The organism is Pseudarthrobacter cremeus (assembly GCF_051857465.1).
Taxonomy (GTDB): Bacteria; Actinomycetota; Actinomycetes; order Actinomycetales; family Micrococcaceae; genus Arthrobacter.
In genome coordinates, this window is record NZ_JBPZHC010000011.1 from 56,073 (window position 1) to 170,402 (window position 114,330).

The following is a 114,330-nucleotide window of genomic DNA, read 5'->3' on the forward strand; positions in this document are numbered from 1 at the left end:
ACGGTCCGGTTGCCGTCCAGCAGGACACGGTGCTCGGCATGCCACTGGACAGCCTGGGCCAGGGTGCGGCCCTCCACGTCCCGGCCCATCTGGACAAACTGTTCCGGGGTCCGGGCGTGGTCCACCCGGATGACTTCCTGCTCAATGATGGGTCCCTCGTCCAGGGCCGCAGTCACATAGTGGGCTGTTGCCCCGATCAGCTTCACGCCGCGGGCGTGGGCCTGGTGGTACGGCCGGGCACCCTTGAACGACGGCAGGAACGAGTGGTGGATGTTGATGGCCTTGCCGGTGAGCTCGGCGCAGAGATCATCGGAGATGATCTGCATGTACCGGGCCAGGACCGTCAGTTCGATGTCATGTTCAGCCATGAGGGCGCGAAGCTTGTCCTCTGCCTGGGACTTGGTGTCCGGTGTGACGGGAATGTGATGGAAGGGGATGCCGTAGAACCCGGCAAGCCCTGCGAGGTCCCGGTGGTTGGAAACAATGGCGGGGATCTCGATGGGCAGCGTCCCGGAGCGCTGCTGGAAGAGGATGTCGTTCAGGCAGTGCGCGGACGTGCTGGCCATCAGCAGCGTCCGCACCTTCTGGCCCACGGCGTTCAGGCTCCACTGCATTCCGAACGCCTCTGCAACGGGCTCAAGGGCTGCGTGGAGTTCGGCGCGGCCCGAAGGCGTGGTCACCTCCACGCGCATGAAGAAGTTTCCGGTGGCGGGGCTGCCGTACTGCTGCGAATCCGTAATATTGCCGCCGGCCACCAGCAGGGCGCCGGCCACCGCATGGACGATCCCGGGGCGGTCCGGGCAGGAAAGGGTCACTACAAAGGCTTGGTTCAGCTGCGCATCACTCACGCACACCAGCGTACCCGCGCCGGGTGCGCGCTTTTGGTAGTCTGGTGGCGTCGCAACTGGCGTTGGGTGGCTAACCACCAGGGAGCGGCAATCACGAAGACCACGGATCGTACGCCTGGGCCGAGGGTCATGTCTTGCCGGAAAGAGCTGTAGGCCTTCAGGGTCCGCAGCACTGTCCTGTGCACCATCGCACCCTGACATCAGGGGGACAGTGTCCAGTGCCAGCCGGTAGCCTGACCTTAGCAGTGCCCGTATCCCTAGCCAGGAGTTTTCCGTGACCTCTACAGCCACCACAACAGCCGAAGTCAGCAATCAGCCGCTGGCCGAGCTTGATCCTGAAATCGCCGCAGTCCTCGCCCAGGAACTTGGCCGCCAGCGCGGCACCCTGGAAATGATCGCGTCCGAAAACTTCGCCCCGCGCGCCGTGATGGAAGCACAGGGCTCCGTCCTGACCAACAAGTACGCCGAGGGCTATCCGGGCCGCCGCTACTACGGCGGCTGCGAGTACGTGGACATCGCCGAGCAGTTGGCCATCGACCGCGTGAAGGCACTGTTCGGCGCCGAGTTTGCGAACGTCCAGCCGCACTCCGGTGCACAGGCCAACGCCGCCGCGCTATCCGCGATGATCACCCCCGGGGACAAGATCCTGGGCCTCTCCCTGGCCCACGGCGGACACCTGACCCATGGCATGAAGCTGAACTTCTCCGGCAAGCTGTACAACGTCGCCGCCTACCAGGTGGAGCAGGACTCCTTCCGCGTGGACATGGACAAGCTGCGCGAGCAGGCCATTGCCGAGAAGCCCCAGGTCATCATCGCCGGCTGGTCCGCCTACCCCCGCCACCTGGACTTTGCAGCCTTCCGCTCGATCGCGGACGAGGTGGGCGCCCTGCTCTGGACCGATATGGCGCACTTCGCCGGACTGGTTGCAGCAGGCCTGCACCCGAGCCCGGTGCCGCACTCCGACGTCGTGACCTCCACTGTGCACAAAACCCTCGCCGGCCCGCGCTCGGGTGTCATCCTGGCCAAGCAGGAGTGGGCCAAGAAGATCAACTCCAACGTGTTCCCGGGCCAGCAGGGCGGCCCGCTCATGCACGTCATCGCCGCCAAGGCCGTGGCCTTCAAAATCGCCGGCACCGAGGAATTCAAGGAGCGCCAGGAGCGAGTCCTGGAAGGCGCGAAGATCATCGCCGACCGACTCAACCAGGCTGACGTCGCCGAAGCAGGCGTCTCTGTCCTCACCGGCGGCACCGATGTGCACCTGGTGCTGGTGGACCTGCGCAGCTCGCAGCTGGACGGCCAGCAGGCCGAGGACCTCCTGCACTCCGTGGGAATCACCGTGAACCGCAACGCCGTTCCCTTCGACCCCCGTCCGCCGATGGTTACCTCCGGCCTGCGGATCGGCACCCCGGCCCTGGCCACCCGCGGCTTCGGCGCCGAGGAGTTCACCGAAGTCGCCGAGATCATCGCCACCGCGCTGAAGGCCGGCTCCGCCACGGATGTTGAGGCCCTGCAGTCACGTGTCGACAAACTCGCCGCCGACTTCCCCCTGTACCCGCAGCACGAGCAGTGGTGAACCCGTCTATGGCGCAGACCGCGAAGATCCTTGACGGCAAGGCAGCCGCTGCCGCCATCAAGTCCGAGCTGGCCGAGCGCGTTGCTGCACTGAAGGCCCGCGGAGTCACCCCCGGCATTGCCACTGTCCTCGTTGGTGCTGATCCTGCCTCGCAGCTGTATGTGTCGATGAAACACAAGCAGTCGGTGGAGATCGGGATGAACTCGATCCAGCGTGAGCTTCCGGCCGATGCCACCCAGGCCCAGGTGGAGGCCCTCATTGACGAACTCAATGCGGACCCCGCCTGCCATGGGTACATTGTGCAGCTGCCCCTGCCCAAGCACCTGGACACCGACGCCATCCTCGAGCGGATCGACCCCGCCAAGGACGCCGACGGCCTCCACCCGACCAACCTTGGCCGGCTGGTGCTCAACGTCAGCGGCGAGATCACCTCGCCGCTGCCGTGCACACCCCGCGGCGTCATCGAGCTGCTGGAGCGCAACGGCTACAGCCTCGCGGGCAAGCACGTTGTGGTGGTCGGACGGGGCGTCACGATCGGGCGCACCATCGGCCTGCTGCTCACCCGCCGCGCCGTCAACGCCACCGTCACGCTCACGCACACCGGCACCGGAAACCTCTCGGAGCTGTTGCGGCAGGCTGACGTCATTGTCGGCGCGGCGGGCGTCAAGCACATCGTCAAGGCCGCGGACGTGAAGCCGGGCGCTGCCCTGCTCGACGTCGGCGTCACCCGTGAGACTGACCCCGGGACCGGCAAGAGCAGGGTCCACGGCGACATCGATCCCGCCGCCGCCGAGGTGGCGGGCTGGATTTCGCCGAACCCCGGCGGCGTCGGACCCATGACCGTGGCGCTGCTGATGACCAACGTGGTTGAGGCCGCGGAACGCCAATTGGCACAGAAAAGCGGCCCGGGAACCGCCTGAATCCAACACAGGACCAGTAACGCCCGACGGCGGCACGCAACCTTCTACGCGGGGGCGCGTGCCGCCGTCGGACTTTTCGGAGCGGAATCTACTTCAGCTGGCCGCGGATCTCCCCGGCAGGGAAGTCGGCATTGTGCACATTGACGTAATCGGCGCCCGGGTCCGCTTCGATGGCGGACAGCACCGCCTCGGCAGGAGTGGTGCACGCATCAACCGTCCAGTCGGTTCCGGCGCCTACAGTCAGCGGAACAACAACCGGGCCGGCTACGTTGCGGGCAGCAACGTGGATATGGGCTGCCGTGGCGGGAGCGGACAGCCCGCGGACAGAGAGCGTGTAGCAGAGCTCGTCGCCGTCGATGGTGTAGCTGAAGGATCCGCCTGCCCCGGTATGGACTGCCGCGGCTTCCTGGCCCGTGTTGAGCGGAATGGCGGCGTCGCCGCCCTGTTTCGCGTCGGCGGGGGCGCTGATGCCCATGAGGGAGACGATGGCTGCGGCGACCGCGGCTGTCCTGAACCCGTGACTTTTCATGATGTGTCCTCAGATAGAAAGTTGAATTTCCACCCCTAGCGCGATTCACGCTACGCCCCGGCCTGATCAGGCACAATAGCGTGGCGGGAGCTGTTCGCCGGGGGTGGAAGGTGCGATTGCACCCTGCGGCGTTTGAGACAATGGACCCATGCGATCTCTGAGTAATCCTCAATCCCCGTCCGGCCGTGCCAAGGGCGGCTTCTCCATGCTGCGGATCAGCGGCCCGGGAATGATGGTCTTTGTGGTCGCCTTCATCGTGGCCGTGATCTTTGCCGCCAACCAGAACGACGTCGTCGGTTGGGTGGTCGCGATCATCGCCGGCTTCTGGCTCGCGCTCGCCGCCTTCGTGGTCTTCAGCATCCAGAAGGCAGCCAAAAAAGCCGGGGCCAAGCTGACGGAAGCCCAGAACGCCTTCAACAGCGCGGCCGGCCGTGCGCCGTCGTCGTCCTCTGCCGACCATGGCGGCACCCGGGTGGTGTCCGAGCGCACCGAAGCCGACGAAGTCCGCGACCTCAAGCTGGACCACTCGTTCAAGATCGTGCAGGTGCAGATCCGCGTGGTGGAGCAGGAACGTGCCAAGGGAGCGGCCGGGGACCAGGAGACCATCCGCCGCGCGCTGGAGACCATCGAGATCACCGCCACCAACGCCCGGGACATGATCCGCTCCGCCGGCGGCACCGGCGACCCGGTCAGTGGAACCATCATCGACTAGAGTAGAGCGGGTGAGCTCGGCATTGAAGAAGGACCACCTTCGCATCGCATCCGTCAACGTCAACGGCCTCCGCGCTGCCTACAAGAACGGCATGGCGGCCTGGCTGGAGCCGCGCGGGGTCGATATTCTTTGCCTCCAGGAGGTACGCGCCCCTGACGCAATCGTCCGCCAGCTGCTCGGCGAGGGCTGGCATATCCTGCACGCCGAAGCCGAAGCCAAGGGCCGCGCCGGCGTCGCCATTGCCTCCCGTGAAGAACCCCTGGAAACCCGCAACGGCATCGGCGATGACTACTTCGCCACCGCAGGACGCTGGGTCGAGGCGGACTTCCGGGTGTATGACGCCTCCGGCACCGCCAGCCAGCTCTCCGTGGCCAGCGCCTACGTGCACTCCGGTGAAGTGGGCACCCCCAAACAGGAAGACAAGTTCCGCTTCCTCGACGTCATGAGCACCCGACTGCCGGAACTGACCAAGCACAGCGATCATGCTTTGGTGGTCGGCGACCTCAACGTGGCCCACACGCCCAAGGACATCCGGAACTCCAAGGGCAACGTCAAGAAGGCCGGCCACCTGCCCGAAGAACGCGCGTATTTCGACCGCTTCTTTGGCGAGGAAATCGGCTGGCACGACGTCCACCGCAACCTCGCCGGCGACGTCGACGGTCCCTACACCTGGTGGTCCCAACGCGGCAAGGCGTTCGACAACGACACCGGCTGGCGCATCGACTACCACCTGGCCACCCCCGCCCTCGCCGCCGCAGCTTTCTCGGCAGTGGTGGACCGGGCGCCATCGTGGGACACACGCTTCTCTGACCATGCCCCGCTGGTAGTGGACTACCGGCTCTAGCCCTTAAGGTTTCCAAGCGAATGACCAGCACAACCTCACCCGGCCGCAAGCGCATCCTTTCCGGCGCCAAGCCCACGGCAGACTCCCTCCACCTGGGCAACTACATCGGTGCTGTCCGCAACTGGGTGGACATGCAGTCCGCCTACGACGCCGTGTTCTTCATCCCCGATCTCCACGCCATTACCGTGGACTTCGATCCGGCGGAGCTGACCAAGCGGACCCGCGTGGTGGCGGCCCAGTACATCGCTGCCGGCATTGATCCGGACAAGAGCATCTTCTTCGTCCAGTCGCACGTGCCCGAGCATGCCCAGCTGGCGTGGGCGCTGAACTGCATCACCGGCTTCGGCGAAGCCTCCCGGATGACGCAGTTCAAGGACAAAAGCCAGAAGTCCGGAACGGACGCCGCCACCCTCGGACTCTTCGCCTACCCCACCCTGATGGCCGCGGACATCCTGCTGTACCAGACTGACCTGGTGCCGGTGGGGGAGGACCAGCGCCAGCACCTTGAGCTGACCCGGAACCTCGCCCAGCGGTTCAACACCAGGTTCGGCGAGACGTTCACGGTGCCCGAGGCCACCATCCTCAAGGAAAGCGCCAAGATCTACGATCTCCAGAATCCCGGCGCCAAGATGTCCAAGACAGGGGAACAGGCCAGCGGCTCCATCCAGCTGCTGGAGGATCCCAAGATCGCGGCCAAGCGCATCAAGTCCGCGGTGACGGACGCCGGCACCGAGATCCGGTTTGATCCGGAGGAGAAGCCGGGCGTGTCCAACCTGCTGACCATCTACTCGTCGCTGACCGGCAAGTCCGTGGCCGAGCTTGAAGCCGAATACGCAGGCAAGATGTACGGCCACCTGAAGGTGGACCTCGCCGAGGTGATGGTTGAGTTCATCACTCCGCTGCGGAACCGCACCAACGAGCTGATGGCGGATCCGGCCGAACTGGACCGCCTGCTGGCGCAGGGCGCAGAGCGTGCACGGGAGATCGCCTCGGTCACCCTCGGGAAGGTCTATGACCGCTTGGGCTTCCTGCCTTCCCTGAGCCTGGCGGGAGTCCGCTAAAGCAATGCCGGCCGTGAGTAAAGCCAGCGAGGGAATGAGCGTAGGAGTCATTCTGGGGTTTCCCCCTGCCATCGCTGAAGAACTCCAGCGCTGGCGGGCCTCCTTCGGGGATCCCATGGCGGGGATTGTGCCTGCACACATCACGCTGGTGACCACTACGCCCACCGATGACTGGGAGGCGACCCGCGAACACGTCCGCAGTGTTGCCCGGCGCCAGGCACCTTTTATGGTCACCGTCGCCGGTACCGGCTCCTTCCGTCCGGTCTCGCCCGTGGTCTTTATCAACGTGGAGGACGGCTTCGGGGAATGCGTTGACCTGCACGAAAAGCTCCAGACCGGCCCGCTCGAACGCGATCTCCCGTTTTCGTACCACCCGCACGTGACCATTGCCCACGATGTTGCCCCCGAAAGCCTTGACGAAGCCGAAACGGTGCTGAAGGACTATAGGGCCACGTTCCCTGTGGTTAGCATGGGACTTTACGAGCACGATGCCGATGGCATCTGGCAGCTACGGGAAGAGCTGGACTTTGGGACCGAAACTGACGACTACGAAGGCCCCAGGGGCACCGAAACAGTCGAGGACGCAGACGCCAACGCCGGCTGAGCCACCGCTCCCCACGGAACAGGCACGGCTCAAGCTCGCGGTCATCCAGAAGCGGATGGCGTGGGGTAAAGCCAGAAGGTCCGACGGCGGCCCGGTGGCAACGCTGCTGGCGTTGTTCGCCTGGCTCCTTGCCCGGCTCAACGCCTTCCGGCCGATGCGCGCCTGGCAGCACTACAACCTCCAGCACGGCCCGCTGTTGAGTGCAGGCATCGGGTTCCGGATGTTCTTTTCCATCACCGGCCTGCTGGCCACCGGATTCTCCATCGCAGGTCTGGTGCTGCGGGGTCAGCCGGCCCTTCTGGATACGATCATTGGCAGCGTTGCCCAGAGCGCACCGGGCCTCCTCAAAGTCGGCGGCAGCGACGGCCTGGTGGACCCCAAGGACCTGCTGAACCCGGACGGGCTGGGCTGGACCGCTGTCATTGCTGCCGTGGTCACCGTCATCACCTCGCTGGGCTGGATCGACGGGCTGCGGAACGGGCTGCGTGGCGTAATGCAGCTTCCGCCCCTGAAGATCAACCCGGTCCTCATCAAACTGCGTGACGCCGGGACTCTCCTGCTGTTGGGCGTCGCGCTGGTGATCAGCGCCGGAGCTTCCCTCATTTTCGGCACCGCCGCCGGCTGGGTCGCCGATTTCCTTCAGCTGGACGAGGCTGTGGCCGGCCCGCTGACCACCCTGATCAAGATCGGTGTGCCCCTGACGCTTAACTGGGTGACGGCGGTCATCATGTTCCGCCTGGCCGGGGGCCTCAAGCTGTCCAGGCGTGCGCTTTTGGAAGGCACCATCCTGGCCGGGGTGGGGACGGCCGCCCTGCAGGTCTTCAGCACCGAACTGCTGGCCGGGGCGGGGCGGAACCCCATCCTGGCGCCGTTCGCCATCATCATCGGCCTGCTGATCTGGTTCAACTTGGTCAGCCAGGTCTACCTGGTCGCGGCCGCCTGGTCCGCTATCCGCGATGAAGACCTCAGGAGCGCGCCCGCCCACGACAATGCCCTGTTGGGCGCCCGCCAGGTCCAGCCCGGGAAGGTTCCAGTGGACAGGCCCGCCGGTTCGGCGGGCGCCCCTGTGACTTCAGCCGGCAGTCCCGCTGCGGTGACGCCGGTGACTACTGCCCGGCGTCGAGGTATTGCTCGGCCCAGGCAGAAATGATCCGGGCGGCGCGCGCCGCCTGGCCCTTGCCAGTCAACAGGTGATCGCTGCCTTCAAGGGACACGAAGTTCCGGGGGTGCCGGGCCGTCTGGAAGATGGTGCTGGCGTTTTCGATGCCTACGGTGTTGTCCGTGGGGGAGTGCATCACCATCAGGGGCTTGTGCAGCTGCCGGATGCAGTCGGTGAGATCGGCATTCTCCAGGTCCTCCACAAAATGCTTTCGGATCTCCACACGCTTCCCGCCGCCGAGATTAACCTCCGCGCTGCCTTCGCTGAGGATCTTGTCCAGCGCTGCGTCAAAGACGTGGGCCACGTGCTTCGGCGAGAACGGCGCACCGACTGTTGCGACGGCGTCGAGCTCCGGGATCTGGCGGGCGGCCGAAAGTACCGCGGCCCCGCCGAAGGAGTGGCCCACCAGCAGGGAGATGGCCTTGCCCTGGGCGCGCATGAATTCTGCGGCTTTGACGGTATCCGCAACCTTATGGCTGAACGATCCGGCGGCCCACTCGCCCGCGGACCCGCCCAGCCCGAGGTTGTCGAAGCGGAGCATGCCGATTCCGGTGTCGGCCAGGGCCTTGCACATCCGCGACGCCGACGGGCTGTCCTTGCCCAGGGTGAACCCGTGGGAGAAGACGCCCCATCCCCGGACGGAGCCCTCCGGCAGATCGATGATGCCGGACAGGAGCTCGCCGGTGGAGCCTTCGAAGCTGACCTTTTCGGAACGGGACATGGTGCACCTTTCAGATACAGCAACGCGGGGTCACTCCGCGCCCAATAAACACGGTTTATCGGGCGCGGAGTGACCCCGCGTTGCTCAGGCTCGGTAAGACTAGATCTTGCGGGAGAGAATGGCCTGCTTGACTTCGGCAATCGCCTGCGTGACCTGGATGCCGCGGGGGCATGCTTCGGTGCAGTTGAAGGTGGTGCGGCAGCGCCACACGCCTTCCTTGTCGTTGAGGATCTCCAGGCGCATGTCGCCTGCGTCATCCCGTGAATCAAAGATGAAGCGGTGTGCGTTGACGATCGCGGCCGGGCCGAAGTACTGGCCGTCGGTCCAGAACACCGGGCAGGACGACGTGCACGCGGCACAGAGGATGCACTTGGTGGTGTCGTCGAAGCGTTCACGGTCCTCGGCGGACTGCAGGCGTTCCTTGGTGGGCTCGTGGCCCTTGTTGATCAGGAACGGCATGACTTCGCGGAACGACTGGAAGAACGGCTCCATGTCCACGATCAGGTCCTTCTCCACCGGCAGGCCCTTGATCGGCTCAACCGTGATGGGCTTGGACGTGTCCAGGTCCTTCAGGAGGGTCTTGCAGGCAAGGCGGTTGCGGCCGTTGATGCGCATGGCATCGGAACCACACACGCCGTGGGCGCAGGAGCGGCGGAATGAGACGCTGCCGTCCATTTCCCACTTGACCTTGTGCAGGGCGTCCAGCACACGGTCGGTGCCGTACATGGTGACCTTGAAGTCGTCCCAGGTGGCGTCCTCGGACACCTCGGGGTTGTAGCGGCGCACGCGAAGGGTGACGTCAAACGTCGGGATCTCGCCCCCGCCACCCACGTGTGCGGGCAGTTCGATCTTGGATGCTGGTTCAGCAAGTTCGGCTGACATCTTAGTACTTCCTCACCATCGGCTCGTAGCGGGTAAAGACAACCGGCTTCGTGGCCAGGCGGATTCCGGCGATTGCTTCTGCCGATCCGTCCGCCGGGGCGTGGTGGTCCTTGTACGCCATGGAGTGCTTCATGAATTTTTCGTCGTCGCGCTCGGGGAAGTCCTCGCGGAAGTGGCCGCCGCGGGACTCCTCACGGTGCAGGGCTGCCACGGTCATGACCTTGGCCAGCTCCAGCAGGAACCCGAGCTCAACGGCTTCGAGCAGATCCAGGTTGAAGCGCTTGCCCTTGTCCTGGACGGTGATGTTCTTGTACCGGGCTTCGAAGGACTCGATGTCCCGGAGCACCTGGTTCAACGTGTCCGCCGTGCGGAACACCTGCATGTTGGCATCCATGGTGTCCTGGAGTTCCTTGCGGATCAGGGCCACTTTCTCGGTGCCGGTGCCGTTGCGGGCAATGTTCAGCAGCTCGATGGTGTAAGCCTCGGGGTCCTCGGGGAGTTCCACGAAGTCGGCCGTCTTGGCGTATTCCGCTGCAGCGATGCCGGCGCGCTTGCCGAACACGTTGATGTCCAGCAGGGAGTTGGTGCCCAGACGGTTGGAACCGTGTACGGACACGCAGGCAACCTCACCGGCGGCGTAGAGGCCCGGGACGATGGTGTCGTTGTCCTGCAGGACTTCGGTGGTGATGTTGGTGGGGATGCCGCCCATGGCGTAGTGCGCCGTCGGGAAGACGGGGACCGGCTCGGTGTAGGGCTCCACGCCCAGGTAGGTGCGGGCGAACTCGGTGATGTCCGGCAGCTTGGCATCGATGTGGGCCGGCTCCAGGTGAGTCAGGTCCAGGAGGACGTAGTCCTTGTTCGGGCCGCAGCCGCGGCCTTCGCGGACCTCGTTGGCCATGGAACGCGCCACGATGTCACGGGGCGCAAGGTCCTTGATGGTGGGGGCGTAGCGCTCCATGAAGCGTTCACCCTCGGAGTTACGCAGGATGGCACCTTCACCACGGGCTGCTTCGGAAAGCAGGATGCCCAGGCCGGCCAGGCCTGTCGGGTGAAACTGGAAGAACTCCATGTCCTCCAGCGGGATGCCGCGGCGGAACGCGATGCCCATGCCGTCACCGGTGAGGGTGTGGGCGTTGGAGGTGGTCTTGAAGACCTTGCCGGCGCCGCCGGAGGCGAACACCACGGACTTGGCCTGGAACACGTGCAGCTCACCGGAGGCGAGGTCATAGGAGACGACGCCGGCCACGCGCTTCTGCTTGTAGGGCGTTCCGTCCTCGCGGACGGCGTCCTCTTCAACGGTCAGCAGGTCCAGGACGTAGTACTCGTTGTAGAACTCGACGTTGTGCTTGACGCAGTTCTGGTACAGGGTCTGCAGGATCATGTGGCCCGTGCGGTCTGCTGCATAGCAGGCGCGGCGGACGGGTGCCTTGCCGTGGTCACGGGTGTGCCCGCCGAAGCGGCGCTGGTCGATCCGGCCTTCGGGCGTGCGGTTGAACGGCAGGCCCATCTTTTCAAGGTCCAGCACGGCGTCGATGGCTTCCTTGGCCATGACTTCGGCAGCGTCCTGGTCAACCAGGTAGTCGCCGCCCTTGATGGTGTCGAAGGTGTGCCATTCCCAGTTGTCTTCCTCGACATTGGCAAGGGCCGCACACATGCCACCCTGCGCCGCACCGGTGTGCGAGCGGGTGGGGTAGAGCTTGGTCAGTACTGCTGTTCGTGCGCGCTGACCGGATTCGATCGCGGCGCGCATGCCAGCGCCACCGGCACCGACGATGACGACGTCGTACTTATGGACCTGCATACTTGGCGCTCTTTCTCTCAAAATTCGCAATAAAACAACGGGCGGGCGTTGCCTGCACCGCAAAACACTGCCCGCGGCCCACCGCGGGCAACAGACGTGTGGGGGCTACGCGGGGCAGAAGCCGCCAGGCAGCGGAACACCGTCAACCATGGGGCACGGGTTGAAGGTGAAGATCACCAGGGTGCCAAGGACGATGATCACGGTGGTGGCCGCGTAGAGGACGATCTTGAGCCAGAGACGGGTGGAATCCTTCTCGGCGTAGTCGTTGATGATGGTGCGCACGCCGTTGGTGCCGTGCAGCATGGCCAGCCACAGCATGGCCAGGTCCCAGACCTGCCAGAACGGGTCAGCCCACTTGCCTGCGACAAAACCGAAGTCGATGGCGTGGATGCCTTCGCCCACCAGGAGGTTCACGAACAGGTGGCCGAAGATCAGCACAACCAGGACCACGCCGGAGAGGCGCATGAACAGCCACGCCAGCATTTCGAAGTTGCCCTTGTTGGCACCGTTGCGGCGGTACTGGGGCGAAATCTTCCCGCTGCTGGTCTTCCCGCTGCGCGGGTTTTCAATCGTTGCAGTCATTGCTTAGTGACCTCCGAGCGCAAGGGAAAGATGGCGGATGGAGAAGCCGACCATAACGATCACCCAAAGGGCCAGTACGGTCCACAGCATCTGGCGCTGGTACTTGGCGCCCTTCTTCCAAAAATCGACGGCGATGATCCGGAGGCCGTTAAAGGCGTGGAAAACAATCGCGGCAACAAGGCCCGTTTCACCCAGGGCCATCAGCGGGTTTTTGTACGCCCCGATCACAGCGGTGTACGCCTCCGGGGATACACGCACTAATGAGGTGTCCAGCACGTGGACCAACAAGAAGAAAAAGATCACTACACCGGTAATTCGGTGTCCTACCCAGGACCACATGCCTTCACGGCCGCGGTACAAGGTGCCAGCTGGTTTTGTCGGCACTGATAAACCTCCCTGCAACACAGCGGCGCTGGCATGAGATCCACGCGGGGGGAACGCCTGCTGCGAGAGCACTCGTAGCTCAGAGCCTAAATCTAGGCTTCGCTCATAGCTTATTCAATTTAGGAACTCCTTGGTGACCCGCAATGCCCGGTTTTGCCGTCAATTGAGACTAAGGACACAATTTTGGGGCCGGTTAGCGGGGGCCGGGAGCTTCACGGAAGGGGACTTCACTGCCGGTCAGCTAAAGTAGCGGTGATGAGTACAGACAAAGTGACAAGCCCGGATTCAGCCCTTAGCCGCTTTATTGCGGTGATTCCGGCAGGCGGAGTGGGGACCCGCCTCTGGCCCCTGTCACGAGCCGCCGCTCCCAAGTTCCTTCACGATCTCACCGGTTCTGGCAGCACTTTGCTGCGCGCCACCTACGACCGCCTCGAGCCCCTGGCCGGCAGGCGTGTCCTGGTAGTGACCGGGACGGCCCACCGGGCCGCGGTCTGCCGCCAGCTGCCCGAGGTTCAGGAATCGGACCTCATCCTGGAGAGCGAGCCCAAGGATTCCGGCGCCGCCATTGGCCTGGCAGCTGCCATCCTGCACCAGCGCGACCCGGACACCATCATGGGTTCCTTTGCCGCGGACCACGTCATCAGCCCGGACAGCCTCTTCCAGGACGCGGTCCGCCAGGCCATCCACACGGCAGCTGCCGGCAAGATCGTGACGATCGGCATCAAGCCCACCCATCCCTCCACCGGCTTTGGCTACATCCGTGCCGGCCGGGGGCTCAACATCGAAGGCGCACCCACCGCCCAGGCAGTGGTGGAATTCGTGGAGAAGCCTGACGAAGAAGTAGCCCAGCAGTACGTGGACAGTGGCGAATATGTCTGGAACGCAGGCATGTTTGTGGCACCCGTGGCGCTGATGCTCAAGCACCTTGAGGCCAACCAGCCGGAGCTGTTCAAGGGCCTGCAGGAAATTGCCGAGGCCTGGGACACCCCCTTGCGCGATGAAGTGACAGCGAGGGTCTGGCCTACGCTGCCCAAGATCGCCATCGACTACGCCGTGGCAGAGCCCGCGGCTGCCGCAGGCGACGTCGCGGTTGTGCCGGGCACCTTCCGTTGGGACGACGTCGGGGACTTCGCCTCCGTAGGCCGGCTGAACAGTGCACGCGAAGTTGACGACGTCACAGTCATCGGCGATGGCGCGCGGGTCTTCACGGAAAATGCCAGTGGCGTGGTGGTGTCGGACACCAAGCGCGTTATTGCCCTGATCGGCATCAAGGACGTGGTCATCGTGGACACCGGAGATGCCCTGCTGGTCACCACCAAGCAGCACGCCCAGCGGGTCAAGGGTGCGGTTGACGCGCTCAAGGCCAGCGGCGATACCGACGTTCTGTAGCCTGCATGGTTCCGTGGCTCCTGCAGGGGAGCCGCGCGGCACATTCTGTAACGAGCCAGCCGTGATGACGCTATTCCGTGGACTCTCGCTAGAGTAAATGAGTGCGAAATTACACTACTGAAGCCGAGCCCACCACATTAGTGAGGCCATGGCTGGAGCCGCTCCTCCCGGAACTGATCACCTTCCGCCGGGATCTCCATGCGCACCCCGAGCTTTCCTTCAAGGAATTCCGCACCACTGACAAGCTGGTGGAGCGCCTCGAGGCGGCCGGCCTGGCGCCGCGACGGCTCGAAGGCACCGGGCTCACGGTCGACATCGGGGAAGGCCCCATCGCCACCGCGCTGCGCGGCGATATCGACGCCCTGCCGATCATCGAGGAGACGGGGCTGCCGTTTTCCTCCAAGAACCATGGCGTGACGCATGCCTGTGGCCACGACGTCCACACGGCCACGATGCTGGGTGTTGCACTGGTGCTGCAGAGCATGCACGAGGAGTCCCCGCTTGGCGGGACCGTACGGATCATCTTCCAGCCGGCGGAGGAAACCATGCCCGGCGGTGCCCTGTCCTGCATCGAGCAGGGCGTCCTGGACGGTGTCCCGCGAATATTCGCCCTGCACTGCGACCCCAGGATCGACGTCGGAAAAATCGGTACCCGGATCGGTGCCATCACGTCCGCCTCGGACACCATCAAGATCGAACTGAGCGGACGCGGCGGCCATACGTCCCGCCCGCACCTGACCGAGGACCTCGTCTTCGTCCTGGCTCAAATCGCCGTCAACGTCCCTGCCGTTCTTTCCCGCCGAGTGGACGTCCGCAGCGGAGTGTCCGTGGTGTGGGGCCAGATCAACGCCGGATCAGCCCCCAACGCCATCCCCGGAACGGGCTTCATGGCCGGCACCATGCGCTGCCTTGACCGCGATGCCTGGCACGATGCCGGAGAGCTTCTGGACGAAGTCGTCAAGCAGGTGGCCGCCCCCTACGGAGTGGATGTGCACCTGGAACACACCAGGGGAGTCCCGCCCGTGGTCAACTCCGAGCACGAAACGGCGCTCATCGAGGCCGCGGCCCGCGCGGAAATCGGTGAGAGCGCAGTGACGCTGACGCCGCAGTCCATGGGCGGCGAGGACTTCGCCTGGTTCCTTGCCGAGTTGCCCGGTGCCATGATGCGCCTCGGCACCAAGACCCCCGGAGGCGAAGAGTACGACCTGCACCGCGGCGACTACATCGTGGACGAACGCGCTCTCGGCCTGGGCATCCAGGTCCTCACGGCAGCGGCCCTGAGGACCATCCGTGACCTCGAAAGTCCAGGGCTCTGACCGCAGCCGGCTAACCATCGCCCGGCTTACTGCCCGCAGACGCGAGCGGACACCTCAAGCCCCATCCTGTGGGGCCGAGGTGTCCGTTCGCACTTAACCGCCGACCCGTCAGTCGCCGCCCCAGGCGGGGTAAGTTGTGCACAACTGAATCGTGCACTATCGTTATAGGTGTGACTGACGCCCCCCGACTCGACCGCCAGGTCTGCTTTGCCCTGTACTCCGCCTCCCGCGCTGCCACGGCGGTATACCGCCCCGTGTTGGAAGACCTCGGCCTGACCTACCCGCAGTACCTGGTGATGCTGGTGCTCTGGGAGGCGGAGCCGCGCGGGGTGAGGGAGCTCGGGGAGGAGCTGGGCCTGGATTCGGGCACGCTGTCGCCGCTTCTCAAGCGGCTTGAAGCGATGGGTCTGGTGGAGCGGCGCCGGTCCGGCGAGGACGAGCGCCGGGTTGCCGTCCACCTCACGCCTGCCGGACGCGCGCTCAGCAGCAAAGCCAGCGGGATCCCGCAGCATCTGGCGGACGCCGCCGGACTCTCGGCCGACGAACTTGAACAGCTCCGTACCACGTTGGAACGGCTCACCGAAGCCCTCCACCGAACCCGCTGACCACACAGATTTCCAGTATCGACCTCCAACAGGACGGACCAATCATGAAGACTTTGTATACAGCCGAAGCCCTGGCCTCCGGCGAAGGCCGCGACGGCAACGCACGCACCAGAGATGGAAAGCTGGATGTCACCCTCGCCAGCCCCGTGGAACTGGGCGGAAACGGGCAGGGCACCAACCCTGAGCAGCTCTTTGCCGCCGGCTATGCGGCCTGCTTCCACTCGGCCCTCCGCCTTGTGGGGCGGAAGGAACGCGCCGACCTCACCGACTCGGCCGTGGCCGCCAAAATCCACTTCGGCGCCCTGGACGAAGGCGTGGGCTACGGCCTGGCCGCGGAACTGGAGATCGCCGTGCCGGCCCTCGACCTTGCCACGGCTGAGGCGCTGGTGGCCAAGGCGCACCAGATCTGCCCCTACTCCAACGCCACCCGCGGCAACATGACCGTCGATATCAAGATCCTGGAGTTCTCCGCATGAGCACCACCACTGAAACCCTTCCCCGCACCTCCCGCGAGATCCAGCTCGCCTCGCGACCGCACGGCCGGCCCGTCCCGGAAAACTTCCGCTTGGCCGTGTCGGCCCTGCCGGAACTGCAGGACGGCCAGGTCCTGGTCCGCAACCTCTTCATTTCCGTAGACCCCTACATGCGCGGACGCATGAATGACACCAAATCGTACTCAGCGCCGTTTGCGCTGGATGCAGCGCTCGACGGCGGCGCGGTGGGTGAGGTGATAGCGTCCCGGGCCGAAGGGCGCAAGGTGGGGGACGTCGTCGTCCATCAGCTGGGCTGGCGTGAATTCGCTGTTCTGGAGGCCGATGCCACGGCGGTTGCCCGCACGGACCTCGCCCCGGCGTCGGCATTCCTGGGGGCCCTGGGTATGACCGGCCTGACCGCCTACGCCGGCCTGCTCAAGGTTGCGGAGTTCAAGCCCGGCGACGTGGTGTTCGTTTCCGGCGCCGCCGGTGCCGTTGGCTCGCTCGTAGGCCAGATCGCCAAAGCCATGGGTGCTTCCCGTGTTATCGGCAGCGCCGGCACCCCGGAAAAAGTGGCGCGGCTCCTGGAGCTCGGCTTCGACGCCGCGTTCAACTACCGCGACGCGCCGGTCCGCGAGCAGCTCAGGGCCGCAACGGACGGCCGCGGGATTGACGTCTACTTCGACAACGTTGGCGGCGACCACCTGGAAGCCGCCCTCGCCGAGCTCAACGTGGGCGGCCGGGTGGCCATGTGTGGGGCCATCGCACAGTACAACGCCACGGAACCCTCCCCGGCTCCGCGGAACCTCGCGCTCGCGATCGGCAAGCAGCTCACGCTCCGCGGCTTCCTGGTGGGAGGGCAGCGTCAGCACCGTGCCGAATTCTTCGAGAAGATGTCCGCATGGCTGGCGGACGGTTCAGTCCGTTACGACGAGACGGTGGTGGATGGCCTGGTCAACGCACCGCAGGCGTTTATGGATCTGCTCGACGGGGCAAACACCGGCAAGATGCTGGTACGCCTCTAAGCTGCCATTGCCGGTGCAGCAACGGTTTGCCTACCCGTTGGTAACAAGTTCTCAACAATCTCTCCGTTCAGCACCCGTGCGTGGTACAGGACGTGGCGCAGCCCACTAAAGTGACTTGCATCAGTGCGCTCCGGCGCAGTGCTGCGAAGCCCTCAGTGAAAACAGAATTTCAGTGTAGAAACGGACACTCATTGAATTCGAGTCGTAGCGCCACTCTCTTCCTGGAGGAAATTTTGAAAAAACCCCTGCGTGCCTCGTTCCGTCGCGGTTCAATGGCCGGCGTGGCCACTGTGGGTGCTGCGGCACTCCTGTTGACCGGCTGCGGCGCGGCCCCCGAGGCCGGCAGCACGGCCAGCAAGACGGCACTGGACTACACCGGCTGCATCGTGTCGGACTCCGGCGGATTCGACGACCAGTCGTTCAACCAGTCCTCCTACGAGGGCCTGAAGAAGACTGAGAAGGACCTGAGCATCAAGGTCAACCAGGTGGAGTCCAAGACCAACAATGACTTTGAGCCGAACCTGCGCGCCATGGTCACTGCCGGCTGCGACCTGACCATCACGGTCGGCTTCCTGCTCGGTGACGCCACCAAGGCCCAGGCCACCGCCAACCCGGCCAGCCACTTTGCGATTATCGACTTTGGCTACGCTCAGCCCATCAGCAACGTCAAGCCGATTATCTATGACACCGCCCAGGCCGCGTTCCTGGCAGGGTACCTCGCGGCAGGGTCCACCAAGACCGGTACGGTGGCCACCTTTGGCGGAATCAAGATCCCCACCGTCACCATCTTCATGGACGGCTACGCCGACGGCGTGAAGTACTACAACGAGAAGAAAGGCAAGAACGTCAAGGTCCTTGGTTGGGACAAAGCCAAGCAGGACGGCTCCTTCACCGGCGACTTCGAAAAGCAGGACAAGGGCAAGCAGTTCACCCAGAACTTCCTGGACCAGGGCGCTGACATCGTGATGCCCGTCGCCGGTCCGGTCGGCAAGGGTGCGGGAGCGGCCCTGAAGGAAGCCAAGGCGGCAGGCAAGGACGTCAAGATGATCTGGGTTGACTCCGACGGGTTCCTCACCGCGCCGGACTACAAGGACCTCATGCTGTCCTCGGTCATGAAGCAGATGGGCGATGCCGTCGAGACCGTTGTGAAGGAAGACACCGAAGGCAAGTTCACCAACACGCCCTACGTCGGAACCCTCGCGAACGGCGGAGTTCAGCTGGCACCCTTCCACAGCTTCGATGCCCAGGTCGCGGCTGACCTGAAGTCCGAGCTGGACCAGATCAAGAAGGACATTGTCGAGGGCAAGCTGAAGGTCGAATCGGCGGCCAGCCCGAAGGCCTAACCACCACGAGCAGCGCCACCCCCGGATGGTCAAAGACTGGCCGGGCGGTGGCGCTTTTCGTTGAATATCGTCCCTTCGGGGGCTCCGCTTCGCCCAGGACTGCAGGCACTAAGCTGGTGCTGCAGCCGCATATCCCGTCCGGTCGGTCTACGGACGCTTCGAGAATGGTCAGAGTTTTGAAACTTGAACTCAGAGGGATCACTAAACGCTTCGGCTCACTGCTCGCCAACGATCACATCGACGTGGTGGTTGAACCCGGACAGATCCACTGTCTGCTGGGCGAGAACGGGGCCGGCAAGTCCACCCTCATGAATGTGCTGTACGGGCTGTATGAGCCCACCGAGGGCGAGATCCTTATCGATGGCAAGGCCGTATCCTTCCGTGGCCCGGGGGACGCGATGGCCGCCGGCATCGGCATGGTGCACCAGCACTTCATGCTGGTCCCCGTATTCACCGTGGCCGAGAACGTCGCGCTGGGAGCCGAGTCCACCAAGGCAGGCGGCTTCCTGAACCTGGACACCACCCGCCGCAAGATCAAGGAAATCTCGGACCGGTACGGTTTCGACGTCGACCCCGACGCCCTGGTGGAGGACCTGCCGGTGGGGGTGCAGCAGCGCGTGGAAATCATCAAGGCCCTCGTCCGCGACGCCAAAGTACTCATCCTCGATGAGCCCACCGCCGTGCTGACCCCGCAGGACACGGACGAACTCCTGGACATCATGCGCCAGCTCAAGAGCCACGGAACGTCAATCGTGTTCATCTCCCACAAACTCCGCGAGGTCAAGGCCATATCGGACACCATTACCGTGATCCGGCGCGGGAAAGTGGTGGGTACTGCCAGTCCGGCCGCGTCTACCACTGAACTTGCCTCGATGATGGTGGGCCGGGCCGTCAGCCTCACCCTGGACAAGGCGCCGGCCAAGCCGCAGGAAAAGACCTTCCAGGTCAAGGACCTCACCGTGATCGCCCCCACCGGCCAGCACGTGGTGGACGGCATCTCCTTTGATATCGCGCGCGGCGAGATCCTGGCGATTGCCGGTGTCCAGGGCAACGGCCAGACGGAGTTGACCGAGGCAATCCTTGGCCTGCAGGACCGGGTCCATGGCTCCATCCTGCTCGACGGCGAGGAACTTCTGGGCCGCAGCGTCAAGGAAATCCTGAACGCCGGCGTCGGCTTTGTTCCCGAAGACCGCTCGGTTGATGGCCTGATCGGTACGTTCTCCATCGCGGAGAACCTGATCCTGGACCGTTACGACCAGCCCCCGTTCGCCAAAGGCATCAGCCTGAGCCCGGCCAAGGTCCTGGAAAACGCAAAGACGAGGATCACCGAGTTCGACGTCCGGACGCCCTCCGGCGATCTTGCCGCCGGCACGCTGTCCGGCGGCAACCAGCAAAAACTGGTGATGGCGCGGGAACTTTCACGTCCGCTGCGGCTGTTTATTGCATCCCAGCCCACCCGTGGCGTGGACGTCGGTTCCATCGAGTTCCTGCACAAGCGGATCGTCGCCGAGCGGGATCATGGCACCCCCGTCATGATTGTCTCCACGGAACTGGATGAGGTCATTGAACTCGCCGACCGCATCGCCGTCCTCTACAAAGGAAAGCTGGTGGGCATCGTTCCCGCAGGCACCGGCCGCGGTGTCCTGGGCCTCATGATGGCCGGCCTCCTGCCCGATGACGCAGCCACCCCCGCGCCCGCCCTGCCCGATCCCGCGTCAACGTCCCCCTCCAGCGCCGAAGGAGGCGAACATGCCTGACGAACAGCCGCAAGAACCCGGCGCTGAACAGCATCGAAAACACCGTGAGCCCAAACCTGCTGCCGAGGAAACCGCAGCCGTAGCGGCGGTTGACACCGCCGGCGGCGCCATCGGGCCCTCGGCTGTGCCGGCCACTGCCCAAAGCGGGAAGCTTCCTGGCGCACCGGACTCCCTGGCCCGCAGGATCTTCACCGGCAGCGGGACGGTCTCTGTCCTGTCGGTCCTGCTCGCACTCCTCATCGGAGGTCTGCTGATAGCCAGCACGGACGAGCGCGTAGGGGCCACGGCCTCCTACCTGTTTGCCCGCCCCACAGATTTCCTGACCGCTGTCTGGAACGCCGCCACCCGCTCCTACATCGCACTGTTCCAGGGTTCGGTCTTCAACCCCCGCGGTGCCGGCGTCGCCATGCAGTTCGCTCCGCTGATGGAAACCCTGACGATCGCCACTCCCCTGATCACCGCGGGCCTCGGCGTGGCACTGGCGTTCCGGGCAGGCCTCTTTAATATCGGCGCCCAGGGCCAGATCATCATCGCCGGAATCCTGGCGGCGTGGGCCGGCTTCGCCCTGCACCTCCCCATCGGCCTGCACCTGCTGCTGGTCCTGCTGGCGGGCATAATCGGCGGTGCCATCTGGGGCGGCATGGTGGGCCTGCTCAAAGCCCGCACAGGTGCACACGAGGTCATTCTGACCATCATGTTCAACTACATCGCCCTGTACTTCCTCCGGTACCTGCTCAACACTCCGGCGTTCCAGCGCCCGGGGGAGTCCAACCCCATCTCGCCCATCCTGGATCCGTCGGCTGTCTACCCGCAGATCTTCGGCACCCAGTACCGCCTGCACCTCGGTTTCATCCTCGCCATCGCCGCGACGGTCCTGGTCTGGTGGCTTCTGAACCGCTCGACGGTCGGCTTTGAATTCCGGGCCGTGGGAGCCAATCCCAAGGCTGCCCAGACGGCGGGGATCAACGTCTCACGTTCCACCATCCTGGTGATGGCCATCGCCGGTGCCCTCGCGGGCATGTCCGGCGTGGCCCAGGTGGCAGGCACGGAGAAGGTCCTCACCGACGGCGTGGCCGCAACGTACGGCTTCGATGCGATCACCGTGGCGCTGCTGGGGCGCTCGACGCCGTGGGGGACTTTTGCTGCCGGGCTGCTGTTCGGCGCCTTCCGGGCCGGCGCCGTCCAGATGCAGATCCAGACGGGCACCCCCATCGACATTGTCCTGGTGGTTCAGTCGCTGATCGTCCTGTTCATCGCAGCCCCACCCCTGGTCCGGGCCGTGTTCGGACTGAATCCGAGGCGCAGGAAGCCTGCAAAGGCCGCAAAGTCACAGCAGGCAGCAACTACCGGAGGTGCCGTATGAGCGCAACAGCAACATCGCCACTGCCGGGAAAGCCTGGAACCCCGCCCGCTGCCGGGGAGGCCCTGGCCGTCTCAGCCAAGCCCGTGACCTGGAAGACCCCTGTGCTGCTCGGCGTCCTGGGCCTTGTCGCCTTCATCTTCTTTGGCGTGATGGCGCCCAACGAGACCGCGAGTTTCGGCATTTCCACGAGCGGTGACTTTTTCCAGCTCCCGGCCCTCCAGGTGCCGGCGCTGCCGGGCGGGATTGTCCTGTCCGTCATCCTGCTGGGCCTGGCCGCGTACGCCATTTACCTCAAGACCAAGGACAGGGCGGCCCCGGCCTGGATCCCCATCGCTTTCATTGTCGTGTTCGTTGCAGCCTTCCTGATCTGGGTCGTGGGTGGCGCCCGTACCCCCACTATCTCGCTGGCGGGCCTCATAGCCGGCTCCGTGACGCTTGCCGTTCCACTTGTCTTCGGGTCCTTGTCCGGAGTGCTCTGCGAACGGGTGGGCGTGGTCAACATCGCCATTGAAGGCCAGCTCCTGGGGGGCGCGTTCACCGCCGCCATCGTGGCCAGCGTAACCGGCAACCCATTTATGGGGCTGCTGGCCGCGGCGGTCGCCGGCGCCGCCGTCTCCATGGTGCTGGCCCTTTTCAGCATCAAGTATCTGGTCAACCAGATCATCGTTGGAGTGGTGCTGAACGTCCTCGTATCCGGTGTCACCGGATTCCTGTTCAGCACGGTCATGCAGGCCAACACCGACCTGTTCAACTCACCGGGCCGGCTGCCCATCATCGATATCCCGGTCCTGTCCAGCATTCCCATCATCGGCCCTATCCTGTTCAGGCAGTCCGTAGTGGGGTATCTGATGTACATCGCAGTGTTCGTGGTGTGGGTCGGGCTGTTCAAGACCAAATGGGGCCTCCGGGTAAGGGCTGTTGGCGAACACCCCCAGGCTGCCGACACGATGGGGATCAAGGTCAACGCCACGCGCTTCTGGAACGTCACCCTGGGCGGCGCCATTGCCGGCATCGGCGGCTCATTCTTCACCCTCGTGGCCATCGACAGCTTCACCAAGGAAATCTCCGGCGGCCGCGGCTTCATCGCCCTGGCCGCACTGATCTTCGGCCGGTGGAACCCGATCGGTGCCTTCTTCGCAGCCCTGCTGTTCGGCTTTGCCGACAACCTGCAGAGCATCGTGACCATCATCGGAACCCCGGTGCCGAGCCAGTTCATGGCCATGCTGCCGTACCTGGTGACGGTCCTTGCAGTGGCCGGCCTGGTGGGCCGGTCCAGGCCGCCCGCGGCCAGCGGTATCCCGTACGTGAAGGGTTGACCGCGGTGGATCACCCCGGCGCAGAGGCCAGTGCTGTTGACTGGCGCGCACTGGAAACGGCCGCCGTAGCTGCCATGAAGAATGCGTACGCGCCGTACTCGAAGTTCCCGGTGGGTGCTGCAGCCCTCACAGACGGCGGACGCATCGTCAGCGGCTGCAACGTGGAGAACGCCAGTTACGGCCTTACCCTGTGCGCCGAATGCGCGCTGGTGGGCAACCTCCGGATGACCGGTGGAGGGCTGCTCCGCGCCTTCTACTGCGTTGACGCCGGCGGGAACGTACTGATGCCGTGTGGCCGTTGCCGCCAGCTGCTCTACGAATTCCGGGCTCCCGGAATGGAGCTCATGACCACCCAAGGCATCAAGACCATGGACCAGGTGCTGCCAGACGCATTTGGTCCCCAGAACCTGGAGGACCGAACATGAGCCAAAGAACTGAAGCCTTCGACGCCGTCGACATCATCCGGACCAAACGGGACCGGGGCGTCCTCAGCCCTGACCAGATCGACTGGACCATCGATGCCTACACCCGCGGCGTGATCGCCGACGAACAGATGGCGGCCCTGAACATGGCCATCCTGCTCAACGGCATGGACCGCGCCGAAATCTCTCGCTGGACCGCGGCGATGATCGCTTCGGGCGAGCGGATGGACTTCTCCGGCCTTCGGCGTCCCGATGGCGGCGTGAAGGCCACCAGCGACAAACACTCCACCGGGGGAGTGGGCGACAAGATCACCCTGCCGCTGGCGCCCCTGGTGGCGGTGTTCGGTGTTGCCGTTCCGCAGCTGTCAGGCAGGGGCCTGGGGCACACCGGCGGCACCCTGGACAAGCTGGAATCGATCCCCGGCTGGCGGGCAGCATTGAGCAATGAAGAGATTCTGGCGCAGCTGCAGGACGTGGGCGCGGTGATCTGCGCTGCGGGAGCAGGGCTGGCACCGGCCGACAAGAAGCTGTATGCCCTGCGGGACGTCACCGGCACGGTGGAGGCCATCCCGTTGATCGCCTCGTCGATCATGAGCAAGAAGATCGCCGAGGGTACCGGCTCGCTGGTCCTGGACGTCAAGGTGGGCAGCGGAGCGTTCATGAAGGACGAAGCCCGGGCACGCGAACTGGCCGAAACCATGGTGGCCCTCGGCAAGGACGCCGGGGTCAACACCGTGGCGCTGCTGACCAACATGAGCACCCCGCTCGGGCTGACGGCCGGCAACGCCATCGAAGTGGAGGAGTCCGTGGAGGTCCTGGCCGGCGGCGGCCCAGAGGATGTCGTGGAACTGACGGTTCGCCTGGCCGAAGAGATGCTGGCGTGCGCCGGCGTCCACGACGCTGACGTCCGCGCCGCCCTGCAGGACGGCCGGGCCATGGATGTATGGAACCGGATGATCGAGGCGCAGGGTGGCGATCCACGGGCGAAGCTGCCGGTAGCCAAAGAGTCCGAAACTGTCTATGCCCCGGCCGACGGCGTCCTGGTCGAGCTCGATGCCCTGGCCGTGGGCGTCGCCGCCTGGCGCCTCGGGGCCGGGCGTGCGCGCAAGGAAGACGCCGTGCAGGCCGGCGCCGGCGTCCGTCTGCACGCGAAGCCGGGAGCAGTGGTTCGTGCCGGCGAACCCCTGATGACCCTGCTCACGGACACCCCGGAGAAATTCGCCCGTGCGAAGGAATCCCTGGAAAACGCAGTGATGATCGCTCCCGAAGGTTCACGCCCGGCCCAGCAACTCATCATCGACCGCATAGCATAAGTAAATGCAGGCCATCAACGACTTCATCCTCGCTGCCGCCGGGCAGCCCTGGGTGTTGCTCCTGGTGCTGGCCTGCTGCCTGATTGACGGCTTCTTCCCGCCCATACCCAGCGAATCCGTGGTGGTGGGCCTGGCCGCTGTGGCCGCCACCGCGGATGTCCCCAACCCATGGCTGCTCATGCTTGTTGCAGGATTGGGAGCCTTCTCGGGCGACAACATTGCCTACCTCATCGGGCGCAGGGTCGGGACCCGGCGCTGGAACTGGATGCGGGGCCCGCGTATGCAAAGCGGGTTCCGCTGGGCAGGCCACGAACTGAGGAAACGGCCGGCGTCGCTGATCCTGGTGGCGCGATTCATTCCGATCGGCCGCGTGGCAGTGAACCTCACTGCGGGAGTCACGCACTATCACCATCTGCGTTTCGTCGGACTGACAGCCCTCTCCGCCACGCTCTGGGCCGCGTATTCCGTGGGAATCGGATTGTTCTTCGGCCAATGGTTTGAAGACAACCACCTGCTCGGCGCAGCCATCGCCATTGTCTGCGCCATAGGCCTCGGCATCCTCGTGGATCTGGTCATCAACCGCTTTAAAGGGAAGGTCCCGGTGGTGGAGCGGCTGAAGGACCCCGAAGCCTAGGTCTGCGGTGCGCCCGCCGTAGCGGACCACGTCCGCGGCATGGGACACTGAATAGCGATTTACATCACTTCCGGCTGCAACATTTCGTCTAGGAGCAACACCCGCGTGGAGTTTATTAATGAGGCCGTGCTCCATGCGGCGGGCCAATGGTGGATCTACCCCGTCCTGCTGGTGTTCTTCTTCATTGACGGCTTCGCCATGGTGGTCCCCAGCGAGACCCTGATCGTTGCACTGGCAGCCTTCTCCCGCCACAGCGGCGAACCAAACCTCTGGATCCTCGGCCTGACGGCGCTGATCGGCGCCATCGCAGGCGACAATATGGCCTTTATGCTGGGCCGCAGGATCGGCCTGGAACGCTGGCGGTGGATGCGCCGGCCCAAAGTCCAGAAGGCCTTCGGCTGGGCGCGGTATGAGCTCGAAAAGCGCGGCGCCGTCCTGATCTTCACCGCCCGCTACATCCCATGGGGCCGTGTGGCGGTCAACTACGTCGCCGGCAGCACCGGTTTCGCGCACCGCCGCTTCTTCCTCCTGGATGCCTTCGCCTGCCTGACCTGGGTGGGGTACTCGATCGGCATCGGCGTGCTGGCCAGCTCCTTCCCCTGGCTGCACAACAACCCGCTCCTGAGTGCAGGGATCGCCGTAGTGTTCGCCATCGTCCTGGGCGTCCTCATCGACCACCTCCTGCGCTGGTGGCATAAGCACCTGGCCCGCAACGACGCCGAAGTTGTAGACGAATGGCTCGACGGCGGCCGCGAAGGTGCCCTTCCTTCGCATGATCAGGCCCTCCTTGCCGCAACGTCGGCCGACGCCGAGCAACCCGGAACACAGCCGCTGGCATAAGGCGTCCGCCGACCCTAAGGTTGGAAGGTGACTGAGCCTATTGTTGACACTGCCCCTGCCATCGATTTCGACCTGAAGAGCCTGCCGAAGGTTTCGCTTCACGACCACCTGGACGGTGGTCTCCGTCCCGCCACCATCATCGAACTGGCCGAGGCTGTTGGGCACACGTTGCCTTCCACGGATCCGGTTGCGCTGGGCCAGTGGTTCCGCGAATCAGCCGACTCCGGTTCGCTGGTCCGCTACCTGGAGACCTTCGACCACACGGTTGCCGTGATGCAGACCAAAGAGGCCCTGGTCCGTGTGGCCAAGGAGTTCGTCGAGGACCTGGCGGATGACGGCGTGGTGTACGGCGAAGTACGCTGGGCGCCCGAGCAGCACCTCCGGAAGGGCCTCTCGCTGGATGAAGCGGTGGAGGCGGTGCAGGAGGGCCTCGAGGCCGGCGTTGACGCTGTGGCCGGGACCGGCCGGGAAATCCAGGTGGGCCAGCTGATCACCGCCATGCGGCACGCCGACCGTGGCCAGGAAATCGCCGAACTTGCTGTCCGGCACCGCAACAAGGGCGCTGTTGGCTTCGACATCGCCGGGGCTGAAGACGGCTTCCTGCCCTCACGCTTCAAGGACGCCTTCACGTACCTCGCCCAGAACAACTTTCCCGCCACGGTTCACGCCGGCGAGGCCGCAGGGCTCGAGAGCATCCAGTCCGCGCTGGTGGACGGACGGGCGCTGAGGCTGGGCCACGGCGTGCGCATCGCCGAAGACATCATGGTCGAATTCGAGGACGAGCAAGGCGAAGAAAGTGCCGAGGGCGATGAAGACAGCATCGGCCTGGTCACCCTGGGCGACCTCTCCAGCTGGATCCGCGACCGCGGCATCGCCCTGGAGATCTGCCCGTCCTCGAACCTCCAGACCGGGGCGATCGCCGGGTTTGGCGAGGGCATCGAGAGCCACCCGCTGGACATGCTCTACCAGCTCGGCTTCAACGTGACCATCAATACGGACAACCGGCTGATGAGCGGCGTGACGCTGACTGACGAGTTCGAGCTGCTCGTGGAAACGTTCGACTACGACCTCGATGACCTCCTGGAGCTCACCCTCAACGCCGCCGAGGCATCCTTTCTGCCGCTCGAGGAAAAGGAAGCGCTGGTGGAGTACATCAACGACACCTACGCCAACCTTGGCTGATCAGGCCCCCGTCGACCGGCTTGTTACGGTGATAGCCCAGCTGCGTGAGCACTGCCCGTGGATGGGGGCGCTGACCCATGCCTCGCTGGTGGAATACCTCCTGGAGGAGGCGTTTGAGGTCGCCGAGACCATCGAGACCGGCACTGACGACGCCGAACTCCGCGGCGAGCTGGGTGACGTGCTGCTCCAGGTGGTGCTGCACGCCCGGCTCGCCGAGGAGCGGGGTGCGTTCACGTTCGACGACGTCGCTCGCGGACTGAGCGAGAAAATGGTCCGCCGCAATCCGCACGTGTTCCGGCCCGACGGGTCACTTCAGGACAGCTTCCCGGCCACGGTCGAGGAGATCGTCAAGAAGTGGGATGCCGTCAAAACCGCGGAAAGACCGGAGCGGAACAGCCCTCTCGACGGGATACCGGAGGCCCTGCCTGCGCTGGCGAAGGCACACAAGTTCCTTGACCGGGCTGCCCGCGCCGGAGTTGCCGTGGAGCCGCAGGACAGCGGCGCCCCGGAACATCCGGTGGCGGGACTCGTTCAAACCGCCGCATCCGAAGCGGAACTGGGCGAGCTGCTGCTCGCCGTCGTCGGCTCCGCACGCGCAAAAGGGTTCGACGCCGAGCGTGCCCTTCGCGGTGCCATCCGGCAGTTCCAGCAACAGCAAACCCTGCCATCATGACGTCCGGGTGCTGGATGGGTTTCCGTAACCTGCACCACTCTCGACTACGCTAGGTCCTGACCAGGACGTCCCAGACTTTCCGCTAGTTCCAGCAGTTAGATTCCCTGTAAATCGCTTCACCTGAAGGAGCAAATCCATGGCGCTTATCGATGCCATCCACGCCCGCGAGATCCTCGATTCCCGCGGCAACCCGACCGTAGAAGTTGAAGTACTGCTCTCCGATGGCCAGATCGGCCGCGCGGCAGTACCTTCCGGCGCCTCCACCGGTGAGCACGAGGCCGTTGAGCTTCGCGACGGTGACAAGGGCCGTTACCTCGGCAAGGGCGTCCAGAAGGCCGTTGACGCCGTCATCGACCAGATCGCTCCGGCCCTGACCGGCTTCGACGCCACCGACCAGCGCAGCATCGACCAGGCCATGATTGACCTGGACGGCACCCCCAACAAGGGCAAGCTGGGCGCCAACGCCATCCTCGGCGTTTCCCTGGCCGTGGCCAACGCTGCCGCCGCCTCCGCAGATCTGCCGCTGTACAAGTACCTGGGCGGCCCGAACGCCCACGTTCTGCCCGTGCCGCTGATGAACATCCTCAACGGCGGCTCGCACGCCGACTCCGACGTCGACATCCAGGAATTCATGGTTGTCCCGCTCGGTGCCGAAACCTTCTCCGAAGGCCTCCGCTGGGGCGTCGAGGTCTACCACGCGCTCAAGGCCGTGCTCCAGGAAAAGGGCCTGTCCACGGGCCTCGGCGACGAGGGCGGCTTCGCCCCGAACCTGCCCTCCAACCGCGCTGCCCTGGACCTGATCCAGGAAGCCATCAAGAACGCCGGCTACACCCCGGGCAAGGACATCGCACTGGCCCTGGACGTCGCCTCCTCCGAGTTCTTCACCGACGGCGCCTACCAGTTCGAGGGCAAGGCACTGAACTCCAGCGAAATGAGCGCCTACTACGCCGAACTCGTCGCCGACTACCCGCTGGTGTCCATCGAGGACCCGCTGGATGAGAACGACTGGGACGGCTGGAAGACCCTCACGGACGCCATTGGCGACAAAGTCCAGCTCGTGGGCGATGACCTCTTCGTCACCAACCCTTCCATCCTGCAGCGCGGCATCGAGACCAAGACCGCCAACTCGCTTCTGGTGAAGGTCAACCAGATCGGTTCGCTGACCGAAACGCTGGACGCCGTCAGCATGGCCCAGCGTGCCGGGTACACCACCATCACCTCGCACCGCTCCGGCGAGACCGAGGACACCACCATCGCCGACATCTCGGTGGCCACCAACGCCGGGCAGATCAAAACCGGCGCCCCGGCACGGTCCGAGCGTGTTGCCAAGTACAACCAGCTGCTGCGCATCGAAGAAGAACTCGACGACGCCGCACGCTACGCCGGGCGCAGCGCGTTCCCGCGTTTCAAGGGCTAGTAGCCGCGTAAACCACTGACCGGTGGCTATGGTTGAAAGACCATAGCCACCGGTTTTCGTTTCGGCCGGAATTTCTGCCGGCACCTGTTTCAGCCGGCAGTTGTTCCAGCCGGCATTTGTTCAGCCGGCATTTGTCCAGCGCAGAGTTTCGGCCCGAGGCAGGCCGCACGTTTCAGGAGTGTCATGGCAACCCGCCGTCCCAAAGTTCCCAAGGCCGCTGCCAGATCCCAAGCCGCAACGGATGCCGCCAAGGACGCCACGGATGTCATCCGTGCCGATTTCGGCGGTTCCGGCGGTTCCAAGGACAAACCTGCGGCCTCCATAGCGGCAGGAAACCTGAAAGCCGGGACCAAAGCCAAGGCCAGCGCGGTCTCAACGCGGCGAAGCGGTACCGCACCTTCCTCGAACCCGGCCCCGGGCGGCGAAGCGTCCCACGACGACGGCCAACCCGTCCCGGCCAAGGCCTTCTCCGGCCGGATGCTGGCCCTTGCCGTGGTGGTGATTGCCATCACCATCATGCTGGCGCCCACAGTGAAGATCTTCTTCGACAAACGCGCCGAACTATCCGCCTTGAGCGCCGATATTGAGTCACGCCAGGTGGAGCAGGATACCCTCCGGCAGCAGATCTCCCGCTGGCAGGATCCCAACTACGTGAAGCAGCAGGCCCGCGACCGCATTAACATGGTTATGCCGGGTGAATCCGGCTACTGGGTCTTCGGCAGCGATCTGCCGGCCGGAACAAGCAGTAGCCTGACCGCCACGGCAGTACAAGACCCCGCCGATCTGCCGTGGGTGGATTCCCTGTGGGAGTCCATCAGGCGTGCGGCCACAGACTGAACAGTTACAGGAAGGATGGCCGCGCCAGTGGAAGAAAACACGGCAACAGTGCCGGAGAAGTCCCGCCAGCCATCAGAGCATGATCTTGAAGTACTCAGCAGGCAGCTGGGCCGGCCGGTGCGCGACGTCGTGGAGATCCCGGCCCGGTGTGTGTGCGGCAACCCGCTCGTCGCAGCAACGGCGCCGCGCCTGAGCAACGGCACACCGTTTCCCACCACGTTCTACCTCACGCACCCGGTGATTACCTCGGCAGTCTCCCGGCTCGAAGCGGCCGGAGTCATGAACGACATGAACGAGCGCCTGACCGCGGATGAGCTGCTCGCCGCCGCCTACCGGTCGGCCCATGAGGATTACCTGGCGGCGCGGTCAGCCATCGGCCAGCGTTCGGGCATCGGAGCCGTCCCGGAGATAGATGGCACTTCCGCCGGGGGAATGCCCAATCGCGTCAAGTGCCTGCATGTCCTGGTGGGCCATTCGCTGGCAGCCGGGCCGGGCGTCAATCCGCTGGGAGACGAGGCCATCGCGGGCATCAGTGAATGGTGGACCGCTGACCGGTGCTACTGCGATGGAGCGTGGGACACGGCGGGGGAGGCCCCATCGAAGGACCTGAGCCGGCATGGACCGCAGGGCCTGCCCGGGATCGTGGGACGGCCGGCTCCTGTGCGCAAGGCTTCGGGCAGCAGCGAGGCAGCTTCATGACCCGCGTCGCTGCCATCGACTGCGGCACGAACTCCATCCGCCTGCTCATCGCCGACATCGACCGGAGCAACGGAACGGCGAAGCTGACGGACGTGGTCCGTGAAATGCGTGTGGTCCGCCTTGGCCAAGGCGTCGACGCCACCGGTGAACTCGCCCCCGAAGCGCTGGAGCGCACGTTCGCGGCCACTGCGGATTACGCCGCCATGATCCGCGAGCACGGTGCCGGGGCCGTCCGTTTTGTGGCCACCTCGGCCAGCCGCGATGCCAGCAACCGCCAGGTCTTTGTGGACGGTATCCGGGACCTGCTTGGCGTGGAGCCGGAGGTTATCTCGGGCGACGAAGAGGCCGCGCTGTCCTTCGCCGGGGCCAGCAGCGTCCTGCCCATCCTTGACGGTGACCAGGTCCTGGTGGTCGACCTCGGCGGCGGAAGCACGGAATTCGTCCTCGGTACGGCCGGCGGTGTCACGGCCGGCAAATCCGTGGACATCGGCTGCGTCCGCCTGACCGAGAGGCACCTGAAGAGCGATCCCCCCACGGCGGAACAGGTCGCCGCGGCAACCGCCGACGTCGACGCCGCCATCACCCTTGCAGGACTGGACGTGCCGCTGGAACGCGCCACCGCCGTCGTCGGGGTGGCCGGGTCCATCACCACCATCACAGCGCATGCGCTGCGCCTGCCTGAGTATTTGCCTGAGGCGATCCACGGAACCGAACTTCCCATCGAGGACATCGCCGCTGCAGCCACCGACCTCCTGGAAATGCCGCGGGCGGAACGGGGAGCCCTGCCGTACATGCACCCCGGCCGTGTGGACGTTATCGGTGCCGGCGGACTGGTGTGGCGGCGCATCCTGGAGCGGCTGAACGAACTCAGTGCGGGCCGGATCGTTACGGCCACGGCCAGTGAACACGATATTCTTGATGGAATTGCCCTGAGCCTCGACTGACTTTAGGCTCAGCAAACAAAAACACGGGGACCCCACATGACCAGAGCAACAGCACGGTTCCGACGGACCGCCTCAGCTCTTCTGGCAGTGTCCCTCGCGGGCATCAGCCTGGCCGCCGGCCTGGCTCTGGCACCCGCAGCACAGGCGGATGCCGAGCGGGACAAACAGTATTGGCTGGCGGAAGCCGGCATCACGAAGGCCTGGGATGTTTCCAAGGGCGCCGGAGTAAAGATCGCGGTGATCGACAGCGGCGTGGATGCCACGCATCCTGACCTTAAAGGCGCCGTGACCGGAGGCTTCGACGTGTCAGGCGCGGGAAGCCCCAACGGACAAAAAACCCTTGGCGTCAAGCCCGAACACGGGACCCTGGTGGCCACCATGCTGGCCGGACGGGGGCACCAGCCGGCCAGTTCCACCGCCTCCCCGAGCCCTGCCCCGTCGGGCGCAGGGCCCGACGGCATGGTGGGCGTGGCGCCCGAGGCCGAGATCCTGTCCGTGTCCACCTGGCTGGGGTCGGCGAACCCCGCCGGCAAGAGCGATCAGGACCAGATTCCCGAAGCGGTCCGCTGGGCTGTGGACAACGGTGCCAAAGTCATCAACATCTCCCTGGGAAGCACCACTCCGCAGTGGCCCCAAAGCTGGGACGCCGCCTTTCTCTATGCCGAACAGAAGGACGTGGTGATCGTTGCCGCGGCCGGAAACAGGGTAGGCGGCAATCTCCAGGTGGGGGCTCCGGCCACCATCCCCGGCGTCCTGACCGTGGCCGGACTGGACCGCAAGGGCGTGGCGAGTGTCGACTCGTCGTCCCAGGGGATCAGCATCGGCGTGGCTGCACCGGCGGAGAACCTGCTGGGCGGCCTTCCCGGCGGCGGCTACGCAGAATGGGCAGGCACTTCCGGGGCCACTCCGATCGTCGCCGGCGTTGCCGCCCTCATCCGTTCCAAGTGGCCTGACATGAGTGCCAAACAGGTCATCAACCGGATCGTGAGCACGGCCAAGGACTCCGGCCCCGCAGGAAAGGATCCGCTGTACGGCTTTGGCGTACTCAACGCCGAGGCCGCCTTGAAGGACTCCGTCCCTGAGGCCGCAGCCAATCCCTTGGGCTCCATTTCCGACTGGATCCGCGTCCACCGCCGCGGAAATCTTGGCACGCCGGCGCCTGTGCCCACCGACGAGGTGGCCAGCGCCGTTCCCACCCTGCCCGAGCCCTCCGTGCCGGCAGCAAAAGCGCCCTCAGGGCGGGACAGCGCCGTCGGCGCCGCCGTCGTCATCGGTTCGGCAGGGCTCTTTGTGGCAATCATCGGGGCGGCGGCATTCCAACTGCGCCGGGCTGCCAGAAACCCCGGGCTGGCGCGCGAGGAGCCTGACACCGGAGCCGTCAATTCGGTGGACGCCGGCAGCCAAACGTAGTTAGTGAAGATTTTCACAAACTGTTGTATCCTTGAAACCATGGCAACCTCCCCTCAGCTCCAGGACCGTCCCAGGGTACTCGTCGTCGGCGGCGGGTACGTCGGCCTGTACGTAGCCCTCAAACTGCAGAACAAGATCGCGAATGCCGGTGGCATCGTCACGCTCGTGGATCCCCTGCCCTACATGACCTACCAGCCTTTCCTGCCTGAAGTGGCCGGCGGCAACATCGAAGCCCGCCACGCCGTGGTCTCCCACCGCCAGCACCTGAAGCAGACCGAACTCATCCAGGGCAGCGTCACCTCGATCGACCACGCCAACCGCACGGCCGTTGTGGCCTCAGCGGACGGCAGCGGGCACTTTGAGGTTCCCTACTTCGACATCGTGGTTGCCGCTGGCGCCATCACCCGCACCTTCCCCATCAAGGGACTGGCGGACAAGGGCATCGGCCTGAAGACCATCGAAGAGGCCGTGGCCCTTCGGAACAAGGTGCTTGAGCGCATTGAGGCAGCCTCCACCATCACCGATCCCGCAGAACGCGCCAAGGCCCTGACCTTCGTGGTGGTGGGCGGCGGATTCGCCGGGATCGAGTGCATCACCGAGATGGAGGACCTGGCCCGCGCCGCGGTCCGCAACAACCCGCGGGTCAAGCAGGAGGAAGTCCGCTTTGTCCTCGTTGAGGCCATGGGACGCATCATGCCCGAGGTCACCGCTTCCCAGGCGGAATGGGTGGTGGAGCACCTGCGCAGCCGCGGCATCGAGGTCCTGCTGAACACCTCACTGGACAGCGCCGAGGGAACCCTGAAGCTGATCAACCTGCCGGACAAGAGCTTTGCCCAGGAATTTGAAGCTGACACGCTGGTCTGGACTGCCGGTGTGCAGGCCAACCCGATGATCCGCTCCTCCGACTTCCCGCTGGAACCCCGCGGCCGCGTCCGCGTCCTCCCGGACCTCCGCATCGCCGGTGACGAGGGCATCATCGAGAACGCCTGGGCCGCCGGCGACATCGCTGCCGTACCGGACCTCACGGGCAACGGCCTGCCGGACGGAACGTGCGTCCCCAACGCCCAGCACGCACTGCGCCAGGCCAAGCGCCTCGCGAAGAACCTGTGGGCTTCCCGCTGGGACAAGCCGCTGAAGGACTACAAGCACAAGAACCTTGGCGCTGTGGCCGGCTTCGGCGAGTGGAAGGGTGTTGCCAACATCAACCTCGTGGGCCGCATCGGCCTCAAGGGCCCGCTCGCCTGGCTGGCACACCGCGGTTACCACGGTATGGCCATGCCCACCGTGGAGCGCAAGATCCGCGTCATCATGGGTTGGATCCTCTCGTTCTTCATGGGCCGTGACACCACACAGCTCATCGACCTGGACAACCCTCGTGGTGCCTTTGTCGCCGCCGCCACTCCCGCGCCCAAGCCTGCGGCGGCTGCGGCTCCTGCAGCGGGCGCTCCAGCGGTGTCCGCCGGGGCGGCGCAGCCCGGCTCCGCTGCGGCAACCAGCGTGGACCCCAAACAGTCAGTCACCGCTGACGCCAAGTAGCACGCGCAGGTCTTAACGCCCGACGGCGGCTGTCCCCTGGAGGGGCGGCCGCCGTTTTGGCGTTTATGCCTTCTAGACTGGCAGCATGACTGGCGAAAAGAACCTACAGGCCCTCCTGGCTGCGCTCCACCCGGAGCTGCGGGAGGGCGAATATGTCTACGTCCTCTGGCCGCATGGCAGGCCGCTTGCGCCCGGCATCGAAGCTGCTGTCCGCGAGGCTGAGGGCCTCACCGTGGTTCTCCCGCGGGCGGAGGCAGACAGCCTGGGCCTGGACTACGATTTTGTGGCCGCATGGATCACCCTGCAGGTGCATTCTGAACTCGAGGCAATCGGCCTGACGGCCGCCGTCGGCAAGGCACTGACCGACGCCCATATCAGCTGCAACGTGCTGGCCGGGTTCCACCATGACCACCTCCTGGTCCCTGTGGCTGACGCTGCCCGGGCCATCGAAGCACTGGCCGAGCTGTCGGCGGAAAGCCGGCACCAGCCCCGCCCTGCGCTGGTCCTGCGCGACGAAACCCAGGCCGACCGGGGAGCAATCCTGAAACTGACCGCCGAGGCTTTTGCCGTGTCACCCGCCACCGGTCTGCCTTCGGACGGGGAGCCGGCCGAAGTCGAAGTGCTGCGCCAGCTGTTCGAGTGCGCGGAGTACCTGCCGAAGTTCAGCATCGTGGCAGAACTCGACGGCGAGGTGGTGGCCCATGTCATCAGCACCCGCGGGTGGGTGGAGGAGCATGAGCTGCTGGGGCTCGGGCCCATCGGCGTAACCCCCAGGCTCCAGCGCCACGGCATCGGCACTGCCCTCATGAATGAGACCATTTCGCGGGCCAACGCCGCGGGGGAGAGCGGCATTGCCCTTCTGGGGAGCACCGAGTACTACCCGCGCTTCGGCTTCGTGCCCGCCACGTCTTTGGGTGTCCTGCCTCCCGAGGACGTGTGGGCAGACAACTTTCAGCTGTTGCCCTTGGCAGTGTGGCCCGGGGGAGTCCACGGCAGGTTCCGGTATGCCGAACCATTCAACCGCCTTTGACGGGATACCATTGACCGGGCGCCCCAGTAGCCCAATTGGCAGAGGCAGCGGACTTAAAATCCGCGTGTTGCGAGTTCGAGTCTCGCCTGGGGCACAGATTCCCCTCCAGGCCTCCGGTCCCCGGGCTGATCACTTCTGCATGACCGCAACTGACCACTCTGCTCCGTTGATTTCGCATATGCAACGACTGTTATAAGGATGTGACCTCAGTCACTTATATCCGCCTCCGATATGCATTAGCTTGAGTTAACTCAGGAACACCTGATCATCCGCATCAAAGGCCGTTCGCACCTTTCGATCCAGGAGATTGTCAATGATTTCACTCCCCCCTGTGGCACCCCGCGTCGCCAAGCTGACAGCGCTTGGCGTGGGCGTCGCCCTTCTGGCCACAGCTTGTGGTGGTACCTCCACCCCCAGCTCGACGGAAACGGCCGCTACCAAAGCAGCGTCCGGGATTTCCTGCCCAGCTCCCAGCGCTACGGCCGGGGCCTCCAGCAAGGCCGCAGCCGGCGGCCAGGTTCCCGCTTCGACCACCACCACAGAGACCCCGCTCAAGATCGGTTCGCTGCTGCCCACCACCGGGTCACTGGCCTTCCTCGGCCCGCCCGAAATCGCCGGCGTCAACCTCGGTGTGCAGGAAGTCAACGCTGCAGGCGGCGTCCTGGGCAAGCCTATCGAGGTCACCCACCGCGACTCCGGCGACACCAAGACCGACATTGCCACCCAGTCCACCACCGCGTTGCTCGGGTCCGGTGTCAGCGCAATTATCGGTGCGGCTTCCTCCGGCGTTTCCAAGACTGTCATTAACCAGATCACGGGTGCCGGCGTTATCCAGTTCTCCCCGGCCAACACCTCCCCGGACTTCACCGCGTGGGATGACAAGGGACTCTACTGGCGAACTGCTCCCTCGGATGTTCTCCAGGGCAAGGTCCTGGGCAACTACATGGCAACCTGTGGCGCTCAGACCGTGGGCATGATCGTGCTTAATGACGCCTACGGCACGGGCCTGGCGAAGAACGTCAAGTCCGCGTTTGAGGCAGCAGGCGGCAAGGTGGTTGCGGAGGAACTCTTCAACACCGGCGACTCGCAGTTCAGCAGCCAGGTTGACAAGGTTCTCGCGGCCAAGCCTGACGCCATCGCATTGATCACCTTCGACGAGGCCAAGAGCATCGTTCCGCTGATGACGGGCAAGGGTGTCAAGCCCACCCAGATGTTCCTCGTGGACGGCAACACCTCGGACTACAGCAAGGACTTCACCCCAGGCACCCTCAAGGGAGCCCAGGGCACCATTCCGGGTACCTTCGCCAAGGATGACTTCAAGAAGAAGCTGCTGACCATCGACCCGGCGCTGAAGGATTACAGCTACGCAGGCGAGTCCTACGACGCCGTCAACCTGATCGCGCTGGCCTCCGAGGCCGCCAAGAGCACCAAGGGCACTGACATCGCCAAGCAGCTGAAGGCAGTCTCCGAGGGCGGCGAGAAGTGCACCGACTTCGCCTCCTGCGTGACACTGCTCCGCAACGGCAAGGACGTTGACTACGACGGCCAGTCCGGTCCGGTGACCTTCTCCGATGCAGGCGATCCCACGGAGGCTTACATCGGTATCTACGAGTACCAGGACGACAACAAGTACAAGCCGTCCAAGGAAGAATTCGGCAAGCTGTAAACGCCGCTCCCCGGATAGCTCAGAAAGCCCCCGTCCAGCCGGACGGGGGCTTTCTGCTGCCCGGGCGGTGACACAAGCGCAGGCGCCGGGTAAGTGGCTGCGGAGGCACCCGTACCCACCCGCACCCGTACCCACCCGCGCCCGTTCCCACCCGCGCCCGTACCGCCCGCGGCCCGGGCACGCAGAAGGGCCGCCACCAAGCGGTGACGGCCCTTAGGTAACTGCTTGAGGAGTGCTGTGGTCCCTAGACTTCGTCCGCCAGCGTACCGAGGTACAGCTGGATCACCTTGGGGTCCTTCATAAGCTCCCTGCCGGTGCCCGTGTACGCGTCCCGGCCCTGGTCAAGGACGTAGGCCCGGTCGCAGATCTGCAGGCAGCGCCGCGCGTTCTGTTCCACCATGATGACCGATACGCCCGCCCGGTTGATCTCGTGGACCCGCAGGAATGTTTCGTCCTGTTTGACGGGGGAGAGGCCAGCTGACGGCTCGTCGAGCAGCAGCACCGCCGGTTCCATCATCAAGGCACGTCCCATGGCCACCATCTGGCGTTCGCCACCGGAGAGGGAGCCGGCCCGCTGGGCCCGGCGCTTTCCGAGCTCAGGGAAAAGGCTGGTCACGAAATCGAACCGCTCATTGAAGTCCTTGGGCCGCTGGAACATGCCCATCTGCATGTTCTCCTCAATGGTGAGGGTGGAGAACACGTTGTTGTTCTGCGGGACGAATCCCACGCCCTTGGAAACCAGCTTGTTGGCCTTCAGTCCGGTGATGTCCTGCCCGCGCACCACTACGGTGCCCGAGTGGACCTTGACCAGGCCAAACATCGCCTTAAGCAACGTTGACTTGCCCGCACCATTGGGGCCGATGATGCCGATCAGTTCGCCCTTGCGGGCTTCGATGCTGCACCCGTTGAGGATGTTCACTCCGGGGAGATAGCCGGCAACCAGGTCGGTGACCTTCACGACGGAGTCATTCGCTGTGCTGCTTGCGGCGGCCGCCGCCGCGCTGACGGTGCTCATTTGGTGTCCCGCTTCCTGGATCCGGGTTCGTCGGTTTCCGTGCCAATGACGTCCATGGAAATGATGCCGGCGTTTTCGGTACCGACGATCGAGGACTCGTCTGCTCCCAGCTCGGCCGCGAGTTCCTTGATTCCTTCTGCATCGCCGAGGTCGACGTCGTGGTGCGCGCCCAGGTAGGCGTCGATCACAGCGGGATTCTTCATGACTTCCCCGGGCGGGCCCTCGGCAACAATCTTGCCTTCGGCCATGACCACCACCCAGTCGGCAATGTGGCGGACCATGTTCATGTCGTGTTCGACGAACAGTACGGTCATGCCTTCTGCTTTGAGGTTCTTGATGTGGTCCAGCAGTGACTGGGTCAGCGCCGGGTTGACGCCCGCCATCGGCTCATCCAGCATCACCAGCTTCGGCCGGACCATCAGCGAACGCGCCATTTCGAGCAGCTTGCGCTGTCCGCCTGAGAGGGAAGCTGCGTAATCATCCCTTTTCGCGTCAAGTTTGAACTTCTCCAGCAGGACCTCCGCCTGCGCGGTGATTTCCTTCTCCCTGCCGCCCCAGAGGCCCTTGAACAAGGCCTTGGACAGCCGCTCGCCGGGTTGCTCCGAACCGCCAAGGCGCATGTTTTCCATGACCGTGAGCTTGCCCATGACCTTCGTCAGCTGGAACGTGCGCACCATGCCCATCCTGGCCACTTTGTAAGGTGAGACGCCCGCCAGGCTGTTGCCCTCAAACTGCCATTTACCGGAGTTGGGTGTATCAAATCCGGTGAGCAGGTTGAAGAGTGTGGTCTTGCCGGCACCATTGGGGCCGATCAGGGCCGTGATCTTGTGCCGGGGGATCTCCAGGTACTCGACATCGACGGCGTTGATGCCGCCAAAGCTCCGTGTGACGTTCTCAGCCACCACGATGGGGTCCCGCTTCTTGCAGCCTGGAGCGATCTCCCCGGCCGCGATTGGGCGGTCGTCCGTCATGTACTCGACGTTTGCCTGGTTTTCGGCCACATGTGGTTCTTCGCTGTGCTTGCTCATGCGAACGCCAGCTCCTTCTTATTACCAAAGACGCCCTGCGGCCTGAATATCATCAGCAGCATCAGGGCGATGCCTACCAGTATGTAACGCAACTGCCCGGCCTGGACCGTGTTCAGCCAGGTCACAGCCCCGGATTCAATCAGTCCGTACAGGATGCCCTGGGTGAGCGAAAGCACCACCCAGAAAATCATTGCACCCACCACCGGACCGAGCACGGTGCCCAGCCCGCCAAGCAGGAGGCAGGTGTACAGGAAGAACGTCAGCTCCGTGCCGTAGTTGGCCGGCTGGACCGCGCCGCGGGGGAGGGTGAAAACCATGCCCGCGAGGGCGCCGAGGACGCCGCCGATGACGAGGGCCTGCATCTTGTAGGCGTAGACGTTCTTCCCCAGCGACCGCACGGCGTTTTCGTCTTCACGGATGCCCTTGAGGACACGGCCCCAGGGGCTGCGCATCAGCAGCCACACAAGGAGGCAACACAGAACAACCAGTCCCCAGCCCACAACGCGGATGAAGAGGTCCCTGTTGTTCATGCCGAAGTACAAACCTTCCGGGAAGGGGTTCATGGAGTAGAACCCGCCCTCAAAGGCTGCCAGGCCGTTGGCCGAGCCGGTCACTCCCGTGAGCTGGTTTGTGGTCACGATGTAGCGGACAATTTCCGCTGCCGCGATGGTGACAATGGCCAGGTAATCCGCCCTGAGCCGGAGCGTGGGGATACCCAGTAACAGGGCGAAGATGGCCGAGCAGATGATGGCGATCAGAAGTCCCACAAAGAAGGGGACGCCGAACGTGAGCGTGGATATGGCGAAGCCGTAGGCTCCCACGGCCATGAAGCCTGCCTGGCCGAAGTTCAGCAGGCCTGAGTAGCCGAAGTGAACGGCAAGGCCGAGGGCGGCAAGCGCGTACGCCGCCGTCGTCGGGCTGAACAGTTCGCCGGCTGCGCTGGAAAGTATGAATCCGAAGTCCATGGCTGTCTCCTAACCCACGCGCTCGCGACGGCCCAGGATGCCCTGCGGCCGGAACAAGAGGACAACAATCATGATGAACAGTGCTCCCACGTATTTGAGGTCGGCGGCGAGGCCGAACACGGTGGTCAGCTCCACGAAGATGCCGACAATGATTGACCCGATGAGCGCGCCCCAGACTGTTCCGAGGCCGCCAAGGGTGACGCCGGCGAAGATCAGCAACAGGATCTGGGAGCCCATGTCGAAGGTGACGCCCGGCCGGTAGTAGGCCCAGAGAATGCCGCCAAGGGATGCCAGCATGCCGCCGGCAACCCAGACGATGCGGATCACGTTGTCCACATCGATCCCGGAAGCAGCCGCAAGCGCAGGATTGTCGGCCACTGCCCTGGTTGCCTTACCGAGGCGGGTCTTCAGCAGGACGACGCCCAGGATTGCTATGACGAGGGCGCTGATGACGAGCGACCAGAGGTTGTTGGGCGAAATGGAGACAGGCCCGAGCTGGATTTCGGGACTCTGGGCGAACGGCAGCTGCTGCGTGGCACCACCGAAGAAGAACTGGATGATGTACCGCACCGCCAGGGCGAGGCCGATGCTCACAATCATCATGGGCACGAGACCTGTGCCTCTGCGCCTGAGCGGCTTCCACAGCCCGGCGTCCTGGACGTAGCCGAAGAGGCCGCCTCCGAGCAGCGACAAAATCAGTGCTAGCCAGAACGGCATGCCCACTGCATTGAACATAAAGACCAGTACCGCGCCCAGCGTCACCATTTCACCGTGCGCAAAGTTGGTCAGGCCGGTAGTACCGAAGATGAGCGAAAGCCCCACGGATGCCAGGGCCAGCAGGAGGCCGAAGCTCAGCCCTGCGACGAGGCGGTTGAGGAGGTTCTGCCCGAAGTCCTGCTGCTGGACCACAATGCCTTTGCCGAAGGCGAAAATGACTGACAGGTTGGAGGTCTGGCTGAAGGTGACGCTGCGGGGGTTTTCCTGGCCGTCAGCGAGTTTGATGCCTTCGGGCAGGGTTGATTCGTCCAGTTCGATTTCGTAAGTGCCCTGGACCGGGACCCCGATGTTCCACGCGCCGTTGGCGCCGGAGGTGGCAGTGCCTTCGAAATCGCCGCTTTTGGCGGTGATTTTGACGTCTGCGATCGGGGCCCGGGCATCGTCGCGGAGGAAGCCGCTGATGTTGTTCTGGAATGTCTGGTTCGACGGGGATGGTGTCGGAGACGGGGAAGTGGCCTGTGATGCCGGAGCGACTACAAGGAGGATCACCAGGACAGAGACAAAGACAGCCCCTAGCGCCTTCAGCAATCCGCCGGGCCGTCTATGCGGCAAGCCTTTGGGTGTACTTCTCAAATTGAATAACCTCCACTTGGGGGGTGGGCCAGGCTGCGCCATTGCAGCCCCTGCGAACGTCACGCAACGGACGCCAATCTGTGATGTCCGTCACCGTGTGTGGCCAATGTTACAGCTCGCCAGCGGCAATTAAGCCGGTCGTGGAAGACGCTGCGGTCGCGATCGCATAACAACTGGCCCAATTTCCCTGCCACCCGGCAGGCAGCTTGGCATGAAACTTTTGTTGAATACTGGTATTTCTCAACGTTTGCCGGGTTTTGGCGCCTGGCCAGCGGCCGGAGCAGACCACCTGAACCCGCATCACGGTTGGGTTTCAGCGCCGGGATTCAGGGAACTTATCAGAGCGCAGGCACGTGGGAATTGGTAACGTGAACCTTGAGTTCACGATAACCACCCTTTACTTGGAGGACACCAGCAATGGCACTTGGCGGAAACCCGATCTTCAACGGAAAGAATTTCCGTGGAGCAACGCAGGCGCCGCCTGTCCCGCAGGCGCCCTATGGACAGGCACAGTACGGCCAGCCCTTCGGTCAGCAGCCCTATGGACAGCAGTCCTACGGCCGCGCTCCCGGCCAGGTCATGGACGGGCAGGGCGGTTGGGGCCGGCAGCAGAACATGACCGACGAGCAGCTGCAGCAGATGTACAACCAGCCGGCCGCGGGTCCTGCGGACACCGGCCGGATGACTTACGACGACGTCATCGTCAAGACCGCAGCCTGCCTCGGCGTTGTGGTGGCCGGCGCAGCCGTCACCCTGTTCGTCAGCATGGGGCTCGCCAGCCTCCTGATGATCGTCGGTGCGCTGGGCGGATTCGTCCTGGCCCTGGTGAACACCTTCAAGAAGCAGCCCTCGCCGGCACTGATCCTCGCTTACGCGGGACTGGAAGGTCTCTTCCTTGGTGGCCTGACCCGCATCCTGGACGGCATGTACCCGGGTGTCGGCCTGCAGGCGGTCATCGGAACGCTCTCCGTATTTGCCGTGACCCTTGTCCTGTTCAAGAGCGGCAAGGTGCGTGCCACCCCGAAGGCCATGCGCTTCTTCATGATTGCGATTATCGGCTACGCAGTCTTCGCCCTGATCAACATGGTCATGATGATGACCGGTGCCGTGACAGAGCCGTTCGGCCTGCGCACCAGCGTAGAGATCTTCGGCATCCCGCTGGGCGTCTTCATCGGGCTCCTGGCCATCGGCCTGGCGGCATTCTCCCTCATCATGGACTTCACCAGCATTGAGGCCGGCGTTCAGGCCGGTGCGCCCCAGCGGTTCTCCTGGACGGCCGCCTTTGGCCTGACGGTCACCCTGGTCTGGCTCTACGTGGAGATCATCCGCCTGCTCGCCATCCTGCGGGGCGACGACTAGCACCTCAGTCCGGCGTCCGGCGTCGTAATTTCGAAACAAAGCAGAGGGTCCCCGCCAGTGCACATTGCACGGCGGGGACCCTCTGCTTTCCCGGGGAAAGCCCTACAGCAGGCGCATCGCGCCGGCAGCAGGGGTCACAGTGAAGATTTCCGGGGCCTTGTAGCCCGCCTCGGCGAAGGCGCTTTCGACGGCGGCCCGCACCTGCTGTTCATCCGCCAGCGGGGTCAGGGCAATAGCCGCCCCGCCGAACCCGCCGCCGGTCATGCGGGCGCCGATGGCACCGTTGGCACGTGAGGTGGCTACCGCCAGGTCGAGTTCAGGGCAGGAAATTTCGAAGTCGTCCCGCATGGAGGCGTGGCTGGCATCCAGCAGGGCACCAATCGCGCCGGGGCCCTCGGCTGAGAGGAGCCGGACGGTCTGCAGGACGCGGTCGTTCTCCGTTACCACGTGGCGCACCCGCCGGTAGGTGACCTCATCCAGGAGGCCGCCGGCTTCCGCCAGATCGCCGACCTGGATGTCCCGGAGGGCCTTGACCCCCAGCACCTCGGCGCCAAGTTCGCAGGACGCGCGGCGGGACGCGTAACCGCCGTCGGAATGCGAGTGGGAGACCTTGGTGTCGATGACCAGCATCACCAGGCCCTCGGACTCCGCGTCGAACGGAACCAGCTGGACGCTCTGGTCGCGGCAGTCCAGGAACACCGCATGCCCCTTGGAGCCCCGGAGCGATGCGGACTGGTCCATGATGCCGGTGGGAGCACCCACGAAGTCGTTCTCGGCGCGCTGGGTGGCGAGGACCATCTCCTCCGGTTCCATCCCGGCTCCTGTCAGGTCATTCAGGGCGGAGATGACAGCGCACTCGATGGCGTGCGAGGAGGAGAGCCCGGCGCCCAGGGGCACATTTGAATCGAGCAGCAGGTCCAGGCCCGGGACGGCGATCCCGCGCTGCTGCAACGCCCACATGACGCCGAGCGGGTACTTCGTCCAGCCTTTGGTCGACGCTGCGTCCAGCGCGCTGAGATCGGTACTGACCATACCGTGGTCCCCGTACGTGGACAGGAGACGGACAACGGAGTCCGCGCGGACGGCCACCGCCACCCGGGCGGTCTTGTCAATCGCGAAGGGCAGCACGAAGCCCTCGTTGTAGTCGGTGTGCTCACCGATCAGGTTAACGCGCCCCGGAGCCTGCCAGACGCCGTCGGGTACCCTGCCGAACGCCTGCTCGAACCGGGCTTCAAGGTCCGCGGTGGCCGGGTTCGCACTGGTCTGCTGAGCCGGGGCGGCCGAAGAGTCAGGGCTGGTGTTCATGCGTGGGCTCCTTCGGCCAGGGATGCAAGCGGGACGGCGGGCGCAGCAGTGCGGAACGAGGCTGCGGGGGCCTCGGCTGCAGGGGAAGGCGCGGATTCCGGGACGATCACGGCCCGGAGCCGTTCCGCCACGCTTTCCGGGGTGGTGTCGTTGATGAAGGCGCCCATTGCGGCCTCGGAGCCCGCAAGGTACTTGAGTTTGTCCGCTGCCCGGCGGGGCGAGGTCAATTGGAGGTGCAGGTAGCCGGCGGGGCGCAGGAGGTCGTCGAGGGGTGCCTGGTGCCACGCGGAGATGTAGGGCGTGGGCGTCGGGTAGAGGGCATCGAGCCTCTTCAGGAGGTCCAGGTAAACATGTGCCAGTTCGTCCTTTTCCTCCCCGCTCAGGGCTGCAAGATCAGGCACCTGGCGGTGCGGAACCAGATGGATTTCCAGTGGCCAGCGCGCGGCGAAGGGCACGTAGGCGCTGAAGTTCTCGCCTTCCATCACCATCCGGCTCCCGTCCTCCCGCTCCGAGCGCAGCAGCGAACCCGTCAGGGTCTCCCGGCCGTCGGACCCATCATAGAATTTCCGCGCCGCGGCCCCAAGGACACCGGCCCGGGGCGTGATGTAGGGGTAGGCGTAGATCTGGCCGTGCGGGTGGTGCAGCGTGACGCCGATATCGGCGCCCCGGTTTTCGAAAGGAAAAACCTGCTTGATTCCAGGCAGGGCGCTGAGTGCCGCGGTGCGCTGTGCCCAGGCCTCAACGACGGTCCGCGCGCGCGCTTCGCCCAAACCGCTGAATGATCCTGTGTGTTCGGGGGTGAAGGCAACCACCTCGCAACGTCCATAGGCCGGGCCGGTGGTGCCCCACTCCGGGGCGGAGGGGATGGGACCCAGGGCAGGGCCCAGCGAGGGGAAACGGTTTTCAAACACCACGACGTCGTAGTCCGGTGCTGGTATTTCCGACGGGTTGGCGGCGGTGGTGGGGCAGATGGGGCACTGGTCTGCGGGCGGAAGGTGGGTGCGGGTCTGCCGGTGGGCGGCCACGGCCACCCATTCGTCCGTGAGGGCATCGAAGCGGACTTCGCCGGGCTCGCCGCGCTCCGGCAGCGGGCGGCGGTCCGTGGTGGTTTCCGCCGTGCGGGGCTTGGGAACATCGGCGTCGTCGAAATAGATTAACTCCCGGCCGTCGGCAAGGTTGGTGCTGGTGATACTTGTCATGGCGTTCCTTCGGGTGCTCTTGCCGGATGATGCCCGGTCTGAGTGGCTGGTGGAGTGATGTGCAGCCGGCGGACGGCTCCACGGAGGGCAGCCGCGGCGTCGGGGCTTATTCCTGCGTCTGTGATCAGAATGTCGACGGCGGACAGCGCCGCGATGCCGGCCAGGCCGACGACACCATATTTGGACGAGTCAGCGAGGACGACGAGCCTGCCCGAGGCAGTGATCATGGCGGCGTTGACCTCTGCTTCGAGCATGTTCGGGGACGTGATTCCGGCCTCCAGGTCCACGCCGTGGACGCCCATGAAGCACAGGTCCGCGGCGATGGCCTTGGCGGCCTGGGCGGCCAGGGGTCCCACCAGGGCCTCGGAGGGAGTCCTCTCGCCGCCCAGGATCAGGGTCCGGATGGCGTCCGGTTCTGCGGATGCCAGCGAGTGGGCCACCATGATCGAGTTCGTGGCAACGGTGATTCCCAGGTTGCGGGGGAGGAGCCTGGCAAGTTCGAAGGTGGTGGTGCCCCCGGACAGGAACACGGTCATGCCCGGCTTGATCAGTTCCAGTGCCATGGCGGCGATTGCAGCCTTGGCGTCGATATCCCTCGTCGATTTGACGGCGAAGCCGGGTTCGAGCGCGCTGAAGCTGTCGGTCCGGGCTGCGCCGCCGTGGACCCGGAGCAGCAGCCCGCCGGCATCGAGGGAATCGATGTCCCGCCGGACGGTCATCTCCGACACGTCCAGGCGGGCCGCCAGGGTTGCGACCCGCACGGTACCCGCGGCCATGAGCTCCTGGAGAATCAGGTGCTGACGTTGAGCTGCCAGCATGTGTTCCTCCTTGGGGGGGGTGTGACCGGGTGTCGCGTTACTGTCCAATCATCCCATAATTCGCTCAAAAAGAAATAGATTCACACAAAAGATAACATTGGGCCGTGATGGCAGGACCTTCCCAGGTCAATGTACGGTGGTGCTCATGACTTCGACTTCAAGCGCGGACACAGGTGTTGCCTCCGGCTTTCAGACCTACGCCACCGGCCGGCAGTACGAGATCCGCAGGGGCGATGCCCTTGCCATCGTGACGGAACTGGCTGCAGGATTACGGCTCTACAGCCGTGCGGGCGTCGCGCTGACGGAAACATACGGCAATGACGAAATCCCGCCCGGGGCCGCCGGCATCACCCTTGCACCGTGGGCGAACAGGGTGGAGGACGGCGTCTGGTACCTCGATGGCAAGAAGCAGCAGCTGGACATCACGGAGGTCTCGCGGAACAACGCCAGCCACGGTCTGCTCCGCAACTCCGCCTACAACCTGGTGGACGAATCCGAGTTCTCGGTGACCCTTGAGGCGACAGTCTTTCCGCAGCACGGTTATCCGTTCCTGGTCCGGCACCGGGTGCAGTACACCCTGGCTGAGGATCTTGGGCTGGAGGTCAGCCAGATGCTGATCAACCATTCAGCCGCTCCCGCCCCGTTCGTCCTCGGCGCCCATCCGTACCTGCGGCTGGGCGACATGGCCGTGGACGACCTGATCCTGACGGTTGCTGCCGGGACGAGGCTGGTGGCGGACGAGCGCCTGATTCCGCGCAGTTCGGAGCCGGTCAGCGGGGACTCCGACTTCCGTGCCGGTCAGAGGGTGGGAGACCTGGACATCGACGTCGCACTAACGGACCTGGCGTTCGACGGCGGGAGCGCCCGCCACACGCTCAGGGCACCGGACGGCCGCAGCGTGACGTTATGGCAGGACGAATCCTGTGGATATGTCCATGTTTTCGTGACCACAGAATTGCCCGGCAGGCCGCGCGCGGTGGCGATCGAGCCGATGACAGGACCCGCCAACGCGTTTAACACAGGTGACGGCCTGCGCTGGCTCCCGCCGGGGGAGTCCTTCAGCATGTCCTGGGGGATCAGCGCGGGCCTGGACGAAGCGTGACGGCTGACTGAGGTTTCGCATAAGGGACGTTGCTGAGGAAGTATTAGGCTATGACGCCAGCCGAGGATGCCACCCCATCGCCGTCGACCGCCGTCCAGGCGGTTGGAAATGCCCGTCCGCCGCGGGTGCGCGGGGACCGGGAGCTTGACCAGGACATTCCGTATGGAGTCCGGATCGCTGCGTCGTGGGCCTGGCGGATCGGCCTCATCCTGTTGGTGGCCGGTGCCTTGGTCTGGCTGCTCAGCCGGATCAGCTTCCTGATCATCCCGGTGATGGTGGCCGCCCTCCTGGCCGGCCTGCTGAGTCCGGTGGTCGGCTGGCTGCGGCGCAGGCGACTGCCCAACGGGGCGGCGGTGGCCATCACCGTAGTCGGATTCCTCGGCCTGATCGGGGGCTCCCTTGCCCTGGTGGGACGCCAACTGGTGGCTGGTTTCAGCGAACTGTGGAGCCAGGCTCTGACCGGAATCCAACAGATCCAGGGCTGGCTCGCCGATGGTCCGCTGCATCTGACGGCAGCCCAGATCGACCAGTATCTGCAGGAGGGAACGGCCGCCCTCCAAAATAACAGCAGCAGTATCCTCAGCGGCGCCCTTTCCTTCGGAAGCACTGCAGGTCATTTTGCCGCAGGGCTGGTCCTGGCGTTGTTCGTGACGATCTTCTTCCTCCTCGAAGGTGACCGGATCTGGGCGTTCCTGGTCCGGCTGTTGCCCCGGACCGCCCGCGCCGCCACCTTCGGCGCCGGCCGCAAGGGCTGGGCATCGATGGTCAGCTACGCCCGTATCCAAATGTTCGTTGCCTTTGTGGACGCGGTGGGAATCGGCGTGGGCGCCGCCATCATCGGTGTCCCCTTGGCGCTTCCGCTGGGCGTGCTGGTGTTCCTCGGTTCCTTCATCCCGATCGTTGGAGCGCTGGTCACCGGAGCAGTGGCTGTCCTCCTCGCCATGGTGGCCAACGGGCCGGTCAACGCCCTCATCATGCTGGCCATCGTCCTGTTGGTCCAGCAGCTCGAGAGCCACATACTGCAACCTCTCGTGATGGGCAAGGCCGTAGCGCTCCATCCGGTCGCTGTGATCCTGTCCGTGGCGGCCGGATCGTACCTCGCCGGCATCCCCGGCGCCCTTTTCTCCGTTCCCATCCTCGCCGTAGCAAACTCAGCGATTCGCTACATCGCCGCCAGAACGTGGGAACATGAACAAGTGCTGGCAATGCCTGAAGGGCCTGTGACGCATGGGCCGGAGTCCGATGACACCATCAAGGATGTCCGGTTACCAGGCATCGGGTCCGGCCGCGGCAGGGACGCCGCAGCCAGCACGGAAGCATCCAATCCGGGCGTCCGGGCAGGCACCACCGGCCCGGGCGCAGGAGCCGAATCCAACCAAGGAGAATAGTCCGTGAACACCCTCGATACCCTTCCCGTCACGCTGGACGATGTCCTGGAGGCGCAGAAGCTGCTCGAGGGGATTATTATGCGGACCCCGGTTGAATCGTCGCGGGCGCTCGGTGCCATGGTGGGCGGCGACGTCTACTTCAAATGCGAAAACCTGCAGCGGGCAGGTTCCTTCAAGGTCCGCGGTGCGTATGTCCGCATGGCGAAGTTGTCTCCTGAGGAGAAAAAACGAGGCGTTGTCGCTGCCTCGGCCGGCAACCATGCCCAGGGTGTTGCTGTTGCTGCCAAGAGCCTCGGGATCAAAGCACGTATCTACATGCCGCTGGGCGTGGCCCTGCCCAAGCTCGCTGCCACGCGAAGCCACGGCGCGGAGGTGGTCCTTCACGGCCACAACGTCGATGAAGCCCTCGCCGAGGCGCAGCGTTACGCCGACGAATCCGGCATGGTTTTTGTACACCCCTTCGACAACGTTGACGTGGTGTCCGGCCAGGGAACCATAGGTCTGGAGATCCTCGAACAGATCCCCAACGTGGACACCATCCTGATGGGCGTTGGCGGTGGCGGGCTGCTGGCCGGCGTGGCCGTTGCGGTCAAGGCAAGGGCACGGGAACTGGGCCGGAACATCCGCATCATCGGCGTCCAGGCGGAAAACGCCGCGGCCTACCCGCCGTCGCTGGCCGCGGACGCCCTGGTTCCGCTGAAAAAGGTCTCAACGATGGCTGATGGCATCGCCGTGGGACGCCCGGGGCAGCTGCCTTTCAGCATCATCCGCGAACTTGTGGACGACGTCGTTACGGTCAGCGAAGATTCCCTGGCGCGGGCGCTGATCTTCCTGCTTGAACGGGCCAAGATGGTGGTGGAACCTGCCGGTGCCGTGGGTGTGGCCGCGCTGATGGACGGCAAGATCGAGAATCCGGGCACCACAGCGGTGATCCTGTCCGGCGGCAACATCGACCCCATGCTGATGCTGAAGGTGATCCAGCGCGGCCTGTCCGCGGCCGGACGCTACATGACCGTACGGATGATGCTGGACGACCGGCCCGGTTCCCTGGCGACGATCGCCCGTATCATCGCTGAGAACGATGCGAACGTGACCGGCCTGGACCACACGCGTGTGGGCGGCTCCATCAGCATGGGCGACGTCTCCATCACAGTAAACCTTGAAACCAAAGGCCACGAGCACTGCGAGCAGGTGCTGGGAGCCCTCCGTGCGGAGGGCTTCCAGCCCATCGTGGTGCATTAGGAGCAGCCATGCTGGAGGCACTGGGGGACGGAAAGCCGCGCGACAGGGAAACCACGGCCTCGAGGGCGAAGGGCGGACTGTTGGTCTCGGGCGGGTTTGTGGTCCTGCTGTTTGTGATCGAAGTGTTCAACATGCTGACCCTGCACGCCCTGAACCGGACGTTTGGGCTCAGGCCCAGGTCCGCGGACGGCCTGCTGGACATCCTGACCTTCCCGCTGCTGCACGCCAATCTGAACCACTTGCTCTCCAACGCACTGCCGCTGATCGTCTTCGGTTTCCTGGTCTTCCTTTCGGGTCTCCGGGTTTTTCTTACGGCACTGGCGCTTAGCTGGCTGGGTTCCGGGCTGGCAGTGTGGCTGATTGGCGACGGCGGCATCACCGTGGGTGCCTCGGGACTGGTTTTTGGGCTGTTCGCTTTCCTCCTGGTGCGCGGCTTCTTTAATCACAGCTGGCGGCAGGTCCTGCTCGCCGTTGTCCTGTTTATGGTGTACGGCAGCATCCTGCTGGGTGTGCTGCCCATCATGGGCAGTTACGTCTCATGGCAGGCGCACCTCGGCGGCGCGCTGGGCGGAGTGGTTGCCGCCCTGCTGCTGCGACCGGGAAACGCGAAAACGCCGGCCCCCTGACGGGGACCGGCGTTTCCTGGCTGGAATTCTCAGCCGACGTAAGGCTTGGCGGAAAGGATCTCCACCGCGATGTCTTTACCGTTCGGGGCGGTGTAGCTAAGTTTCTCGCCCTCTTTGTGGCCAACGATTGCGGCCCCAAGGGGTGACTTCTCGCTGAAGACATCCAGGTCTGAGTCGCCGGCGATTTCGCGGGATCCCAGGAGGAACGTTTCCTCGTCACCGGCGATCCTGGCAACGACCAGCATGCCGGGCTCGACGATTCCGTCGTCCGCTGGGGCTTCCCCTACATGGGCGTCCCGCAGGAGGGCAGTGAGTTGGCGGATGCGGGCTTCGATCTTTCCCTGCTCCTCCTTGGCAGCGTGGTAACCGCCGTTTTCCTTGAGGTCGCCCTCCTGCCGGGCAGATTCAATTTTCTGGACAATATCCGCACGGCCAGCGCCGGAAAGGTGGTCCAGCTCTGCCTTCAGGCGGTCAAAAGCTTCCTGGGTGAGCCAGGCTGCAGGCGCGCTGTTGGTGGTAGACACGGACTTCTCCTCTTGTGGTGGTACATGCAAAAGACCCCGCCACGGTGGCCACTTGTGGAACTCAGTAACCAGCTCAGCGGGGTAAAGGTATTGATTCATTGTAGTCAATACTGTGGATTTATCCCAACGGGTAAGCGGTCCAGATCACATGCTGTTACTTGGCGGCGTCGGGAATCCAGCAGCTGTCCACCACGCCCGAAACAGAAAGGGACTCCGTCCGCAGTGACACCCGCTGGGAAACAGTCCTGCCGCCGTCGGCCGTTGCATTCGCTTCGCCGGGCGGGATATCAACCACTTTCCAGCCCACCACGGCGAACTTGGAGTCCAGGGCCTTGACCGCGCACTTCACTGCCGTTCCGGGTTCCCTGGTGACCTGGAAATCGACGTCGGCCGCGGTGGCATCGATGGTGCTGAAACCGATGTCCTTGAAGGTCACACCGGAGCCGGCTGAGGACGTGGAGACCCAGGCCAAAAAACCAATCCCGGCTGCCAACGCACCTGCCGCGATGCCGCGCTTGGCCGCGCGGGACAGTGGTTGCTTTTTAGTGCCATAACGATTGGCTAGGCTAGTGTCTGCAGGCGGGGACACTCTGGGCTGATCCTGGGTAGTCACCAGTCCAGTTTAGTTCGGATCCGGGCCAGGACCGGCCGGGTCGCTGGCCCCTCCGGTCACACCCGGCCAGCCAACCCCCTGAGCTAGTTCAGTGTCAGTCACCTTCAGTCCAGTGTCCGTCCGTGCGGCCACAGAAGAATAAGGAGCCGTCCTCCGATGACAGCGTCCCCTCAATCTCCGCCTCCGCTCCGGCTGCTCGCCGTACATGCGCACCCGGATGACGAGTCCAGCAAGGGTGCGGCGACCATGGCCATGTACGCTGCTTCCGGCGTGGACGTCATGGTGGCGACCTGCACGGACGGAGCCCGTGGCGATATCCAGAACCCAGCCATGGAAAGCGAACCGCACCCCAAGCGGGACATGGCAGGGGCCCGGCGACTGGAAATGGAACAGGCCGCAAAGGTCCTGGGTATCAGGCAGCGCTGGCTCGGCTTCGCGGATTCAGGGCTGCCCGAGGGTGACCCGCTACCGCCATTGCCCGCGGGTTCGTTCGCCGTCCAGCCTCTTAAGCGGGCTGCGGCGCCCCTGGTGCGGCTTGTCCGGGAATTCCGGCCGCAGGTGATTATCAGCTATGACGAAAACGGGGGATATCCGCACCCGGACCACATCATGGCGCACCGCGTGGCGGTGGAGGCATTCCAAGCGGCCGGTGATCCGGACCGCTACCCGGAAACCGGCCCGGCCTGGGAACCCAGCAAGCTTTACTACGACCGCGCATTCAGTCCCGAGCGGTTCAGGGCGCTTCATTTCGCGCTCGAAGAGGCAGGCCTGCAGTCCCCTTACGCCGAGCGGCTGGCAGCATGGCTGGAAACGGATGCCGAGGGCCACACGCCGCCGCCGGGAACCCACCCCACCACCACGCAGATCGACTGCGGGGACTACTTTGAGGCCCGCGACGACGCCCTCCGGGCACACCGCACGCAGGTGGATCCGCTGGGGTTCTTCTTCGCCGTCTCACCCGAACTGCAGCGCAAGGTCTGGCCGTGGGAAGACTACTCGCTGATCGAGGCGCGGGTTCCCGTCGAATTCCCGGAGAAGGACCTTTTTGCCGGGCTAAGATAGAAACGGCAGGTAGTTCTATGCCGTGTAGAAAAGCAGTGGGATGAACCCGGTCCGTCGGACCGTGGCCGGAACCAGCGTCCGGCGCCCGTCGCCGGCTGCCCACCAGTTTCCACAGAAGGTCTAAACCGTGCATCACTTGCTCCTCAGCCTGGCCACCACACCCTCGCCCCTTCCCACGCCCGGGCTGCGTGAAGGCATTTCCGAGGACCAGATCACCCCCGGCCTGTGGGGCTTCATCATGACGGCTTTCTTCGTTCTTGCCACCACCCTGCTGATTGTGGACATGGTCCGCCGGATCCGCCGGGTCCGTTACCGCGCCCAGGTGGAGGAAGAACGCCAGGCGGCAGCCGAGGCCGCCGACATTGAGGCTGAAGACGCTGCCACCTATGGTGATGGTGCTGACTCCGGGCAGGCTCTTGACGCCGGCGGGGCTCAGGCCTTCGGCGACGCTGACGCGTACGGGCAGGCCGGGACAAACACGGAGGCCGGCCACGCAGCTGCCGGCCGGCCGGCCGCCCCCGAATCGAACGGCGATGCAGGCCGCGCAGAACGCTGACGCGGGGGACCGCGCCCGCCCGGGACCCCAGGACCCGGGGCAGAACGTGCTGGGCGCTGAACCCTCCGCGTACCTCCGCCAGCATGCCGGAAACCCCGTGCACTGGCAGCCTTTTAGCGATGCGGCCTTTGCTGCCGCGGCCTCCCGTGACGTCCCCGTTTTCCTTTCCATTGGTTATGCCGCCTGCCACTGGTGCCACGTCATGGCGCACGAATCGTTTGAGGATCCGGCGACCGCCGATTACCTGAACGCGCATTTTGTGGCGATCAAGGTGGACCGCGAAGAACGCCCCGATGTGGATGCCGTATACATGGCCGCCACCCAGGCCATCAGCGGCGAAGGAGGGTGGCCGATGTCCGTGTTCCTCACCCCGGACGGCCGGGCATTCCACGCCGGGACCTACTTTCCGCCCCGCCCCACGCCGGGGCGGCCCTCCTTCCGCCAGGTGCTTGAAGCGGTTCAGGACGCGTGGCGGGACCGGCGGGATGCTGTGGAGGCCAACGCACAGGTGCTCGCCCAGGGCCTGGGAGACGCACAGCTCGCGGCGGCGGTGACCGTTGCCGGGCCCGCTCCTTTGCTGGATCCGGAACTTTTGCCTGACGCTGTCGCGTCGCTGGCGCGCTCAGAAGACCTGACCGACGGCGGTTTTGGCGCCGCGCCGAAATTCCCGCCGTCGGCCGTCCTGGAGTTCCTCATCCGGCACGCGGCGGTACCGTCCGATACAGCCGGCGCCGCCCGGGGCATGGCCGGCCGGACGCTGGCTGCCATGGCCCGTTCTGCGTTGTTTGACCAGCTGGACGGGGGATTCGCCCGGTATTCGGTGACGCGGGACTGGTCGGTACCGCACTTCGAGAAGATGCTCTACGACAATGCCCAGCTGCTGCGCGCCTACGTGCACTGGGTCCGCCTGGGCGGCAGCGATGTGTTTTCCGCAGCCGAGGCCGCGGAGGTGGCTGCCCGCACGGCCGGTTGGATGCTTGATTCGCTGGGCCTGGATGCCCGGACCATGCCTGCAGGTTCGGACGCCGGGGGGAATTACTCCGGGGGACAGGCGCATCCCGAGGCGCTCGCATCTTCCCTGGACGCCGATTCGCTGGCGGACGGCGAGCACCACGAAGGGGCCAGCTACCTGTGGACCAGGGGCGGGCTTCAGGAAGTACTGGGCGCGGAGGACGGCGCCGCCGTTGCCACCCTGATGAACGTGGGCGAGGAGGGCACCGTGTCCGTCTACGGCTCGCCCCTGCACCCTGCCAGCCCATTGCTCGGGGCTGCGGCTGATCTCTGGACGCGGGCGCGGCCAGCCCTGCTTGCCGCAAGGAGACTGCGCCCGCAGCCGGCAAGGGACGGGAAAATTGTGGCCGGCTGGAACGGGCTGGCGGTGGCAGCCCTGGCAGAAGCCGGGGCCGTCCTCGGCCGCGCCGATCTCGTGGCAGCGTCAGAGTCGATCGCTGCGTACCTCGAACGTGTCCACTGGAAGCCCGCTGGACTCTCTGAGGTTCGCCCCTCCGCCGACGGGTCCGTGGACAGTGCGCCGGCGCTGGTCAGGGTGTCGCATGCCGGAACAGCCCGCGGCATTGGCGGGCTGCTTGAGGACTACGCCTTTTGCGCTGAGGGACTGTTCGCCCTCTACGCCGTGACCGGCCGCCCACGCTGGTACCGCCTCGCGGAAAAGCTGGTGCTGGCGGCCTGCCATCGCTTTGTCGTGGACGGCCGGCTGGTCGACACTGCCGGAGGTTCCGGCCAGGTTCTTGCGGCGCAGGGTGGACAGTCCGGGCTGGACCCGTTCGACAACGCCACGCCCAGCGGTGCCGCAGCCTTCGCCGGGACGCTGCTCAGCTACGCGGCCCTCTCCGGTTCAGCCGAACACCGCCGCCTGGCCGAACACGTCCTCTCACTCCTGCCGCCGCTGGCAACCCGGGCACCGCGGGTTGCCGGCTGGCTTCTGGCCACCGCCCAGGCTGCCCTCGCGGGACCGGTGGAGGCCGCCGTCGTCGGGTCTGACAGCCCCGAAAGGACGGCACTGCACCGGGAACTTGTGAACTCTGCGAGCCCGGGACTGGTGATCGCAGTGGAGAACGGCGGCGCCGAGGACGGCGGCGCCGAGGCCGGCAGCGCAGAGTACGGCGGTGCGGAGGCCGACGGCGGTGCTGATGCCCCGCCGTCGGACGCGGCTTCCGGGGGCGGCCACGTCCCTTTGCTGGCGGGAAGGCCCAGGGGCCCCGGCGGCGCACCGTTGGTGTACCTGTGCCGGAATATGGTGTGCGAACGCCCGGTGGGAACCCTGGAAGCCCTGCGGACGCAGCTTCGGGAGTTCGGCAGCGTCAGCTGAGGACAGCGATCAGGATTGCCGCGAAATGGGCTCCGAAGGCGAGCACCGTCAGGGCGTGGAACAGCTCATGGAAACCGAAGTGCTCGTAGCTGAAGTTGGGCTTCTTGAGGGCATAGAAAACGGCCCCGGTGATGTAGAGGATGCCGCCTGCACAGATCAGGATGGCCGCCGGGACGCTCGCTGCGAAGAACTCGGGGAGGTAGAAGAGCGATCCGCAGCCGAGGGCGATGTAGATGGGCACGTACAGCCAGCGGGGGGCTTCAGTCCAAAGCAGCCGGAAGAGGACCCCCAGGATCGCCCCGGACCAGATGACCCAGAGCAGCAGGACAGCCTTGGGCCGCTCCAGCAGGGACCAGGCCAGGGGAGTGTAACTGCCGGCGATGACCAGCATGATGTTGGTGTGGTCAAGCCGCTTCAGGACAATCTTCACACCCGGTGACCAGTTGCCCCGGTGATAGATCGCACTGATGCCAAAAAGCAGGACCCCGGTGGCGGCGTAGATGGCGGAGGTGACCTTGCGGTCAGTAGTGGGAGCCAGGACCACCAGGACGATGCCGGCAGCCAGGGCAAGAGGCGCTGTGATGGTGTGGATCCAGCCCCGCCATTTGGGCTTGATCATCAGGAGTTCCGCCAGCCGGACTGCTGCGTCATCCACAGGGCTTGGGCCGCGGTCCGATTCGGGGGCGCGGCGGCCGTCAGGAGTCTGGCTGTTCATGCCTCAAGAATATCCTCCGTTCCAGTAAGTTACCTATGAGTAACAAGAAATCCGGAGTCACAGGTGCCGGGACTGGCGCCATCGTGCCGGCCGCGGACGGTAGCCTAGGATGTGCAATGCCGTCGAACAGCAACGGAAGTCAGGTGAATCTCCTCGTGGAATTGCCCGGGTTCCTCTATGGCTTCTACGAGAGGCGGCTGCTCAGGGATCTCGCCGGGGACCGGATCCCCAGACATATCGGCGTGATGGTGGACGGCAACCGCCGCTGGGCCAAGCAGTTCAACGCGCCCACCAGCCAGGGCCACCAGGCCGGGGCGGATAAGATCCACGAGTTCCTGGGCTGGTGCCAGGAGCTTGGGGTCAAAGTGGTGACGCTCTACATGCTCTCCACGGACAACATGAGCCGCTCCTCGGAAGAGCTGGACCTCCTGATGGGAATCATCGCCAACACCCTTGACCGCCTGGACGAGGACGCCAACATTTCGGTCAACGCCATGGGAGCGCCGGAACTCCTCCCCGACTACCTGGCGGAGCGGCTGAACAAGCTCACGGCCCGGACGCCGGTGCACGAAAAAATCCACGTCAACGTGGCGGTGGGATACGGCGGGCGCCGCGAGATCGTTGATGCCGTGCGCGAACTGCTGCACGACGCCGTCGCCAAGGGCTCGGACATTTCGGCGCTCGCGGACACCCTGTCCGTGGATGACATTTCCCGCTTCCTCTACACCCGGGGCCAACCGGATCCGGACCTGGTGATCAGAACTTCAGGGGAGCAGCGGCTGTCCGGATTCCTGATGTGGCAGAGCGCGTACAGCGAGTTCTATTTCTGCGAGGCCCTGTGGCCCGCTTTCCGCAAGGTCGATTTCCTTCGCGCGCTCCGGGACTACGCCGGCAGGCAGCGCCGCTTCGGCACCTGAGTTGCGTCGGCGCCTCAGCGTCCCCCGGTCCAGGAGCGTCGCCGTTCATTCGGAATTTACCAGCCGGCAACACGAATCGCCGACGGATGAAAGGGGAAATTATTGGCCGTGGATTTACGTTGTAACCATCAGCAGGCAAAACCGCCGGCTGTTCGGGGAGGCCAGTACATGGAGCGGATTTTCGCACCGGTTGTATGGGAGGCCGGATCCGGCCTCCAGGCCGAACCGCCTCACCAATAACAATTCCGGGCGTGCGCCCGGGGCTGGAGTCGATGTGGCTACTTCTGAACTACTGCCTGAGGTCGTTTCCGAGGGACAGAAAGCTACCTCTCGCGCCGCGCGAGTTACCCCCCAAACCGGTTCAGCAGACGAACGATCTGCGGCCGGTTTTGCTGTCTCCGGAAGGGAAGCCACCATTAGCAGCTTCGTTATTGACACCTCCGTTCTGCTCTCGGATCCGCGGGCGCTGCTGCGCTTCGCCGAGCACGAGGTCATTGTTCCCATTGTGGTGATCACCGAACTTGAGGGAAAGCGGCACGACCCCGAGCTGGGCTACTTTGCCCGCAAGGCACTTCGGCTGCTCGATGATCTCCGGGTCAAGCACGGCGGACTGAGCCAGCCCATCCCCATCGGTGACGACGGCGGCACCCTCATGGTGGAACTGAACCATGTTTCCGCCGAGGTACTGCCGCTGGGGTTCCGCAGCGGCGACAACGACAGCCGCATCCTGGCTGTGGCAAAGAACCTGGCCAACGAGGGCCGCAACGTGACGGTGGTGTCCAAGGACCTGCCCATGCGAGTCAAGGCATCCGCCATGGGGCTGACTGCCGACGAGTACCGCAACGAACTGGTAAAGGACTCCGGCTGGACAGGGATCGCGGAGGTGGAGGCCAGCGAGGAAGAGATCTCCACGCTCTACGGCCACGAGCCGGTCTTCATCCCGGCCGCCGCCGAAATGCCCGTCAACACCGGCCTGGTGCTTCTGTCCAACCGCGGCTCTGCCCTGGGCCGTGTGGGCGCCGACAAGCAGGTCCGGCTGGTCAAGGGGGACCGTGACGTCTTCGGCCTGCACGGACGCTCGGCTGAACAGCGCCTCGCCATCGACATGCTGATGGACCCCGCCGTCGGCATTGTTTCCCTCGGCGGACGGGCCGGCACCGGCAAGTCCGCTCTTGCCCTCTGTGCAGGCCTGGAGGCGGTCCTGGAGCGCCGGGAGCACCGCAAGGTCATTGTGTTCCGCCCGCTCTACGCTGTGGGCGGCCAGGAACTTGGCTACCTGCCGGGTTCCGAGTCGGAGAAAATGAACCCCTGGGCCCAGGCGGTTTTCGACACCCTCGGCGCCCTGGTCAGCCAGGAAGTCGTGGAGGAAGTCATGGACCGCGGCATGCTCGAAGTGATGCCGCTGACCCACATCCGCGGACGCTCCCTGCACGACGCCTTCGTGATAGTTGACGAGGCGCAGTCACTGGAGAAAAACGTCCTCCTCACCGTAATGAGCCGCATCGGCCAGAACTCCAAGATCGTCCTCACCCACGACGTCGCCCAGCGCGACAACCTCCGGGTTGGACGGCACGACGGCATCGCCGCCGTCGTCGAAACCCTGAAAGGACACCCGCTCTTCGGCCACATCACGCTGACCCGCTCCGAGCGCTCGCCCATCGCCGCCCTGGTAACAGAGCTTTTGGAGGGTGCTGAGATCTGAGCTCGTGGGGTACGGTTCGCCAGGGGCCGTGGTTCCGTTCGTCGGGCCACGGCCCTTCGGTGACCGGCGCACACGTCAGGCGGCGGCGCTTCGGGCATGCGCGCATCCCGGCGCATCGGGCCAGAGGTCGCGCAGCGACCGATGTAGCCCCTATGCGTCGTGTCTAAGCGCCGGCGAAGTGTTGCCGCGTGGCGGAGCCAACGACCCCTCAGCCGACGCCGAGGAACTTGGCCGCGGCTTCGTGGCCTTCTACTCCCAAGGTCCAGGACGGGCGCTTGAAGCTGGCTGTGGTGAGGCGGACATTTTGGACTTCCTCTGCTTTGCCGCCCCAGGATTTCCGGGTGACGCCGTTGAGCTCGTAGCCAAGTGCCCGGGAGACTCCCAGTGAGGCGGCGTTCCACAGGGCAGCTTCCGACTCCGCAACCTCTGCGCCGAGCCAGTCAAACGCATAGAGCGCGACGGCGGTGCGCATCTCCTTGCCCAGCCCCTGGCCTTGGACGGACTGCTTGAGCCAGGAGCCCGTGCTCACGGTCTTGAGCGTTGCAAAGTCTTTCGCGCCGATGTCCTGGCAGCCGATGAACTCGCCTTCGAGCCAGATCCCCAGGAGCAGCGTCCAGTCTTCGGGGGTGAATCCGCCGCGGCAGCGCCAGTACCAGCGTGCCATGTTGGGCCCCAGCTCCTCCGCGGGAAGTTCCGTCCAGGGAATACTGAAGGGATTCCGGCCCTGGGCGTGGATTCCACTCCGGGCGGCCGCCACGGCCGCCGGAATATCCTCGTCGGTTATGGGCCGCAGGGTCAGCCGCGGTGTACGCAGTGTGAGGCCGAATACGGGCCAGAGGGAAGTCAGCGCGGTCATCAGGGAAGCCTAGCCCACGGACCCCCGCACTCCTTGCCTCAGGCTTGCTCAGGCGGAGATGTCCCAGCTGATGTGCCGCCGGACGTCAGTGAGGTTCATGGACTCCGCCAGGAAGAGGTCGTCCAGCATGTACTCGTCCACCGCGATGATTCGAAGCCAGTGTCCGTAGTCAGACGTTGCGGTTTCCAGGGACCGGCTTGCCACACAGACGGCTGTCTCCAGGTCAATCCGCACCCGGTTTATGCCGGCCTGGCATAGTGGGGCTGCAGAGTCAGCAGGGTGGTAGGCGGCGGTGGGCCTGACGACAGCCTCGAGCGCCGCCCGTCCTTCGTGATCAATGTGCCGGACGTCGCTGATTTCCACAGCGTTGCTGCCCGGAAATTCAAGGGGGACCGGAGCGTTGCCGGCCAGCTCGACCGGATCGAGGGCTGCCGAGAAACGGCCGTTACCGAAGCCTGGTTCGCCGTACGCCGCCTCGGGGCGGCGCCTGACCAGGCCGCCGTCGTCGTACACGGGCGCCACCAGGTGTGGGGGAAGCAGCCACGACTTCCGTGTGGCACTGACGTAGAACCCGTCCTTGGAATCGTTGATTCCCGTAGTGCTGTGGAGGACAAGCCCGCCGGCCGTTTCCAGGCGCAGCGCGCCCGGCCGGCGCAGCCAGGCGCGTACCAGCGGCGCTGCGGGGTCGGGGGCGTCGGCAAACGGCTCGTCCCAGTATTCGAAGCGCAGGCTTTGCCACTTCCAGGGTGAGGACCTGCAGAGATTCCGGAACACTGTGGTCAGGTCCGCGGACCCGTGGCCGCGGTCCGGATCCGGCCGGCGCCTTGTGTCCCATGTCGACATATCCACAGTTTACGCGCGGGGCGCTGCGGCGTGAGGGCAGAATCCAGTAGCATCCGAGGGGTGATCCGACGACTGGACGAACTTTGGGATGTGGCCCCGCCGGCCTTCTGGCTGGTCCTGGCGGCGTGCGTCTACTTTGTGGTGATGGCCGCCCGCCTGACCGTTATCGACGTGCGCCATCATCTGCTGCCCAACCGCATCGTCTTCCCCTCCTACGCCGTGGCAGGCGTGCTGCTGGTGACGGCAGCCATCGTGCTGGCTGTAGCCGGTCCCGCGCCCGGGTGTGCACCGGAGGGTGGCGCGGAAATCCTGGGTGTACCTGCACTCCGGATTCTCGCCGGGGGAGCTGTCCTGTGGGTGTTCTACTTTGTCCTGCGGCTGGTTTACCCGCCCGGAATGGGATTTGGAGACGTGAAGCTGGCCGGAGTCCTGGGCATGTACCTGGGCTACCTCGGCTGGGGTCACATCTTCGCCGGTACCTTCGCAGCCTTCCTGCTGGGGGGACTGTGGTCCATTGCCTTGCTTGCGGCACGCCGCGGCACTTTGAAGTCGTCCATACCTTTCGGTCCGTTTATGCTGGCTGGTGCGGCGGCCGCTATGTTGCTGCCTGCCTGAGGTCTGTTGCCGGCGGGATTTACCCGGACTGAGCGGACGCTTCAGTCCCTTTGCCTGCCACCCGCCTTATCGCAGCGAAGCTCGCTGAGGCGACGTGGTCACCCGGTCACCAGCTTGTTTGCTGAGCTTGCACCAGTTTCCCGGGTTATCCACATAGGCCTTTTTCTGCGCTGTTTTTGTCGGTGCCTCGCAGGATGATGGGGGTATGGAAAGCACGACGGCGGATGAGGTGTTGGAGCGCATCATGGCGTCCGCCGTTGCCCCCGTCGTAGCCGCTGGCCGTGCCGTTGCCCCGGCCCCACGTTTTGGGAGTCTCGAGGGCGGCGCCAGCGACGCCGATTTTCAGGACGATGTGCTTTTCCCGTCGGATCCTTTGCGCCGGCGGAAGGATCAGTGTCTGGACCGGCTGGCGGAGATTGCACGGGGCGAGGCGCGGACCGCGGCGGAGAAGGTCCGCGTTATTGCGGAATTAGTCGAGGTGTCCTCGGCGTTGGCCGCACCGGCGCAGTCGCCGCAGGAGGCCACGGCCCAGGAGATGGCGTTGGTCGCGGAGGTCGCGTGTGCCTTGACGGTCGGCGAACGGACCGCCTCAGCCCTGCTGTCCGAGTCCCACGCCCTGACGACTGGTTTGCCGTTGACCCTGTCCGCGCTGACGGCCGGGTCGTTGTCGTGGCAGCATGCCCGGGTGATGGTGGATGAGACCACCAATCTGGACCCCGGCGCCGCGAAGGCGTTGGAGGCGCACTTTTTGGACCCCGGGGTGGAGAACCCCCACCGGGGCTGCCCGGCCGGGGAACTGGTTCCCTCCAGGTTCCGGCATAAGGCCCGGATCTGGCGGGAACGGCACCACCCGGTCAGCATCGAAAAACGCCACGCCCGGTCGGTGGCGGACCGGCGGCTGGAATACCGGCCGGACCGGGACGGGATGGCCTGGCTGTCCGCGTACCTGCCCGCGGATCAGGCCGTGGGGATCTGGAACCGGGTAACCGCGGCGGCCCGGGCGTTGCAGGGCCCGGACGAGGACCGCACCCTCACCCAGAGGCGGTCCGACATCACCGCGACCCTCCTCCTCGGCGGCGACGCTGACAACCTGCTTCCCGACGGCTCCGGCGGCACAGGGGAAATTGCCAGCCAGACGGGCGGACGTGTCGCGGGGCGGGTGCCCTCGCCGCGGGCGCAGGTCCTGCTCACCGTGCCCATCGTGGCCCTCCTCGGTGTCACGGATGAGCCGGCGATGCTGGACGGGTACGGGCCGATCCCGGTCACCATGGCGCGAAGGCTCATCGCGGACGGCGCCACGTCCTTCCACCGCGTTCTGATAGATCCCAGGGACGGTGCGCCGTTGGAGATCGGCCGGACCAGCTACCCGGTCACTAAAGCCCAACGCCAATGGCTGCGGCTGCGGGACGGGAAGTGCCCGTTCCCCGGCTGCAGCAACCAGTCCCTGGACAACGAAGCGGACCACCTCCTCGCCTGGACAAAGGGCGGCAGCACCGGGATCAGCAACCTCGCCCAGCCCTGCCCGAAACACCACAAGCTGCGGCACACCGGCGGCTGGGAACCCGGCCCGGCCACCAAAGACCATCCGCCGGGCTGGACCTCACCCACCGGCAGACATTACGCCAGCGAATACCCCGACTGGGAACCACCACAACTGCCGGGACACCTGCTTCGGGAGCTAAGCAGTCTCAGTCCAGCTTCGCCGAAGCGCGGCCGCGCCCAGATCCCTGAATTGCCATAGACCAAATCCCGGCGGGACGCGTAACGGTCAGGCTGGGGCGGCCTGACGCACAACAGGGGCGCCGCAACCCCCAAAGATTGCGGCGCCCCTGCGGGTCTGTTTTTGCAGGGTGAGCCAGGGAGTCAACGGCTTGCCTGTCAGTCGTCCCGTCTGGTGAGTCGTCCGGTTTGGTGAGTCGCCCCGTCTGGTCAGTCGCCCCGTCTGGTCGGTGGTCCGGTCTGGTCGGTGGTCCGGTCTGGTCGGTTGTCCCGAATGCCCTGAAAAATCGGCTCAGTCAACCGACCGCTCCGGTCACCGGGGCTGGGAGGCCAGTTCGTCGTCGTCTTTCGAGACCTCTAAGCCGTGGCCCGCAGCATCGTCTGAAGTACCGTTGTGCCTGGGGGTAGATGCCTTCTCTGCCTTCCCGTGAAGCAGAGCCAGATGCTCTGCCTCCAGCCGGTCGGCTTCCGCCCCGCCCACAGCTTCACCTCGGGCCACCATTCCTGCGGTGTCAGACAACGGAATCTGCCTGAGGGTGATGGCCAGGAGCAGGGCCGCCGCGATGAACGGGATGAGGTACCAGAACACCGGAGCCAAGGACTCGGCATAGGCGTTGACGATGGCGTCCCGCAGCTGCTCCGGAAGCTGGCTCAAGGCCTGCGGATCGAGGGTGCTGGTGGACCGGGAGGCCTGCTCAGCCGACGCGCCGGCCCCCGTGAAAGCCGTGGTCAGGGATTCGGACAGCCGGTTGGTGAAGATTGCCCCGAAAACCGCGACGCCCATGGCCGCGCCGACTTCGCGGAAGTAGTTGTTGGTGCTGGTGGCGGTGCCGATCTGGTCGGCGGCCACGGAGTTCTGCACCACGAGCACCACCACCTGCATGATCAGGCCCAGGCCTGCACCAAAGATGAACAGCTGGACGCAGATGACCCAGATGGGGGTGGCCGCCGTAAGGGTTGTCATCCAGAGCATGGCTGCCATGGTGAAGGCCGCGCCAAGGATGGGGAACATCTTGTACTTGCCGGTCTTTGAGATCCGGATTCCCGAGTAGATGGAAGTGCCCATCAGGCCCACCATCATCGGCAGCATCAGCAGGCCTGACTCGGCGGCGGAAGTGCCCGAGGACATCTGCAGGAAGGTGGGCACAAAGGCGATCGCCGAGAACATGCCCAGGCCCAGGGTGAAACCGATGGCGGTGGCGTTGACGAAGATCGGGTTCTTGAACAGGCTCAGAGGAATGATCGGATCCTCCGCGCGGCGTTCCACCATGACAAACGCGGCGGCCGAGACCACCAGCCCGGCGCCGAACGCCCAGGTCAGGGGTGAGTCCCAGCCTTCGTCCTTCTTGCCACCAAAATCGGTGAAGAAGATGAGGCAGGTCGTGGCGGCGGACAGCAGCACGACGCCCAGGATGTCGATCCGCTTTTCAGCCTTCTTGTTCGGCAGGGTCAGGGTGAACCAGGCGATGGCGAAAGCAGCGATGCCGATAGGGATGTTGATGTAGAAGGCCCACTCCCAGGTCATGTGATCCACGAAGAAGCCGCCGAGCAGCGGGCCGGCGACGGCGGAAAGTCCGAAGATGGCACCCAGCGGTCCCATGTACTTGCCGCGGTCCTTGGCAGGCACGATGTCGGCAATGATGGCCTGCGAGAGAATCATCAGTCCGCCGCCACCCAGCCCCTGGATGGCGCGGAAGATGACGAAGCCCCAGAAATCGGTAGCCAATGCGCAGCCAACGGAGGCCAAGGTGAAGAGGGCGATGGCTACCAGGAAGAGGTTGCGCCGGCCCAGGATGTCACCGAACTTGCCGTAGATGGGCATCACGATGGTGGTGGCCAGCAGGTAGGCGGTGGTGATCCACGCCTGGTGCTCCACGCCGCCGAGCTTTCCCACGATGGTGGGCATCGCCGTTGAAACGATTGTCTGGTCCAGGCTGGAGAGCAGCATGCCGGCGATGAGCGCGGAGAAGATGATCCAGATGCGTTTCTGGGTCAGCAGCAGCGGTCCTGCTGCTGCCTTGGGACTGAGGGTGGTGCTCATGACTGTCCTTCTGCGGGTACGGGTTCTTCAAAGTTCTGGGAAAAGAGCTGGCGTGCGGCGGAGATGTTCTCCAGCAGCAGCTCCCGGTAGGGGCGGGTATTGCCGTCGGAGAAATAGACCATGCTGGTTTTCCGCGCGATGTTCCCCAGCAGGACAACCGCCATCTTTACCACGGGGTGCTCTGGGGAAACGCCTTCGCGGAGGGCCAGGACGCGGGCGAATTCGGCCTCGCGCTCCTCAGTGGCGCCGATGATCTTCAACATCAGCTGGGGTTCCTTCTTGATGACGCCGATCAGCTGGCGGGTCTCCTCTTCGGAAGCAGCCATGTTCTCGGACAGGTCCAGGGAGAGCGCCACCAGATCCTGGAAAAGCGTGGGGGAGATATCGCCGGGCGCGGATGACCCGCCGCGGGAAATGAAATCCTCAATGACGTTTTCAGGAATTTCGTCATCCACGTGGCCCAGGATGGCGTCTTCTTTGGTGGGGAAGTAGTTGAAGAACGTCCGGCGTGAGATATCCGCCTGCTCGCAGACCTCTTCCACCGTGTAGCCGTTCAGTCCCCGTTCGGCGGTCAGTTTCCGCGCGACGGCGGTAATGGCAGCCCGCGTCGCCGCGCGCTTCCGCTCGCGGAGGCCGCCTTCAATAATTGCACTCTCAGTCACAAAGTAAATATTTGCACTAAACCACACCTAGTGCAACTTTAGTGGGCATCACCGGACCATCGCGGGGACCAGTTAACGACGGCGGCCGCCCACCTCCGGAGGAAGGTGAGCGGCCGACGTCGTGCTGTCAGTAAATCTATGCCTTGTGCGGCGGGCGGGTCATGGACATAACGTCCAGGGCGGTGTCCAGCTGCTCTTCGGTCAGCTCGCCGCGCTCGAGGAAGCCCATGGCGATAACGGTCTCGCGGATGGTGAGCCCTTCAGCGACGGCCTTCTTGGCGATCTTGGCCGCGTTTTCGTAGCCGATGTGCTTGTTCAGCGGGGTGACGATCGAGGGGGAAGCCTCGGCCAGGAAGCGGGCGCGCTCCACGTTGGCGGTGATGCCGTCGATCATCTTGTCGGCCATGACGCGGCTGGTGTTGGCCAGCAGGCGGACGGATTCGAGCAGGTTGGCAGCCATGACCGGGATGCCGACGTTCAGTTCGAAGGCGCCGTTGGTGCCGGACCAGGCGATGGCGGTGTCGTTGCCAATGACCTGGGCGCAGACCATGATGGACGCCTCGCAGATGACAGGGTTGACCTTGCCCGGCATGATTGAGGAGCCGGGCTGCAGGTCCGGGATGGCGATTTCGCCGAGGCCGGTGTTCGGGCCGGAGCCCATCCAGCGGAGGTCGTTGTTGATCTTCATGAAGGAGATCGCGATGTTGCGCAGCTGGCTGGACGCTTCGATGAGGCCGTCGCGGTTGGCCTGGGCCTCGAAGTGGTCGCGGGCCTCGGTGAGGGGCAGTCCGGTGTCGGTGGCGAGCAGCTCGATGACGCGCTCCGGGAAACCGGCGGGGGTGTTGATGCCGGTGCCAACTGCCGTGCCGCCGAGCGGAACTTCAGCAACGCGGGGGAGCGAGGCGTTGATCCGCTCGATGCCGTAGCGGACCTGGGCTGCGTAACCGCCGAATTCCTGGCCAAGGGTGACGGGGGTGGCGTCCATGAGGTGCGTGCGGCCGGACTTGACGACGTCCTTGAACTCCACGGCCTTGCGCTCCAGCGACTCGGCCAGGTAGCCAAGCGCCGGGATGAGGTCGTTGATCAGGGCCGAGGTGGCTGCAACGTGAACGGACGTGGGGAAGACGTCGTTGGAGGACTGCGAGGCGTTGACGTGGTCGTTCGGGTGGACAACTTTGTCGCTTCCGGCGGCCTTGAGGGCGCGGCTGGCCAGCTCGGCAATAACCTCGTTGGTGTTCATGTTCGAGGACGTGCCGGAACCGGTCTGGAAGACGTCGATGGGGAAGTCGCCGTCGTACTTGCCGGCAGCCACCTCATCGGCAGCGTCGGCAATGGCCTTGGCGAGCTCGCCGTCGAGCACTCCCAGTTCAGCGTTGGCCTGGGCAGCAGCCTTCTTGACCCGGGCGAGCGCCTCGATGTGGGCGCGCTCCAGGGTCTTGCCGGAAATGGGGAAGTTCTCAACTGCACGCTGCGTCTGTGCACGGTACAGGGCGTTCACGGGGACGCGGACTTCGCCCATCGTGTCGTGTTCAATGCGGAATTCTTCAGTGGAAGTCATGGGGCTAGCTTAGGGCGATTGGCGGCCCGGGCTAAAACCGTGAACCGCATGCTACGGGCCGTGTTCGGGCAGGAGGTTAAAGCTCGCCGATCCCCGAAACCACGTTCGCCCGGCCCTCCGCCAAGCTGTATGACAGGCCAATGACGGCGGCGCGGCCCTTTTCGATTGCGTCCGAAATCACACGCGAGCTGTCCACCAGGCGCTGCGACGTCTGTTTGGTGTGCTCCACCACCATGTCGTTGACCTCATGCTGGTCATTCCGCAAGGAGGTCAGCACCGAAGGGGTGATCCGCTCGACGAGATCCCTGATGAATCCCGTGGGCATCTGCCCCGTCTCCACGGCGTCCTTCGTGGCACTGACCGCGCCGCAGCTGTCGTGCCCCAGGATCACGATCAGCGGCACCCCCAGAACGCTCACGCTGTATTCCAGCGACCCCAGGACGGCGTCGTCAATGACCTGGCCTGCCGTGCGGACCACAAAGGCATCGCCGAGGCCGAGGTCGAAGATGATTTCGGCGGCGAGCCTCGAATCGGAGCAGCCGAAGATCACGGCAAACGGATGCTGGTTCTCAACAAGTGAGGACCGGCGCGAAGCATCCTGGTTCGGGTGCGAGGATTCGCCGTTGACAAAACGTTCGTTGCCTTCGCGCAGACGGCGCCAGGCGAGTGCGGGGGTGAGGTAGGTAGCCACGCGCCTACTTTACGGGGCCGTGCCGGGAGAGGGTGAAACTGTGACGGCCGGTGCGGCGTCCATGGACTTCACGACGGCGGCCGCCAGGACAGCGAACTCGTCCAGCTGGGCACTTCCCGTCAGGACAACGGTGGTCCCGCGGTAATTGAGGACCATGCTCTTCTCACCCTTGCCGGTGTCCCGCAGTTCCCATTCCTGTCCGCCGGCACTGCGTTTGCCGGTGACGGGGGCGCTCTTGGTCTGCTGGACGAGCCAGGTGGGGTTGGGCTGGCGGGTCTGGACCAGGCCGATGAAGGAATCCTTGGGCGTCAGGAACCCCACTTCCCAAGTGGGAACGCCGCTGCCGCTGCCGGACTCCCACCGGGCGTAGTTGGACGTAAAGGCGCCGCCTGTTTCGGGCGCCACCGGTGTGAATCCCGCCACATCCGTGGCGTTCCGGGCCACCTCGCTGACGTCAATATTGGGCCGAAAGCCATCGCTCTTGGGAAGCGGATTCATCAAGACGATGGGCAGGAACGCGGCGATGCTGACAACCAGGGCAACGATCATGCCGATCACGGATGCATTGGCGCGCTTCGCCGCGGCAGCCGGAATGACGGGGCGTACGGGGCCGGATTCGCCCGCGCGGACATCCTCGCCCGGGCGTCCAGGGTCGGAGGGATCTGGCGCCGGGTTGGTTTTTTCCTGCATTTCACTCACCCCTCTATAGTCGCGCATGGACGGGCCCAACTCACATTCGGGCCTACGGACAGGGTCCGGGGGTGCCATGTTGCGGGGCCGCGTCATGGCGCGCCCGGAAGATGGCGCCGCGACTATGATCAGTACCAGAGGAATCACCGCATGGCTGAATCCGGCCGAGCGGGTCCAATGATCGCCACTCGAAGAAGAGGTTCACGTGTCACCTACGCCCATGACCCAGCAGTATTCCACGATCTCCCCGTCCCTGGCCGTGGGAATCGACGAGCCGGACCGCAACCTTGCACTCGAACTCGTCCGCGTCACCGAAGCCGCGGCCATCGCCGGCGGCCACTGGGTGGGCTTCGGCGATAAGAACAAGGCCGACGGCGCCGCCGTCGACGCCATGCGCTCCTTCCTTGGCACGGTCCACTTCAACGGCGTTGTGGTCATCGGCGAAGGCGAAAAAGACGAAGCCCCCATGCTGTTCAACGGCGAACACGTTGGTGACGGCACCGGCCCGGAGTGCGACGTCGCGGTGGACCCCATCGACGGAACCCGCCTGACCGCGCTGGGCATCAACAATGCACTGGCTGTCCTGGCAGTCGCTGAGCGCGGATCGATGTTCGACCCCTCCGCCGTCTTCTACATGGAGAAGCTCGTCACCGGCCCGGAAGCAGCCGACATGGTTGACCTCCGCCTGCCGGTCAAGCAGAACCTGCACCTGATCGCCAAGGCCAAGGGCGTAAAGGTCAACCAGCTCAACGTCATGATCCTGGACCGCGACCGCCACCGCCCGCTGGTTGAAGAGATCCGCGAAGCCGGCGCGCGCACCAAGTTCATCATGGACGGCGACGTTGCAGGAGCCATCGCCGCAGCCCGCTCCGGCACCGGCGTCGACGCCCTGATGGGGATCGGCGGCACGCCGGAAGGCATCGTCGCCGCGTGTGCCATCAAGTCCCTCGGCGGCGTCATCCAGGGCCGCCTCTGGCCCACCAGCGACGACGAGAAGCAGAAGGCCATCGATGCCGGCCACGACCTGGACCGCGTGCTCTCCACCAACGACCTCGTCTCCAGCGACAACTGCTACTTCGCGGCTACGGGCATCACCGACGGCGACCTCCTCAAGGGTGTCCGCTACTCCAAGAACACGGTCCTGACGCAGTCCATCGTGATGCGCTCCAAGTCCGGCACCATCCGCTTTGTCGACGGCGAGCACCAGGCCAGCAAATGGGAAGGCTACGCCCGCAAGAACTAGGAGTTCCTGCACTCCGCGGAACGAACATCTGAGGCCCTGGATCCACACGGATCCAGGGCCTCAGTTGTTGGTGGTTCGGGTGGACTCAGTGCTGCTTCGCCATTCGCGCGCGAAGGGCTGATGTGAGCGAGGTGAGCCTGTCCCTCAGCTTGCGGGCCGACTGGTAGGCGTTGTAGCGGAGCTTCTTCACCGGGAGGTCCCAGGTGCCCGGGTACGCCGCCTCGTAGCCGCCGAAGGACTTCTTGAACGAGGTGAAGCCTGCCCATTTGTGGTCCGGCGCATCCGCCGGCGCCACACCCCACAGGTCCACGTGCTTCAGGCCCTTGTCCTTGGCGTCGGCCATCAGCGTTACCAGGAGCGGGATGCCGGCACTGAGCTTACGGTGGGTGTCATCGAGGGCGGCGTGGGCATAGGTGCGGGTGTCGGCGGAATCGTAAGCCAGCGCTGCCGCAATGGGTTCACCATGGAGGTCGGCAACAAAAAGCGTGGCCGCCCCGGCCGGCATCAGGGATGCTGCAACCCGGGTCAGGTACTCGTCGCTTTGGGGCTTGAACCCGTTGCGGCGCGCTGTCATGTGGAGGAAGTCGAGCAGGATCCCGATTTCGTCCGGGTCCTGCGAAGACCGGAAAGTGACACCTTTTTTGTGGATGTTCCGGTAGAGGTTCCGGTTGACGGGCTTCATCTCCGCCAGGACCTCCTTGAAATCGCGGTCGAGGTCCACGATCCATGTGAGTTCAGGCTGCTGGTTCACCGGGGCGGGCTGCAGGCCCCGCCGGCCCAGTTCCGCGGCAGCGGACGCCGGCTCAAGCCCGGCAGAAACAGGCTCGATGCGGACAAACACGGCCCCGCAGGAACGCGCTGTTTCCACCAAAGCCGCGAGGGCGGCGTCGAACGCGGCGGACGACGAGGCGACTGGCCCGTAAGGCGCATACAGCACCTTGCCGGCGGCATTCTTTTCCTCGACCGCCAGGAAGCTCCAGCCGGGGCCGGACTGCTGATGGACGGTGCGGCCGAGGGAGGACAGCGTGTCCGCCCAGGCCTGAGTCTGCAGGAAATACTCCACCGGTCAGGCCTTCATGGACGTGGTCACGGCAAAAGCGACGGCCGGTTCGTCCGACCCTGCCACGGGGTGGACATTGACCGGAGCTTCCGACGCCGGCAGGAAGGCGCTGCCGCCCCGCGCCAGCTGCAGGTCCCCCTTGGGTGAGTCCAGGTAGATTGATCCTTGAACCACAATGACGACGGCGGCACCGGCCTGTGCCAGGGGAACCGGAGCCCCGCCGGGAGCCAGTTCGATCCGCTGAAGCTGGAACTCCCTGAACGGCGGCTGATAGAGCTCCTGGCCGAGACCGGAAATTTCAGGGGTGAGCATCGGCACGGACACCGGCTTGAACTCGACTGTGCGCAGGAGCTCGGGCACATCAATGAACTTCGGCGTCAGACCGCCGCGGAGCACGTTGTCGGAGGAGGCCATGACTTCCACGCCCATGCCATGCAGGTAGGCGTGGACGTTTCCCGCCGGAAGGTAGACGGCTTCGCCCGGGGCCAGGGAAATCCTGTTGAGCAGCAGCGAGATCAGGACGCCCGGATCGCCGGGGTACTTCTCGTTGAGGCTGACAACCGTGGACAGTTCGTTCTGGTAGGGCATCAGCGGCGCCCCCGAGACCAGCGCAGCCGCCACCATGGAGGTGGCATGTGAAACGGCCTCGCCTCCTGAAATCAGCCGCTCGAAGGCTTTCCGGAGGCCTGCTTCCTCGTTGGGGCCGCCCAGATCCTCCAGCAGTGCTGTGAGCAGGGGCGGGATTTCCGTTTCTGCCGGATCAAAGGCTGCCGCCAGGTGGCCCAGGATCTTGCGGGTCTCGGCTGGCGGCCGGAACCCGCACAATGCCTCGAACGGCGTGAGCGCGAAAATCATCTCCGGCTTGTGGTTGTCATCGCGGTAGTTGCGGTGGGACTCATCCAGCCCGACGCCTGCTGCGTTTTCGCGCGCGAAACCGGCTTTGGCTTGCTCAATGCTGGGGTGAACCTGGAGGGACAACGGCTGGGAAGCAGCAAGGATCTTGGTCAGGAACGGAAGCCGGGGGCCGAACTCGGCCACGGATTCGCTGCCCAGGAAATGCTCCGGATCTTCGGCGATCAGCTGATCCATCGGAATGTCGGAGCCATCCGGGCGGCGGACCAGGGAAGCGTCGCCCGGGTGGGCCCCGATCCAGAGTTCGGCTTCCGGGTTGCCGGACTCCGGGCGCCCCAGCAGGTCAGCGATGGCCGTGGTGGAGCCCCAGGCGTAATCGCGGAGGGCATTTTCAATTTCGTACACGGCTGGGATCCATTTCTTGGTCTTAAGGCCTACGGGCTTGCAGTCGGTTTCTCTCAGCGGAGCGGGCAGCGAACCTTACAGCGGGGCGCACTGGCCGTTGGTGGCCACCAGTTCACGGAGCGCCTGCTCGTCGCCTTCGCTCTTGAGCTGGTTCAGCAACTCCTCGGTGATCGGCTCGCCGTCGGGCGTTGTGGTGACGGGGGTGAAGTCCGACGGCGGCGCCGGACTCTGCTGGGCGGGGTTCCATCCCGCTGCCAGCGGGGCAGCGGCCGGCGGCAGGCCTGAGGCCTGCAGGCGTCCGCCCGCTGCGGATGCCTGGACCATCGAGTCGGCCTGCAGGCCGTCGGCCCGCGTTCCGCCCGTCCCTGCAGCAGCCTGGGGTCCCGACGCCGAGGCGAGCAGTTGGCTTACTTTGTCGTGGATGACGTCGAAGTCGGGAACGGTGGAGAACGATGCGTCAAAATCGGGTGGCCCGATGGTGAGCCGCTTGACGTCCTGGCCCTTGGCTTTCATGGCGAGGTCCACAAAACTTCCCAGCTGCGACGAGGAGATGTTCGAGTCCACCACCTTGGTGCCGGCCTTGACGATGTCCTCGAACTTGGCCAGGAGCGTGGCCGGATCCAGCTGCTTGAGCATGGCCTGCTGGACGCACTGCTGGCGGGCGATGCGGGCGTAGTCGTCGACGAATTCGCGCGAGCGGCCGTACCAGAGCGCGTGGAAGCCGTCCAGGGTATTGTCGCCGGCCGGGATCCAGCCCAGCGGCATGCCGTGGATGCCGCTGGCTTCGTCAATGGTCTCGCCGCTGATCGGGACCCAGCCGCCGGCTTTGATCCGGATGCCGCCCATGGCGTCAATGAGTTTCGCGAAGCCGTCCATGTCCACCAGGACGTACGCCTGGACCTTGATTCCGAGGGTGCCGGAAACCGCCTCCAGGGTGGCCCGCGCGCCGGGGTCTTCAACACCGGGATAGAGGTCCTTGTACTTATTGGTGACCTCGGTATTGACGGCGTTGATGAGGCACTCATCGCCGCAGTCGTAGCCGTCGGGGTAGATCTTCCGCATCGGGGAGTCCTCGCTGAACTGTGCGTTCTGGAGGTTGCGGGGGATGGAGATAATGGCGGACCGGCCGGTCTTGGCGTCAACGCTGATCACGGACAGGCTGTCAGGGCGCCGGCCGGTACGGTCGTCGCCGGCGTCGCCGCCCATCATCAGGAAGTTATAGCGTCCGTCCACAGGGTCGATCGCAGGCCCGGCGGAGAAGATGCTGCCAATCGCGTTCCGGCCAACGTTGAGCAGGTACGCCGCGTATGCCAGGCTGCCGCTGCTCAGGACCAGGGCAAGAACCAGGGCGATGACGACGGCGGGACGGGCTTTGGGAGCCAGCAGGACCGGGCGGATCAGCCGGAGGGTGTTGATGAACAGCAGCGCCCAACCCAGTGCGAGCGCTACGAGGACCAGGATGATGACGAGGGAGGCGAACTGGTTGGTGATGATGTTGATCAGCAGGGCCCGGTTCAGGACCAACAGCAGCACGGCGGCCAGCAACAGGGCCCAGACGACGAGGGTTACCCGCAGGGCGATGCGGCCGATCCGGCGGTCGCCGGCCACAATCTGGGCGCTGCCGGGCACCAGGAGGGTCATCAGGACCAGGACGAAGGCCCTTTTGGTCCGTACAGGCTCCGATGCCGCGGATGGATACCGCACAGGATCGGTCATGGACGTTCCGGCTGTTGGCTGCTGCAGTTCGCTTCTGGACATGTTCCGGATACCTTAGCTGCTGCCTCGGAGCAGACCATTGCCATCAGCGAAGACCTCACTGACTTTCTGGCGGAGATTGGCTCCCTTCCGGGTGGCGGCATCGTTCAGTTCCTGCGCGAAATCGAGGAGGTCGGCCCGGAGCGATGCAGCCAGCGTGTCCGTGCCTGCGGCCAAAATCCGGACGGCCAGGAGGCCGGCATTCCGTGCCCCCGCGATCGAAACGGTGGCCACCGGGACTCCGGCCGGCATCTGCACAATGGAGAGCAGGGAATCCATTCCGTCGAGGGTCTTCAGCGGCACCGGCACGCCAATGACAGGCAGGGGGGTAACGCTCGCCAGCATGCCAGGAAGGTGCGCAGCCCCGCCGGCACCGGCAATGATGACCCGCAACCCGCGCTCGTGGGCAGTCTGGCCGTAGCGGATCATTTCCGCAGGCATCCGGTGCGCGGAAACAACATCAGCTTCAAAAGGTATGCCGAACTCTGCCAGCGCATCGGCAGCGGCCTCCATGACGGGCCAATCCGAATCCGAACCCATCACAAGCCCGACGAGGGGACGGATGGCTGTGTCAGCCGTATTGGACGTGGCATCGGTGCTCATGCGGTCTCCTCGGAAATTCGTGCTGTTTCTTCGGCCGGCATCCGGCCGTCACGGATGATGGCAGCAACTCTGGTGGCGCGCTGCCGGACCGAGTCGACATCACCGGTGGAGGCACCCACCAGGTTGACATGGCCGATCTTTCGGCCGGGCCGCACCGACTTGCCGTAGCAGTGGACCTTGGCTGCAGGTTCGCTGGCGAGGGCGGCCGGGAAAGCGGAGAACAGGTCCTGGTTCTCGCCACCGAGGAAGTTCTTCATCACCACCACCGGGCCCAGCACGTCCGTGGCGCCGAGCGGAAGGTCCAGGACGGCACGCAGGTGCTGTTCAAACTGGCTGGTGACTGAACCGTCCTGGGTCCAGTGGCCGGTGTTGTGGGGCCGCATGGCCAGTTCGTTAATGAGGAAGCCTGCCCCGCTTCCGGGTGTTTCAAAGAGTTCCACGGCCATGACTCCGGTCACTCCGAGCTCACCGGCGATTCGCAGTGCCGCGTCCTCGGCCGCAGCGGCGACATCGATAGGGATAGCCAGGGCCGGGGCTATGACTTCGTCGCATACGCCGTCCACCTGGATCGTGTGTACTACGGGCCATGCCCGGGATTCCCCGCTTGGTGTGCGTGCCACCAGAGCGGACAACTCACGGCTGAAGTCCACCTTCGCTTCGGCGAGCAGCGGGCTCATGGCTTCGAACCATCCTGCAGCTTCGGCGGCGTCCTCTGCGGAGTCAATAATCCGCACACCCTTGCCGTCATAGCCGCCGCGGGGCATCTTCAGGACCACCGGCCAGCCAATCAGGTCGCCGAATTCAACCAGTGCGGCCACATCCTGAACCGCAGCCCATCGCGGATTCGGCAAACCCATGTTGTCGATGGCGGCCCTCATCACCAGCTTGTCCTGTGCGTTCACCAGGGCGTCGGGGCTGGGCTGGACGTTCACCCCGGCTGCCAGAAGCGCGCGGAGGTGGTCACTGGGGACGTGCTCGTGGTCAAACGTCATGACATCCAGGCCGTCCGCGAAGTCGAGCAGCGTCTGCAGGTCCTTGTAGTCACCCACCGGTGAAGTGGATACGGCAGAGACCGCCGAAACGTCCTCGGCCTCAGCGAGGACACGGAGCTCAAAGCCGAGGGCTGTGGCGGCGGGGGCCATCATGCGCGCGAGTTGGCCGCCGCCAACCACGCCGATTACTGGAAAAGTCACATATGCCAGCCTACAGAAAAGCTCAACGGATCCCGGCTTTCGGACCTCGAGGGGGCCGGATTTCAGGTAATCCTTCCCCCGCTTCTCCCGTCGGGTGGGGCCGGTACCCGAATTTCGGGGCTAAAATGGACCTCTGGCCGTGTGGCCCACAATCGGACGGCCTTGGAGGGTCATGCTTAGCTCACTTGCAGATCGAATACGGGGACTGGCCTCGCTCTTCTGGCGCGAGGTGGCCAAATTCGGTGCCGTCGGCGGTGTGGCCTTCGTCATTGACTCGGCGGTCTTCATCTGGCTGTTCACCGGTCCGATGCACAACAGCGAGGTGTGGGCCAAGGCCTGGGCCACAGTTGTGGCCAGCATCTTCTCCTGGGTTGCCAACCGGTATTGGACGTTCCGGCACCGCAAACAAGCCAACGTTGCCCGCGAGGCAGCGCTTTTTGCCGTGATGAACATAGTGGGCCTCCTGATCGCCTCGGGCTGCGTCTGGTTCGCCAAATACATTCTTGACCTGAACGACAAGCCATCGCTCTTCATCGCGGGCAGCGTCGTAGGCCTTGTCCTCGGCACCATCTTCAGGTTCTTCGCCTACCGTTTCTGGGTCTTCAACGAAGAGCTGGACCAGGAACCGGAGTTCTCGCACGACCACGAACTCATCGAGGCGCACCACCACGGCAAAGCCCCTGCTGCGGTAGCCACCAAGCCCGGCGAGCTGGCCGACGAGGAAGCCGAAAGCCCCCACCAGCCCTAGTGGGATTGCAGCCCTGGCGGGATTGCCAGGCCTGGAAGGATTGCGTGGCCCTAACGCCGCGGCTTCAGGCCTGCGAAGGTGACCACTACCGGCCTTCGGCCGCTATTCGCCGTGGACGCGCTCCGCAGCCAGCAGCTTGTCCGTCAGCTCCACGTCCGGATGGACCAGCACCACTGAGCCGCCGTTGTCCCAGGCTCCAAGCGAGTCTGCCAAGGCGGGTTCCAAACCTTTGGCGGCATGGACCAACAGCCGGACGCCGTCCTCGTGCGGGGAGGCGAATCCGGTAACAAGGTCTTCGTGGAGGTGCCGCCGGCCGTCGCGGCCCTGCACGGCGACGGCGTCCGCCGAAGGGTCGCTGTGGGGCATAAAGACATCTCCATGCATGCGGACTTCGGAGGCGAAGTCGATCACCCCGGCAGGGAGTTCTCCCGGCCACCGCATGGCCAGGGCCGGCAGCGCGACGGCGATGACGGCGTCGTGCTTTCCCGGGACCTTTCCCGGGTCATCGGTCACCAGCAGGTCCGCGTCGCCCCCGTCAAGGACGGTCTCCATGCCCAGCTGCCACGCGGCAAGTGCCCAGATGAGTGACTTCCAGTGCGCCGGGAGCGAAAGGCTGATCCGCATTCCGGGCTCGGCATCCAGCTCGTCCTGCAGGAGGTTGCTCGTCTTTGCCACCCAGTTGTCCAGGACCCTGCCCGAGAGTTCCACCCGCTCCGAGTCCGGTCCGTACCAGGTGAGGCGGGGTGAGGTGGCGTGGCCGGAGCGCAGGGATGTCATCAGTTCGATAGCCGGAATGCTCATGGCTACATCTTGCCACGCACACGTCTTGGGGCCTCCCGGCGGAAAGCCCGGATTTTCCTGTGGCCCAGGGCCCTTTGTGCGACCGCCGTGACGTGTGATCTTCATCACCTTGATTTGTCACCTCATTTGTCTTATCGAAGGCTTGCCTGTATTTTCTCCGGTAATTCAAGGGAATCGGGCACTTCGGGGCGCAGGCGGCCACCGTAACCGTGCGGCGCGCCCGGCGGTTAAAAAATTCCCGGGCGTGGCGTGCCGGTGGTTGGCGAGGAAAGTTGATTATTATCCCGTCCACGGCTTGACGCGCCTGTAGTTACACACGTGTAATTAGATAACTAAGGCCACTGCGTAAATACAGGCACACAACCGAGTGCCCAGGGATCCAGGCAGAGGCTGCAACTTTCAGGAGGGTCGCATGGGGCAAGCAGAGCGCATCCAAGAAAATGTTGTCGTCGCCGGTGAGGCGACGGCCAAATACCGTTCACGCGGCGTGCCGAGCGACTGGTACGTGGATCCCGCCGATCCTGACGCGGCGGACCGTTATAACCGCAATGCAAGCGATTCCCGCCAGGACCAGGCCACGGCCTTCCTCGCGGCGCATGAAGCACTCCTCGACGGCGGCCAGGGACAGGACGATGACGACCTGGACCCCCCGATGGAGTTGCGCACAGCAGACACCACCACCCAGCCGGTATGGATCGGCCTGCCGTTCCGGCAGGACTTTGACGACGAGGGCGAACTCGGCTGGCAGACGGATGCGCTGTGCGCGCAGACGGATCCGGAGGCTTTTTTCCCGGAGAAGGGCGGCTCCACCCGTGACGCCAAGAAGGTCTGCGGCGCCTGCAATGTGCGCTCACAATGCCTTGAATACGCACTGGCGAATGACGAACGGTTTGGCATTTGGGGAGGCCTTTCCGAGCGCGAGCGCCGGCGGCTAAGGAAGCGGGCGGTCTAATTCTTAAGGAAGTGCATGTCACTGCCGTTGTGGTATCCCACAACGGCAGTGCCTATCTCCCCAGGACCCTGGCTGCCCTCGCGGGACAGACCCGGCCCGCCGACTCTCTCATGGGAGTGGACACCGGATCGCGCGACGACTCCGCAGCGCTCCTTCAACAGGCTTTGGGCGCAGCCAACGTGACCAGCTTTCCGCACGGCAAGAGCGGGATGGGAGGCGCTGTCCGCGCCGGCCTCACCACCCTCTCGCCTTGGGACGGTTCGCCCGAGCGTGCCGCAACGGAGTGGATCTGGCTGCTTCATGACGATTCAGCACCGGCTCCGGAGGCGCTGGCGGAACTGCTTGGTGCAGTGGAACGTGCGCCCTCCGTGACAGTGGCAGGCTGCAAGCAGCTGGACTGGCACGCCGGGCGCCGGCTCATCGACGTCGGGCTTTCCACCAGCCGCTGGGCCGAGCGCCTGACCCTCATCGATGCCGATGAGCTCGATCAGGGACAGTACAACGGCCGCACCGACACTTTCGCGGTGAACTCGGCCGGCATGCTGGTGCGCCGGGACATCTGGGAGCACTTAGGAGGATTCGACCCCGCCCTGCCCGGCACCGGCGATGACGTCGACTTCTGCTGGCGCAACCGGCTGGCCGGGCACCGCGTAGTGGTGGTCCCCACGGCCAGGATGTTCCACGTTGCGCACCGCCCCCACGGCCAGGGCAACCCTTCGGCAGCCCGTAAAGCCCAGGTCCATCTCCGCCTCAAGCACGCCCCGCTCTGGAAAGTCCCGTTCCACGCCGTCGGGGCGCTCCTGGGCAGCATCTTCAAACTCGTGCTCAGCATCGCGGTCAAGGACCCGGGCCATGGTTTCTCCCAGCTCGTGGCCACCTTCGCCGCCCTTGCCAGGCCACGGGCGGTAGCCAAGGCGCGCCGGACGGCAGCCCGGACCCGGCGGATCCGGCGCTCGGTGATCCAGAAGCTGCAGACTCCCAGGCGGGAGGTCTGGAACCACCGCCGGTCCCTGATGGAAGCCCTCGGCGCTGACAACTCGACACCGGACGGCCTCGTCGAAGATCCCCTCGCGAACCAGCCCACCGGGGACTCCGCCGATGACTTCGCTGCGCTGACCACCAGCGAACGCGGCTGGGTAGGGACAGGCGCACTCGCAGCGGTCATCATCGCCTCCGCCGCCTCCCTCCTTGCCCTCAGCGGATTGTTCCGGGCCCAGGCCGTCTCCGGAGGCGGCCTCATACCCGTGTCCTCAACCCTGGGCGAAATCTGGCACCACGCGTCCAGTTGGTGGATCAGCCTGGGCGCCGGCCTCCCCGGCAGGGGGGACCCCTTCGGCTACGTGCTGTGGATTCTCGGCGTGCTGGGCGGGGGAGACGCCAATGCGGCGATGGGCTGGCTGCTGCTGCTGGCCGCACCGCTGTCCGGACTGACGGCATGGTTCGCCGCAGGCGCCCTGACTACCCGGCGCCGGGTCCGCTTTGTGGCTGCCCTGTTCTGGGCCGCCGCTCCGGCGTTGCACGTTGCCCTGAACCAGGGCCGGGCAGGGGCCCTGGTAGCCCATCTCATGATCCCCTTGCTCGTCCTGGCACTGCTGCGCGCCACCGGTTCCGCGGTGGGCCACGGCCGGTTTGTGGTTCCGGCGCCCGGCGAGCGGCGGTTCACGGAGAAACCGCCGGCCCGGCCCGGAATCAACGGGATGCCGTCCTGGACCGCTGCTGCGGCGGCGGGCTTGGCGCTGGCTGTGGTGGCCGCGTCGGCTCCTTCCCTGCTGATCCCGGCTGCAGCCATCATTGTGCTCTGCGGGCTGATGCTCGGCCGCCGCGGCCGAACGGTCTGGTGGGCGCTGTTGCCCAGTGCAGCGCTTTTCATTCCCTATGGACTCTCAGTCATCGACAGGCCACGCGCGTTGCTCGCCGATCCTGGCGTCCCGTTGGGTTTTGAAGCAGCTCCCTTATGGCAGCAGTTTCTGGGGCAACCGTTGGCTTTCGCTCCGGCAGGCGGGCTGTACGGCCTTCCTTTCTTCAGCGGCCAGGCGGTTCCGTGGGCACTTCTGCTGGCGATGCTGGTAGCTGTCCCCGTCCTGCTGCTTGCCGTCGCGGCGCTTTTCCTGCCGGGCAAGAGAACCCGGAAGGCCCGGGTACTCTGGGCCGCGGCACTGATCATCCTGACTGGTTCCTGGCTGGCAGGACACGTCGCCACCGCGGCCAACGCCGACACCCTGGTAACCCCGTTTACCGGCCCCGCTGTTTCCGCCGCCGGGTTCGCACTGCTCGGTGCTGCGCTTATCGGCGCTGAGCGCTTGCTTGACGCGGCGGACGCCGCAGACGTGGCGAAGGCACCCAGCACCAGGCGCACGGTGGCTTTGCGATCTGCAACAGCCCTTGCCATGGTGGTGCTGCTGGCCGGCCCGCTGGCCGGGATGGCGGTGTGGTCGGCGCAGAACATGCTCCGGTCCGCTGCCGCCGTGCCACTGACGGAGGTCCCTGCCGGCCCGGCGCTGGGAACAGCCCGGCTGGTGGAAGCCGGCAGCGCGCGGACCCTCCCCGCCACTGCAATTGACCGCGGCACCGGCCCCGAGCAGACACGCACGCTGCTGATCAGCACGGGGGAGAACGGCACCTTTGATGCCGCCCTGATGCGCGGAGCGGGGACCACCCTGGACAGCCTGTCGGCCATCGCCGCAGCACGGAACATCATGGGTGCGCCAGGCCGGGAGACCCTCAGGGAGGATGACGACGTCACCGCCTCCATCCGCAGCGTCGTGGCCACCCTGGTGGCCGGACAGGGCGTGGATCCCAGGCCGGAACTCGAGCGGCTCGGGGCAGGGTTCGTGGTCCTGCGGTCGGCCGACACCGCAGCCCAGCTCACGGCCAGCAGGATGGACGCCGTGCCCGGCCTGGTTGCCGTGGGGCAGACGGACGTCGGCTGGCTGTGGCGCATCACTCCACTGAACCAGCCCACGCTCCAGCCGGCTGATGTTGCCCACCGCGTCAGGATCGTGGACGCGGGCGGTGCAACCGTGGCGTTGGTGCCCTCCAGGTACGACGACGTCGACACCGCCGTCGCCGAAGGACCGGAAGGACGGCTGGTGGTGCTGGCAGAACGGGCCGACCCGGGCTGGAGTGCCTGGTTTGACGGCCGAAGGCTCACCTCCACCGCCTCCGGCTCCGCGCAGGCCTTCACCTTGCCCGCGTCAGCCGGTCAGCTGACCATCCGGTACGACGTCCCCTGGGCGCTGTGGACCGCGATCGGGCAGATCACGGTGATCGGGCTCACCGTGATGCTCGCCGTCCCGATGCCCGCCCGCCGGCCCAACACGGGCCTGTCCCGGGACGAGGGATCTTTGCGTAAGGAACACCAGAATGCATAACGACGCCCGCACCGCCGATGCTGCCCCGGCAGACGCGACACCGGCGGATGACACGGTCGAACCGCCACGTCCCCCGGCCGGCCGGATTCCGCGACGGGAGACGCTGGCCGGACTGGCCTCGGCCTTACTGATAGTGGCCGCGGCCGGCGGGATATTGGCTGCCGGGTCGATCGCGCCGCAGCCAGTGGGCAGCCGGAGCATCCCGGCCGCGCTGGCGGCTGTTCCGGCCGGGGCAAGCCTGGGCGTGTGTCCCGGGCCTGCCCGGCTCCTCGAGGGGACCGAGGCGGGAACAGACCCCCAGTTCAGCCCGGAATCTGCCACAGCCAAAAGCGCTGTCACCGGAGCTGTGCTGAGCGCCCCCGGCGGCGTCCTGCCGGCAAGCCGGTTGTCCGCACTTGGCGGGGCCACCGCCGTCGAAATCGCCAAAGGCGGAGGGCGGCCCGGCGAAGGCACCGGTCCCCAGGACCTGGTCGCGGGAGTGCTGGCCGGACACAAGGTGGAAGCCCCCACAGTCCTGGGAGCTGACGCCTCGGCGGGCCTCAAGCCCTCAGCCGCAGGAGCCCTGAAGTTTACGGCCACCGACGGGGACCTCCAAGGGTCCGCCGCCGCCAACTGCCAGGCGCCGGCCAACGATCTCTGGCTCGCCGGTGCCAGCACCACAGTGGGCCGCACATCAGTCCTTGTCCTCAGCAATCCCTCCAGCACGCCTGCCACGGTCAGCCTTGAGCTCTACGGCAGCGCCGGCCAGATCCAGGCCCCGGGCAGCAGGGGCCTCCTCGTGGCACCGGGAACTACCCGCACCGTTGTCCTGGCCGGACTTGCTCCAGGCGAGAAACACCTCAGCGTCCACGTCCGCAGCGCCGGCGGTCCGGTTGCAGCAGCCATCCAACAGAGCGTCCTCCGGGGACTGACCCCCGGCGGCGTCGACTTCATCGCGCCCGGCGCCGCTCCCGCTGCCCGGCAGGTCATGACCGGGGTGGATATCCAGGACGCCGCCGGAATCGCCGCCGTCACCAGGAAAGGCGGTTTCGACGACGCCGGCCCAACACTTTCCCTCACGGTCCCGGGTTCTGCGGACGCTGTGGTGGAGGTCAAACTCTTCGGCCGCGACGGACAGAAGGCCCTCCCGGGCGGAGGGGTTGTCACGGCAAAAGCCGGTGCCGTCACCGAGATGACGTTGGCCGGGGTCCCTGCCGGCCACTACACGGTGTCCACCAGTTCGGATGTCTCATTCGTGGCTGCGGTCCGGGTTACCCGCGGCCTCACGGCCGAGCGGCCCGCGGACGTAGCGTGGGCCGCCTCCGGCGTCAGACTGGGAAGCCAGCATGTGGTCCCTGTGCCACAGGGCGGGGACCGCACCCTGGTATTCGGGGTCCTGGAGAACCGGGCGACGATTTCCTATACGCCCATTACCGCCGACGGCAAGATCCGGGCCGCCGCGACTGCCGACGTCGCAGGCGGAACCACCACGTCCATTAAGGTTCCGGAGAAATTGGACGAATCGGCGGTGGTCGGATACCTCGTCTCGGCTTCGGGCGACGCCGCCTACGGTGCGTTGCTCCTGCAGCAGGAGGGCAGGGAAGACATTTCCACCCTGGCCTTCATGCCGGCAGCCACCGGTCAGGAAAAGGTGCCGGTCACCCTCGGGTACTGACCGGTTCCGGGGGGAAACCTGGCGGAAGTGCCCGGGTCAGTACCGGCGTCGGTAGACCGGATCCAGCGTCTCGGGCGCCACCCCGAGCATTTCGGCCGTGTGTTCAACGACGACGTCGTGAACCAGGTCCTGAAGTTCCTCCCGGCTGGCGCAACCCTGTTCCACCACCCGGCGGTAGAGGGTGATCACCGGGCCTTCCTCTGCCGTGGCCGGAGTGTACGCGCCCATGGGCGGCGGCGCGGAGTCGGCGACCAGCTGTTCAAGCTGCGGCGGAATTTCATCCACCGCAAACCGGACGCCGTCAAGGGTTTTGCCCCAGATATCGTGGAGCCGCTGGGCGGAATCGAGCACCATGTCATCAAAACGGTCGGACCGGGTGCGGTAACCGGGATGCGTGGGCAGGATCAATTCCCCGCGAAGACCGCGGCCATGGCGGTTCCGGCGTCGCATCGCGAAGCCCCGGCCCGGCGAGCCCATACCCGTTTCTCCCTTGCGGACATCCGGGTCAGCCAACCGGACCGTAAAAGCTGAATCATGGTTCGATGACTGCATACATTGACTCTAAACCCGGCCGCAGATTTCCGCGACACATACCGCGCTTCCGGCCCGGGCGCGGCGACAGCACGCCAAATACGCCGAACGGCGGGGCATAGCGAGTAGTCTGGGATGTCGTGGGAGCTATCCGTCAATGTTCGAGGTCAGCCTGCCGTCAGTCAGCGGTGGCGACTTTGACGTACGTCTATGCCGACTCCACCGCAGTCCTCGGTCCGCTCGCCACGTACGCCGAACCGCATTGTTACGATTTGTGCGAGCAGCATGCCGGCTCGCTGACTGTTCCACGCGGCTGGGAGGTACTGAGGCTGGCCATGCCAACAAGCCCGCAGCAGCCCGGCCCGGACGACCTCCTGGCACTTGCAAATGCGGTCCGCGAAGCAGCAGCGCTGCCACCGAAATCCCAGTCCACGCAAACCCAGCGGTCTTCGCATTCTGCGCTGGAAGCGCCGGCGGGTGCAGAGGGCACCCGGCGGGGGCATCTGCGCGTCCTGCGCGAACCGTCCTGACACCCATCTGGCGGTAGGCTGGAATCTGCTAATCTGTCAGCCACCGGCGCGAACGCGCCCCTTTCGGGAGCATCAACCCATGCCAAAGATCAGTCCTGAACTGTTGTCCGTCCTGCGGTGTCCCGTCACCGGATCGCCTTTGGTCCAGGAAGGGGACGAGCTGGTCACGACGGCGACGGGGGATTCCGGCGCGAAGCTGCGATACCCGATTGAGGACGGCATCCCGCTTCTGCTGCCGCCGGAACTTCTTCAGGCCGCCGGCGCGGCAGGCTCGGACCAGCATGATTCCCAGCACAGCGCCGCCGGAACCGTGTAAGCCGTTCCACCACCCCCTCCACGCAAACCCCTCCACTGACGCAACCCCCGCGGGCGCTTCAACGCCGGCGCCGCGATCGGACACAGCAAAGGAATCCCATGACACTTGACTACAAGGTTGCCGACATCTCGCTGGCCGAGGCCGGCCGCCACCAGATCCGCCTGGCTGAGCACGAGATGCCGGGACTGATGTCACTCCGCGAGGAGTTCGGAGCCACGCAGCCGCTCAAGGGCGCCCGGATCGCCGGTTCCCTGCACATGACGGTCCAGACCGCCGTGCTGATCGAGACCCTCACGGCGCTCGGCGCCGAGGTCCGCTGGGCCTCCTGCAACATTTTTTCCACGCAGGACGAAGCAGCCGCAGCGGTCGTCGTCGGCCAGGGGACAGTCGAGGACCCGCAGGGAGTTCCCGTATTCGCCTGGAAGGGCGAAACCCTCGAAGAATACTGGTGGACTGCGCAGCAGATCCTGGTCTGGCCCGGAGCGGACGCTGATCCTGACCTTGGCCCGAACATGATCCTGGACGACGGCGGTGACGCCACCATGCTGGTCCACAAGGGCGTTGAGTTCGAGGCCCTGGGTGCCGTGCCGGCCGCAGCCGAAGACGAGTCCGAGGAAGGCAGGATCTTCCTTGACGTGCTCCGTGCCTCCCTGCAGGAGGACCCCAAGAGGTGGACCCGGATCGGATCCAGCCTGCGGGGTGTCACTGAGGAGACCACCACCGGCGTGCACCGCCTCTACCAGCTGGCCGAGCAGGGCAAGCTGCTTTTCCCGGCCATCAACGTCAACGACTCGGTCACCAAGAGCAAATTCGACAACAAGTACGGCATCCGCCACTCACTGCCGGACGGCATCAACCGCGCCACAGACGTCCTGATGGGCGGCAAGGTCGCCGTCGTCTGCGGTTATGGCGACGTCGGCAAAGGAGCAGCGGAGGCCTTCCGCGGCCAGGGCTCACGCGTGATCGTCACCGAAATCGACCCCATCTGCGCCCTCCAGGCAGCCATGGACGGCTACCAGGTCGCGAAGCTGGAATCGGTCCTCAGCGAAGGCCACATTTTCATCACCACCACCGGCAACAAGGACGTCATCATGGCCGAGCACATGGCCGGCATGCGTGACAAGGCCATTGTGGGCAACATCGGCCACTTCGACAACGAGATCGATATGGCCGGACTGGCCCGCATCCCCGGTATCAAGAAAGTGGAGATCAAGCCCCAGGTCCACGAATGGGTCTTCGAGGCGGATTCAGCCACTGGAAAGGGCAGCCGATCCATCATCGTGCTTTCGGAAGGCCGCCTGCTGAACCTGGGCAACGCCACAGGCCACCCCTCCTTCGTGATGAGCAACTCCTTCGCCAACCAGACGATCGCCCAGATCGAGCTGTGGACCAAGCGGGACCAGGCCGACGGCGAACGTGAGTACGCCAACCAGGTGTACGTCCTGCCCAAGATCCTGGACGAGAAGGTGGCCCGCCTCCACCTCGACGCGCTCGATGTTGAACTGACCGAACTGTCCAAGGACCAGGCTGAATACCTGGGCCTGGACGCCGCCGGTCCGTACAAGCCTGAGCACTATCGTTACTGACGTGTGACGCCCCGGGTGCGGACCGTGCCCGGGTTTGTTACCGCCAAGGATTAAGATCGGACTATGGAGCCTGACCTAAAGCCACGCCGCCGGGGGACCGCCAAAAAGATACTCTTGGTGGCGGTCCTCTGCGTCCTTGCGGCCACCGGTGGAGTCTTTGCCGCCGTGGCGCCCGGGTTCGCAGGCGCTGGCCTTGAGTCGGAAGCAGGCTCCGCGGTCCGTTCGGCGCCGGGGGTTGCCTCGCCAGTCGTCGCCCCGGTGAAGCTCGAGGTCACCCCTGCCGGGGGAGCCAAACAAGTGAACCCGGCCGCGCCGGTTTCACTCAAAGTGGGCAACGGCAGGATCGAAAGCGTCACCCTGACCAGCACCTCAGGGGAAGCAGTCCAGGGAACTTTTGCCACGGACGGGAGCGGCTGGTCCGCGTCCGGCCCACTGAAGTTCAATACCGAGTACAGCTACACGTACGTGGTCACGGACGGGGTGGGCCGCGAAACCAGCACCACCCAGTCATTCAATACCGTCTCCAGCACCCATGAGGCCGACGCTGCGATTTACCCGCTGGACGGGATGAAGGTAGGTGTGGGCCAGCCCCTTCAGATCATTTTCAGCGAACCGGTGGTCAACCGGGCTGCCGTGGAAAAGGCCATCAAGGTCACCTCCAGTGCCGGCCAGGCGGGAGCCTTCCACTGGTTCAGCGACACGATGGTCCGGTACCGTCCCGAAGCCTTCTGGGCTGCCAACTCCACGGTCACCATGGATATGCAGCTCTTTGGCGTGGACCTCGGCAACGGCCAGATCGCGAACTTCAACAAGAAGGTCAAGGTCAACTTCGGCGACAAAAAGGTGGCCATCGCCGACGCTGCCGCCCACACCTTCACCCTCAGCGTCAACGACCAGGTGGTCAAAACCCTCCCCGTCAGCATGGGCGATCAGCGCTTCCCGTCAGCCCGCGGTTACGCCGTGCTCATGGAAAAGAACCGCTACGACCACTTCCGGGCCGCCAGCATCGGCCTCAAGCCGGGAGATCCCGCCTACTACGGCGAAGTGGACGTGGAATACTCCATCCGCCTGACCCTGAGCGGAGCGTACATCCACCAGGCGCTGGAATCCGCCTACCCCTATATCGGCAACACCAACGTCTCCCACGGCTGTATCGGATTCGCCCCCGACGGCGCCGCCTGGGTCTTCGACAACATGACCACCGGGGACGTGGTGCAGATCGTTAACACCGAGGGTGACTATGCCGCGCTCGACGACGGGTACGGGGACTGGAACATCCCCTGGGCCGAGTACGACAACTAGTACGAACGTTTCACGGCCCAGGGATTGATCGCTCCGGGACTGAACGCCCGGGGACTGAACGCTCGGGGACTGAACGCTCAGGGACCGAACGGCAACCGGTCCAGCCGCTCGGCTGTTGCTGAATTGCGGCGCCGGGCCTGCTGGAGCTTGGAATATTCGCGGTGACGCCGTTCGGCAATGACGGCGGCCAGATACAGCTCGGGACTGGTTCCCGGCGGCGGCGGTGGAGCCACGTGCCCTGCCAGTTCCGTGGCGATTGACCGGGCCATCCCGGCGGCCGACAGCGGTGACATACGGCCCGCCTGCCGGATGAACTGGGTGGCCCGCCTGGCGGTTGCATCGGGTATCCGTCCAATGTCCGCGGCCTGGGCCCAGCCTTGGAGCTGAGGGGGAACATCCACGCGGACTATGGCCTCAACGGGCACCCGTCGTCGGAGTGCATACGTGCCGGCGAGGATGTCGCCCAGCCGCTTTGACCGGCCGTTGAAGAGCGCCACGCCGATCGCCAGGCCGCCCAAGGTCAAGTAGATTTCCAGGAACCCCGTCAACCCGCGGATGACGGCGTGACGGAACCGGATGGCGCCGCCGTCGTCGCGGACCACGCGCAGGCCCGCTGCCAGCTTGCCGAGGGAGAGGCCGCGGGTGACCGTCTCTATGGCGACTGGAAGAATGACGAAACAGAAGACGATGCCCAGCAGCGACAGCGCCCGGACCGCCGCGTCGTCAAGATCCTGCGCGGCCGCTGTGATGCCGAGCAGGATCAGGACGAGCAGCACAACGTTGACCAGCACATCCAGCACCAGGCCCAACGCACGGGCGGCAAACGATGCGGGCCGGAGTTCCAGGACAACGGCCTCGCCCGTGATTATTGAGCTCAAGCTGTGTCCCGTCCTCGCTGTAGATCCTGCATTGACGCTGCCTTTGTCCCTGCGGGTGCCCGCCATCCACCGGACGCTCATAGTCTAAGGCGGCTAGGCTGTTGCCGTGGATATGGATGCCTTCTCGGCCGTCAACGGCGACAAATGGTCAAGGCTGCACGAACTTGCGCACAAAAGGCGGCTCAGCGGGGAGGAAGCCGACGAACTGTTGAGGCTCTACCAGGCCACCTCGTCCCACCTGTCCTTCATCCGCTCTGTTGCCCCGGAGGGTGGCCTGTCAGCGTCCCTGTCCGCCACCCTGGTCCAGGCCAGGACCCGCTTCACCGGTGCCCGTTCAAACTTCATGGCCGACCTGGCCCGCTTCTTTGTCGCCGCCCTTCCCGCAGCCCTCTACCGCCTGCGGTGGCTGACTGTGGCGTGTGGTGCCGCATTCGTGTTGGTCGCCGCCGCGTACGCGTTGTGGATCGGGACCTCGCCGGAGGCTTTGCGGGCGGTGGCCTCGGACGCCGCGGTCAGGCAGTACGTCGAGTCGGATTTCATCGACTACTACTCCGAAAACCCCGCTGCATCATTCGCCGGAGCAGTCTGGACCAACAATGCCTGGATCAGTGCCCAGGCCGTAGCTCTGGGCATTACGGGCATCTGGGTGCCGATGATCCTGTTCACCAACGCCCAGGGTGTGGGGATCGCCGCGGGAATCTTTGCCGCCGTGGGCAAGCAGGACGTCTTTTACAGTTACATCCTGCCCCACGGACTGATGGAACTGACGGCCGTCTTTATTGCCGGTGCAGCGGGGCTCAGGATTTTCTGGGCCATGGTGTCACCCGGTCCACGGACCCGGGGACGCGCCGTGGCCAACGAAGGCAGGTCCCTGGTCACCGTTGCCCTGGGCCTGGTGGTGGTGCTGTTCGTCTCGGGCCTGGTGGAGGGTTTTGTGACACCCAGCCCCCTGCCGGTGTGGGCAAAGATCGGCATCGGGGCCGCCGTCCTGGCTGCGTACTGGGTCTACGTTCTGGTCTGGGGCCGGCGCGCCTATCACGCCGGCGAACGGGGCGATCTGTTGGCGGGCGACGCCGGCTACACGGAAATCGCGGCCTGATTCGGGCGCGTCCGGGGTGGCACCTCGCTCTCCCGGAGCAGCGGACGGTAGGCTCAAGAACAGATACATGGCGCTGCCCGGACCAGAGCCGGCAACGCTAACCCCGACGGAAGTGACGCTGCTGTGAATGACAATTCGCCGACCCCTGCCAAACGCTCGGAGCCGCAGCCGGATCCGGATCTGGATGCGTCGTCTGACTCGGACGAGCCCGCTTTTGCCTGGATGACAGGATCGGGCTCCGATAGCCCCGACGCATCAGGCACGGAAGGGTCCAGCCCCAACGCCGCCAGCCCCAACGCCGCCAACGCGAACGCCTCCAACCCCAACGCATCGAACCCCGGCGGCGTCCACGCCGGGCAGGCCGCCGCGCAGCCCGAAAGCCGCGCCGACCGTAAAGCGGCCGAAGCCGCCGTCGAACATTCCGCCGTCGATCCCTCCGCCAGTGAAGGATCTTCAGCCGATGAATCCGGTCCGGAGCCTTCCGGCAAGGCTTCAGCCGGCCGGAAAGCCACCGGCCCGGACAGTGCCGGGCGCGAAACAGCGGGCCACAATGCGTCCCACATGGGCGCTTCCCCCGCGTCAGGCCGCAAGGACGCCGGGGTGTTCAGCGAACCCCTTCCCACGTCCGCCCTGCAGGTCCGTCCCCCGCAGGACGAGGTGGAGCGCCGTAACGCCGAGCGTGAAAGCGCCGCCAACGCCAAACCGGTACCTCCGCGCGTATGGCAGGTCCTGCTGGCCATCTTCTACCCCGTGATCCTGCTGGTGCTGGCCGTCCGGGCCGTCACCAGTCCTCTGTTTCTCTGGGTGGAGTACAACAGGCCCGGGTTCCCCGGAGACGGGTACGGTTTCAGCGCCGACGACAGGATGACATACGGCTCCTACACCGTTGACTACCTCAGCAACTGGGCGGGCCCGCGCTACCTGGGCGACCTGGTCAACCGCAGCGGCGCGGACCTCTTCAAGGACGGCGAAGTCAGCCACATGGCCGACGTCAAGCTGGTGATCCTCTCCGCCTTCGGTGCGGGCCTGCTCCTGATCCTGCTCAGTCTCGTAGGCATCGCCTACCTCCGGCGGCGCAGCAACGGGGGAGTGCGGCGCGGGCTGTTTGCAGGTTCCATCATCGCGTTGGTGATCATCCTGGGACTCGGGGCGCTGGCGGTGCTCGGCTGGCAGCAGTTCTTCACCGAGTTCCACCGCCTGTTCTTTGCCGGCGGCACCTGGACCTTTGCCCTGGAGGACACTCTCATCCGGCTGTTCCCGGGCCAGTTCTGGATTGACGCGGGAATTGTTATCGCCGGACTGGTCTTCCTCGTTTCATTGGTGACCCTGATCCTCACCTGGCCGACGCGTCGGCGCCGCGGCCTGGTCAAGGACAAAGGTGTCAACGATCAACAGGCCGTCGATGATGAACATGCTGCCCATGACCGAAATGCTGCCAAGGTTCAGCAGGCCGGCGCCGCTCAGGCATAAAGGGCGGCAATCTCCGTTTCAAATTCACGGACGACGACGGCCCTCTTGAGTTTGAGGGACGGCGTCAGGTGGCCGGATTCTTCGGTGAACTCCGCCGGCAGTAAGGTGAAGGCCCGGATGGATTCTGCCTTGGACACCGAAGCGTTGGCCTGGTCCACAGCTGCTTGGACGGCCGCCCGGATCCGGGCGTCCGTGACCGCCTCGCGGACCGAAAATGCCGGCAGGCCGTTTTCCGAGCACCAGTTTTCCAGCCCTGACGGATCGAGACTGACGAGGGCGGCAACAAAAGGCCGGCCATCGCCCACCACCACAGCGTGTCCCACGAGCTGGTGGGCCCGGATCCTTTCCTCCAGCGGCCCGGGCGCGACGTTCTTCCCTGCCGCGGTCACCAGGATGTCCTTCTTGCGGCCGGTGATTTTCAGGAAGCCGTCAGCGTCCAGCTCGCCGATGTCACCGGTGCGGAAGAAGCCGTCCACAAACGCCTCCTCGTTGGCAGCCTGGTTGGCGTGGTATCCCTTGAACACGCCGATCCCCTTGACCAGCACTTCGCCGTCCCCGGCCACGCGGATGGTGGTACCCGGCAGCGGAATGCCGACCGTGCCCACCTTTGTCCGCGCAGGTGTGTTGGCAGTGCACGGCGCGGTGGTCTCCGTCAGTCCGTAGCCCTCTAGCACCGGGATGCCTACGCCACGGAAGAAATGCGCGTCCTCCGGAGCGAGGGGGCTGGCCCCGGACACCATATAGCCAAGCCGGCCGCCAAAGACCTGCCGCAGTTTTGGATACACCAGCCGGTCGAACAGGGCGTGCCGCATCCTTGAAGAAAGGCCCGGGCCACTGCCCACGCCGCGTGCCGCGTTGTCCTGCTCGGTGGAGTAGCGGATGGCAGCGGCCGAGGCAGCCCTGAAGATCCTCGATTTTCCGGTCATGGCCGCGTGATGGCTGGCGCTGGCACGGACCTTTTCGAAAATCCGGGGCACCGCCAGCAGAAACGTGGGTTTGAAGGTCGCCAGATCCTCCACCAGGGCAGCAGGACTTCCGACATGGCCCAGCGTGGCACCGGCATGGAGGCATACCACCTGGACAGCGCGGGCAAGCACATGGGCCAGGGGCAGGAACATCAGGGTGCGTGCGTTCTCCTGCTTCAGGAGCTCCGGCAGGAAGTCCGTTACGTTCGCGGCCACGAGCGCAAAGTTTCCGTGCGTGATCTCGCAGCCCTTGGGATGCCCGGTGGTGCCGGAGGTGTAGACCAGCGAGGCGACGTCGTCCAGTCCGGCGGCGGCGCGGTGCCTCTCCAGTTCCGCGTCGGTGACTCCCATGCCGGCAGCCGAAAGGCTCGCGAGATCGGGGGCTTCGCCGTCGTAGTCCATCCTGACCACGCTGACCAGCCGGTCCCTGAGACGGTCGGAAGTCTCCAGGACCCGGGCGATCATGGCTGCTTTGCCGCGGTCTTCGGCGAAGACGCGGCGGGCGCCGGCGTCGTGCAATATCCACTCCACCTGGGTGGGGGAGGACGTTTCGTAGACGGGAACCGTCACGCCGCCGGCGAACCAGATCGCGAAGTCCACGAGCGTCCACTCGTAGCGTGTCGCAGACATCACAGCCACACTGTCACCTGGCTCCAGGCCGCCGGCGATCAGTCCCTTGGCCAGGGCGCAGACATCATGCAGGAATTTCTGAGCCGGGATGTCCGTCCAGCCGGTGTCGGTTTTGCAGGCGTAGAGGGCGTGGCCGCCGTTGGTGGCCGCCTGCCGGAGCAGGAGATCGGTGACATTGCTGTCCGGCTCAAGCTCCACCATGAGCTTTGTGCTTGCTTCCCGCACGGGTGTCTCCGTTCCGCTGCCTACCGCCGGCGCGCTTGCCTTGACCCGCATCATGGCACACGGCTGCGTCGTCACGATCTGATGCAATCCTGCCCTAGATCCAGGACGGCATCCACATTCTGTAGCGCCATTCCTGGTACGGGATGGTCTCCGCGGCCCACACCGGGTAGAAGAAGGCCGAAAGCAGTATTGCTCCGGCGACGAAAAGCGCCACCAGATAGAGGCCCGAGCGCCGGCGCCAGAGCGGGTCGGTGTCCCGGCCCAGCACCAGGCCCAGGCAATAGACCAGGGCGAGCACCAGGAAGGGTTCAAAGGACACCGCGTAGAAGAAGAACATGGTGCGCTCCGGGTACATGAACCACGGAAGGTAGCCAGCGCCCACCCCCGCCAGGACCGCCCCGGCCCGCCAGTCACGGCGTCCGGCCCACCAGAAAAGCACCACCACCAGTGCGATGGCAGCGCTCCACCAGATCATCGGATTTCCAACCGAAAGGATGGCAGAGGCGCAGTTGGGCACGTCGCACCCAGGGGTCCCCTGCTCCGGCTTCTGGTAAAAGAACGACGTCGGCCTGCCCATGACCAGCCAGCTCCAGGCGCTTGCCTCGTACGGGTGTTCGGAACCCAGGCCCTGATGGAACCTATAGGCCTCAAGGTGGTAATGCGCCAGCGAACGCACCGCATCCGGAAGCCAACCCCATTCAGCTGAGGGGTTGGCTTCCGCCCAGTGCCGGTAATAGGCGTTGTCAGACCGGAACCAGCCCGTCCACGTTGCCGCGTACACCAGGGCGGCGACCGGAACCATGGACGCGAAGGCGGCCAGCCCGTCCTTGATGATGCCGCCGCTGGCCCAGCCGCGTATGCCGGCGACGCGCCGGGCATTGAGGTCCCACAGGACGGAGAGGGCGCCGAAGGCGGCGAGGAAGAAAAGGCCTGACCATTTGGTGCCGACGGCAAGGCCGAGGCACACGCCCGCGGCAATCCGCCACCAGCGGATGCCCAGCCAGGGCCCGGCCAGCAGCTGCCCTGCGGAGGGGCGGCCGTTCGCGGCAGCCGCCGCCAGCCTTCCGATCCGGGCGGCGAGGCGCCGTCGTCCGTCGTCCCGGTCCAGCAGCAAAGCCCCAAAGGCCGCCAGGACCCAGAACATGAGGAAGACGTCCAGGAGGGAGGTCCGCGACATCACCAGGTGGTGGCCGTCAACGGCGAGCAGCAGCCCCGCGGCAGCGGCCAGCGGCAGCGAGCGGAAGAGCTTCAGCGCAATCAGCGACAGCAGCAGGATGGAAACCGTACCTGTCAGTGCGGCGGCGAACCGCCAGCCAAACGGGTTATCGGGCCCGAAAAGCCACATGCCCCCGGCGATCATCCATTTGCCCACCGGAGGATGGACCACGTATTCGGGCGTCTCCAGGATCACCGTCGGGTTGCCGGCATTGAAGGAATCGTTCGCCTTGTCCGGCCAGCTTCGCTCGTAGCCGCTGATCAGGAACGAGTACGCGTCCTTGACGTAGTACGTTTCATCGAAGACGAGGCTGGGGGGCGTGTCCAGCCGGACAAAGCGGAGGATGCCACCAATCACGGCCGTGAGGATGGGGACCAGCCAGAACCAGAGCCTCAGCGACGGCGGGTAATCCCGCCAGTTGCGGAAGCTGCCGATCAGGCGCTCCCGGAGGGCCTCGGCGGAATGGGCCTCTGCCGGCCGCCTGATCCAGGAACGGCCTGACGGGGGAGCGCCGGCCCTGGCCTCCCCTGGGGAGCCTGGAACTGCTGCCGGCTGATTGCCTTGCCCGGCCTCGGCAGGCCGCATGGAGGTCTGCGTCACCTGCCCCATGCTACCTTTTGCCGCCTGTGAAGCCTGCCAGCAGTAGGCTGGGGGAGTGGACCCTAACCCCAGCACCTCTGCCGATTCCCGCCTTGAAGACCCATCCGTTGCCGATACAGATGAGCCCGTCGCGGCTCCGGCCACTCCAGGGCCCGGCCGGATCATCCTCGCGGCAACGCCCATCGGCAACACAGGAGACGCTTCAGCCCGCCTGATCGGCCTGCTGGGCACGGCCGACATTGTGGCGGCCGAGGACACCAGGCGGCTGCACCGCCTGGTCCAGAGCCTCGGGGTCACCATCGAGGGGCGCGTCATCAGTTACCACGAGCACAATGAGGCCACCAAGACCGCCGAGCTGCTGGAGCAGGTACGGGCCGGCAAGACCCTGGTCATGGTTACCGATGCGGGGATGCCTTCAGTGTCGGACCCCGGCTTCCGGCTGGTGGAAGGGGCCGTGGCAGCAGGCCTCACGGTGACGGCTGTCCCCGGGCCATCCGCCGTCCTGACCGCTTTGGCCCTGTCCGGCCTCCCCACGGACCGTTTTTGCTTTGAAGGCTTCCTCCCCCGGAAAGCGGGTGAACGGGCCTCACGGCTTGCCGACCTTTCCGCAGAGCGCCGCACCATGGTGTTCTTCGAGGCCCCGCACCGCCTGGAATCGATGCTGCGGGCGCTGAGGGAACGGTTCGGAGCGGAGCGTCGGATTGCTGTGTGCCGCGAACTGACCAAAACCTACGAGGAAGTCATCCGCGGCACCGTGGGGGACCTGCTGCTGTGGGCGGAAAGCAATGAGGTCCGCGGTGAGATCGCGGTGGTGCTCGGTGGCGCCCCCGAACAGGCCCCGGGAACGCCGGAAGACCACGTGGCGGCCGTCAACGAGTTGGTGTCCCAGGGAATACGGCTCAAGGAAGCGGTGGCCGCCGTTGCCGAGGACGTCCGCGTGAGCAAGCGGGAGCTCTATTCAGCAGTCCTCGCGGCACGCTGACCTTTCCGCTGACCCTGCGGAGACCGGGTCAGCGTCGTCTGTGCAGTCGCACAACGCTGCCCGCACTCTGCAGTGCTTCCTGGCGTAGACCCTCCCGCCGTCGCAGCAGTAGTCTGGCAGTAATTCAGCCAAACCGGCCGGTCACCAGCCTGAACTCAGAATCAGCAGCGGCAGGCGAAAGCCGGAAGCCAACCCTACTGACAAGGGAGTCACCATGACGCTCACTGCACAGCCAGCTGTTACCGCACAACGCGAGAGCGAGCTGCTCGCCACCGTCCCGACAGGCCTGCTGATCAACGGCCAGTGGCGGCCTGCCGCGTCGGGGAAGACGTTCGATGTGGAGGATCCTGCCACTGGCAAGGTGCTGCTCAGCATCGCCGATGCCGGGCCCGAGGACGGCATGGCCGCCCTGGATGCTGCCGCTGCGGCGCAGGAGTCGTGGGCGAAGGTCCCGCCGCGCGAACGGGGCGAGATCCTGCGGCGGGCCTTTGACCTGGTGACGGAGCGGGCTGAAGACTTCGCGCTGCTGATGACACTGGAGATGGGCAAGCCGCTGGCTGAGGCGCGGGGCGAGGTGACGTACGGTGCGGAGTTCCTGCGCTGGTTCTCCGAGGAAGCCGTCCGGGCGTTCGGCCGCTACTCGGTCTCCCCTGACGGGAAGTCCCGGCTGCTGGTGACCAAGAAACCGGTGGGCCCGTGCCTGCTGATCACGCCGTGGAACTTCCCGCTGGCCATGGCCACCCGGAAAATCGCCCCGGCCGTAGCTGCCGGCTGCACCATGGTGCTCAAGTCCGCCAACCTCACGCCGCTGACATCCCAGCTGTTCGCCGCCACCATGATGGAGGCCGGCCTGCCCGCCGGTGTCCTGAATGTCATTCCGACGTCCACGGCCGGCGCCACCACGGGGCCGCTGATCAAGGACTCCCGGCTCCGGAAGCTGTCCTTCACCGGTTCCACCGAGGTGGGCCGCCGCCTGCTGGCCGACGCATCCGAGACCGTGCTGCGGACCTCCATGGAGCTGGGCGGGAACGCCCCGTTCGTGGTGTTCGAGGACGCGGACATCGATGCCGCCGTCGCGGGGGCCATGCTGGCAAAGCTGCGGAACATGGGCGAGGCCTGCACCGCGGCGAACCGGTTCATTGTGCATGAAGCGGTGGCGGAGGAGTTTGCGGAGAAGTTCGCCGCGAAGATGGGTGAAATGACCACGGCCCGCGGCACCGAGCCGCAGTCCAAGGTGGGTCCGCTGATCGATGCCAAGAGCCGGGACAAGGTCCACGAGCTCGTCGCCGACGCCGTGGCGTCCGGCGCCAGGGCGGTGCTGGGCGGTGCCCCCGCGACAGGGCCGGGGTACTTCTACCAGCCCACCATCCTCACCGGCGTCACGGAGGGGACCCGGATCCTGTCCGAGGAGATCTTCGGCCCGGTCGCCCCGATCATCACCTTCGGCACCGAGGCCGAGGCCGTCCGGCTTGCCAACAATACCGAGTACGGGCTGGTGGCCTACGTCTTCACCAGGGACCTGAACCGGGGCATCCGGATGGGCGAGCGGCTCGAAACGGGGATGCTTGGCCTGAACGCCGGTGTCATCTCCAACGCCGCCGCACCCTTCGGCGGCGTCAAGCAGTCAGGCCTGGGACGCGAAGGCGGACTCGAAGGCATCGAGGAATACCTCTACACCCAGTACATCGGCATCGCAGACCCCTACGCCGGCTGAAGCGTTCCTTATTGGCTGCCCCGGGATTGGCTGCCTTGGGGCGGGAACAGGCGGCCGCGCGCCCTCGTCCATGAGCGCGCGGCCGGCTTTGCCGCGCGGAGCGTCAGCCTGCCGATCGCCTTGAACGGCGATGCCAGTAGCCGGCCCAACTTTCCCAGTACGGAAGCCGGGAGCCAGTCCGCCGTGAGCCGCCGTGGGAAGGAGGCATTGTCCCGCAGCGACTGCTGAACTGCGGCGATCCGCGAGGCGGCCGTCCCGGGTTTCCCGGGGCCGGCGGTGTCCTGGAGCGGCCGGCCATAGTGCCGGCGTTCGAAGTCGGCCGTCAGCGACAGTACTGCCTGGTGCGCTGCATCGTCCAGGCCGCCCGCCTCACCCAGCAGTCCTGAACGGCGGAGCCGGGCGGAATACGTCCGCGGCGTCTCGTTGGGCCACGGTGGCAGGCCGTAATCGGTTCCCAGGTCGCGGAGCTCGGACCAGGCCAACGGAACGGTATCCTCCGGTGATTGGTCCTGCTTGCGGAGGCGACGGGCACGCCGCCCCAGCCGGATGAGCCGCGGCGATGCCAGAAGCAGGAGCAGTCCGAGGCTGCCCGCCGTCGTCAGCAGCAACGGCAGGATCCGCTGTCCGGGATCCTCGGCACCGCCGCCGGCGCCGGCGCCGGGGAGGGGAGCGGTCGACGGGGTCGGCGTAGCCGGTGCGGCCGTTGCGTCGCGAAGGAGGTCCTCGTTGTTTTCGATGAGGTTGGGGGAGCCGGGGCTGGAGGCCTCGGTGGCGTAATCGGGCACCACGCCGCGTGACGGGGTGGGCTCGAAAGGTACCCAACCCAGACCCTGGAAGTAGAGTTCGGGCCACGCGTGGGCGTCCCGGGAGTCAACTTCGAACTCGGGCAGCGCTCCCTGGCCCAGGACGGCCACAGTGGCGCCGGTGGGCCTGCCCGGGGCGTAGCCGACGGCGATGCGGCTCGGTATTCCTTCCAGCCTGGCCATCACGGCCATGGCGGATGAGAAATGGATGCAGTATCCGCTCTTCTGGGTCAGGAAGTCCGCCAGGACAGACAGTCCGTTACCGTCGTAGCCGCCCTGGACCGGCGACTGGAGCGAGTACGTGAACTCCCCCGAGCGCAGGAACCTTTGGATGGCCATGGCCTTGGCATAGGCGGTGCCGCTGGAACGTGTCACCTGGTCTGCGGTGCTGCGGACTATGTCCGGAACATTGCCGGGAATCCGGGTGAAGTCACCGGAGATGCCGCGGACCGCCGCCGATGACTGCTGAAGCGCTTCTGCCGTGAGTTTGGGTTCGGTGGAGGACACAATGTACAGCTGGTTGCGTGAGTTGGTGTTCGATCCCTTGACGGACAGGGTGGACGGGTCCCACGTCCAGGCGCCGCTGAGCCCGCGGATCGCCCCCGGAGCGTAGGGCAACGGCAGGTAAGGGCTCGTGAACGTGCCGGTCTCCACTGCCGTCACCTGGCGGATCTGCTCGTTGGCGAGGATCTCGTAGCCGGGCTCGATCAGCCCCGTCAGGGGCCGCCGCTCGCCCTCACGGTCATCCGGGCCCCAGGAGTCGCCGTCGAAGTTGTCAACTGTGACTGACCGGAGATACAACGGGGTGGCGGCGTTGGTGGCGTACGTAATCCGCCCGCTGCCGGCCGGAGTCCGCAGGCTGCTTCCCAACGTGATCATCGGGTTCAGGCCGGTTCCGGTGCCCCAGGGGTTCAGCCTGGACCCCTGCGGGAACGTCCCGTGATCGAACCCCGGGATCACCAACGGCACCGCGAGGGTTGCCACCAGCGCCACGGTTCCGGTCAACACGGCCCGCCGGAACTGGCCGGGATTCCTGGCGCTGTCCGCCGACGTGTGAAAATCGGGGGCAAACCATTGGCTGCATGCCAGGATCAGCAGGTAGCCGGCCACCGCTGCGCAAAAGCCCCACAACCCCACACTTTGCGGTTTCACCATGGCGGGGACCACCAGAACGGCCAACAGGCCCACCCCCGTTGTGGCAGGCATGCCCAGGGGAACGGCAAGCGCATCAATGAGGATGACAGCCAGGCCCAGAACCGCACAGATGACCATGACGATTCCGGCGTTCGGAGCTACCGGAGCGCTTTCAGAAAGCACGGTCTCGCTGGCGCGGCGGATGAACTTGTCCAGTTCGGCCATGGTGGCCGGGGACGGGATCAAGCCGGCAATTCCGGTGGACCGGAAGAAGATGAGTGTGATGACCGCTATCAGGGAAGCGAAGCCGCCTGCAGCCACGAGGAGGGGATGGGCACGCAGCGCACGGAGTGTCGCGATCGACAGGCAGACCACCACCACCGTGGTCAGAACGGGCAGGTACCACGCCCAGCCCCGGAGCACGCCGTTGAGGGATACCGCCGCCCACGCCACGGACAGGGCAACGGCCCCGGCCATGGCCCACGGGTAGGCGCCCACCCGGGTACGCGCCGGAGATTGTCCGCCGGCTGCTTCGACTCTGGCCACGGGCGGCTGTTCGCGGGGCGCGTTACGTTCCGGCGCCAGTGTCATCGTCCCACCTCTGCTCCGCGGCGGACATCGGCGGCGGCGGTAGCCTGCCCGCCCCCACCCTGGTCAAACTGGCCCCAGGCAACAGGGACCGGGACCGACGTCGGGACTGCCACGGCCCGCCAGCCGCCCCTGCGGAGGGTTTCAAGGGAGTCCTCGGCATCATCCGGCCTGTCGGCGACGATGATGGCAAAGGCATTCGCCCCGTAACCAGCGGCCGGAGCCAGAGCCCTCGCTTCTGCCGGGGTCACCCTGCCGAGCAACGCGATAATGGGCCCGCGCATCCGGTGGGCTGACAGCTTGTCCATGAGGTGGTCATCGAACACGGCCGGACCGGAGTCCTGGCCATGTTCCCGGGCGGCGTGGTGCGGCCCGGTGAGGTGGATGGCGGCAAGGCTTTCGGCGACTGCCTGGAGTCCTGAGGCCCCCTTGAATTCCTCGGCCTCCGGCTCCGGCGCGGAGGGGGAGCGGAGGAAAGCCGGTTCGCCCCGGGGATCAAGGAGGCGCAGGGCGTAGTTCCGGTCCGAAAGGTGTGTGCAGATGGAGATCGCGGCCACGACGGCCCACTCAAAGGTGGCACTGCTGGCCAGCTCGTGGCCGTTAATGGAGGGATTAGCGCTGTGGCCCGGGCCCGTTCCACCCGGGAATGCGGTGAAGCGTTGGTCCAGGATCACGGTGGCTTCGGGGGTCGTGACGGATTCCTCCTGGCGCACCATGAGGATGCCGTGGCGGGCGGTAGCGGGCCAATGGACCCTGCGCATGGGATCGCCGTGCCGGTATTCGCGGGTCATGACGTCGTCGTCACTGGGATTGGCTCGGGTCCGGGTAGCTGTGATGCCATCGTTGCCCCGCGCGCCGGCAAGCCCCGTCACGGGAAGGTCGACGGCGGCCGGCGTGACGGTGAGGGTGTCGCCGTCGCCGACGGCCTGCCGGTGCAGCGACAGGCCGAAGGGATCCGTGAACTCAGCCGTTACCGGGCCGATCAGGTACTGTCCGCGGACGCCTGAGCGCAAGTGGTATTCATACCTGCTGATCCCGCCGGAGGCGGAGCGTGCAGGAAACCGGAAGGCCGGTGACTCGCCAAACCGCGCCGGAAGCCGTTCCTCCATGATCGTGTGGCCTCCCCCGTAACCTGTGCGCCTTACCGCCAGCCGCACCGTGCTGGCAGCGGACGTCTCCACGGGCGAGGGATTGAACTCCCGGTAGACGTGGAACCGGGGTTTCACCAGCCTGATTCCGGCGAGCGAGACCAGCGGGAGGACGAGCAGCAGGATGGCGAGCGTCAGGAGGTCCCGACGGCCCATGATCTGAGCGGCCAGCAGCGAGACTGCCCCTGCAGCCAGGAGTCCCCAGCCACGCTGGCTGAAGAGGTGCCGCGGCAGTGGGTTGTGCAGCGCCATGGGAATGCCTGCTAGTGGGTGCGGCGCGACGCGGCAACGGGTGGGTCCGCGGACCGGAGCGGACCGGTCGCGGTTTCGTGGCTCACCGGGAGCCTGGACAGGACCCCCCTGATGACGCTGTGTGCAGTCTCACCTGCGCCGGCTGCCTTCCGGTCAAGGATGATCCGGTGGGCGAGCACGGAGTCCGCAACGCTGATGACGTCGTCGGGCAGGACGAAATCACGGCCATCGAGTGCCGCTGTCGCCTTGGCCGCGCGCAGCAGCTGAAGCATGGAGCGCGGGCTGGCTCCCAACCGCAGCAGCGGGCTTTCGCGGGTGGCCCGCCCCACCGAAACGGTGTATTCCTTCACTGCCTGCGAGACATACACCTGTTGGACGGTGGCAATCATGGCGGCGACGTCGGCGGCTGTGACGACGGGCGAGACCTTGTCCAGGGGCGAAGTTGCCTGATGGGTCTCGAGCATTTCCATCTCGGATTCCTTGTCCGGATAGCCCATCGAGATCCGCGCCATAAAACGGTCGCGCTGGGCTTCGGGAAGGGGATAGGTGCCTTCCATCTCGATCGGGTTCTGCGTGGCGACAACCATAAAAGGTTCGTCGAGTTTGTAGGAGTCCCCGTCCACGGTCACCTGATGCTCCTCCATGCACTCGAGCAGGGCGGATTGGGTCTTGGCTGAGGCGCGGTTTATCTCATCGCCAATGACGATGTTGGCAAACACGGCCCCGGGGCGGAATTCGAAGAGCCGGGACGACTGGTTGTAGATGGAAACCCCGGTCACATCCGAGGGCAGGAGGTCGGGGGTGAACTGAATCCGGCTGACAGTGCAGTCGATGGTCCGCGCGAGTGTTTTTGCCAGCAGGGTTTTGCCCACGCCGGGCACGTCCTCCAAAAGCAGATGGCCTTGGGCCAGCAGCACCGTCAAGGCAAGCCTGGCAGCATCGGACTTACCGTCGATGACAGTGTTGATCGATTCCAGGATCCGTCGGCTGGCGGCGTGGAATGCCTCGGCATCCATGGCGGCACCCTTGTGACCGTTCAGATGGCTGACCTGCTCCGTGACCGCAGTGAAATTCCGGCCGGCAGGGGCTATCTCGTTGACGGCGGTGCGGCGATGGGGGTCCATCTTCGCTCCTTTCAGCCCGGGGATCACCTGGGACGTGACAGCAGGCCTGCCTTCGACCTCGGTGGGTGTTCGGATCTGTTCGTACCAGCCTACTAACACAACTGCCTTTGCTGACAGAGAGTTCCGGTAATTCAGGGGGACCTCCCCCCCCCGCTAGGGTGGAGGGATGTGCAATTCGCTGATTCCCGCCGCTTACCGTGCAGCCGGGTCTGACGCCGCAGCGGGGACCGGCCGGGCGGGACAGGACTTTCCGCCGGCACCGGAGCCCTTGCCGGTGCCTGTAATGGACAACCACACGCACCTCGATTTCCCCAATGGAGACAGGCCGGTGGCCATCGCCGCTGCCCTGGATGCTGCCGAGGCTGTTGGGGTGCAGGGGGCCGTCCAGGTGGGGTGCGATCTCGAGTCCTCCCGCTTTACGGTCCAGGCGGTGGATCTGGACAGCAGGCTGCTGGGTGCGGTGGCTCTTCATCCCAATGACGCCCCGGACTACGCACGCCGGGGCGAGCTGGAGGAGGCGCTGGCGGAGATCGAGCAACTGGCCGCCCATCCGCGCATCCGCGCCATCGGCGAAACCGGCCTTGATTTTTTCCGCACCGAGGGGGAAGGCCTGGCCCACCAGAGGTATTCCTTCCGGCGGCACATCGACATCGCCAAGCGGCTCAACCTGACGCTCCAGATCCACGACAGGGACGCGCACGACGACGTCGTGCAGGTCTTGCGCGAAGAGGGTGCTCCGGAGCGGGTGGTGTTCCATTGCTTTTCCGGTGATGAGGAGCTCGCCCGGATCTGCAATGCTGCAGGCTGGAACATGTCATTCGCGGGCACCCTGACGTTCAAAAACGCAAAGAACCTGCGTGCTGCGCTCGCCGTGGCGGATCCGGACCTCGTCCTCGTCGAAACTGATGCGCCGTTCCTGACTCCGCACCCGCACCGGGGACGTCCCAACGCCAGCTACATGGTGCCGTACACGGTCCGGGCCATGGCCGAATTGACAGGAACCGACCTTGCCGGGCTCTGCACCCGGATAGGCGAAAATACCGTGCGGGCATACGGTTCCTGGACCTGAGCCAGGCGTGCCCGGAAGGCTCCTTGAACATACTTCGTATGTAAATTTCTTGGCTGCTTTATAACGCTACGGTTACAGTGGAGAACTATTAGCCGGGGTCGGGGAAGGCCTTCGGATAATTTCACTTCACCCGCAGCGGGACCCGGCAACGCTTGATGCCGCCTGCCTGCCGCGCGGAGTGTGGCGGCGCAATGGTGGCCGGAGCTGTCCTCTAGGGCCATGCGCCGGCTATTTTACTGCGTTTTTCCCCGTGCCCGGATGGTCCTAAAGATACGGGCAATCGTGGTCAAGATCTTCACAACGGACGGCAAGTTCAGTTTTGTCAAAGTCGGCACCCAACTCGTCGTTCTCTGCGCCTTGGTGGTTGGCCTCGTAGCCTTCGTCGGAAATAACAAAACCGTTACCCTCAATGTCGACGGCAAGGTGACTTCGGTCCAGTCCTTCGGCGGCACGGTTGGCCAGGTGGTCAAGAGCGCCAACGTCGAACTGAAGCCTTCTGACCGCGTCTCGCCGTCGGCGGACGTCAAAGTGGAGAACGGGACCGTGATCAACGTCAACATGGCCAAGGCCGTGAAGGTCAGCCTGGACGGTTCCGAAAAGACGGTCAGCACCACGGCGCCGGACGTCGCCGGCCTCGTCACCGAACTCGGAGTCGCCAGCGCGTCGTCCGTTTCCGTCCCGAAGGACGCCCAGCTCGCTGTGGCCGGATCATTCGTCTCCATCTCCACCCCCAAGACCGTGAGCATTGTTGCGGACGGCAAAGTGGCCGCGGCGACCACGACGGCGGGAACGGTCGCCCAGGTGCTTGAAGACGCCGGCATCACCCTCGGCGTCGATGACCGGACTTCCCAGCCCGGCAACGCCCTCGTGGTGAACAACATGGTGGTTAAGGTCTCCCGCGTGGACACCAGCCAGACCGCGGCCACCACCGAAGACATCGCCTTCGACAGCATGACCACGGAGAGCGCCGAGCTCTTGAAGGGTGAGAAAGAGGTCACCCAGGCCGGAGCAGCCGGAAAGGTCAGCAAGACCTTCAAACTGGTGATGGTGGACGGCCGCGAAGCCTCCCGGACACTGGTCTCCGAAACTGTTTCCGTGCAGCCTGTCACTGAGAAGGTCACGGTAGGAACCAAAGCCAAGCCTGTTGCCGCTGCCCCCGCAGCCGGCACGAACACCGGCGCCGCCGCCCCGGCCATGATGAACGAGGCAATGTGGGACAAGATCGCGCAGTGCGAATCCACCGGTAACTGGTCCATCAACTCCGGCAACGGCTACTACGGCGGTCTTCAGTTTGATATCCGCACGTGGATCGGTGCCGGCGGCGGGGCATACGCGCCGAACGCCAGCCTCGCCACGAAGGCGCAGCAGATTGACATTGCCAACCGCGTGTATGCCCAGCGTGGCCTCCAGCCGTGGGGCTGTGGCTGGGCTGCCACAAGCTAGGCAGCTGCAAGGGCAGGAACCAGCCGGGCATCTGCGCCGGCGGCAGCTGACCACAGCCGCCAGGTAAGCAGACAGTCGCGAGGCCCTTAGCAAGCCGCAAGGCACGCAGCAAGCCGCGAGGCACTTAGCAAGCCGCGAGGCACTTAGTAGGGCACGAAGACATGGCCGGTCCCGGGTTTCCGGGGCCGGTCACTGCCGTTAACAGGCCACGCACACGCCACGGCCCTGATGGGCGCCGGGATAGGATACCTAGGTGACTGAACCGACTGCCGCCGCGCCCGCACCCCTCTTCGGTGCCTCCGACATACGCCGGCTAGCGGAGGAAATCGGGATCCGGCCCACCAAAACACTGGGCCAGAACTTCGTCATTGACGGCAACACCATCCGCCGGATCGTCTCGGTTGCCAACATCGGGCCGGACGAGACGGTGCTGGAAGTCGGGCCCGGCCTCGGTTCCCTCACCCTGGGGCTGCTGGACGCCGCAAAGGCAGTGGTCGCCGTCGAAATCGATCCCGTCCTGGCGGCCAAGCTGCCCGAAACCGTCAAGGCGTGGCGGCCGGAAGCCGCGGAGGCGTTCCACCTGGTCCTGGCCGACGCCATGAAGGTGACTTCCCTGCCGGTTGAGCCCACCGCCATCGTGGCCAACCTCCCCTACAACGTGGCCGTCCCCGTGGTCCTGCACCTCCTCCAGCATTTCCCCAGCCTTCAGCACGGGCTGGTGATGGTCCAGGACGAGGTGGCTGACAGGCTGGCTGCCGGGCCCGGGTCAAAGACCTACGGAGTACCTTCGGTCAAGGCCGCCTGGTACAGCAGCATGCGCAAGGCGGGCGTGATCGGCATGAACGTTTTCTGGCCGGCGCCCAAGATCCATTCCGGCCTCGTCGCGTTCACCCGGCGGGAACCGCCCGTCACAACAGCTACCCGGGAGCAGGTGTTCGCCGTGATCGACGCCGCCTTTGCCCAACGACGGAAAACACTCCGGGCCGCCCTGGCCGGTTGGGCAGGGGGAGCAGCCGAGGCCGAACGCTGCCTCGTCGCGGCCGGTGTTGATCCAACGGCCAGGGGCGAAGTCATAGACATCACGGCGTTTGCCCGGATCGCCGAGGCCCGCGAAGCCCGCGAGGCCACCGCATGAACGCGCTGGCGGGGCGTTTCCCGGCCAGGACCGTCCGCGTCAAGGCACCGGGCAAGGTTAACGTCTCCCTGGACGTGGGGCCGCTGCGCCCGGACGGCTACCACTCGGTGGCCAGCGTCTACCTCGCGGTCTCGCTCTACGAGGAAGTCGCCGCCACGAGCACCGAGACGCCGGGGATCACCGTGAGCATCAGCCCCGACAGCACCCTGGACCTTGACGGGGTGGACATCCCCCTCGACGAGAACAACCTCGCCTACAAGGCCGCGGCCATTATGGCGGATGTATCGGAGCACGCCACCGGCGTCCATTTGGAGATCACCAAGCGGGTTCCGGTGGCCGGCGGCATGGGCGGCGGCTCCGCGGACGCAGCAGCAACCCTGCTGGCCTGCGACGCCCTCTGGAACAGCGGGCTGTCCCGCGACGAACTGGCCCACCTGGCCGCCGAATTGGGCGCAGACGTCCCGTTTTCCCTGCTTGGCGGAACCGCCGTCGGGCTGGGCCTTGGCGACGAACTCTCGCCCGCACTGGTCAAGGCGCAGACTGACTGGGTCCTGGTCGCGGCGGATTATGGGCTTCCGACACCCGAGGTCTACCGCACCCTGGACCGGCTGCGTACGGCCGAGGGCGTGGACACCGAGGAGCCCACAGCCGTGGACCCCAAAATCCTCGAAGCCTTGCGCAGCGGGGATGCCGACGCCCTGAGCCGTGTCCTCGTGAACGATCTCCAACGGGCCTCCATTGAACTCGCCCCCGCCCTCCGCGATACGCTGGGCATAGGCGAGTCCCAAGGAGCCATCGCGGGTATCGTCTCCGGCTCCGGGCCCACGGTGGCGCTGTTGGCCCACAACCCCACGGCCGCCGCAAGCCTGGCCGAGGACCTGCGGCATCACGGGCTGACGGCAATCGCTGTCCACGGCCCCGTGCCCGGCGCCCGCATCATCTCCGATACCCTCCTCTAGCTCCCCACCTTTACAGCAGCAGAAAGCAGTCCCCTTTGGCACACCTTCTTGGCGGCGAGAACCTCACGGTTTCGTACGCGACGCGCACCGTCCTGGACGGCATCACCCTCGGACTCGAAGAGGGTGACCGGATTGGCATGGTGGGCCGGAACGGCGACGGTAAATCCACACTCATGCGGCTGCTGGCCCTGCGGTCCACCCCGGATTCCGGCCGGGTCACCAAGCGCGGCGACGTGAACATCGGCTACCTGGACCAAAGCGACGTGCTCGACGGCGACCTCACGGTGGGTGCCGCGATCGTCGGGGACCAGGCGGACTACGAATGGGCCCGCAACCCGCAGATCCGCGAGGTGATGGGCGGCCTCGTGTCCGACGTCGACTGGCACGCGAACGTCCATGCGCTCTCCGGCGGCCAGAAGCGGCGGGTGGCCCTGGCCAAGCTTCTGATCGAAGACCATGACGTCATCATGCTGGACGAACCAACCAACCACCTCGACGTCGAAGGCGTGGCGTGGCTGTCCCGCCACCTGAAGACCCGCTGGCGCGCAAACCAGGGCGCCTTCCTGGTGGTCACCCACGACCGCTGGTTCCTGGACGAGGTCTGCACCAAGACCTGGGAAATCCACGACGGCATCATGGACCCTTTCGACGGCGGCTACGCGGCGTACGTCCTGGCCCGCGCCGAACGCGACCGCTCGGCCTCCGTGGTGGAAAGCAAACGCCAGCAGCTGGTGAAGAAGGAACTGGCATGGCTGCGCCGCGGTGCCCCTGCGCGTACGGCCAAGCCCAAATTCCGGATTGAAGCAGCCAACGCCCTCATTGCCGACGTGCCCGAACCGCGCGACTCGACGGCGCTGAGCAAGATGGCCACAGCACGCCTGGGCAAGGATGTGCTGGACCTGGAAAACGTCTCGCTGGATTACCTGGGCGGCGAGGAAGGGCAGAAGCTTTTCGACGACATCACCCTCCGGCTGGCACCGGGGGAGCGGCTGGGCCTGGTGGGCGTCAACGGCGCCGGCAAGACCACCCTGCTCAAGCTCCTCAACGGCGAGATCGAACCAACCTCCGGGAAGGTCAAACGAGGCAAGACCGTGGTCACCGCAGTACTGACCCAGGAGGTCAAGGAGCTCGACGACGTCTCGGACCTACGCGTGATCGAAGTGATCGAGCGTGAAAAGCGCTCCTTCAATGTTGGCGGCAAGGAATTCACCGCCGGCCAGCTCGTCGAACAGCTCGGCTTCACCAACGAGAAGCAGTGGACCCCGGTCCGGGACCTCTCCGGCGGTGAGCGCCGCCGTCTCCAGCTGCTGCGCCTGCTGGTGGGCGAGCCCAACGTCCTGATGCTCGATGAGCCCACCAACGACCTCGACACCGATACGCTCTCCGCCGTCGAAGACGTCCTGGACGGCTGGCCCGGCACCCTCGTAGTGGTGAGCCACGACCGCTACCTCCTGGAGCGCGTCACTGACCATCAGATGGCACTCCTTGGCGACGGGAAGATCCGCGCCCTGCCGCGCGGCGTTGACCAGTACCTGGAACTCCGGGAATCCGCCCTGGCAGGTTCCACCATCACCGGTGGCGGGAACCCCGTCACCGGCGCCAGCGGAAGCACCACCCCCGCCGCGTCCGGAGCCTCCGAGGGCGAAAAGCGGGACGCACGCAAAGCCAAGAACCGGATCGAACGCCAGCTGGGCAAGCTCGAACAGCAGGAAAAGAAGCTCCACGACCAGATGGTCAAAAGCACCAATGAGAATGACTTCGACGCCCTGGCTGACCAGAACAGGAAACTCAAGGACCTCGCCGGTGAACGCGAAGCCCTCGAACTTGAATGGCTGGGAGCCCTGGAAGTCCTCGGCGAATAAATCCTCCCGTCCGGCTCCCCACCCGGCCCTTTGGCCGCGGAGTGGGTGCCTGTCAGGGTCCGGCTTTCGGTGGGGGCGGGGACACGATTCGAGCCCGTGTCGCTGGCTGCCCTGAACCCATGGCAAAATAAATACTTGTGCCTTGGCCTTGTGCCTCTGGCATGGTCCGCCCTGGTGTAATGGCAGCACCCCGGCCTTTGGAGCCGTGGAGTATAGGTTCGAATCCTATGGGCGGAACTGCTGTGCGAGAGTGCGTCCAGTAGGATGAACACGGTGCCCCGCCAGTGATGTGGCCGGTTCGGCACCCCGCCCGGCCCAACGTGTAACCAATGCAAGGAGAGCCCGTACGTGATCCCCGAGACTACCGGTCCAGCCGCCGTCATTGTTCTGGCAGCAGGCGCCGGTACCCGGATGAAATCCCGTACGCCGAAGATCCTGCACGGGATCGGCGGCCGGTCCATGGTGGCCCACGCCCTGCTGGCGGCCCGCAGCATCAACCCCGGGCGCCTCGCCGTGGTGGTCCGCCACGAACGTGACCTCGTTGCCCGCCACCTGAACGATCTGGACCCCGAAGCCCTGATCGTTGACCAGGACGACATTCCCGGCACCGGCCGCGCCGTCGAGGTGGCCCTGAACGCCCTGGATGCCGGGGAAAAGCTCACCGGTACCGTGGTGGTGACCTACGGCGATGTTCCCCTGCTCACGGGCGGACTCCTTGCCGAGCTTGTGGCCACGCACGAACGTGAAGGCAACGCCGTTACCGTGCTGACTGCCCTGCTGGAGGACGCCACGGGCTACGGACGGATCCTCCGCCACGATGACGAATCCGTCACCGGCATCCGCGAGCACAAGGACGCCACGGAAACCGAACGCCTGATCCGCGAGGTCAACTCCGGCATCTACGCCTTCGACGCCGCCGTCCTCCGCGATGCGCTGCTGCACGTCACCACAGACAACTCCCAGGGCGAGAAATACCTCACCGACGTGCTCGGCCTCGCGCGGCAGGCAGGCGGCCGCGTAGCCGCCGTCGTCACCGAAGACCGCTGGCAGGTGGAGGGCGCCAATGACCGCGTCCAGCTCGCCGCCCTCGGCGCCGAACTGAACCGCCGCACCGTCGAAGCCTGGATGCGTTCGGGCGTGACCGTTGTTGACCCCGCCACCACCTGGATTGATTCCACGGTCACCCTCGACGAGGACGTCAGGATCCTGCCCAACACCCAGCTGCACGGGTCCACCACCGTGGCGAGGGACGCCGTCGTCGGCCCGGACACCACCCTGACCGATGTCCGCATCGGTGAGGGCGCCACCGTGACCCGCACGCACGGTTCCGGTGCAGTGATCGGCGCCCGCGCCGCCGTCGGCCCCTTCACCTACCTGCGGCCCGGCACCGTCCTGGGCGACACCGGCAAAATCGGCGCGTTCTACGAAACGAAGAACGTCACCATTGGCCGCGGCTCCAAACTCTCGCACCTCGGCTACGCCGGCGACGCCGAAATCGGCGAGGACACCAATATTGGCTGCGGCAACATCACGGCCAATTACGACGGCGAGAAGAAGCACCGCACGGTAATCGGCTCGGGCGTGCGTACTGGATCCAACACGGTGTTCGTCGCACCGGTCACCGTGGGGGACGGGGCCTACAGCGGCGCCGGCGCGGTGATCCGCAAGGACGTTCCGGCCGGGGCACTCGCAGTGTCCGTGGCCGCCCAGCGCAACTCCGAGGGCTGGGTCATCGCAAACCGACCCGGCACGCGCTCGGCCGAACTGGCCTCCGCCGCGGATCACGCGGCGGCAACCGAAGCTTCCTCACCTACCCCGGCACCGACAGAAGAGGGCACGCAATCATGAGCGAAATTACGGCACGCGGCGAAAAGAAGCTGGTGCTTGCCGCTGGGCGGGCACACCCCGAGCTGGCACGGGAAATCGCCAAGGAGCTGGGAACCGAGCTGCTGCCCGTTGATGCCTACGACTTCGCCAACGGGGAGATCTACGTCCGCGCCGGCGAAAGCGTCCGCGGTACGGATGCCTTCGTGATCCAGGCCCACCCGGCCCCGCTGAACAACCACCTCATGGAACAGCTGATCATGATCGATTCGCTCAAGCGCGCGTCCGCCAAGCGGATCACCGTGGTTTCCCCGTTCTACCCGTACGCCCGGCAGGACAAAAAGGGCCGCGGACGCGAGCCCATTTCCGCCCGGCTCGTGGCTGACCTCTACAAGACCGCCGGCGCCGACCGCATCATGAGCGTTGACCTGCACACCTCGCAGATCCAGGGCTTCTTCGACGGCCCGGTTGACCACCTGATGGCCATCCCGCTCCTGGCGGATTACATCCGGACCCGCGTCGGCGCGGACGACATCACTGTCGTTTCCCCCGACACCGGGCGCGTCCGCGTCGCGGAGCAGTGGGCCGAGCGCCTGGGCGGGGCCCCGCTGGCGTTTGTGCACAAGAGCCGCGACCTCACCGTTCCCAACCAGGCGGTCTCCAAGACGGTTGTCGGCCAGGTTGAGGGCCGGACGTGCGTACTGATCGATGACATGATCGACACCGGCGGAACCATCTCCGGGGCAGTCCAGGTACTGAAGAACGCCGGTGCGAAGGATGTCATCATCGCTGCGACGCATGCCGTGTTCTCGGACCCGGCAGCCCAGCGCCTGTCAGATTCCGGTGCCCGCGAAGTGGTGGTCACCGACACCCTGCCCATCGCTGCCCATCAGCAGTTCCCGCAGCTGACGGTGTTGTCCATCGCGCCGCTTATCGCCCGTGCCATCCGGGAAGTTTTCGACGACGGCTCGGTCACCAGCCTGTTCGACGGCAACGCCTGATCCACGCCCGTTTTCAGTAATCGGTCCGGCGCTGGTAGGATTTTTGACGATACCTTGGCGAGGGAGAGCACCGGGTTCCGTGCAGACGGAAACCGGATTGCAGGTCTCCGTTATCGACTGGGTCTGACTCTCCCTTCTGGAAGGGCCGCCTCAGGGCGCCCGGCGTTGAAGGTCGTAACAGACCTCCGCCCTTGCTGAACACCGTTCCAGTTTCCGAGGAGATACACATGGCTGAGCAGAAGCTCGCAGCAGAAGTACGCACCGAATTCGGCAAGGGCTTTGCCCGCCGCGCGCGCATGGCCCACCTGATCCCCGCGGTCATTTACGGCCACGGCGCCGACCCCATCCACATCACCCTTCCCAGCAAGGCCACAACGCTTGCAGTCCGCAAGGCGAACGCCCTGCTGTCCCTGGACATCAACGGCGAAGAGCACCTCGCCCTGGTCAAGGACATCCAGCGCGACCCCATCAAGCAGATCATCGAGCACATCGACCTGCTGACCGTCCGCAAGGGCGAGAAGGTCACCGTGGACGTCCCCGTCCACGTTGTTGGCGAACTGGCACCGGGCAACGTCTACAACCAGGAACTCACGGTCATCTCCCTCGAGGCCGAGGCAACCCACCTGCCGACCGCCATCGAGGTTGACATCGAGGGCCGCACCGCCGGCGAGCACATCCACGCTTCCGATCTGGTCCTGCCCAAGGGATCGGTCCTGCTGGCCGATGCCGAGGCCCTCGTGGTTCACATCTCCGAGGCCACCGAGGTCTCCGAGGAAGAGGCATCTGCCGAGACCACCGAAGGTTCTTCGGTTTCGGAAGCAGCCGAGTAAGTACCATCGTTCGGGTGTGGCCGGGTCCCTGTTGGGGTCCGGCCACAGCCATGTTCCGGCACACTGTGCGCCGGTCCACGTCACGGCCCGCCCCCTTGAGGGTCAAACCCACTTTAGGATTGAACAATGACTGACACCTGGCTGATTGTTGGCCTCGGAAACCCGGGCGCCGAGTACAAAGGCAACAGGCACAACGTCGGCCAGATGGTCCTGGAGGAACTTGGAGCCCGGATCGGTGGAAGCTTCAAAACCCACAAAGCCCGTGCCCAGGTGCTTGAGGGGAGGCTCGGGATCGGCGGCCCCCGCGTAGTGCTGTCCAAGCCCATGAGCTACATGAATGTTTCCGGCGGGCCGGTGGCAAATTTGGCGGACTTCTACGGCATCGGACCGGACCACGTTATTGCGGTCCACGACGAAATCGATATCCCTTTTAACACCGTGAAGCTCAAATCCGGTGGGGGCGAGGGGGGCCACAACGGCCTCCGCGATATCTCCAAGGCGCTTGGCACGAAGGATTACCTCAGGGTGCGGGTTGGCGTGGGCCGGCCGCCCGGCCGGATGGAAACCGCCGATTACGTCCTCCGCGACTTCGGCACGGCGGAACGGAAAGACCTTCCATTCCTGCTCGATGAGGCCGCTGACGCAGTCGAGATGCTGGTCAGGGAGGGGCTCACCGCTGCCCAACAGAAGTTCCATCCGGCGAAGACCGACGTCCCGTAAAAAAACTTAAAACTCGCTGTCCCTGTTTTCCTGTCTGTACCAAGGGGTAGTCTTCTTCCTAAGCGGGGGGGCGATGGGGCTTGTTCCCGCTTTTAGTGGGATCTAGGGGATAAGTTCATGTCAATCGAGCCACTCAGCTGGGGACGTGGGTCATCGCTCAACGATGTTGGGCTACGCACGGACACCGCCGGCATAACTGAGACGCCGCGATGGTCTGTGCCCGCGCGCAGCGCGAACCTTGAAGCCGTCCGTATCGCCCTGACCAGCCAGGACTCCCTGGGCGTCGTCATCACCGGAGGCCGGGGGGTCGGAAAGTCGTCCCTGGCACGGACAGCGGTATCCGAACTTGGCCCGGACGTCTGGACGCTGCAGCTGCGCAGCGGCCCCACATCGGCCAGGACGCCCTACGGCTGCCTGGCTTTCCTGCTCGCGCGCCTTCCCCAGGCCTATATGGGTT

General features: G+C 65.4%; 102 protein-coding genes, 2 tRNA genes and 1 riboswitch (2 of these 105 running past the window's edge). Of the genes, 67 read left to right on the top strand and 37 right to left on the bottom strand.

The window, feature by feature from the left end; all coding sequences use genetic code 11:
• A protein-coding gene (gene purU / locus ACS5PJ_RS18395; RefSeq protein WP_439436308.1) for a formyltetrahydrofolate deformylase crosses the window boundary here: on the bottom strand, positions 1–848 show its 5' portion. The gene continues 13 nt to the left of window position 1, outside the view; 848 of the gene's 861 nt are visible here — the first part of the coding sequence; the start codon lies at positions 846–848; its stop codon lies off the left edge, out of view.
• A 42-nt stretch (positions 849–890) separates the two neighbouring features.
• A riboswitch (ZMP/ZTP riboswitch) is annotated at positions 891–976 on the top strand.
• A gap of 146 nt (positions 977–1,122) precedes the next feature.
• Between purU and glyA the strand changes: the two genes are divergently transcribed.
• Positions 1,123–2,421, top strand: a complete 1,299-nt coding sequence (glyA, locus tag ACS5PJ_RS18400) for a serine hydroxymethyltransferase (RefSeq protein ID WP_439436309.1) — start codon at positions 1,123–1,125, stop codon at positions 2,419–2,421.
• An 8-nt stretch (positions 2,422–2,429) separates the two neighbouring features.
• Entirely contained in the window at positions 2,430–3,341 is a 912-nt protein-coding gene (locus ACS5PJ_RS18405) for a bifunctional methylenetetrahydrofolate dehydrogenase/methenyltetrahydrofolate cyclohydrolase (protein ID WP_439436310.1), read from the top strand.
• Between the two features lie 88 nt (positions 3,342–3,429).
• Here ACS5PJ_RS18405 and ACS5PJ_RS18410 read toward each other — a convergent pair whose 3' ends face one another.
• The gene (locus ACS5PJ_RS18410) at positions 3,430–3,870 is read right to left on the bottom strand and encodes a CHRD domain-containing protein (protein WP_439436311.1); all 441 of its coding nucleotides are present in this window, start codon (positions 3,868–3,870) and stop codon (positions 3,430–3,432) included.
• 148 nt (positions 3,871–4,018) lie between these two features.
• On the opposite strand from ACS5PJ_RS18410, the gene ACS5PJ_RS18415 reads away from it, so the two are divergent.
• The 5 genes from ACS5PJ_RS18415 to ACS5PJ_RS18435 are packed head-to-tail and all read left to right on the top strand — an operon-like array spanning position 4,019 to position 8,241.
• Positions 4,019–4,582, top strand: a complete 564-nt coding sequence (locus ACS5PJ_RS18415) for a hypothetical protein (protein ID WP_439436312.1) — start codon at positions 4,019–4,021, stop codon at positions 4,580–4,582.
• Between the two features lie 10 nt (positions 4,583–4,592).
• Positions 4,593–5,426: an exodeoxyribonuclease III gene (locus ACS5PJ_RS18420; protein WP_439436313.1), complete on the top strand. Its 834-nt coding sequence runs from the start codon at positions 4,593–4,595 to the stop codon at positions 5,424–5,426.
• 20 nt (positions 5,427–5,446) lie between these two features.
• Positions 5,447–6,487 carry a tryptophan--tRNA ligase gene (gene trpS / locus ACS5PJ_RS18425; protein WP_439436314.1) on the top strand — a complete coding sequence of 347 codons (1,041 nt, stop codon included), beginning with the start codon at positions 5,447–5,449 and terminating at the stop codon, positions 6,485–6,487.
• Positions 6,488–6,491: 4 nt separating this feature from the next.
• Positions 6,492–7,091, top strand: a complete 600-nt coding sequence (locus ACS5PJ_RS18430) for a 2'-5' RNA ligase family protein (protein ID WP_439436315.1) — start codon at positions 6,492–6,494, stop codon at positions 7,089–7,091.
• A gap of 55 nt (positions 7,092–7,146) precedes the next feature.
• On the top strand, positions 7,147–8,241 hold the full coding sequence (locus ACS5PJ_RS18435) for a YihY/virulence factor BrkB family protein (protein WP_439436316.1): 1,095 nt from the start codon (positions 7,147–7,149) through the stop codon (positions 8,239–8,241).
• On the opposite strand, the gene ACS5PJ_RS18440 is transcribed toward ACS5PJ_RS18435, so the two are convergent.
• The 5 genes from ACS5PJ_RS18440 to sdhC form a co-directional block, all read right to left on the bottom strand.
• Positions 8,198–8,971, bottom strand: a complete 774-nt coding sequence (locus ACS5PJ_RS18440; RefSeq protein WP_439436317.1) for an alpha/beta hydrolase family protein — start codon at positions 8,969–8,971, stop codon at positions 8,198–8,200. The genes ACS5PJ_RS18435 and ACS5PJ_RS18440 overlap by 44 nt on opposite strands.
• A gap of 99 nt (positions 8,972–9,070) precedes the next feature.
• Positions 9,071–9,853 carry a succinate dehydrogenase iron-sulfur subunit gene (locus tag ACS5PJ_RS18445; RefSeq protein ID WP_439436318.1) on the bottom strand — a complete coding sequence of 261 codons (783 nt, stop codon included), beginning with the start codon at positions 9,851–9,853 and terminating at the stop codon, positions 9,071–9,073.
• A 1-nt stretch (position 9,854) separates the two neighbouring features.
• Positions 9,855–11,654 (bottom strand): succinate dehydrogenase flavoprotein subunit, encoded by a 1,800-nt coding sequence (gene sdhA, locus ACS5PJ_RS18450; RefSeq protein ID WP_439436319.1) that lies wholly within the window; start codon positions 11,652–11,654, stop codon positions 9,855–9,857.
• A gap of 105 nt (positions 11,655–11,759) precedes the next feature.
• Entirely contained in the window at positions 11,760–12,236 is a 477-nt protein-coding gene (locus ACS5PJ_RS18455) for a succinate dehydrogenase hydrophobic membrane anchor subunit (RefSeq protein ID WP_439436320.1), read from the bottom strand.
• Between the two features lie 3 nt (positions 12,237–12,239).
• Positions 12,240–12,620, bottom strand: coding sequence for a succinate dehydrogenase, cytochrome b556 subunit (sdhC, locus tag ACS5PJ_RS18460; RefSeq protein WP_427173883.1), 381 nt, complete (start codon positions 12,618–12,620; stop codon positions 12,240–12,242).
• 255 nt (positions 12,621–12,875) lie between these two features.
• On the opposite strand from sdhC, the gene ACS5PJ_RS18465 reads away from it, so the two are divergent.
• The 24 genes from ACS5PJ_RS18465 (at position 12,876) to ACS5PJ_RS18580 (ending at position 37,810) form a co-directional block, all read left to right on the top strand.
• A complete protein-coding gene (locus ACS5PJ_RS18465) occupies positions 12,876–14,009 on the top strand; it encodes a mannose-1-phosphate guanylyltransferase (RefSeq protein WP_439436321.1) in 1,134 nt (377 codons plus the stop codon).
• A 101-nt stretch (positions 14,010–14,110) separates the two neighbouring features.
• Positions 14,111–15,325, top strand: a complete 1,215-nt coding sequence (locus tag ACS5PJ_RS18470; RefSeq protein WP_439436322.1) for an amidohydrolase — start codon at positions 14,111–14,113, stop codon at positions 15,323–15,325.
• Positions 15,326–15,495: 170 nt separating this feature from the next.
• Positions 15,496–15,930: a MarR family winged helix-turn-helix transcriptional regulator gene (locus tag ACS5PJ_RS18475; protein WP_439436323.1), complete on the top strand. Its 435-nt coding sequence runs from the start codon at positions 15,496–15,498 to the stop codon at positions 15,928–15,930.
• 44 nt (positions 15,931–15,974) lie between these two features.
• Entirely contained in the window at positions 15,975–16,406 is a 432-nt protein-coding gene (locus ACS5PJ_RS18480; RefSeq protein ID WP_439436324.1) for an organic hydroperoxide resistance protein, read from the top strand.
• Complete coding sequence (locus ACS5PJ_RS18485; RefSeq protein ID WP_439436325.1) at positions 16,403–17,428, top strand: NADP-dependent oxidoreductase; 1,026 nt, start codon at positions 16,403–16,405, stop codon at positions 17,426–17,428. The genes ACS5PJ_RS18480 and ACS5PJ_RS18485 overlap by 4 nt, the downstream gene beginning before the upstream one ends.
• Before the next feature lie 233 nt (positions 17,429–17,661).
• A complete protein-coding gene (locus tag ACS5PJ_RS18490) occupies positions 17,662–18,771 on the top strand; it encodes a BMP family lipoprotein (protein WP_439436326.1) in 1,110 nt (369 codons plus the stop codon).
• A 176-nt stretch (positions 18,772–18,947) separates the two neighbouring features.
• Positions 18,948–20,528, top strand: coding sequence for an ABC transporter ATP-binding protein (locus ACS5PJ_RS18495; RefSeq protein ID WP_439436418.1), 1,581 nt, complete (start codon positions 18,948–18,950; stop codon positions 20,526–20,528).
• The gene (locus ACS5PJ_RS18500) at positions 20,521–21,891 is read left to right on the top strand and encodes an ABC transporter permease (protein ID WP_439436327.1); all 1,371 of its coding nucleotides are present in this window, start codon (positions 20,521–20,523) and stop codon (positions 21,889–21,891) included. Before ACS5PJ_RS18495 ends, ACS5PJ_RS18500 begins: the two co-directional genes overlap by 8 nt.
• Positions 21,888–23,207 (top strand): ABC transporter permease, encoded by a 1,320-nt coding sequence (locus ACS5PJ_RS18505; protein ID WP_439436328.1) that lies wholly within the window; start codon positions 21,888–21,890, stop codon positions 23,205–23,207. Before ACS5PJ_RS18500 ends, ACS5PJ_RS18505 begins: the two co-directional genes overlap by 4 nt.
• 5 nt (positions 23,208–23,212) lie before the next feature.
• On the top strand, positions 23,213–23,632 hold the full coding sequence (locus tag ACS5PJ_RS18510) for a cytidine deaminase (protein ID WP_439436329.1): 420 nt from the start codon (positions 23,213–23,215) through the stop codon (positions 23,630–23,632).
• Entirely contained in the window at positions 23,629–24,942 is a 1,314-nt protein-coding gene (locus ACS5PJ_RS18515; protein ID WP_439436330.1) for a thymidine phosphorylase, read from the top strand. Before ACS5PJ_RS18510 ends, ACS5PJ_RS18515 begins: the two co-directional genes overlap by 4 nt.
• A 4-nt stretch (positions 24,943–24,946) precedes the next feature.
• On the top strand, positions 24,947–25,576 hold the full coding sequence (locus ACS5PJ_RS18520; RefSeq protein WP_439436331.1) for a DedA family protein: 630 nt from the start codon (positions 24,947–24,949) through the stop codon (positions 25,574–25,576).
• Between the two features lie 105 nt (positions 25,577–25,681).
• Positions 25,682–26,416, top strand: a complete 735-nt coding sequence (locus ACS5PJ_RS18525; RefSeq protein ID WP_439436332.1) for a DedA family protein — start codon at positions 25,682–25,684, stop codon at positions 26,414–26,416.
• A 27-nt stretch (positions 26,417–26,443) separates the two neighbouring features.
• Complete coding sequence (locus ACS5PJ_RS18530) at positions 26,444–27,598, top strand: adenosine deaminase (protein WP_439436333.1); 1,155 nt, start codon at positions 26,444–26,446, stop codon at positions 27,596–27,598.
• Between the two features lie 61 nt (positions 27,599–27,659).
• Positions 27,660–28,271: a MazG nucleotide pyrophosphohydrolase domain-containing protein gene (locus ACS5PJ_RS18535; protein ID WP_439436419.1), complete on the top strand. Its 612-nt coding sequence runs from the start codon at positions 27,660–27,662 to the stop codon at positions 28,269–28,271.
• Between the two features lie 136 nt (positions 28,272–28,407).
• Positions 28,408–29,688, top strand: a complete 1,281-nt coding sequence (eno, locus tag ACS5PJ_RS18540) for a phosphopyruvate hydratase (RefSeq protein WP_439436334.1) — start codon at positions 28,408–28,410, stop codon at positions 29,686–29,688.
• A 183-nt stretch (positions 29,689–29,871) separates the two neighbouring features.
• The gene (locus tag ACS5PJ_RS18545; RefSeq protein ID WP_439436335.1) at positions 29,872–30,525 is read left to right on the top strand and encodes an FtsB family cell division protein; all 654 of its coding nucleotides are present in this window, start codon (positions 29,872–29,874) and stop codon (positions 30,523–30,525) included.
• A 27-nt stretch (positions 30,526–30,552) separates the two neighbouring features.
• Positions 30,553–31,224: a DUF501 domain-containing protein gene (locus ACS5PJ_RS18550; protein WP_439436336.1), complete on the top strand. Its 672-nt coding sequence runs from the start codon at positions 30,553–30,555 to the stop codon at positions 31,222–31,224.
• Positions 31,221–32,168, top strand: coding sequence for a Ppx/GppA phosphatase family protein (locus tag ACS5PJ_RS18555; RefSeq protein WP_439436337.1), 948 nt, complete (start codon positions 31,221–31,223; stop codon positions 32,166–32,168). Before ACS5PJ_RS18550 ends, ACS5PJ_RS18555 begins: the two co-directional genes overlap by 4 nt.
• A gap of 36 nt (positions 32,169–32,204) precedes the next feature.
• A complete protein-coding gene (locus ACS5PJ_RS18560; protein WP_439436338.1) occupies positions 32,205–33,578 on the top strand; it encodes a S8 family serine peptidase in 1,374 nt (457 codons plus the stop codon).
• 39 nt (positions 33,579–33,617) lie between these two features.
• Complete coding sequence (locus tag ACS5PJ_RS18565; RefSeq protein ID WP_439436339.1) at positions 33,618–35,114, top strand: NAD(P)/FAD-dependent oxidoreductase; 1,497 nt, start codon at positions 33,618–33,620, stop codon at positions 35,112–35,114.
• 85 nt (positions 35,115–35,199) lie between these two features.
• Positions 35,200–36,144 carry an N-acetyltransferase gene (locus ACS5PJ_RS18570; RefSeq protein WP_439436340.1) on the top strand — a complete coding sequence of 315 codons (945 nt, stop codon included), beginning with the start codon at positions 35,200–35,202 and terminating at the stop codon, positions 36,142–36,144.
• A 20-nt stretch (positions 36,145–36,164) separates the two neighbouring features.
• Positions 36,165–36,238: transfer RNA gene (locus ACS5PJ_RS18575), tRNA-Leu, on the top strand.
• A gap of 219 nt (positions 36,239–36,457) precedes the next feature.
• Positions 36,458–37,810, top strand: a complete 1,353-nt coding sequence (locus ACS5PJ_RS18580; RefSeq protein ID WP_439436341.1) for an ABC transporter substrate-binding protein — start codon at positions 36,458–36,460, stop codon at positions 37,808–37,810.
• Between the two features lie 244 nt (positions 37,811–38,054).
• On the opposite strand, the gene ACS5PJ_RS18585 is transcribed toward ACS5PJ_RS18580, so the two are convergent.
• The 4 genes from ACS5PJ_RS18585 to ACS5PJ_RS18600 are packed head-to-tail and all read right to left on the bottom strand — an operon-like array spanning position 38,055 to position 42,168.
• The gene (locus ACS5PJ_RS18585) at positions 38,055–38,825 is read right to left on the bottom strand and encodes an ABC transporter ATP-binding protein (protein ID WP_439436342.1); all 771 of its coding nucleotides are present in this window, start codon (positions 38,823–38,825) and stop codon (positions 38,055–38,057) included.
• Positions 38,822–39,853, bottom strand: coding sequence for an ABC transporter ATP-binding protein (locus ACS5PJ_RS18590; RefSeq protein ID WP_439436343.1), 1,032 nt, complete (start codon positions 39,851–39,853; stop codon positions 38,822–38,824). Before ACS5PJ_RS18590 ends, ACS5PJ_RS18585 begins: the two co-directional genes overlap by 4 nt.
• On the bottom strand, positions 39,850–40,818 hold the full coding sequence (locus tag ACS5PJ_RS18595) for a branched-chain amino acid ABC transporter permease (RefSeq protein WP_439436344.1): 969 nt from the start codon (positions 40,816–40,818) through the stop codon (positions 39,850–39,852). Before ACS5PJ_RS18595 ends, ACS5PJ_RS18590 begins: the two co-directional genes overlap by 4 nt.
• A 9-nt stretch (positions 40,819–40,827) precedes the next feature.
• The gene (locus ACS5PJ_RS18600; RefSeq protein ID WP_439436345.1) at positions 40,828–42,168 is read right to left on the bottom strand and encodes a branched-chain amino acid ABC transporter permease; all 1,341 of its coding nucleotides are present in this window, start codon (positions 42,166–42,168) and stop codon (positions 40,828–40,830) included.
• A gap of 417 nt (positions 42,169–42,585) precedes the next feature.
• Here ACS5PJ_RS18600 and ACS5PJ_RS18605 point away from each other — a divergent pair, with 417 nt between their 5' ends.
• Positions 42,586–43,527: a Bax inhibitor-1/YccA family protein gene (locus ACS5PJ_RS18605; RefSeq protein ID WP_439436346.1), complete on the top strand. Its 942-nt coding sequence runs from the start codon at positions 42,586–42,588 to the stop codon at positions 43,525–43,527.
• Positions 43,528–43,629: 102 nt separating this feature from the next.
• On the opposite strand, the gene galK is transcribed toward ACS5PJ_RS18605, so the two are convergent.
• The 3 genes from galK to ACS5PJ_RS18620 are packed head-to-tail and all read right to left on the bottom strand — an operon-like array spanning position 43,630 to position 46,849.
• Positions 43,630–44,832 carry a galactokinase gene (gene galK, locus ACS5PJ_RS18610; RefSeq protein ID WP_439436347.1) on the bottom strand — a complete coding sequence of 401 codons (1,203 nt, stop codon included), beginning with the start codon at positions 44,830–44,832 and terminating at the stop codon, positions 43,630–43,632.
• Positions 44,829–46,031 carry a galactose-1-phosphate uridylyltransferase gene (galT, locus tag ACS5PJ_RS18615; RefSeq protein ID WP_439436348.1) on the bottom strand — a complete coding sequence of 401 codons (1,203 nt, stop codon included), beginning with the start codon at positions 46,029–46,031 and terminating at the stop codon, positions 44,829–44,831. The genes galK and galT overlap by 4 nt, the downstream gene beginning before the upstream one ends.
• Entirely contained in the window at positions 46,028–46,849 is an 822-nt protein-coding gene (locus ACS5PJ_RS18620) for a DeoR/GlpR family DNA-binding transcription regulator (RefSeq protein ID WP_439436349.1), read from the bottom strand. Before ACS5PJ_RS18620 ends, galT begins: the two co-directional genes overlap by 4 nt.
• A gap of 145 nt (positions 46,850–46,994) precedes the next feature.
• On the opposite strand from ACS5PJ_RS18620, the gene ACS5PJ_RS18625 reads away from it, so the two are divergent.
• Genes ACS5PJ_RS18625 through ACS5PJ_RS18640 form a run of 4 tightly spaced genes read left to right on the top strand, consistent with a single transcriptional unit; the run spans position 46,995 to position 51,207 of the window.
• Entirely contained in the window at positions 46,995–47,951 is a 957-nt protein-coding gene (locus ACS5PJ_RS18625; protein WP_439436350.1) for an aldose 1-epimerase family protein, read from the top strand.
• 50 nt (positions 47,952–48,001) lie between these two features.
• A complete protein-coding gene (locus ACS5PJ_RS18630; RefSeq protein WP_439436351.1) occupies positions 48,002–49,339 on the top strand; it encodes an AI-2E family transporter in 1,338 nt (445 codons plus the stop codon).
• A 3-nt stretch (positions 49,340–49,342) separates the two neighbouring features.
• On the top strand, positions 49,343–50,581 hold the full coding sequence (gene ilvA, locus ACS5PJ_RS18635) for a threonine ammonia-lyase (protein ID WP_439436352.1): 1,239 nt from the start codon (positions 49,343–49,345) through the stop codon (positions 50,579–50,581).
• Positions 50,582–50,589: 8 nt separating this feature from the next.
• The gene (locus ACS5PJ_RS18640) at positions 50,590–51,207 is read left to right on the top strand and encodes a rhomboid family intramembrane serine protease (RefSeq protein WP_439436353.1); all 618 of its coding nucleotides are present in this window, start codon (positions 50,590–50,592) and stop codon (positions 51,205–51,207) included.
• 29 nt (positions 51,208–51,236) lie between these two features.
• On the opposite strand, the gene greA is transcribed toward ACS5PJ_RS18640, so the two are convergent.
• Together greA and ACS5PJ_RS18650 are read right to left on the bottom strand one after the other, a co-directional pair.
• Positions 51,237–51,731: a transcription elongation factor GreA gene (greA, locus tag ACS5PJ_RS18645; protein WP_439436354.1), complete on the bottom strand. Its 495-nt coding sequence runs from the start codon at positions 51,729–51,731 to the stop codon at positions 51,237–51,239.
• 154 nt (positions 51,732–51,885) lie between these two features.
• Positions 51,886–52,344 carry a DUF4307 domain-containing protein gene (locus ACS5PJ_RS18650; RefSeq protein WP_439436355.1) on the bottom strand — a complete coding sequence of 153 codons (459 nt, stop codon included), beginning with the start codon at positions 52,342–52,344 and terminating at the stop codon, positions 51,886–51,888.
• 156 nt (positions 52,345–52,500) lie between these two features.
• Between ACS5PJ_RS18650 and mca the strand changes: the two genes are divergently transcribed.
• From mca to ACS5PJ_RS18665, 3 genes are all read left to right on the top strand, one after another.
• A complete protein-coding gene (gene mca, locus ACS5PJ_RS18655; RefSeq protein ID WP_439436356.1) occupies positions 52,501–53,406 on the top strand; it encodes a mycothiol conjugate amidase Mca in 906 nt (301 codons plus the stop codon).
• 127 nt (positions 53,407–53,533) lie between these two features.
• Positions 53,534–53,962, top strand: a complete 429-nt coding sequence (locus ACS5PJ_RS18660; RefSeq protein WP_439436357.1) for a hypothetical protein — start codon at positions 53,534–53,536, stop codon at positions 53,960–53,962.
• Positions 53,940–56,291, top strand: coding sequence for a thioredoxin domain-containing protein (locus tag ACS5PJ_RS18665; RefSeq protein ID WP_439436358.1), 2,352 nt, complete (start codon positions 53,940–53,942; stop codon positions 56,289–56,291). The genes ACS5PJ_RS18660 and ACS5PJ_RS18665 overlap by 23 nt, the downstream gene beginning before the upstream one ends.
• On the opposite strand, the gene trhA is transcribed toward ACS5PJ_RS18665, so the two are convergent.
• A complete protein-coding gene (gene trhA / locus ACS5PJ_RS18670; protein ID WP_439436359.1) occupies positions 56,284–57,006 on the bottom strand; it encodes a PAQR family membrane homeostasis protein TrhA in 723 nt (240 codons plus the stop codon). The two genes, ACS5PJ_RS18665 and trhA, sit on opposite strands and share 8 nt — an antisense overlap.
• A gap of 155 nt (positions 57,007–57,161) precedes the next feature.
• On the opposite strand from trhA, the gene ACS5PJ_RS18675 reads away from it, so the two are divergent.
• Together ACS5PJ_RS18675 and phoH2 are read left to right on the top strand one after the other, a co-directional pair.
• Positions 57,162–57,923, top strand: a complete 762-nt coding sequence (locus ACS5PJ_RS18675) for an isoprenyl transferase (RefSeq protein ID WP_354147340.1) — start codon at positions 57,162–57,164, stop codon at positions 57,921–57,923.
• Positions 57,924–58,197: 274 nt separating this feature from the next.
• Positions 58,198–59,625 (top strand): RNA 5'-3' helicase PhoH2, encoded by a 1,428-nt coding sequence (phoH2, locus tag ACS5PJ_RS18680; protein WP_439436360.1) that lies wholly within the window; start codon positions 58,198–58,200, stop codon positions 59,623–59,625.
• Between the two features lie 208 nt (positions 59,626–59,833).
• Here phoH2 and ACS5PJ_RS18685 read toward each other — a convergent pair whose 3' ends face one another.
• A complete protein-coding gene (locus ACS5PJ_RS18685) occupies positions 59,834–60,481 on the bottom strand; it encodes a GNAT family N-acetyltransferase (protein WP_439436361.1) in 648 nt (215 codons plus the stop codon).
• Positions 60,482–60,529: 48 nt separating this feature from the next.
• Entirely contained in the window at positions 60,530–61,324 is a 795-nt protein-coding gene (locus ACS5PJ_RS18690) for a hypothetical protein (protein WP_439436362.1), read from the bottom strand.
• Between the two features lie 60 nt (positions 61,325–61,384).
• Here ACS5PJ_RS18690 and ACS5PJ_RS18695 point away from each other — a divergent pair, with 60 nt between their 5' ends.
• Both ACS5PJ_RS18695 and ACS5PJ_RS18700 read left to right on the top strand, forming a co-directional pair.
• Complete coding sequence (locus ACS5PJ_RS18695; protein ID WP_439436363.1) at positions 61,385–61,939, top strand: prepilin peptidase; 555 nt, start codon at positions 61,385–61,387, stop codon at positions 61,937–61,939.
• Positions 61,940–62,144: 205 nt separating this feature from the next.
• The gene (locus ACS5PJ_RS18700) at positions 62,145–63,680 is read left to right on the top strand and encodes an HNH endonuclease signature motif containing protein (protein WP_439436364.1); all 1,536 of its coding nucleotides are present in this window, start codon (positions 62,145–62,147) and stop codon (positions 63,678–63,680) included.
• 291 nt (positions 63,681–63,971) lie between these two features.
• Here the strand turns inward: ACS5PJ_RS18700 and ACS5PJ_RS18705 are convergent, their stop codons facing one another.
• The 5 genes from ACS5PJ_RS18705 to ACS5PJ_RS18725 all read right to left on the bottom strand — a co-directional run bounded on the left by ACS5PJ_RS18705 (position 63,972) and on the right by ACS5PJ_RS18725 (position 69,300).
• Positions 63,972–65,699 (bottom strand): MDR family MFS transporter, encoded by a 1,728-nt coding sequence (locus ACS5PJ_RS18705; protein ID WP_439436365.1) that lies wholly within the window; start codon positions 65,697–65,699, stop codon positions 63,972–63,974.
• Positions 65,696–66,361 (bottom strand): TetR/AcrR family transcriptional regulator, encoded by a 666-nt coding sequence (locus ACS5PJ_RS18710; protein ID WP_439436366.1) that lies wholly within the window; start codon positions 66,359–66,361, stop codon positions 65,696–65,698. Before ACS5PJ_RS18710 ends, ACS5PJ_RS18705 begins: the two co-directional genes overlap by 4 nt.
• A 136-nt stretch (positions 66,362–66,497) precedes the next feature.
• Positions 66,498–67,919 (bottom strand): class II fumarate hydratase, encoded by a 1,422-nt coding sequence (locus ACS5PJ_RS18715; protein ID WP_439436367.1) that lies wholly within the window; start codon positions 67,917–67,919, stop codon positions 66,498–66,500.
• Positions 67,920–67,995: 76 nt separating this feature from the next.
• The gene (locus tag ACS5PJ_RS18720) at positions 67,996–68,610 is read right to left on the bottom strand and encodes a carbonic anhydrase (protein WP_439436368.1); all 615 of its coding nucleotides are present in this window, start codon (positions 68,608–68,610) and stop codon (positions 67,996–67,998) included.
• Between the two features lie 9 nt (positions 68,611–68,619).
• Positions 68,620–69,300 (bottom strand): DUF4245 domain-containing protein, encoded by a 681-nt coding sequence (locus tag ACS5PJ_RS18725; protein ID WP_439436420.1) that lies wholly within the window; start codon positions 69,298–69,300, stop codon positions 68,620–68,622.
• Positions 69,301–69,520: 220 nt separating this feature from the next.
• On the opposite strand from ACS5PJ_RS18725, the gene glpX reads away from it, so the two are divergent.
• Positions 69,521–70,543 carry a class II fructose-bisphosphatase gene (gene glpX, locus ACS5PJ_RS18730; RefSeq protein WP_181365305.1) on the top strand — a complete coding sequence of 341 codons (1,023 nt, stop codon included), beginning with the start codon at positions 69,521–69,523 and terminating at the stop codon, positions 70,541–70,543.
• Positions 70,544–70,628: 85 nt separating this feature from the next.
• Here the strand turns inward: glpX and ACS5PJ_RS18735 are convergent, their stop codons facing one another.
• The 5 genes from ACS5PJ_RS18735 to ACS5PJ_RS18755 form a co-directional block, all read right to left on the bottom strand.
• Positions 70,629–71,606, bottom strand: a complete 978-nt coding sequence (locus ACS5PJ_RS18735) for a lipid II:glycine glycyltransferase FemX (protein WP_439436369.1) — start codon at positions 71,604–71,606, stop codon at positions 70,629–70,631.
• Positions 71,607–71,609: 3 nt separating this feature from the next.
• Positions 71,610–72,860 carry a mannose-6-phosphate isomerase, class I gene (manA, locus tag ACS5PJ_RS18740; RefSeq protein ID WP_439436370.1) on the bottom strand — a complete coding sequence of 417 codons (1,251 nt, stop codon included), beginning with the start codon at positions 72,858–72,860 and terminating at the stop codon, positions 71,610–71,612.
• Positions 72,861–72,935: 75 nt separating this feature from the next.
• On the bottom strand, positions 72,936–74,618 hold the full coding sequence (locus tag ACS5PJ_RS18745) for an LCP family protein (protein ID WP_439436371.1): 1,683 nt from the start codon (positions 74,616–74,618) through the stop codon (positions 72,936–72,938).
• A gap of 12 nt (positions 74,619–74,630) precedes the next feature.
• Positions 74,631–75,218 carry a 5-(carboxyamino)imidazole ribonucleotide mutase gene (gene purE, locus ACS5PJ_RS18750; RefSeq protein ID WP_439436372.1) on the bottom strand — a complete coding sequence of 196 codons (588 nt, stop codon included), beginning with the start codon at positions 75,216–75,218 and terminating at the stop codon, positions 74,631–74,633.
• Positions 75,215–76,411 carry a 5-(carboxyamino)imidazole ribonucleotide synthase gene (locus ACS5PJ_RS18755; protein WP_439436373.1) on the bottom strand — a complete coding sequence of 399 codons (1,197 nt, stop codon included), beginning with the start codon at positions 76,409–76,411 and terminating at the stop codon, positions 75,215–75,217. Before ACS5PJ_RS18755 ends, purE begins: the two co-directional genes overlap by 4 nt.
• Before the next feature lie 172 nt (positions 76,412–76,583).
• Here ACS5PJ_RS18755 and ACS5PJ_RS18760 point away from each other — a divergent pair, with 172 nt between their 5' ends.
• Positions 76,584–77,159 (top strand): GtrA family protein, encoded by a 576-nt coding sequence (locus ACS5PJ_RS18760; protein ID WP_439436374.1) that lies wholly within the window; start codon positions 76,584–76,586, stop codon positions 77,157–77,159.
• Between the two features lie 102 nt (positions 77,160–77,261).
• Here ACS5PJ_RS18760 and ACS5PJ_RS18765 read toward each other — a convergent pair whose 3' ends face one another.
• Positions 77,262–77,960 carry a TIGR03089 family protein gene (locus tag ACS5PJ_RS18765; protein WP_439436375.1) on the bottom strand — a complete coding sequence of 233 codons (699 nt, stop codon included), beginning with the start codon at positions 77,958–77,960 and terminating at the stop codon, positions 77,262–77,264.
• A gap of 412 nt (positions 77,961–78,372) precedes the next feature.
• Here ACS5PJ_RS18765 and ACS5PJ_RS18770 point away from each other — a divergent pair, with 412 nt between their 5' ends.
• From ACS5PJ_RS18770 to ACS5PJ_RS18780, 3 genes are read left to right on the top strand one after another with little or no spacing between them, the layout of a single operon-like run.
• Positions 78,373–78,912 (top strand): WhiB family transcriptional regulator, encoded by a 540-nt coding sequence (locus ACS5PJ_RS18770; protein ID WP_439436376.1) that lies wholly within the window; start codon positions 78,373–78,375, stop codon positions 78,910–78,912.
• An 11-nt stretch (positions 78,913–78,923) separates the two neighbouring features.
• Complete coding sequence (locus ACS5PJ_RS18775; RefSeq protein ID WP_439436377.1) at positions 78,924–82,283, top strand: glycosyltransferase family 2 protein; 3,360 nt, start codon at positions 78,924–78,926, stop codon at positions 82,281–82,283.
• A complete protein-coding gene (locus ACS5PJ_RS18780; RefSeq protein WP_439436378.1) occupies positions 82,276–83,937 on the top strand; it encodes a DUF5719 family protein in 1,662 nt (553 codons plus the stop codon). The genes ACS5PJ_RS18775 and ACS5PJ_RS18780 overlap by 8 nt, the downstream gene beginning before the upstream one ends.
• 36 nt (positions 83,938–83,973) lie before the next feature.
• Here ACS5PJ_RS18780 and ACS5PJ_RS18785 read toward each other — a convergent pair whose 3' ends face one another.
• Entirely contained in the window at positions 83,974–84,489 is a 516-nt protein-coding gene (locus ACS5PJ_RS18785; RefSeq protein WP_439436379.1) for a metallopeptidase family protein, read from the bottom strand.
• A gap of 119 nt (positions 84,490–84,608) precedes the next feature.
• On the opposite strand from ACS5PJ_RS18785, the gene ACS5PJ_RS18790 reads away from it, so the two are divergent.
• The 4 genes from ACS5PJ_RS18790 to ACS5PJ_RS18805 all read left to right on the top strand — a co-directional run bounded on the left by ACS5PJ_RS18790 (position 84,609) and on the right by ACS5PJ_RS18805 (position 88,202).
• A complete protein-coding gene (locus ACS5PJ_RS18790) occupies positions 84,609–84,998 on the top strand; it encodes a DUF3499 domain-containing protein (protein WP_439436380.1) in 390 nt (129 codons plus the stop codon).
• A 79-nt stretch (positions 84,999–85,077) separates the two neighbouring features.
• Positions 85,078–85,314, top strand: coding sequence for a Trm112 family protein (locus ACS5PJ_RS18795; protein ID WP_439436381.1), 237 nt, complete (start codon positions 85,078–85,080; stop codon positions 85,312–85,314).
• 98 nt (positions 85,315–85,412) lie between these two features.
• Positions 85,413–86,900 carry an adenosylhomocysteinase gene (gene ahcY / locus ACS5PJ_RS18800; protein WP_439436382.1) on the top strand — a complete coding sequence of 496 codons (1,488 nt, stop codon included), beginning with the start codon at positions 85,413–85,415 and terminating at the stop codon, positions 86,898–86,900.
• Between the two features lie 63 nt (positions 86,901–86,963).
• The gene (locus ACS5PJ_RS18805) at positions 86,964–88,202 is read left to right on the top strand and encodes a L,D-transpeptidase (protein ID WP_439436383.1); all 1,239 of its coding nucleotides are present in this window, start codon (positions 86,964–86,966) and stop codon (positions 88,200–88,202) included.
• Between the two features lie 77 nt (positions 88,203–88,279).
• Here the strand turns inward: ACS5PJ_RS18805 and ACS5PJ_RS18810 are convergent, their stop codons facing one another.
• A complete protein-coding gene (locus tag ACS5PJ_RS18810; RefSeq protein ID WP_439436384.1) occupies positions 88,280–89,080 on the bottom strand; it encodes an RDD family protein in 801 nt (266 codons plus the stop codon).
• 106 nt (positions 89,081–89,186) lie between these two features.
• Here ACS5PJ_RS18810 and ACS5PJ_RS18815 point away from each other — a divergent pair, with 106 nt between their 5' ends.
• Together ACS5PJ_RS18815 and ACS5PJ_RS18820 are read left to right on the top strand one after the other, a co-directional pair.
• Positions 89,187–90,179, top strand: a complete 993-nt coding sequence (locus ACS5PJ_RS18815; protein ID WP_439436385.1) for a stage II sporulation protein M — start codon at positions 89,187–89,189, stop codon at positions 90,177–90,179.
• A gap of 123 nt (positions 90,180–90,302) precedes the next feature.
• A complete protein-coding gene (locus ACS5PJ_RS18820) occupies positions 90,303–91,649 on the top strand; it encodes a TIGR01906 family membrane protein (RefSeq protein ID WP_439436386.1) in 1,347 nt (448 codons plus the stop codon).
• Here ACS5PJ_RS18820 and ACS5PJ_RS18825 read toward each other — a convergent pair.
• The gene (locus ACS5PJ_RS18825) at positions 91,640–93,469 is read right to left on the bottom strand and encodes an AMP-dependent synthetase/ligase (RefSeq protein WP_439436421.1); all 1,830 of its coding nucleotides are present in this window, start codon (positions 93,467–93,469) and stop codon (positions 91,640–91,642) included. The two genes, ACS5PJ_RS18820 and ACS5PJ_RS18825, sit on opposite strands and share 10 nt — an antisense overlap.
• Positions 93,470–93,563: 94 nt before the next feature.
• Positions 93,564–95,294 carry a dolichyl-phosphate-mannose--protein mannosyltransferase gene (locus ACS5PJ_RS18830; RefSeq protein ID WP_439436387.1) on the bottom strand — a complete coding sequence of 577 codons (1,731 nt, stop codon included), beginning with the start codon at positions 95,292–95,294 and terminating at the stop codon, positions 93,564–93,566.
• A gap of 151 nt (positions 95,295–95,445) precedes the next feature.
• On the opposite strand from ACS5PJ_RS18830, the gene rsmI reads away from it, so the two are divergent.
• Together rsmI and ACS5PJ_RS18840 are read left to right on the top strand one after the other, a co-directional pair.
• Positions 95,446–96,267 (top strand): 16S rRNA (cytidine(1402)-2'-O)-methyltransferase, encoded by an 822-nt coding sequence (rsmI, locus tag ACS5PJ_RS18835; RefSeq protein ID WP_439436422.1) that lies wholly within the window; start codon positions 95,446–95,448, stop codon positions 96,265–96,267.
• A 214-nt stretch (positions 96,268–96,481) separates the two neighbouring features.
• A complete protein-coding gene (locus ACS5PJ_RS18840) occupies positions 96,482–97,981 on the top strand; it encodes an NAD-dependent succinate-semialdehyde dehydrogenase (protein WP_439436388.1) in 1,500 nt (499 codons plus the stop codon).
• An 8-nt stretch (positions 97,982–97,989) separates the two neighbouring features.
• Here the strand turns inward: ACS5PJ_RS18840 and ACS5PJ_RS18845 are convergent, their stop codons facing one another.
• The 3 genes from ACS5PJ_RS18845 to ACS5PJ_RS18855 are packed head-to-tail and all read right to left on the bottom strand — an operon-like array spanning position 97,990 to position 103,030.
• On the bottom strand, positions 97,990–100,509 hold the full coding sequence (locus ACS5PJ_RS18845) for a transglutaminase TgpA family protein (protein ID WP_439436389.1): 2,520 nt from the start codon (positions 100,507–100,509) through the stop codon (positions 97,990–97,992).
• Positions 100,506–101,906 carry a DUF58 domain-containing protein gene (locus ACS5PJ_RS18850; protein ID WP_439436390.1) on the bottom strand — a complete coding sequence of 467 codons (1,401 nt, stop codon included), beginning with the start codon at positions 101,904–101,906 and terminating at the stop codon, positions 100,506–100,508. Before ACS5PJ_RS18850 ends, ACS5PJ_RS18845 begins: the two co-directional genes overlap by 4 nt.
• A gap of 11 nt (positions 101,907–101,917) precedes the next feature.
• Positions 101,918–103,030 (bottom strand): AAA family ATPase, encoded by a 1,113-nt coding sequence (locus ACS5PJ_RS18855; protein WP_439436391.1) that lies wholly within the window; start codon positions 103,028–103,030, stop codon positions 101,918–101,920.
• Between the two features lie 166 nt (positions 103,031–103,196).
• On the opposite strand from ACS5PJ_RS18855, the gene ACS5PJ_RS18860 reads away from it, so the two are divergent.
• From ACS5PJ_RS18860 to ACS5PJ_RS18910, 11 genes are all read left to right on the top strand, one after another.
• A complete protein-coding gene (locus ACS5PJ_RS18860; RefSeq protein WP_439436392.1) occupies positions 103,197–104,099 on the top strand; it encodes a TatD family hydrolase in 903 nt (300 codons plus the stop codon).
• Positions 104,100–104,357: 258 nt separating this feature from the next.
• Positions 104,358–105,542: a resuscitation-promoting factor gene (locus tag ACS5PJ_RS18865; protein WP_439436393.1), complete on the top strand. Its 1,185-nt coding sequence runs from the start codon at positions 104,358–104,360 to the stop codon at positions 105,540–105,542.
• A gap of 253 nt (positions 105,543–105,795) precedes the next feature.
• Positions 105,796–106,677, top strand: coding sequence for a 16S rRNA (adenine(1518)-N(6)/adenine(1519)-N(6))-dimethyltransferase RsmA (rsmA, locus tag ACS5PJ_RS18870; RefSeq protein ID WP_439436394.1), 882 nt, complete (start codon positions 105,796–105,798; stop codon positions 106,675–106,677).
• Complete coding sequence (locus ACS5PJ_RS18875; RefSeq protein ID WP_439436395.1) at positions 106,674–107,636, top strand: 4-(cytidine 5'-diphospho)-2-C-methyl-D-erythritol kinase; 963 nt, start codon at positions 106,674–106,676, stop codon at positions 107,634–107,636. The genes rsmA and ACS5PJ_RS18875 overlap by 4 nt, the downstream gene beginning before the upstream one ends.
• Positions 107,637–107,671: 35 nt before the next feature.
• On the top strand, positions 107,672–109,498 hold the full coding sequence (locus ACS5PJ_RS18880; RefSeq protein WP_439436396.1) for an ABC-F family ATP-binding cassette domain-containing protein: 1,827 nt from the start codon (positions 107,672–107,674) through the stop codon (positions 109,496–109,498).
• 165 nt (positions 109,499–109,663) lie between these two features.
• Positions 109,664–109,735, top strand: a tRNA-Gln gene (locus ACS5PJ_RS18885).
• Between the two features lie 111 nt (positions 109,736–109,846).
• Positions 109,847–111,346 (top strand): bifunctional UDP-N-acetylglucosamine diphosphorylase/glucosamine-1-phosphate N-acetyltransferase GlmU, encoded by a 1,500-nt coding sequence (gene glmU, locus ACS5PJ_RS18890; RefSeq protein ID WP_439436397.1) that lies wholly within the window; start codon positions 109,847–109,849, stop codon positions 111,344–111,346.
• Entirely contained in the window at positions 111,343–112,323 is a 981-nt protein-coding gene (locus ACS5PJ_RS18895; RefSeq protein ID WP_108598012.1) for a ribose-phosphate diphosphokinase, read from the top strand. Before glmU ends, ACS5PJ_RS18895 begins: the two co-directional genes overlap by 4 nt.
• Before the next feature lie 227 nt (positions 112,324–112,550).
• A complete protein-coding gene (locus ACS5PJ_RS18900; RefSeq protein WP_439436398.1) occupies positions 112,551–113,153 on the top strand; it encodes a 50S ribosomal protein L25/general stress protein Ctc in 603 nt (200 codons plus the stop codon).
• 126 nt (positions 113,154–113,279) lie between these two features.
• Entirely contained in the window at positions 113,280–113,873 is a 594-nt protein-coding gene (gene pth / locus ACS5PJ_RS18905; RefSeq protein ID WP_354147086.1) for an aminoacyl-tRNA hydrolase, read from the top strand.
• 117 nt (positions 113,874–113,990) lie between these two features.
• Positions 113,991–114,330 carry the beginning of a LuxR family transcriptional regulator gene (locus ACS5PJ_RS18910; protein ID WP_439436399.1) on the top strand. It continues 2,399 nt past the right edge of the window, so 340 of the gene's 2,739 nt are visible here — the first part of the coding sequence; the start codon lies at positions 113,991–113,993; its stop codon lies off the right edge, out of view.

Excerpts from the sequence above, each read along its gene's own strand:
- ACS5PJ_RS18585 (WP_439436342.1), bottom strand. The coding sequence starts at position 38,825 with ATGAGCACCGTCAGCGCGGCGGCGGCCGCCGCAAGCAGCACAGCGAAT.
- ACS5PJ_RS18640 (WP_439436353.1), top strand. The coding sequence starts at position 50,590 with ATGCTGGAGGCACTGGGGGACGGAAAGCCGCGCGACAGGGAAACCACG.
- ACS5PJ_RS18595 (WP_439436344.1), bottom strand. The coding sequence starts at position 40,818 with ATGGACTTCGGATTCATACTTTCCAGCGCAGCCGGCGAACTGTTCAGC.
- sdhA (WP_439436319.1), bottom strand. The coding sequence starts at position 11,654 with ATGCAGGTCCATAAGTACGACGTCGTCATCGTCGGTGCCGGTGGCGCT.
- galK (WP_439436347.1), bottom strand. The coding sequence starts at position 44,832 with ATGAACACCAGCCCTGACTCTTCGGCCGCCCCGGCTCAGCAGACCAGT.
- ACS5PJ_RS18580 (WP_439436341.1), top strand. The coding sequence starts at position 36,458 with ATGATTTCACTCCCCCCTGTGGCACCCCGCGTCGCCAAGCTGACAGCG.
- ACS5PJ_RS18785 (WP_439436379.1), bottom strand. The coding sequence starts at position 84,489 with ATGCAGTCATCGAACCATGATTCAGCTTTTACGGTCCGGTTGGCTGAC.
- trpS (WP_439436314.1), top strand. The coding sequence starts at position 5,447 with ATGACCAGCACAACCTCACCCGGCCGCAAGCGCATCCTTTCCGGCGCC.
- ACS5PJ_RS18795 (WP_439436381.1), top strand. The coding sequence starts at position 85,078 with ATGCCAAAGATCAGTCCTGAACTGTTGTCCGTCCTGCGGTGTCCCGTC.
- ACS5PJ_RS18850 (WP_439436390.1), bottom strand. The coding sequence starts at position 101,906 with ATGGCGCTGCACAACCCACTGCCGCGGCACCTCTTCAGCCAGCGTGGC.
- ACS5PJ_RS18805 (WP_439436383.1), top strand. The coding sequence starts at position 86,964 with ATGGAGCCTGACCTAAAGCCACGCCGCCGGGGGACCGCCAAAAAGATA.
- purE (WP_439436372.1), bottom strand. The coding sequence starts at position 75,218 with ATGAGCACCGATGCCACGTCCAATACGGCTGACACAGCCATCCGTCCC.
- ACS5PJ_RS18665 (WP_439436358.1), top strand. The coding sequence starts at position 53,940 with ATGCAGGCCGCGCAGAACGCTGACGCGGGGGACCGCGCCCGCCCGGGA.
- ACS5PJ_RS18505 (WP_439436328.1), top strand. The coding sequence starts at position 21,888 with ATGAGCGCAACAGCAACATCGCCACTGCCGGGAAAGCCTGGAACCCCG.
- ACS5PJ_RS18770 (WP_439436376.1), top strand. The coding sequence starts at position 78,373 with ATGGGGCAAGCAGAGCGCATCCAAGAAAATGTTGTCGTCGCCGGTGAG.
- ACS5PJ_RS18860 (WP_439436392.1), top strand. The coding sequence starts at position 103,197 with ATGTGCAATTCGCTGATTCCCGCCGCTTACCGTGCAGCCGGGTCTGAC.
- eno (WP_439436334.1), top strand. The coding sequence starts at position 28,408 with ATGGCGCTTATCGATGCCATCCACGCCCGCGAGATCCTCGATTCCCGC.
- ACS5PJ_RS18845 (WP_439436389.1), bottom strand. The coding sequence starts at position 100,509 with ATGACACTGGCGCCGGAACGTAACGCGCCCCGCGAACAGCCGCCCGTG.
- ACS5PJ_RS18685 (WP_439436361.1), bottom strand. The coding sequence starts at position 60,481 with ATGACCGCGCTGACTTCCCTCTGGCCCGTATTCGGCCTCACACTGCGT.
- ACS5PJ_RS18875 (WP_439436395.1), top strand. The coding sequence starts at position 106,674 with ATGAACGCGCTGGCGGGGCGTTTCCCGGCCAGGACCGTCCGCGTCAAG.
- galT (WP_439436348.1), bottom strand. The coding sequence starts at position 46,031 with ATGACAAGTATCACCAGCACCAACCTTGCCGACGGCCGGGAGTTAATC.
- ACS5PJ_RS18830 (WP_439436387.1), bottom strand. The coding sequence starts at position 95,294 with ATGGGGCAGGTGACGCAGACCTCCATGCGGCCTGCCGAGGCCGGGCAA.
- ACS5PJ_RS18895 (WP_108598012.1), top strand. The coding sequence starts at position 111,343 with ATGAGCGAAATTACGGCACGCGGCGAAAAGAAGCTGGTGCTTGCCGCT.
- ACS5PJ_RS18705 (WP_439436365.1), bottom strand. The coding sequence starts at position 65,699 with ATGAGCACCACCCTCAGTCCCAAGGCAGCAGCAGGACCGCTGCTGCTG.
- ACS5PJ_RS18745 (WP_439436371.1), bottom strand. The coding sequence starts at position 74,618 with ATGTCCAGAAGCGAACTGCAGCAGCCAACAGCCGGAACGTCCATGACC.
- ACS5PJ_RS18630 (WP_439436351.1), top strand. The coding sequence starts at position 48,002 with ATGACGCCAGCCGAGGATGCCACCCCATCGCCGTCGACCGCCGTCCAG.
- ACS5PJ_RS18780 (WP_439436378.1), top strand. The coding sequence starts at position 82,276 with ATGCATAACGACGCCCGCACCGCCGATGCTGCCCCGGCAGACGCGACA.
- ACS5PJ_RS18760 (WP_439436374.1), top strand. The coding sequence starts at position 76,584 with ATGCTTAGCTCACTTGCAGATCGAATACGGGGACTGGCCTCGCTCTTC.
- ACS5PJ_RS18700 (WP_439436364.1), top strand. The coding sequence starts at position 62,145 with ATGGAAAGCACGACGGCGGATGAGGTGTTGGAGCGCATCATGGCGTCC.
- ACS5PJ_RS18480 (WP_439436324.1), top strand. The coding sequence starts at position 15,975 with ATGAAGACTTTGTATACAGCCGAAGCCCTGGCCTCCGGCGAAGGCCGC.
- ACS5PJ_RS18410 (WP_439436311.1), bottom strand. The coding sequence starts at position 3,870 with ATGAAAAGTCACGGGTTCAGGACAGCCGCGGTCGCCGCAGCCATCGTC.
- ahcY (WP_439436382.1), top strand. The coding sequence starts at position 85,413 with ATGACACTTGACTACAAGGTTGCCGACATCTCGCTGGCCGAGGCCGGC.
- ACS5PJ_RS18590 (WP_439436343.1), bottom strand. The coding sequence starts at position 39,853 with ATGAGCAAGCACAGCGAAGAACCACATGTGGCCGAAAACCAGGCAAAC.
- ACS5PJ_RS18465 (WP_439436321.1), top strand. The coding sequence starts at position 12,876 with ATGAGTACAGACAAAGTGACAAGCCCGGATTCAGCCCTTAGCCGCTTT.
- trhA (WP_439436359.1), bottom strand. The coding sequence starts at position 57,006 with ATGAACAGCCAGACTCCTGACGGCCGCCGCGCCCCCGAATCGGACCGC.
- ACS5PJ_RS18865 (WP_439436393.1), top strand. The coding sequence starts at position 104,358 with ATGGTCCTAAAGATACGGGCAATCGTGGTCAAGATCTTCACAACGGAC.
- ACS5PJ_RS18605 (WP_439436346.1), top strand. The coding sequence starts at position 42,586 with ATGGCACTTGGCGGAAACCCGATCTTCAACGGAAAGAATTTCCGTGGA.
- ACS5PJ_RS18725 (WP_439436420.1), bottom strand. The coding sequence starts at position 69,300 with ATGCAGGAAAAAACCAACCCGGCGCCAGATCCCTCCGACCCTGGACGC.
- ACS5PJ_RS18535 (WP_439436419.1), top strand. The coding sequence starts at position 27,660 with ATGGGGGCGCTGACCCATGCCTCGCTGGTGGAATACCTCCTGGAGGAG.
- ACS5PJ_RS18455 (WP_439436320.1), bottom strand. The coding sequence starts at position 12,236 with ATGACTGCAACGATTGAAAACCCGCGCAGCGGGAAGACCAGCAGCGGG.
- ACS5PJ_RS18435 (WP_439436316.1), top strand. The coding sequence starts at position 7,147 with ATGGCGTGGGGTAAAGCCAGAAGGTCCGACGGCGGCCCGGTGGCAACG.
- ACS5PJ_RS18560 (WP_439436338.1), top strand. The coding sequence starts at position 32,205 with ATGACCAGAGCAACAGCACGGTTCCGACGGACCGCCTCAGCTCTTCTG.
- ACS5PJ_RS18520 (WP_439436331.1), top strand. The coding sequence starts at position 24,947 with ATGCAGGCCATCAACGACTTCATCCTCGCTGCCGCCGGGCAGCCCTGG.
- ACS5PJ_RS18765 (WP_439436375.1), bottom strand. The coding sequence starts at position 77,960 with ATGAGCATTCCGGCTATCGAACTGATGACATCCCTGCGCTCCGGCCAC.
- ACS5PJ_RS18545 (WP_439436335.1), top strand. The coding sequence starts at position 29,872 with ATGGCAACCCGCCGTCCCAAAGTTCCCAAGGCCGCTGCCAGATCCCAA.
- ACS5PJ_RS18405 (WP_439436310.1), top strand. The coding sequence starts at position 2,430 with ATGGCGCAGACCGCGAAGATCCTTGACGGCAAGGCAGCCGCTGCCGCC.
- ACS5PJ_RS18555 (WP_439436337.1), top strand. The coding sequence starts at position 31,221 with ATGACCCGCGTCGCTGCCATCGACTGCGGCACGAACTCCATCCGCCTG.
- glpX (WP_181365305.1), top strand. The coding sequence starts at position 69,521 with ATGACCCAGCAGTATTCCACGATCTCCCCGTCCCTGGCCGTGGGAATC.
- ACS5PJ_RS18485 (WP_439436325.1), top strand. The coding sequence starts at position 16,403 with ATGAGCACCACCACTGAAACCCTTCCCCGCACCTCCCGCGAGATCCAG.
- ACS5PJ_RS18515 (WP_439436330.1), top strand. The coding sequence starts at position 23,629 with ATGAGCCAAAGAACTGAAGCCTTCGACGCCGTCGACATCATCCGGACC.
- ACS5PJ_RS18715 (WP_439436367.1), bottom strand. The coding sequence starts at position 67,919 with ATGACTTCCACTGAAGAATTCCGCATTGAACACGACACGATGGGCGAA.
- ACS5PJ_RS18415 (WP_439436312.1), top strand. The coding sequence starts at position 4,019 with ATGCGATCTCTGAGTAATCCTCAATCCCCGTCCGGCCGTGCCAAGGGC.
- ACS5PJ_RS18500 (WP_439436327.1), top strand. The coding sequence starts at position 20,521 with ATGCCTGACGAACAGCCGCAAGAACCCGGCGCTGAACAGCATCGAAAA.
- ACS5PJ_RS18570 (WP_439436340.1), top strand. The coding sequence starts at position 35,200 with ATGACTGGCGAAAAGAACCTACAGGCCCTCCTGGCTGCGCTCCACCCG.
- mca (WP_439436356.1), top strand. The coding sequence starts at position 52,501 with ATGACAGCGTCCCCTCAATCTCCGCCTCCGCTCCGGCTGCTCGCCGTA.
- ACS5PJ_RS18445 (WP_439436318.1), bottom strand. The coding sequence starts at position 9,853 with ATGTCAGCCGAACTTGCTGAACCAGCATCCAAGATCGAACTGCCCGCA.
- ACS5PJ_RS18440 (WP_439436317.1), bottom strand. The coding sequence starts at position 8,971 with ATGTCCCGTTCCGAAAAGGTCAGCTTCGAAGGCTCCACCGGCGAGCTC.
- ACS5PJ_RS18430 (WP_439436315.1), top strand. The coding sequence starts at position 6,492 with ATGCCGGCCGTGAGTAAAGCCAGCGAGGGAATGAGCGTAGGAGTCATT.
- ACS5PJ_RS18620 (WP_439436349.1), bottom strand. The coding sequence starts at position 46,849 with ATGCTGGCAGCTCAACGTCAGCACCTGATTCTCCAGGAGCTCATGGCC.
- ACS5PJ_RS18840 (WP_439436388.1), top strand. The coding sequence starts at position 96,482 with ATGACGCTCACTGCACAGCCAGCTGTTACCGCACAACGCGAGAGCGAG.
- ACS5PJ_RS18690 (WP_439436362.1), bottom strand. The coding sequence starts at position 61,324 with ATGTCGACATGGGACACAAGGCGCCGGCCGGATCCGGACCGCGGCCAC.
- ACS5PJ_RS18855 (WP_439436391.1), bottom strand. The coding sequence starts at position 103,030 with ATGGACCCCCATCGCCGCACCGCCGTCAACGAGATAGCCCCTGCCGGC.
- ACS5PJ_RS18625 (WP_439436350.1), top strand. The coding sequence starts at position 46,995 with ATGACTTCGACTTCAAGCGCGGACACAGGTGTTGCCTCCGGCTTTCAG.
- ACS5PJ_RS18565 (WP_439436339.1), top strand. The coding sequence starts at position 33,618 with ATGGCAACCTCCCCTCAGCTCCAGGACCGTCCCAGGGTACTCGTCGTC.
- pth (WP_354147086.1), top strand. The coding sequence starts at position 113,280 with ATGACTGACACCTGGCTGATTGTTGGCCTCGGAAACCCGGGCGCCGAG.
- ACS5PJ_RS18900 (WP_439436398.1), top strand. The coding sequence starts at position 112,551 with ATGGCTGAGCAGAAGCTCGCAGCAGAAGTACGCACCGAATTCGGCAAG.